Annotated in this window: 119 protein-coding genes, 3 tRNA genes, 2 other RNA genes, 4 pseudogenes and 1 riboswitch (1 of these 129 cut by a window edge); of the genes and pseudogenes, 25 read left to right on the forward strand and 103 right to left on the reverse strand. The window is 51.2% G+C overall.

The window, feature by feature from the left end; translation table 11 throughout:
- Window positions 1-179: 179 nt before the first annotated feature.
- The 17 genes from IEV46_RS02500 to IEV46_RS02575 form a co-directional block, all read right to left on the reverse strand.
- Complete coding sequence (locus tag IEV46_RS02500; protein ID WP_188429566.1) at window positions 180-1,445, reverse strand: hypothetical protein; 1,266 nt, start codon at window positions 1,443-1,445, stop codon at window positions 180-182.
- 54 nt (window positions 1,446-1,499) lie between these two features.
- The gene (locus IEV46_RS02505) at window positions 1,500-1,964 is read right to left on the reverse strand and encodes a metal-dependent hydrolase (protein ID WP_188429568.1); all 465 of its coding nucleotides are present in this window, start codon (window positions 1,962-1,964) and stop codon (window positions 1,500-1,502) included.
- A gap of 639 nt (window positions 1,965-2,603) precedes the next feature.
- Window positions 2,604-2,676: hammerhead ribozyme type II (locus IEV46_RS02510), an RNA gene on the reverse strand.
- A gap of 74 nt (window positions 2,677-2,750) precedes the next feature.
- On the reverse strand, window positions 2,751-3,080 hold the full coding sequence (locus IEV46_RS02515) for a hypothetical protein (protein WP_188429570.1): 330 nt from the start codon (window positions 3,078-3,080) through the stop codon (window positions 2,751-2,753).
- On the reverse strand, window positions 3,077-3,349 hold the full coding sequence (locus tag IEV46_RS02520) for a hypothetical protein (protein ID WP_188429572.1): 273 nt from the start codon (window positions 3,347-3,349) through the stop codon (window positions 3,077-3,079). The genes IEV46_RS02515 and IEV46_RS02520 overlap by 4 nt, the downstream gene beginning before the upstream one ends.
- A gap of 33 nt (window positions 3,350-3,382) precedes the next feature.
- Window positions 3,383-3,745, reverse strand: coding sequence for a hypothetical protein (locus tag IEV46_RS02525; protein WP_188429574.1), 363 nt, complete (start codon window positions 3,743-3,745; stop codon window positions 3,383-3,385).
- A 30-nt stretch (window positions 3,746-3,775) separates the two neighbouring features.
- On the reverse strand, window positions 3,776-4,360 hold the full coding sequence (locus IEV46_RS02530; protein WP_188429576.1) for a hypothetical protein: 585 nt from the start codon (window positions 4,358-4,360) through the stop codon (window positions 3,776-3,778).
- Window positions 4,361-4,459: 99 nt separating this feature from the next.
- Window positions 4,460-4,633 (reverse strand): hypothetical protein, encoded by a 174-nt coding sequence (locus tag IEV46_RS02535; protein WP_188429578.1) that lies wholly within the window; start codon window positions 4,631-4,633, stop codon window positions 4,460-4,462.
- 209 nt (window positions 4,634-4,842) lie between these two features.
- A complete protein-coding gene (locus IEV46_RS02540) occupies window positions 4,843-5,025 on the reverse strand; it encodes a hypothetical protein (RefSeq protein WP_188429580.1) in 183 nt (60 codons plus the stop codon).
- Between the two features lie 910 nt (window positions 5,026-5,935).
- On the reverse strand, window positions 5,936-6,592 hold the full coding sequence (locus tag IEV46_RS02545) for a hypothetical protein (RefSeq protein WP_188429582.1): 657 nt from the start codon (window positions 6,590-6,592) through the stop codon (window positions 5,936-5,938).
- A 65-nt stretch (window positions 6,593-6,657) separates the two neighbouring features.
- Window positions 6,658-6,891 (reverse strand): hypothetical protein, encoded by a 234-nt coding sequence (locus tag IEV46_RS02550; protein ID WP_188429584.1) that lies wholly within the window; start codon window positions 6,889-6,891, stop codon window positions 6,658-6,660.
- A gap of 243 nt (window positions 6,892-7,134) precedes the next feature.
- Window positions 7,135-7,278 carry a DUF6710 family protein gene (locus tag IEV46_RS18565; RefSeq protein ID WP_373284536.1) on the reverse strand — a complete coding sequence of 48 codons (144 nt, stop codon included), beginning with the start codon at window positions 7,276-7,278 and terminating at the stop codon, window positions 7,135-7,137.
- A complete protein-coding gene (locus IEV46_RS02555) occupies window positions 7,275-7,457 on the reverse strand; it encodes a hypothetical protein (protein WP_188429586.1) in 183 nt (60 codons plus the stop codon). The genes IEV46_RS18565 and IEV46_RS02555 overlap by 4 nt, the downstream gene beginning before the upstream one ends.
- A gap of 493 nt (window positions 7,458-7,950) precedes the next feature.
- Window positions 7,951-8,226 carry an HU family DNA-binding protein gene (locus tag IEV46_RS02560; RefSeq protein WP_188429589.1) on the reverse strand — a complete coding sequence of 92 codons (276 nt, stop codon included), beginning with the start codon at window positions 8,224-8,226 and terminating at the stop codon, window positions 7,951-7,953.
- A complete protein-coding gene (gene recD2, locus IEV46_RS02565) occupies window positions 8,223-10,448 on the reverse strand; it encodes an SF1B family DNA helicase RecD2 (protein WP_188429591.1) in 2,226 nt (741 codons plus the stop codon). The genes IEV46_RS02560 and recD2 overlap by 4 nt, the downstream gene beginning before the upstream one ends.
- Entirely contained in the window at window positions 10,445-11,368 is a 924-nt protein-coding gene (gene nusG / locus IEV46_RS02570; protein WP_188429593.1) for a transcription termination/antitermination NusG family protein, read from the reverse strand. The genes recD2 and nusG overlap by 4 nt, the downstream gene beginning before the upstream one ends.
- A gap of 121 nt (window positions 11,369-11,489) precedes the next feature.
- A complete protein-coding gene (locus IEV46_RS02575) occupies window positions 11,490-11,711 on the reverse strand; it encodes a helix-turn-helix domain-containing protein (RefSeq protein WP_188429595.1) in 222 nt (73 codons plus the stop codon).
- 92 nt (window positions 11,712-11,803) lie between these two features.
- Here IEV46_RS02575 and IEV46_RS02580 point away from each other — a divergent pair, with 92 nt between their 5' ends.
- A complete protein-coding gene (locus IEV46_RS02580) occupies window positions 11,804-12,013 on the forward strand; it encodes a helix-turn-helix domain-containing protein (protein ID WP_188429597.1) in 210 nt (69 codons plus the stop codon).
- 73 nt (window positions 12,014-12,086) lie between these two features.
- On the opposite strand, the pseudogene IEV46_RS02585 reads toward IEV46_RS02580, so the two are convergent.
- Window positions 12,087-12,316, reverse strand: a pseudogene (locus tag IEV46_RS02585) (helix-turn-helix domain-containing protein).
- A gap of 159 nt (window positions 12,317-12,475) precedes the next feature.
- On the opposite strand from IEV46_RS02585, the gene IEV46_RS02590 reads away from it, so the two are divergent.
- On the forward strand, window positions 12,476-12,889 hold the full coding sequence (locus tag IEV46_RS02590; protein WP_188429601.1) for a helix-turn-helix domain-containing protein: 414 nt from the start codon (window positions 12,476-12,478) through the stop codon (window positions 12,887-12,889).
- Between the two features lie 36 nt (window positions 12,890-12,925).
- Here IEV46_RS02590 and IEV46_RS02595 read toward each other — a convergent pair whose 3' ends face one another.
- Window positions 12,926-13,237: a hypothetical protein gene (locus tag IEV46_RS02595; RefSeq protein WP_188429603.1), complete on the reverse strand. Its 312-nt coding sequence runs from the start codon at window positions 13,235-13,237 to the stop codon at window positions 12,926-12,928.
- A gap of 355 nt (window positions 13,238-13,592) precedes the next feature.
- Here IEV46_RS02595 and IEV46_RS02600 point away from each other — a divergent pair, with 355 nt between their 5' ends.
- Window positions 13,593-14,942 (forward strand): helix-turn-helix domain-containing protein, encoded by a 1,350-nt coding sequence (locus IEV46_RS02600; protein ID WP_188429605.1) that lies wholly within the window; start codon window positions 13,593-13,595, stop codon window positions 14,940-14,942.
- A 293-nt stretch (window positions 14,943-15,235) separates the two neighbouring features.
- On the opposite strand, the gene IEV46_RS02605 is transcribed toward IEV46_RS02600, so the two are convergent.
- The 3 genes and pseudogenes from IEV46_RS02605 to paiA form a co-directional block, all read right to left on the reverse strand.
- Complete coding sequence (locus IEV46_RS02605) at window positions 15,236-16,003, reverse strand: GspE/PulE family protein (protein ID WP_188429607.1); 768 nt, start codon at window positions 16,001-16,003, stop codon at window positions 15,236-15,238.
- A 1,000-nt stretch (window positions 16,004-17,003) separates the two neighbouring features.
- Complete coding sequence (locus IEV46_RS02610; RefSeq protein WP_188429609.1) at window positions 17,004-18,539, reverse strand: class I adenylate-forming enzyme family protein; 1,536 nt, start codon at window positions 18,537-18,539, stop codon at window positions 17,004-17,006.
- Between the two features lie 609 nt (window positions 18,540-19,148).
- Window positions 19,149-19,657: pseudogene (gene paiA / locus IEV46_RS02615) on the reverse strand (spermidine/spermine N(1)-acetyltransferase).
- Window positions 19,658-19,906: 249 nt separating this feature from the next.
- Between paiA and IEV46_RS02620 the strand changes: the two are divergent.
- The gene (locus tag IEV46_RS02620) at window positions 19,907-20,326 is read left to right on the forward strand and encodes a VOC family protein (protein WP_188429612.1); all 420 of its coding nucleotides are present in this window, start codon (window positions 19,907-19,909) and stop codon (window positions 20,324-20,326) included.
- 154 nt (window positions 20,327-20,480) lie between these two features.
- Here the strand turns inward: IEV46_RS02620 and IEV46_RS02625 are convergent, their stop codons facing one another.
- Complete coding sequence (locus IEV46_RS02625; protein ID WP_188429614.1) at window positions 20,481-21,425, reverse strand: helix-turn-helix transcriptional regulator; 945 nt, start codon at window positions 21,423-21,425, stop codon at window positions 20,481-20,483.
- Window positions 21,426-21,835: 410 nt separating this feature from the next.
- On the opposite strand from IEV46_RS02625, the pseudogene IEV46_RS18440 reads away from it, so the two are divergent.
- Window positions 21,836-22,110 (forward strand): annotated as a pseudogene (locus IEV46_RS18440) ((2Fe-2S)-binding protein).
- Window positions 22,103-22,267, forward strand: a complete 165-nt coding sequence (locus IEV46_RS02630; protein ID WP_188429615.1) for a hypothetical protein — start codon at window positions 22,103-22,105, stop codon at window positions 22,265-22,267. Before IEV46_RS18440 ends, IEV46_RS02630 begins: the two are co-directional and overlap by 8 nt.
- Window positions 22,268-22,946: 679 nt before the next feature.
- Here the strand turns inward: IEV46_RS02630 and IEV46_RS02635 are convergent.
- The 6 genes from IEV46_RS02635 to IEV46_RS02660 all read right to left on the reverse strand — a co-directional run bounded on the left by IEV46_RS02635 (window position 22,947) and on the right by IEV46_RS02660 (window position 29,724).
- Window positions 22,947-24,254: a purine-cytosine permease family protein gene (locus tag IEV46_RS02635; RefSeq protein ID WP_188429616.1), complete on the reverse strand. Its 1,308-nt coding sequence runs from the start codon at window positions 24,252-24,254 to the stop codon at window positions 22,947-22,949.
- A gap of 27 nt (window positions 24,255-24,281) precedes the next feature.
- Window positions 24,282-24,611 (reverse strand): cupin domain-containing protein, encoded by a 330-nt coding sequence (locus tag IEV46_RS02640; protein ID WP_188429618.1) that lies wholly within the window; start codon window positions 24,609-24,611, stop codon window positions 24,282-24,284.
- The gene (locus IEV46_RS02645) at window positions 24,611-26,347 is read right to left on the reverse strand and encodes a hydantoinase B/oxoprolinase family protein (protein WP_188429620.1); all 1,737 of its coding nucleotides are present in this window, start codon (window positions 26,345-26,347) and stop codon (window positions 24,611-24,613) included. Before IEV46_RS02645 ends, IEV46_RS02640 begins: the two co-directional genes overlap by 1 nt.
- Window position 26,348: 1 nt before the next feature.
- Window positions 26,349-28,394 (reverse strand): hydantoinase/oxoprolinase family protein, encoded by a 2,046-nt coding sequence (locus tag IEV46_RS02650; protein WP_188429622.1) that lies wholly within the window; start codon window positions 28,392-28,394, stop codon window positions 26,349-26,351.
- A 25-nt stretch (window positions 28,395-28,419) separates the two neighbouring features.
- Entirely contained in the window at window positions 28,420-28,959 is a 540-nt protein-coding gene (locus tag IEV46_RS02655) for a helix-turn-helix domain-containing protein (protein WP_188429624.1), read from the reverse strand.
- Between the two features lie 225 nt (window positions 28,960-29,184).
- The gene (locus tag IEV46_RS02660) at window positions 29,185-29,724 is read right to left on the reverse strand and encodes a helix-turn-helix domain-containing protein (protein WP_188429626.1); all 540 of its coding nucleotides are present in this window, start codon (window positions 29,722-29,724) and stop codon (window positions 29,185-29,187) included.
- Window positions 29,725-30,475: 751 nt separating this feature from the next.
- On the opposite strand from IEV46_RS02660, the gene IEV46_RS02665 reads away from it, so the two are divergent.
- The gene (locus tag IEV46_RS02665) at window positions 30,476-31,150 is read left to right on the forward strand and encodes a lytic polysaccharide monooxygenase (protein ID WP_373284544.1); all 675 of its coding nucleotides are present in this window, start codon (window positions 30,476-30,478) and stop codon (window positions 31,148-31,150) included.
- Window positions 31,151-31,753: 603 nt separating this feature from the next.
- On the opposite strand, the gene IEV46_RS02670 is transcribed toward IEV46_RS02665, so the two are convergent.
- Window positions 31,754-32,032: an aldo-keto reductase family protein gene (locus tag IEV46_RS02670; RefSeq protein ID WP_188429630.1), complete on the reverse strand. Its 279-nt coding sequence runs from the start codon at window positions 32,030-32,032 to the stop codon at window positions 31,754-31,756.
- 287 nt (window positions 32,033-32,319) lie between these two features.
- Here IEV46_RS02670 and IEV46_RS02675 point away from each other — a divergent pair.
- A tRNA-Gln gene (locus IEV46_RS02675) sits at window positions 32,320-32,394 on the forward strand.
- Window positions 32,395-32,510: 116 nt separating this feature from the next.
- Window positions 32,511-33,317, forward strand: coding sequence for a metallophosphoesterase (locus IEV46_RS02680; protein WP_188429632.1), 807 nt, complete (start codon window positions 32,511-32,513; stop codon window positions 33,315-33,317).
- A 27-nt stretch (window positions 33,318-33,344) separates the two neighbouring features.
- Here the strand turns inward: IEV46_RS02680 and IEV46_RS02685 are convergent, their stop codons facing one another.
- The 7 genes from IEV46_RS02685 to IEV46_RS02715 form a co-directional block, all read right to left on the reverse strand.
- Window positions 33,345-34,478, reverse strand: coding sequence for an MGDG synthase family glycosyltransferase (locus IEV46_RS02685; protein ID WP_188429634.1), 1,134 nt, complete (start codon window positions 34,476-34,478; stop codon window positions 33,345-33,347).
- A complete protein-coding gene (locus tag IEV46_RS02690) occupies window positions 34,478-35,071 on the reverse strand; it encodes a YkoP family protein (RefSeq protein WP_188429636.1) in 594 nt (197 codons plus the stop codon). Before IEV46_RS02690 ends, IEV46_RS02685 begins: the two co-directional genes overlap by 1 nt.
- Window positions 35,072-35,206: 135 nt before the next feature.
- Window positions 35,207-35,905, reverse strand: a complete 699-nt coding sequence (locus tag IEV46_RS02695; RefSeq protein WP_229735871.1) for a TerC family protein — start codon at window positions 35,903-35,905, stop codon at window positions 35,207-35,209.
- An 88-nt stretch (window positions 35,906-35,993) separates the two neighbouring features.
- Window positions 35,994-37,643 (reverse strand): M20/M25/M40 family metallo-hydrolase, encoded by a 1,650-nt coding sequence (locus IEV46_RS02700; protein WP_229735872.1) that lies wholly within the window; start codon window positions 37,641-37,643, stop codon window positions 35,994-35,996.
- Between the two features lie 73 nt (window positions 37,644-37,716).
- Window positions 37,717-38,919, reverse strand: a complete 1,203-nt coding sequence (gene thiI / locus IEV46_RS02705; RefSeq protein ID WP_188429640.1) for a tRNA uracil 4-sulfurtransferase ThiI — start codon at window positions 38,917-38,919, stop codon at window positions 37,717-37,719.
- Complete coding sequence (locus IEV46_RS02710; RefSeq protein ID WP_188429642.1) at window positions 38,916-40,079, reverse strand: cysteine desulfurase family protein; 1,164 nt, start codon at window positions 40,077-40,079, stop codon at window positions 38,916-38,918. Before IEV46_RS02710 ends, thiI begins: the two co-directional genes overlap by 4 nt.
- Window positions 40,080-40,352: 273 nt before the next feature.
- Window positions 40,353-41,876 carry a substrate-binding domain-containing protein gene (locus IEV46_RS02715; RefSeq protein ID WP_188429644.1) on the reverse strand — a complete coding sequence of 508 codons (1,524 nt, stop codon included), beginning with the start codon at window positions 41,874-41,876 and terminating at the stop codon, window positions 40,353-40,355.
- A 248-nt stretch (window positions 41,877-42,124) separates the two neighbouring features.
- On the opposite strand from IEV46_RS02715, the gene selD reads away from it, so the two are divergent.
- Window positions 42,125-43,177, forward strand: coding sequence for a selenide, water dikinase SelD (gene selD / locus IEV46_RS02720; protein ID WP_188429646.1), 1,053 nt, complete (start codon window positions 42,125-42,127; stop codon window positions 43,175-43,177).
- A gap of 193 nt (window positions 43,178-43,370) precedes the next feature.
- On the opposite strand, the gene IEV46_RS02725 is transcribed toward selD, so the two are convergent.
- Genes IEV46_RS02725 through IEV46_RS02750 form a run of 6 tightly spaced genes read right to left on the reverse strand, consistent with a single transcriptional unit; the run spans window position 43,371 to window position 50,099 of the window.
- Entirely contained in the window at window positions 43,371-44,726 is a 1,356-nt protein-coding gene (locus IEV46_RS02725) for a (Fe-S)-binding protein (RefSeq protein ID WP_188429648.1), read from the reverse strand.
- Window positions 44,719-46,128 carry an FAD-binding oxidoreductase gene (locus IEV46_RS02730; RefSeq protein ID WP_229735873.1) on the reverse strand — a complete coding sequence of 470 codons (1,410 nt, stop codon included), beginning with the start codon at window positions 46,126-46,128 and terminating at the stop codon, window positions 44,719-44,721. Before IEV46_RS02730 ends, IEV46_RS02725 begins: the two co-directional genes overlap by 8 nt.
- Window positions 46,129-46,163: 35 nt before the next feature.
- Window positions 46,164-47,054 (reverse strand): DUF6282 family protein, encoded by an 891-nt coding sequence (locus IEV46_RS02735; protein WP_188429653.1) that lies wholly within the window; start codon window positions 47,052-47,054, stop codon window positions 46,164-46,166.
- Between the two features lie 14 nt (window positions 47,055-47,068).
- On the reverse strand, window positions 47,069-47,986 hold the full coding sequence (locus IEV46_RS02740; protein WP_188429655.1) for an alpha/beta hydrolase: 918 nt from the start codon (window positions 47,984-47,986) through the stop codon (window positions 47,069-47,071).
- A 39-nt stretch (window positions 47,987-48,025) separates the two neighbouring features.
- The gene (locus IEV46_RS02745) at window positions 48,026-48,733 is read right to left on the reverse strand and encodes a FadR/GntR family transcriptional regulator (RefSeq protein WP_308420268.1); all 708 of its coding nucleotides are present in this window, start codon (window positions 48,731-48,733) and stop codon (window positions 48,026-48,028) included.
- A gap of 22 nt (window positions 48,734-48,755) precedes the next feature.
- Window positions 48,756-50,099, reverse strand: coding sequence for a sodium/glutamate symporter (locus IEV46_RS02750; RefSeq protein WP_188429657.1), 1,344 nt, complete (start codon window positions 50,097-50,099; stop codon window positions 48,756-48,758).
- Between the two features lie 274 nt (window positions 50,100-50,373).
- Here IEV46_RS02750 and selA point away from each other — a divergent pair, with 274 nt between their 5' ends.
- Entirely contained in the window at window positions 50,374-51,780 is a 1,407-nt protein-coding gene (gene selA / locus IEV46_RS02755) for an L-seryl-tRNA(Sec) selenium transferase (RefSeq protein WP_188429658.1), read from the forward strand.
- A gap of 35 nt (window positions 51,781-51,815) precedes the next feature.
- Here the strand turns inward: selA and IEV46_RS02760 are convergent, their stop codons facing one another.
- The 14 genes and pseudogenes from IEV46_RS02760 to IEV46_RS02820 form a co-directional block, all read right to left on the reverse strand.
- Window positions 51,816-52,499 carry an AMP-binding enzyme gene (locus tag IEV46_RS02760; protein WP_229735874.1) on the reverse strand — a complete coding sequence of 228 codons (684 nt, stop codon included), beginning with the start codon at window positions 52,497-52,499 and terminating at the stop codon, window positions 51,816-51,818.
- Between the two features lie 27 nt (window positions 52,500-52,526).
- Window positions 52,527-52,649: pseudogene (locus IEV46_RS18570) on the reverse strand (kanamycin nucleotidyltransferase C-terminal domain-containing protein); the annotation flags it as partial.
- A gap of 76 nt (window positions 52,650-52,725) precedes the next feature.
- Window positions 52,726-52,863, reverse strand: a complete 138-nt coding sequence (locus tag IEV46_RS02765; protein ID WP_188429660.1) for a hypothetical protein — start codon at window positions 52,861-52,863, stop codon at window positions 52,726-52,728.
- 98 nt (window positions 52,864-52,961) lie between these two features.
- Window positions 52,962-53,660 (reverse strand): 7-cyano-7-deazaguanine synthase QueC, encoded by a 699-nt coding sequence (queC, locus tag IEV46_RS02770; RefSeq protein ID WP_188429662.1) that lies wholly within the window; start codon window positions 53,658-53,660, stop codon window positions 52,962-52,964.
- A 4-nt stretch (window positions 53,661-53,664) separates the two neighbouring features.
- Window positions 53,665-54,393 (reverse strand): 7-carboxy-7-deazaguanine synthase QueE, encoded by a 729-nt coding sequence (locus IEV46_RS02775; protein WP_188429664.1) that lies wholly within the window; start codon window positions 54,391-54,393, stop codon window positions 53,665-53,667.
- Window positions 54,386-54,871: a 6-carboxytetrahydropterin synthase QueD gene (gene queD / locus IEV46_RS02780; RefSeq protein WP_188429666.1), complete on the reverse strand. Its 486-nt coding sequence runs from the start codon at window positions 54,869-54,871 to the stop codon at window positions 54,386-54,388. The genes IEV46_RS02775 and queD overlap by 8 nt, the downstream gene beginning before the upstream one ends.
- A 405-nt stretch (window positions 54,872-55,276) precedes the next feature.
- A complete protein-coding gene (locus IEV46_RS02785; protein ID WP_188429668.1) occupies window positions 55,277-57,253 on the reverse strand; it encodes a glycoside hydrolase family 15 protein in 1,977 nt (658 codons plus the stop codon).
- A 176-nt stretch (window positions 57,254-57,429) separates the two neighbouring features.
- A complete protein-coding gene (locus IEV46_RS02790) occupies window positions 57,430-59,205 on the reverse strand; it encodes a glycoside hydrolase family 13 protein (protein ID WP_188429670.1) in 1,776 nt (591 codons plus the stop codon).
- A 16-nt stretch (window positions 59,206-59,221) separates the two neighbouring features.
- Complete coding sequence (locus IEV46_RS02795; protein WP_188429672.1) at window positions 59,222-60,067, reverse strand: sugar ABC transporter permease; 846 nt, start codon at window positions 60,065-60,067, stop codon at window positions 59,222-59,224.
- Window positions 60,064-61,350 (reverse strand): sugar ABC transporter permease, encoded by a 1,287-nt coding sequence (locus IEV46_RS02800; protein ID WP_188430314.1) that lies wholly within the window; start codon window positions 61,348-61,350, stop codon window positions 60,064-60,066. Before IEV46_RS02800 ends, IEV46_RS02795 begins: the two co-directional genes overlap by 4 nt.
- Window positions 61,351-61,452: 102 nt before the next feature.
- On the reverse strand, window positions 61,453-62,718 hold the full coding sequence (locus IEV46_RS02805) for an extracellular solute-binding protein (RefSeq protein WP_188429674.1): 1,266 nt from the start codon (window positions 62,716-62,718) through the stop codon (window positions 61,453-61,455).
- Window positions 62,719-63,021: 303 nt separating this feature from the next.
- Complete coding sequence (locus tag IEV46_RS02810; protein ID WP_188429676.1) at window positions 63,022-63,213, reverse strand: hypothetical protein; 192 nt, start codon at window positions 63,211-63,213, stop codon at window positions 63,022-63,024.
- A gap of 18 nt (window positions 63,214-63,231) precedes the next feature.
- Complete coding sequence (locus tag IEV46_RS02815) at window positions 63,232-63,537, reverse strand: hypothetical protein (protein WP_188429678.1); 306 nt, start codon at window positions 63,535-63,537, stop codon at window positions 63,232-63,234.
- Window positions 63,538-63,560: 23 nt separating this feature from the next.
- A complete protein-coding gene (locus tag IEV46_RS02820; protein ID WP_188429680.1) occupies window positions 63,561-63,953 on the reverse strand; it encodes an MFS transporter in 393 nt (130 codons plus the stop codon).
- 174 nt (window positions 63,954-64,127) lie between these two features.
- Here IEV46_RS02820 and IEV46_RS02825 point away from each other — a divergent pair, with 174 nt between their 5' ends.
- Window positions 64,128-64,772 (forward strand): LysR family transcriptional regulator, encoded by a 645-nt coding sequence (locus IEV46_RS02825; protein WP_188430316.1) that lies wholly within the window; start codon window positions 64,128-64,130, stop codon window positions 64,770-64,772.
- 184 nt (window positions 64,773-64,956) lie between these two features.
- On the opposite strand, the gene IEV46_RS02830 is transcribed toward IEV46_RS02825, so the two are convergent.
- From IEV46_RS02830 to IEV46_RS02845, 4 genes are read right to left on the reverse strand one after another with little or no spacing between them, the layout of a single operon-like run.
- Window positions 64,957-65,676 carry a TetR/AcrR family transcriptional regulator gene (locus tag IEV46_RS02830; protein WP_188429682.1) on the reverse strand — a complete coding sequence of 240 codons (720 nt, stop codon included), beginning with the start codon at window positions 65,674-65,676 and terminating at the stop codon, window positions 64,957-64,959.
- On the reverse strand, window positions 65,660-66,412 hold the full coding sequence (locus tag IEV46_RS02835) for an ABC transporter ATP-binding protein (RefSeq protein WP_188429684.1): 753 nt from the start codon (window positions 66,410-66,412) through the stop codon (window positions 65,660-65,662). Before IEV46_RS02835 ends, IEV46_RS02830 begins: the two co-directional genes overlap by 17 nt.
- The gene (locus IEV46_RS02840) at window positions 66,406-67,308 is read right to left on the reverse strand and encodes an ABC transporter ATP-binding protein (RefSeq protein ID WP_188429686.1); all 903 of its coding nucleotides are present in this window, start codon (window positions 67,306-67,308) and stop codon (window positions 66,406-66,408) included. The genes IEV46_RS02835 and IEV46_RS02840 overlap by 7 nt, the downstream gene beginning before the upstream one ends.
- 12 nt (window positions 67,309-67,320) lie before the next feature.
- Window positions 67,321-68,619 carry an ABC transporter permease gene (locus tag IEV46_RS02845; protein ID WP_188429688.1) on the reverse strand — a complete coding sequence of 433 codons (1,299 nt, stop codon included), beginning with the start codon at window positions 68,617-68,619 and terminating at the stop codon, window positions 67,321-67,323.
- 293 nt (window positions 68,620-68,912) lie between these two features.
- On the opposite strand from IEV46_RS02845, the gene IEV46_RS02850 reads away from it, so the two are divergent.
- Window positions 68,913-69,080, forward strand: coding sequence for a hypothetical protein (locus IEV46_RS02850; protein WP_188429691.1), 168 nt, complete (start codon window positions 68,913-68,915; stop codon window positions 69,078-69,080).
- A gap of 58 nt (window positions 69,081-69,138) precedes the next feature.
- Here IEV46_RS02850 and IEV46_RS02855 read toward each other — a convergent pair whose 3' ends face one another.
- The 5 genes from IEV46_RS02855 to IEV46_RS02875 all read right to left on the reverse strand — a co-directional run bounded on the left by IEV46_RS02855 (window position 69,139) and on the right by IEV46_RS02875 (window position 72,863).
- On the reverse strand, window positions 69,139-69,954 hold the full coding sequence (locus IEV46_RS02855) for a DUF2705 family protein (RefSeq protein ID WP_188429693.1): 816 nt from the start codon (window positions 69,952-69,954) through the stop codon (window positions 69,139-69,141).
- Window positions 69,955-69,963: 9 nt separating this feature from the next.
- Window positions 69,964-70,839: a DUF2705 family protein gene (locus tag IEV46_RS02860; RefSeq protein ID WP_188429695.1), complete on the reverse strand. Its 876-nt coding sequence runs from the start codon at window positions 70,837-70,839 to the stop codon at window positions 69,964-69,966.
- The gene (locus tag IEV46_RS02865; RefSeq protein ID WP_188429697.1) at window positions 70,758-71,618 is read right to left on the reverse strand and encodes an ABC transporter ATP-binding protein; all 861 of its coding nucleotides are present in this window, start codon (window positions 71,616-71,618) and stop codon (window positions 70,758-70,760) included. The genes IEV46_RS02860 and IEV46_RS02865 overlap by 82 nt, the downstream gene beginning before the upstream one ends.
- Window positions 71,608-72,420 carry a hypothetical protein gene (locus tag IEV46_RS02870; RefSeq protein ID WP_188429699.1) on the reverse strand — a complete coding sequence of 271 codons (813 nt, stop codon included), beginning with the start codon at window positions 72,418-72,420 and terminating at the stop codon, window positions 71,608-71,610. Before IEV46_RS02870 ends, IEV46_RS02865 begins: the two co-directional genes overlap by 11 nt.
- A 74-nt stretch (window positions 72,421-72,494) precedes the next feature.
- Window positions 72,495-72,863 (reverse strand): hypothetical protein, encoded by a 369-nt coding sequence (locus IEV46_RS02875; RefSeq protein ID WP_188429702.1) that lies wholly within the window; start codon window positions 72,861-72,863, stop codon window positions 72,495-72,497.
- 212 nt (window positions 72,864-73,075) lie between these two features.
- Between IEV46_RS02875 and IEV46_RS02880 the strand changes: the two genes are divergently transcribed.
- Window positions 73,076-74,014 (forward strand): magnesium transporter CorA family protein, encoded by a 939-nt coding sequence (locus tag IEV46_RS02880; RefSeq protein WP_188429704.1) that lies wholly within the window; start codon window positions 73,076-73,078, stop codon window positions 74,012-74,014.
- A 249-nt stretch (window positions 74,015-74,263) separates the two neighbouring features.
- On the opposite strand, the gene IEV46_RS02885 is transcribed toward IEV46_RS02880, so the two are convergent.
- The 6 genes from IEV46_RS02885 to IEV46_RS02910 form a co-directional block, all read right to left on the reverse strand.
- Window positions 74,264-75,484 carry an MFS transporter gene (locus IEV46_RS02885; protein WP_188429706.1) on the reverse strand — a complete coding sequence of 407 codons (1,221 nt, stop codon included), beginning with the start codon at window positions 75,482-75,484 and terminating at the stop codon, window positions 74,264-74,266.
- 94 nt (window positions 75,485-75,578) lie between these two features.
- Entirely contained in the window at window positions 75,579-75,998 is a 420-nt protein-coding gene (gene queF, locus IEV46_RS02890; protein WP_229735875.1) for a preQ(1) synthase, read from the reverse strand.
- Between the two features lie 469 nt (window positions 75,999-76,467).
- Entirely contained in the window at window positions 76,468-76,746 is a 279-nt protein-coding gene (locus tag IEV46_RS02895; RefSeq protein ID WP_188429708.1) for a hypothetical protein, read from the reverse strand.
- The gene (locus IEV46_RS02900; protein WP_188429710.1) at window positions 76,743-77,909 is read right to left on the reverse strand and encodes a Ger(x)C family spore germination protein; all 1,167 of its coding nucleotides are present in this window, start codon (window positions 77,907-77,909) and stop codon (window positions 76,743-76,745) included. Before IEV46_RS02900 ends, IEV46_RS02895 begins: the two co-directional genes overlap by 4 nt.
- The gene (locus IEV46_RS02905; RefSeq protein WP_188429712.1) at window positions 77,906-79,012 is read right to left on the reverse strand and encodes a GerAB/ArcD/ProY family transporter; all 1,107 of its coding nucleotides are present in this window, start codon (window positions 79,010-79,012) and stop codon (window positions 77,906-77,908) included. The genes IEV46_RS02900 and IEV46_RS02905 overlap by 4 nt, the downstream gene beginning before the upstream one ends.
- Window positions 79,009-80,592 carry a spore germination protein gene (locus IEV46_RS02910; protein ID WP_188429714.1) on the reverse strand — a complete coding sequence of 528 codons (1,584 nt, stop codon included), beginning with the start codon at window positions 80,590-80,592 and terminating at the stop codon, window positions 79,009-79,011. The genes IEV46_RS02905 and IEV46_RS02910 overlap by 4 nt, the downstream gene beginning before the upstream one ends.
- Before the next feature lie 118 nt (window positions 80,593-80,710).
- Between IEV46_RS02910 and nfi the strand changes: the two genes are divergently transcribed.
- Both nfi and IEV46_RS02920 read left to right on the forward strand, forming a co-directional pair.
- On the forward strand, window positions 80,711-81,391 hold the full coding sequence (gene nfi / locus IEV46_RS02915) for a deoxyribonuclease V (RefSeq protein ID WP_188429716.1): 681 nt from the start codon (window positions 80,711-80,713) through the stop codon (window positions 81,389-81,391).
- A gap of 67 nt (window positions 81,392-81,458) precedes the next feature.
- A complete protein-coding gene (locus IEV46_RS02920) occupies window positions 81,459-81,767 on the forward strand; it encodes a DUF4870 domain-containing protein (RefSeq protein WP_188430320.1) in 309 nt (102 codons plus the stop codon).
- Window positions 81,768-81,834: 67 nt separating this feature from the next.
- Here the strand turns inward: IEV46_RS02920 and IEV46_RS02925 are convergent, their stop codons facing one another.
- Complete coding sequence (locus IEV46_RS02925; RefSeq protein WP_188429719.1) at window positions 81,835-82,746, reverse strand: hypothetical protein; 912 nt, start codon at window positions 82,744-82,746, stop codon at window positions 81,835-81,837.
- Window positions 82,747-82,941: 195 nt separating this feature from the next.
- Here IEV46_RS02925 and IEV46_RS02930 point away from each other — a divergent pair.
- Window positions 82,942-83,038: transfer RNA gene (locus IEV46_RS02930), tRNA-Sec, on the forward strand.
- 307 nt (window positions 83,039-83,345) lie between these two features.
- Here the strand turns inward: IEV46_RS02930 and IEV46_RS02935 are convergent.
- From IEV46_RS02935 to IEV46_RS02950, 4 genes are all read right to left on the reverse strand, one after another.
- Entirely contained in the window at window positions 83,346-83,840 is a 495-nt protein-coding gene (locus IEV46_RS02935) for an NUDIX hydrolase (protein ID WP_229735876.1), read from the reverse strand.
- A 13-nt stretch (window positions 83,841-83,853) separates the two neighbouring features.
- Window positions 83,854-84,354, reverse strand: coding sequence for a GNAT family N-acetyltransferase (locus tag IEV46_RS02940; RefSeq protein WP_188429723.1), 501 nt, complete (start codon window positions 84,352-84,354; stop codon window positions 83,854-83,856).
- A 246-nt stretch (window positions 84,355-84,600) separates the two neighbouring features.
- Window positions 84,601-84,813: a hypothetical protein gene (locus IEV46_RS02945; protein WP_188429725.1), complete on the reverse strand. Its 213-nt coding sequence runs from the start codon at window positions 84,811-84,813 to the stop codon at window positions 84,601-84,603.
- Entirely contained in the window at window positions 84,813-85,598 is a 786-nt protein-coding gene (locus tag IEV46_RS02950) for a ParM/StbA family protein (protein WP_188429727.1), read from the reverse strand. Before IEV46_RS02950 ends, IEV46_RS02945 begins: the two co-directional genes overlap by 1 nt.
- A 163-nt stretch (window positions 85,599-85,761) precedes the next feature.
- Here IEV46_RS02950 and IEV46_RS02955 point away from each other — a divergent pair, with 163 nt between their 5' ends.
- Complete coding sequence (locus tag IEV46_RS02955; protein WP_188429729.1) at window positions 85,762-86,013, forward strand: PGPGW domain-containing protein; 252 nt, start codon at window positions 85,762-85,764, stop codon at window positions 86,011-86,013.
- Window positions 86,014-86,065: 52 nt separating this feature from the next.
- On the forward strand, window positions 86,066-86,539 hold the full coding sequence (locus IEV46_RS02960) for a hypothetical protein (RefSeq protein WP_188429731.1): 474 nt from the start codon (window positions 86,066-86,068) through the stop codon (window positions 86,537-86,539).
- A gap of 224 nt (window positions 86,540-86,763) precedes the next feature.
- On the opposite strand, the gene IEV46_RS02965 is transcribed toward IEV46_RS02960, so the two are convergent.
- A tRNA-Gly gene (locus IEV46_RS02965) sits at window positions 86,764-86,837 on the reverse strand.
- 148 nt (window positions 86,838-86,985) lie between these two features.
- On the opposite strand from IEV46_RS02965, the gene selB reads away from it, so the two are divergent.
- On the forward strand, window positions 86,986-88,899 hold the full coding sequence (selB, locus tag IEV46_RS02970; protein WP_188429733.1) for a selenocysteine-specific translation elongation factor: 1,914 nt from the start codon (window positions 86,986-86,988) through the stop codon (window positions 88,897-88,899).
- 15 nt (window positions 88,900-88,914) lie between these two features.
- On the opposite strand, the gene IEV46_RS17965 is transcribed toward selB, so the two are convergent.
- Window positions 88,915-89,493 carry a PTS sugar transporter subunit IIC gene (locus IEV46_RS17965; protein ID WP_229735877.1) on the reverse strand — a complete coding sequence of 193 codons (579 nt, stop codon included), beginning with the start codon at window positions 89,491-89,493 and terminating at the stop codon, window positions 88,915-88,917.
- 170 nt (window positions 89,494-89,663) lie between these two features.
- Between IEV46_RS17965 and IEV46_RS02980 the strand changes: the two genes are divergently transcribed.
- Window positions 89,664-90,248, forward strand: a complete 585-nt coding sequence (locus IEV46_RS02980) for a YqaA family protein (protein ID WP_188429735.1) — start codon at window positions 89,664-89,666, stop codon at window positions 90,246-90,248.
- 37 nt (window positions 90,249-90,285) lie between these two features.
- Here IEV46_RS02980 and IEV46_RS02985 read toward each other — a convergent pair whose 3' ends face one another.
- Window positions 90,286-91,908, reverse strand: a complete 1,623-nt coding sequence (locus IEV46_RS02985) for a peptide ABC transporter substrate-binding protein (protein ID WP_188429737.1) — start codon at window positions 91,906-91,908, stop codon at window positions 90,286-90,288.
- Window positions 91,909-92,085: 177 nt separating this feature from the next.
- On the opposite strand from IEV46_RS02985, the gene IEV46_RS02990 reads away from it, so the two are divergent.
- On the forward strand, window positions 92,086-92,997 hold the full coding sequence (locus IEV46_RS02990) for a C40 family peptidase (protein ID WP_188429740.1): 912 nt from the start codon (window positions 92,086-92,088) through the stop codon (window positions 92,995-92,997).
- On the opposite strand, the gene dacB is transcribed toward IEV46_RS02990, so the two are convergent.
- From dacB to IEV46_RS03010, 4 genes are all read right to left on the reverse strand, one after another.
- Entirely contained in the window at window positions 92,990-94,312 is a 1,323-nt protein-coding gene (gene dacB, locus IEV46_RS02995) for a D-alanyl-D-alanine carboxypeptidase/D-alanyl-D-alanine endopeptidase (protein WP_188429742.1), read from the reverse strand. The two genes, IEV46_RS02990 and dacB, sit on opposite strands and share 8 nt — an antisense overlap.
- Window positions 94,313-94,355: 43 nt before the next feature.
- Window positions 94,356-94,619, reverse strand: a complete 264-nt coding sequence (locus tag IEV46_RS03000) for a DivIVA domain-containing protein (RefSeq protein ID WP_188429744.1) — start codon at window positions 94,617-94,619, stop codon at window positions 94,356-94,358.
- Window positions 94,620-94,833: 214 nt separating this feature from the next.
- A complete protein-coding gene (locus IEV46_RS03005) occupies window positions 94,834-95,376 on the reverse strand; it encodes a YhcN/YlaJ family sporulation lipoprotein (RefSeq protein WP_188429746.1) in 543 nt (180 codons plus the stop codon).
- A 99-nt stretch (window positions 95,377-95,475) separates the two neighbouring features.
- A complete protein-coding gene (locus IEV46_RS03010) occupies window positions 95,476-96,171 on the reverse strand; it encodes a zinc metallopeptidase (protein WP_188429748.1) in 696 nt (231 codons plus the stop codon).
- Between the two features lie 649 nt (window positions 96,172-96,820).
- Between IEV46_RS03010 and IEV46_RS03015 the strand changes: the two genes are divergently transcribed.
- Window positions 96,821-98,044 carry a cation:proton antiporter gene (locus IEV46_RS03015; protein WP_188429750.1) on the forward strand — a complete coding sequence of 408 codons (1,224 nt, stop codon included), beginning with the start codon at window positions 96,821-96,823 and terminating at the stop codon, window positions 98,042-98,044.
- 49 nt (window positions 98,045-98,093) lie between these two features.
- Here IEV46_RS03015 and IEV46_RS03020 read toward each other — a convergent pair whose 3' ends face one another.
- From IEV46_RS03020 to rodA, 3 genes are read right to left on the reverse strand one after another with little or no spacing between them, the layout of a single operon-like run.
- Window positions 98,094-98,312, reverse strand: coding sequence for a DUF1540 domain-containing protein (locus IEV46_RS03020; protein WP_188429752.1), 219 nt, complete (start codon window positions 98,310-98,312; stop codon window positions 98,094-98,096).
- A 56-nt stretch (window positions 98,313-98,368) separates the two neighbouring features.
- Complete coding sequence (locus tag IEV46_RS03025) at window positions 98,369-98,641, reverse strand: hypothetical protein (protein ID WP_188429755.1); 273 nt, start codon at window positions 98,639-98,641, stop codon at window positions 98,369-98,371.
- 54 nt (window positions 98,642-98,695) lie between these two features.
- Window positions 98,696-99,844, reverse strand: a complete 1,149-nt coding sequence (rodA, locus tag IEV46_RS03030) for a rod shape-determining protein RodA (RefSeq protein ID WP_188429757.1) — start codon at window positions 99,842-99,844, stop codon at window positions 98,696-98,698.
- A 128-nt stretch (window positions 99,845-99,972) separates the two neighbouring features.
- Here rodA and ftsW point away from each other — a divergent pair, with 128 nt between their 5' ends.
- Window positions 99,973-101,145 carry a putative lipid II flippase FtsW gene (gene ftsW / locus IEV46_RS03035; RefSeq protein ID WP_188429759.1) on the forward strand — a complete coding sequence of 391 codons (1,173 nt, stop codon included), beginning with the start codon at window positions 99,973-99,975 and terminating at the stop codon, window positions 101,143-101,145.
- A gap of 260 nt (window positions 101,146-101,405) precedes the next feature.
- Here ftsW and IEV46_RS03040 read toward each other — a convergent pair whose 3' ends face one another.
- The 9 genes from IEV46_RS03040 to IEV46_RS03080 all read right to left on the reverse strand — a co-directional run bounded on the left by IEV46_RS03040 (window position 101,406) and on the right by IEV46_RS03080 (window position 108,044).
- Window positions 101,406-102,170: a thiazole synthase gene (locus IEV46_RS03040; RefSeq protein WP_188429761.1), complete on the reverse strand. Its 765-nt coding sequence runs from the start codon at window positions 102,168-102,170 to the stop codon at window positions 101,406-101,408.
- A gap of 3 nt (window positions 102,171-102,173) precedes the next feature.
- Window positions 102,174-102,377, reverse strand: a complete 204-nt coding sequence (gene thiS, locus IEV46_RS03045) for a sulfur carrier protein ThiS (RefSeq protein WP_188429763.1) — start codon at window positions 102,375-102,377, stop codon at window positions 102,174-102,176.
- Between the two features lie 76 nt (window positions 102,378-102,453).
- Complete coding sequence (locus tag IEV46_RS03050; protein ID WP_188429765.1) at window positions 102,454-103,077, reverse strand: thiamine phosphate synthase; 624 nt, start codon at window positions 103,075-103,077, stop codon at window positions 102,454-102,456.
- Window positions 103,078-103,159: 82 nt separating this feature from the next.
- Window positions 103,160-103,265: riboswitch (TPP riboswitch) on the reverse strand.
- Window positions 103,266-103,350: 85 nt separating this feature from the next.
- Window positions 103,351-103,641, reverse strand: coding sequence for a 2Fe-2S iron-sulfur cluster-binding protein (locus IEV46_RS03055; protein ID WP_229735896.1), 291 nt, complete (start codon window positions 103,639-103,641; stop codon window positions 103,351-103,353).
- Window positions 103,642-103,654: 13 nt separating this feature from the next.
- Window positions 103,655-103,960: a DUF488 domain-containing protein gene (locus IEV46_RS03060; protein WP_308420259.1), complete on the reverse strand. Its 306-nt coding sequence runs from the start codon at window positions 103,958-103,960 to the stop codon at window positions 103,655-103,657.
- Window positions 103,961-104,151: 191 nt separating this feature from the next.
- Window positions 104,152-104,766, reverse strand: coding sequence for a DedA family protein (locus IEV46_RS03065; RefSeq protein WP_188429769.1), 615 nt, complete (start codon window positions 104,764-104,766; stop codon window positions 104,152-104,154).
- A gap of 239 nt (window positions 104,767-105,005) precedes the next feature.
- On the reverse strand, window positions 105,006-106,100 hold the full coding sequence (locus IEV46_RS03070) for an NADH-quinone oxidoreductase subunit D (protein ID WP_268235866.1): 1,095 nt from the start codon (window positions 106,098-106,100) through the stop codon (window positions 105,006-105,008).
- A 22-nt stretch (window positions 106,101-106,122) separates the two neighbouring features.
- A complete protein-coding gene (locus tag IEV46_RS03075; RefSeq protein ID WP_188429771.1) occupies window positions 106,123-106,854 on the reverse strand; it encodes an isochorismatase family protein in 732 nt (243 codons plus the stop codon).
- 128 nt (window positions 106,855-106,982) lie between these two features.
- Window positions 106,983-108,044 carry a M42 family metallopeptidase gene (locus tag IEV46_RS03080; RefSeq protein WP_188429773.1) on the reverse strand — a complete coding sequence of 354 codons (1,062 nt, stop codon included), beginning with the start codon at window positions 108,042-108,044 and terminating at the stop codon, window positions 106,983-106,985.
- Window positions 108,045-108,334: 290 nt separating this feature from the next.
- Here IEV46_RS03080 and IEV46_RS03085 point away from each other — a divergent pair, with 290 nt between their 5' ends.
- Window positions 108,335-110,002 (forward strand): hypothetical protein, encoded by a 1,668-nt coding sequence (locus IEV46_RS03085; protein ID WP_188429775.1) that lies wholly within the window; start codon window positions 108,335-108,337, stop codon window positions 110,000-110,002.
- A gap of 193 nt (window positions 110,003-110,195) precedes the next feature.
- On the opposite strand, the gene IEV46_RS03090 is transcribed toward IEV46_RS03085, so the two are convergent.
- The 7 genes from IEV46_RS03090 to IEV46_RS03120 form a co-directional block, all read right to left on the reverse strand.
- Window positions 110,196-110,483, reverse strand: coding sequence for a hypothetical protein (locus IEV46_RS03090; RefSeq protein WP_188429777.1), 288 nt, complete (start codon window positions 110,481-110,483; stop codon window positions 110,196-110,198).
- 45 nt (window positions 110,484-110,528) lie between these two features.
- Complete coding sequence (locus tag IEV46_RS03095) at window positions 110,529-110,693, reverse strand: hypothetical protein (protein WP_188429779.1); 165 nt, start codon at window positions 110,691-110,693, stop codon at window positions 110,529-110,531.
- Window positions 110,694-110,780: 87 nt separating this feature from the next.
- The gene (locus IEV46_RS03100; protein WP_188429782.1) at window positions 110,781-111,599 is read right to left on the reverse strand and encodes a GDSL-type esterase/lipase family protein; all 819 of its coding nucleotides are present in this window, start codon (window positions 111,597-111,599) and stop codon (window positions 110,781-110,783) included.
- 150 nt (window positions 111,600-111,749) lie between these two features.
- Window positions 111,750-112,170, reverse strand: an RNA gene (gene rnpB / locus IEV46_RS03105) — RNase P RNA component class A.
- Between the two features lie 67 nt (window positions 112,171-112,237).
- Complete coding sequence (locus IEV46_RS03110; protein ID WP_188429790.1) at window positions 112,238-113,347, reverse strand: Nif3-like dinuclear metal center hexameric protein; 1,110 nt, start codon at window positions 113,345-113,347, stop codon at window positions 112,238-112,240.
- Window positions 113,323-114,072 carry a tRNA (adenine(22)-N(1))-methyltransferase gene (locus tag IEV46_RS03115; RefSeq protein WP_188429793.1) on the reverse strand — a complete coding sequence of 250 codons (750 nt, stop codon included), beginning with the start codon at window positions 114,070-114,072 and terminating at the stop codon, window positions 113,323-113,325. The genes IEV46_RS03110 and IEV46_RS03115 overlap by 25 nt, the downstream gene beginning before the upstream one ends.
- A 27-nt stretch (window positions 114,073-114,099) precedes the next feature.
- Window positions 114,100-114,271 carry the 3' portion of an endonuclease/exonuclease/phosphatase family protein gene (locus tag IEV46_RS03120; protein WP_229735898.1) on the reverse strand. The gene runs 575 nt beyond the window's last position, so the window shows 172 of its 747 coding nt (coding positions 576-747); its start codon lies beyond the right edge, outside the window; the stop codon is at window positions 114,100-114,102.

Below are 114,271 nucleotides of genomic sequence, written 5' to 3' on the forward strand. Positions count from 1 at the left end.
TGGGCACCACCCACCACCTTGGGCACCACCCACCACCTTGGGCACCACCCACCACCTTGGGCACCACCCACCACCTTGGGCACCACCCACCACCCGGTGGGCACCGGATGGATAGCCTTCACCCTTAGTGAAAACAAAAAAAGGGTGAGATAGGCAACGCCCACCTCACCCTTGATAAATTAACCTACTTTTCTTTTTGCCTTCCCTTCAAGTTCCGCCAATACACTTTTCGCTACATTTATCGAACATTTAGCTTCCTTTTTCAATTGCTCAACTCCCGGAAGTGATCCTGTATCGCTCCATATCCCATGAGCAACTTCCTTAACATATTCCTTTTTCAATTCTGCTGCTACGTTTTTTGCCATGTTATCTCCACACTCTGCACGATCCTTTAACCGTTTCCTCCCCGGCGGTTCCCCTTCTTCCTTCCACATACTCCGACCGATTTCCCTAACTCGTTCTTTTTCCAATCGCTTATCAGACAGGGTTATAGGTTCTTTCTTCTCTTTCTTTTGTTTTGTTTCAGATTTCGCTTCTTTAGCCATTTTCTCATTTTCTGAACTGACCGAAGAAGTGATCGGTGCCTCCAATTCTTTCTTCTGTACTCCCCTTTCATGTTCTTGGACTGAATCCTTATCCTCTTCCCGTATCCTTTTTTCTACTATAGGAGCTTGAGCCGGGATCTCTTTCACGAACGACTGGTCTATCTGCTGAGTATCCCCGGTATCAGTTTGCCCCGTGTCCGCCTTAGCGTCTTTTTGGTTAGAGAAAAACCAAGAGAACCAAGAAGATCGCTTTGTTTTCGCTTTCGCTTTCGAATCCTTCCCAAATTGCTTTTGAAATACTTTCTTCATAACTAGGAGAAGAACAGGGGTAGAAAGTCCAATCGCTCTTCCAAGCCAATTGTCAGCCATCCCCATGATATTTGAGATTTCTACAAAGAGCCAACCCATCACAAAGCCTGTCCAAGCCGCCCAACCGACCTCTTTCCCCCGCCGATACGAACTATCAATCACTACACTGCAATAGATAAATACCGTCTCCCACACTCCGACAAAGACCCACGCCGCGATTCCAGACATCCCCGCCCGGATAAGCATGTCATGCGAATGCCCCACAGAGACGAAAAGGATGCCGGCCAAAATAGCGACATTCACTATACCAAGAAAAAACCTCGCGAGTAAGCCCCACGTGCCCACTACTGTCTTTTTGATTAAGCGAAATATCCAAGATACCATTGGGCCGAAATCAGCAATCAAGTCAAAAATAACATAGATTGCTCGAACAACCCGATTCGGCTTTCGTGTGTGACCTTTACGTACCCAGCTAGGAATTTCTTGACTACTTCCCATTGGGTCATGATACAATCCAGAGTGACGGTCTTGGATCGGCTGGGATCTTTGGTTAGTCGCCATGGCCCCCGCCGGTTTTTGGGCCGTCTCCATTTTTTTCATCCTCCTTGTACTGTATTCTTTCTTGCTACGCTACATGACCAACTTTCATCTCATCATCAAAATGTTTTGACCTACTACAACAAAAACCCACAAAATAAGGCCAATTCGGACGAAACGATCTATGAGAAAAAAGCCAAATCGCGATACAGAAATTCCAACCCATTTCCTTTTCGGATATAGTACCTGTACACGCCCGGTCAACATATCTCCTGCTACATGCGCCAGTATTCCAAGGACTGCCGCAAAAGCATATGGCTGACCGATGAAGGGCCAGAGTGATAGTCCCGCCAACACCGCAAACAGCAACGAGTGTGTCAATGTCCGGTGACCAAACAGTTTATTCAGCGGGATAGACACAAACGGGAGTCCCTTCCCGAACTTGGATTTTGGCTCATCCAGATCGGGAAGCACTCCGGCGATTCCTCCCACCATGGCCCCTTTCCAATCCGACGTGACTACATACCCAGCAACCGCGCCGGATAGCATATGTGTTGTCCATTCGATCTTCATCACCTCCTTCGGTTTCGCAATTTCTCCTTTTTGAATCAAGTCCACACAAGGAAGAGAACGATCAACAAAAGATACACCAAAAGCATACTCAATTCATCCAAAACCACTTCCATATCTTTTTCCTCCCAAAATTATTCTTGGAAAAGAAAACAGGGATCATCACCCCCACTTCAGGTGACAATCCCCATACAGGCAAATTAAAAAAAGCCTTCGTTATAGGTTTTGGAATCATTTTCCATTTTAAAGATTAGGCTCCGCCCGAGGCATTTGTCAATAGTATAACACGGACTTAACAGGGCATCAACCCCCTTTTTCAACTTTTTTCACCTGTGCGAATGAACTCCAGAAAATCGAGTGAACTTCCTTGGATTCTCTTTTTCTTGATCTTTACCAGTTCATTCAGACCTGGCGGGCCGACTACAGGAGGACGGTGACTACGATCCCGGCCACGATTTCGCGCCTTTCATACCATTTTCCATCACCCTTTCTTAACTGGTTGGAGCCCCGAAATCTGACTCTTTAATTCACTCTTCGGATCTACAACAATCACTTTTTTCCCTTCCCTTTCCATCTGTTCGAACCATGTCTTTTGCCATTGCGCCTGTATCAAAGCCACTCCACCCATGTTAATCAATCCTTTCTCGGCTGGCTCATTCAGGCCCGGGAAGCCGACCCCCGGACGACGGCGGCTGTACTGGCCGCCGTTTCGCCTTACTTCTTCAAAACAGGTGCAGAGATTTTCCTAATCAACCACACATCGATCTTAGCTAATAGAAATCCAATCCCTCATCGCTCTGCATAGCGGTCATCAGTCCGGGACAACGGCGACCCATCGGCCACCTTCCACAGAAAAATTCCAATAACGATCGGCCAGATCGTCGGCACCGGGATTCCATTGAACAATTCAACCATAGAAAACCCGATCGCTCCAAGAGTATGCGCACCCAGGTAGAAGCTACCGTTCGCATATCCCCAAAAGTAGGGGGATAAATCTAGGAAAACACCCCTTGGCACATCGTTGGTAACGGTGATTCCTTCGAAAAAGCAATAAATTCCCCATGAAACGAGAGCAAAACACACCATCGACACTAGTTTTTCGAGCAATTTTTCAATCACCTGGCGATCCCCTCCCCTTTCAAGGCTTTCCTGAAGCTCACCAGAAGCTCATCAACTTCCTTTTCCCATTCTTTTTCAACTTCTGGGCAAGTCCACCCATCAACGCCGCTTTCTCCGAAGGTATAACAATCAGATCGAGCAACGTAGGTAAAATAGAATCGATCATTCGCTGCCTTCAGTTCAGGATCAAAAGCATATACGACAAGAGTCTTCACTCCAATAAGAATCAAAACTATAACCAGAGCAGTGACCAGCACCCTCTTTTTCATTCAACCACCTCCACTCCTGCTGAATCAGCGGCCTCACTTCTCTTGTCCTGAAGGCCAAAACAGCAGACGAATGGGGAGAAACAGAATCCAGAACATGATCTGAAAACAGATCGTACCAACTAAAGCTAAAACCATTGCTACCACTGGATAGGAAAGACCAAACAAAATAGCCCTTCCGAGATTTTGTATGTGATCTAAATCTACTAGAACAATCGAAAACATCAAGGGAACAATGAAGAAAAAGACGATTACAGGAGATGGTTTAAACAAATCCATTATTTCTCCAGCAAACCTCTTCACCAAGGTGAATTCTCCTTTCTGACTTCGGATACAGATCGGAATATCCATATCCCATTCGGCCACACGCTTCACAAAGATGCTCCAGACCTTCGGCACACTTCTTCCCGGGTCTCCCCTCTTTTTTCCTTACATCTTTCTGTACTTTTCCCGTAGTTTTTTTGCATCACGTATTATCGATAGAGCAAATCCTATCGCTTCATCTGTGTTCTCTTTATATACTTCGTTGTATATCGTGTCTGTTTCGTACGTGTACATCCAAACTACTCTGCTACCATCTACTCGTACTTTCACGCCGCTTTGGAAATCGTCAGCTTGGAACGCAATCCATCCCTGAGCGTCATAGTCATAGCTGTAGACAGACCACGCTTCTCGAGAAAGGGAAATTTCTGGGATCTCTTTCGGCCCAGATCTCCAACCTGTTCCAAAGTAAGTCGGCTGATGGAAATACTTTAGTATCTCCATATCAACGAGACCCACGTAGGTATTTAAAAATCGAGGTGCTTTCTGAGAAGAATTAGGTAGAAAGATTTCTTTTTCTACTAAAACCAAATCGTTCAACGTAATATCCCGCTCTTTTTCAGTCCAATAAGCGACTTCTTTCCAGCACTTTTTAAACACTTCTAATGCTTGTTCCGCTTCCTCAGCTACCGCATAGTAGCCGTTGTAAATGACTGTGGGGGAAAGTATATAAAACAATTGCGCCTGCTTCATCATCACCCTCCATTCTTTGCGGGGTTACCATCTTACTCGGTTCGTCCCCGATCCCACGGTCCCCGGTGGAGGCCCGGAGGGGCCATATGGCCGCATCCGTTATTCCCAAATCACCGGTACACAGATAAACTCACCGTCAGACTCTCCCCCGCCCATTACCAATTTTGCTTCTTCGATAGCCATTAGACAAGCTTTCTCTGCTGTTTCGGCTTCGAAAAAAAAATCACCGACTAGATCGCCTGCGTATCGAACCGTCACCCCATACTTCTTCACTTGTTCAACCTCCCTAAGTTTTTGTTATATAAAGTTGTTTTTGTCCCATGTCGACACTATCCCCTTAGAATGCATCGCCCGGAAAATGAACCTCAATTCGTTTTCATGCTTGCACCATTCGTCAACCCGCTTTGCCATCTCATGGTGAAGAAACATGACCCAAGCTATCAAAATCACTACCAGCACCGCTAATATGGCAACGACGTATGTCACCCGTCATCCCCCCCATATACTTTTTTATGGATCTTCCTATATACCGCCCGCACTTTGTCCGCTTTCTCTCGGGCCGCCTGGTACTGTTCAGAATTCGGCCCGTAACTGTGCCGGGCCTCCACTGCCTCCCACGCCGCCGAATACAGCCGACAGCGGATATCTGTAAGTTGCGTCGTCAACCCGTCACCTCCCGCTTCACTTTTCGTATCACAAACCCTTCTAGGCAATCGGTGCTACAGAACCGCCGGAGAACCACCGCCCCTTCATGAACGGACACATGCCGATTCGGGAGCCTGCTTTTGCAGTACCGGCACCACATCAGCCTGACACCTCTTCGTAATCCTCAACCGCTTTTACATATGCCCATCCGGCGAAAGTGAGTAAGCCAACAGATACAGCAGACACCAACATGACAAAACCGATCAGTTCAAACATTTTTATCCGCTCCTTTTGGACATTTCACTTTGAAAACCCTCATGGGCATACACTAGTCATGTCAGAGCTTCGAGATACCCAGCGCTAACTTTTAGGGCTGGAGGCCGCGGATCACCGTCCCCAAATCCGTCCAGCCTCACCCTGTACTCCCCTACCGGTGTGCTATAAACCCTGGTGTAATGGGATGCAATTGGTTCCGTACTTAACCCCCATGGGCTGAGGGGTGGATCAGCAGGGGCCGCAGTCCACTTCCCCATTTCCCTTCCATCAGCCCCAATGAGCAGCCAGTCGGGCTGAAAGGGACAGAACAAGGGAAATGCATACCTCCCACCGTTTCCTCTACTTCAGCCCCCTTTGCTTCTTCTGCTGTACCAGCAGCCTACGTAAAAGTTAATCCTTCGCTCCCCCAGGGAAGGTTCCTCCTATCGAAAGTGTCCTGGTTTCCTTTTTCTCAATGGAGCATCTGACTAAAGTCTGAGATTGTATATATAGAGAGTGAGAAAGGGCACCATTGACCGAATCGAGAAAAAGCCCGTTATGACAGGCTTTATTGGAGATTTAGGGTGTTCCCATATGGAAACACATGTGTCGCCATATGGGAACACCCCCCTTTGACACTTACCCCTTGATATAACTGGCTTTTAGCAAATCACACTATGGTCTTTTCGCTCCCTTTTTGTACTTCAAGTAAGTTTTTCTCCGATACAATTTTCCGTATTCGTCGTTCGGATGTAGCCATAACTTCCAAGCGAGAGGAATCTTCTTTTTCTCAAATTGATCATTCATCAGCACCAATCGAGATAACGTAGCATTGATCCTGTTTCGATCTCCACACAAGACAATTTCAGGGTTCATGAAGAAAGGACGCTCCGAAACAGCTCTTCCAAACTCCTTCAGTTCGTGGACATTTACAAACTCGTAGATGATCCCTTTATCGATTAAATCGTTAATCATCGTACTAGTCTTTTTGACATTGCGTTTGAGAGTCCTTGCGATTTCCGAAACTGTTAAAAATTGTCCTGTTTCAGGATCCACAATCGCGTTACTATGCAACTCAACCAACTCATGAAGCGAATACACAAAAGCCAATTCTGCATTAGTCAAATATTTATTTCGTACAAGCATTCCGATGTTTTCTTTAATGGATTGTACAAACCCTGCCTTATTTGTATTCCGTCTCTTAACAATTGTAAATCCTTGTTCATTGGCTTTCTTTTCTTCTGCTGCTACCTGCTCAAGGTTCACTGCAAGATTCGAATCCCGCTGTCTGGCCTTGAGTTCAGCTTGGTTTAACGCTTGTTTCAGATCCATCGAGGCTCCCCCTTGCTCTTTGTTGCATTCAAAAACCCAGAATCGGTCTGATAGATGACTCTGGGTCACAGCTCTTTCTTCTTGTTGATTTTGAGCATATGGATCGGTACAGAAATCACATGGATTTTCAGATAATCCCCTTCCTTTTTGACCGACTTGATCTCCTTGATATACGAAAGTGATCGATTCCCTGATGGGTCTGTATTCTCAAGCACCTGACCCACATAGTAATCACATTTAGTTTTTTCTCCATTCAACTTAACCTTGGCAATGGCTTCGACTTCATCCACCATTTTCATCGTGACATCACCTCCTTTTTGGGAACTAAATAAGGGATTGTCACTGTTTTGCTTCAGGTGACAATCCCCGGAGTGGGAAAACTAAAAAAAGCCCTTCGTTAAAGGCTTTTTACGGATTGGTATTATTTTACATACATTTGCTTAGGCTTCGCCTAGGGAACTTATCAATAGTCTAACATGGACTTATCAAGACATCAACCCCCTTTCTTCACTTCTTTGTATGAGTCCTGTCCTGACACAAGTCTATACCTCTCCTTTTTTTATCCTGTACTTCAGTTTCGCAATCTCGTAAATGATTCCGATACGGAAGTCATTCAAATCCCTTATTTTTTCGTTATTGTGCACGTTATACCAGCCCTCGCCCTGACATTTGGTGCATCTGATCATTCTGTTTCCTCCTCAAAAAGGTTCCCGCTCTTCTCGATCATGCCCGCCAAATTATCTGCCAGCTTGCGAATAGCCGCTGGCAAGTTGGCCATAACCTTCTCCCCGCCATCGCCTACCTCAATTTCTAGCTTGACTGCTTCCTCGCTGTCGAAGGTCACGATCAGACCGAACTTATTCACGCTCATCCGCCTCCTGTTCTCCGAAAAGCCATTGAAATGTTGCGATAAACCGGGTGCAGTCGTGGCAATACTCATCCCCAGTCTTTTTGTTAACCGATTCGATTTGCGCCTCAAGCTCACACAGGCTACATTGCTTTATTTCGATCCCCTCCGTTTGGATAGTGTTCCGGAATGGGCTCACGGCTGATCCTACGCAACACCCTTAACTTCCTCCTTGAAGCCCTGTCCTTCGTCCACCCACAACCGCAAAATGTGTTCCATAGCAATATTTCGTTGTTTTAACCACCTCTGGAAATGCACTCGATCCCTCACCCATACGGTATATCCCGACTGGTTTCCAAGGCCACTTCGGTAGATCATGCGAATCCACATGCCTATCCCTCCAACTCTTCTCATTTCGCACAACAAAAAACAGCCCGACCTCCCGCCGGACTGCTTTGTCTTATGCGAAAAAGAACGGCGTCCCCCTTATAGAGGACGCCGTCTTTGATTCCTACCCATTGACTGCCTCTTTTAATTGTTTTCCGGGCTTGAATGCCGGAACCCGGCAGGCATCGATCTGAATCACTTCTCCTGTCTTCGGATTTCGACCTATCCGTGCCGCCCGTTCCCGTACCACGAAGTTACCGAATCCGAATAGGGAAACCTTCTCCCCACGTTGCAAAGCTCCTGCAATCTGACCCAGCACCACATCAACGATCTGACCTGCTTCCGTTTTGCTTTTACCAGTTTCTTTTGCCACAGCCTCAATCAGTTCGGTTTTATTCATTTGAAAATCGCTCCTTTAAGATAGGTTTTTACTTTGCCAGCCTCCACCGTCTCTATAACGGAAATCCGCTGGGCTAGCCGAGTGTTCCGCTGACTGATCTTATCATTGTTAATTGCAATATTCATGGCTTTCTTTGTACCGATGAATACGAGCTTTTCCTCTGCCCGTGTCATCCCTGTGTAAACTAAGTTCCGGGCCAGCATGATGTAATGACTCGTCGAAACCGGAATGATCACAATGGGAGCTTGCCCACCCTGTGATTTGTGAATTGTAATCGCATATGCCAACTGCAAGTGTGAAAGTTCTTCTTTGGGGTAAACCACCTCCTTTCCCATGAAGTCGCAGACCAGAACATCCACCCGTTCCCCTTCATCATTAGTCACCTGGGTAACATCCTTAATCATCCCGACATCCCCATTGAAAACATCTTTGGAATAGTCGTTTTTGGTTTGGATCACCTTGTCTCCTACCCGGAAGATAACCTTTTTCACCTTCCATTCCTTCTTTGTCTGGTGAGCCGGGTTCAAGGCTTGTTGCAGTCTTTCATTCAAGTTTTGGGTTCCAATGGGGCCCTTCTTCATGGGGCTGAGGATCAGGATGTCTGCTGTGTCATATCCCAGTTCCCTGAATCGTAAAGCACTCCGGACTGTCAGTTGTGCTATCCTTTCCGGATCTTCTTGATAAATGAAATACATGTCGGACTTACTCTCATCGATCAAAAGCGGCAGTCCCTGATTGACACGATGGGCATTGGTGATGATTTGGCTTTCCTGCGCCTGCCGGAAGATCTCCGTAAGCTTAACACTGGGTAAGCCGGACTGAATCATGTCTTTCAACACATTCCCCGGATTCACTGACGGTAATTGATCCACATCCCCCACAAAAAGCACCTTCGCATCCATTCGGACGGCATTCATCAGAAGGGAAGCCAATGGCACATCCACCATAGACATTTCATCCACAATGATCAATTGGTGCGGTAACGGACAACTCTCGTTGAAATCCGGTTCTTCACCCGCCCGATACCCAATTAACCGGTGGATAGTGGACGCTTCATGCCCCGCCACTTCAGCCAACTTCCGGCTAGCCCGTCCGGTAGGAGCGGCCAACGCCACTTCATGAGCTGGGTACATTTGCTTGTAGATGTCCAACATGGCCCGGATAACGGTCGTCTTCCCTGTACCAGGATTCCCGGTCAAAATCATGATTTGTTCCTGAAACAATGTCCGGATGGCTTCCCGTTGCTTTTCCGCCAGGACGATATTATGCTGCATCTGGTATGCCTTGATAAGCGTTTCAACCCGCTTTTCAATCGAAGGCATAGCTTCGCCCTCCCTGGAACCTCCCATTTCCGAGAGTTTCCGGGCCAATTCTTTTTCGTATTGGTATAGGTATTTGGGGTACACACAGCCGTCTTCCATCACTAGTTTCTTATCTTCCAAACGGTACAAACTTTGAGCCACTTCTTCCACACTGACTTTCTTGTCCGTGTTGTGGTTCAGAATCCGCTGGGTTTCCTGTATCAACTCATCTTCCGGCAAATAGCAGTGTCCTCCATTGAAACACTTTTCCTTGAGGACAAAGTCCACACAGGCATCGATCCGATGACCAGACAAGGGGGAAATTCCAATCTTCTTGCTGATCTCATCCGCCTTCAGAAAGCCAATCAGTTTAAGCTCCGTCAACTTGTATGGATTCGATTTCACTACTTCAGCGGTGTTTGATCCGTATTCTTTATACAACCTCGTCACCATATTGGCGGTGATCCCATACACCAGCAATTCCGCCATGATGCGTTGAACCTCAAAGGTGGATTTCACACTACCCACGATTTTTTGCGCTTTCTGTGGGCCAATACCTTTGATCGGCAGAAGACAGTCTTCTCCCTCGTCTGTAATCCGTTGCAACGCATTGGGTCCCAAATGATCCACAATTTGAACCGCCCGTTTTTCTCCGCATCCTTTGACCAAAGGCGATGCCAGAAAAGCAATCACTTGCTCTTCCGTCTGCGGGATCGGACGTTCCCAACGCTCCACCGCTAACTGCTTCCCGAACTTCGGATGGTGTTCCCATTGGCCGTAAACCGTTAATTCCTCGCCCTGCTCCACTCCATATATGGATCCTTTGATCGTCATTTCTTGATCGCTCACTAAGGAGGCAATCAAAAAATCTTCGTTCCGATAGATGATTTTGCGGAGCTTCCCGGTGTAGGTTTCCATCATTCCACCTGCACCTCACGATGCAGGATTCCGATGATCCCTGAAATGAGTTCGTTCACGCTCAACTCAGAGTAAGGAGCAGCTTCCTTATCATTGCGGATCTTTTCAATTAGGCGAATAGGAAGCACAAAAGTTTCTTTGCCACGGCGGACAAAGGCTTTCGAACGTTGGATCAGTCGTTGCAGTCGGTTGTTGGGTCGAACACTTTCCTTAATGTCGTTCACCCGTTCAACCATGGTCTTCGGATCTTCTTCAACGGCTTCAAACCGTTGCTTTTTCTCTTTTACATCAGCAGTTGTATTCGCCTGATGCAAAAGTTCCCGCACTCGATCTTCCACCGAGTGAATTTCATCCTCCAAGGACACTTGTACTTCCGTTTCCCGTTCCACTTCTGCAATCTCAAAAAAATGTTCCAGTTGATCTTTGGGAATATGATTCCGAGAGACAACCCCAATCACCTTGGGCACACTTTTGATGAGATGCCACAGTTGGGCCGGGAGGGTGTGGTAGTTGACGTTCAACTCGACCAAGATGTATCCCGGTAAGACGCTTCTCATGCGACCCTTCACCTTCTTCCTAAGTTTTTGGATCAGGGATTGGATCTGTCGAATACTCTCCTTGTACGATGATTCCAAATCATCTAAGGATACCGATGATTTCGACCTTTTTAACTCCGTATATGCTGTACGCAAGTTGTTGAGATATTCGTTCAAGCGTTTCAAATGAAGGTGGTGGGGAATGTCTTCTTGAGACAGTTCTGACGGTATTTCTTCCTGCGCATCAGTAAGTACTTGGGTCATGGATTCCATGGCGTAAACAGACTTTACCATCTTATCCCCGGCCCGATCCAGCACCATCTGAAGCAACTGCTTCGCTTCCACTTCTCGTCCTGTTTGTACCCGAATAGCAAATACCGCTGACATTTCCCCACCACCCTTTTTGGTGTGATTTTTTAAAGTGGTTCACAACTGATCAAAAGTGCTATAATGAATGAAATGTCATCTCATTTGCTGTATGAAAAGACAGCAAATTAACAAGTACAATTTAAGCTTGATGACATTTGGGTTCACCTGTCCCATCGTTCTGCGCCAACAGTTCCCGATGGGACAGGCCAAAGATTTCTTCGAGCTTACAGAGCACCTCATAAGAGGGTTTTCTTTTTCCTGCTTCAATGAATTGATATTGTCGCAAGCTTATATCCAACAAATTTGAAGTTATTTGTTGAGTCAGTCCTTTTTGTTGCCGAATATGTTTTAGTCTTGTCACATCACCACCCCTTATCTATTACGAACTAAATGTTCGTAAGATGATGATATATGAACTTTATGTTCATGTCAATATTTTTGAGGAGTATTTTTATGGCTGAGTTCAAGGACCGATTTAAAGAGTTAAAAAACGAGAAAAATGCAAGTTATAAAGACATTGCAAATTTGCTCGGGATAAGCGTTCGTGCCGTTCAACACTATGCTAGTGGCGATCGATTTCCTGACTATCACGGACTTATTACTTTGTCAGATTATTTCGGAGTGTCCCTCGATTACTTAGTAGGTCGTTCCGATAACCGATAATCCGAAACAGTTTTAACTGAGTCTTTACTACATCACAACATCAATTTCGCTTCATACAACTTTTTCAACGCTTTTATTGACTTTTGTCAATGAACCTTCGAAAGAAAAAAGCCTTTCAAAGCTTACTCCGAAATAAAGTAACATTTTACCGATCACTTTATGACCAGGATTCCGTTTACCATTCATAATTCTGCTCAAACTTGCCTCTGATACTCCAATTTCCCGTGCCAGGTAGTTCATCGACTTGATGTTTTCTCTCTCCATATAGTCAAAAATAAATTGTTTGTTGATCATGATCTGCATTCACATACCCCCTTTCATTGACTTATGTCAATGACATAAGTCAATTTTACTCTTGATTTTGACTTATGTCAATACTTTATCCAAGAATAATCCCTCCCTAATTGCCATTTGGCAATGCTGTTTATAGAATGAAAATAAGTATTTCAAAGGGTGAATATAATGACTGATTTTGGGGACTATCTAAAAAAGGCTCGTAAATCCAAAGGGATGACAATAAATCAGCTTTCAATGTATTCAAAGGTAAGCTCTTCATTGATTTCCCGAATCGAAAATGGGACAAGAGGTATTCCGAAACCAGGAACAATAGAAAAACTATCTAAGGCTTTAAGGATTCCATACGATGAAATGATGAAAAATGCTGGTTACATTGATGAGGATGTCAATAGTTCTGCTGAGCAGAAAGACAACAAAGAAATTGACCTTAGTACCGATCTAAGAGATAAAACACTTATTTATCAGGGACGAGAATTAACCGATAAACAAAAAAAGAGGATCATAAGGATTATTGATGCATTCTTGCTAAACGATGAAGAAGATGAAAAAAAGAAGATCAACAATAAAAAGCGACAGTAGCCGTATGGCAAAACATCGCTTTTTTATATTCTATCTTTATCGATCTGCCCACTTAGATAACAAATTGGATACTTTCTTTTCAGCCCCATTTAAACAATGCAATTTCTCAATAATGCATTCAAGATTGACATCCTTAATATTGTATTGATCGGCAACTCTTCTTAGCCGTTCGATAAATTGTTGATCAATATTGCTTAGTCTATCTCTTTTTTGTAAAATAGTTTTGGACTTTATTTTTTCTCCACTCCTTCTCGTTCCTAACGGGAGAGGGTGTTTTTTTCTTGCTTTCTCAATATCGTTGTACCTCTCATTTATCTCCCTCCAACTGGTTTCAACTTCATTTTTCATCGAACGTTTGTTCCTGACGGTTAGTATATATTAAATTTGTTGCAGTATCAATGCAGTATCAACGACATTAAACGATATTGGTAAGAATGGGTTTATTTCAGAAAATATTTTATCACATTATAAAAATTTGTCAAAATAAAATAATTATCACATTCTTTCGTGCAATTGTATCCTGAGAATATCTCAGCAGTCTTTTTTTCGGAAATTTCCTTTATAATTTTCTCCGTTTACATAACAATTGTAATAAAATCCGTTTACATAACAATTGTAATAAAAAATGAACTGACACAAGAAAAATACATACTTGGATCGCATGAATAATTGTATTATTCTATATATGAATATATAGCAAGGAGTGTTTATCATTAATCTCATAAATCCCTTGGATGTAAAAAAGGCTGGAGATGTCATTCGAAAAATAAGGAAAGATCGACAACTCAGACTTGAAGATCTGGCGGATTCCAATATTTCTCCATCAACTATAAGTAAAATTGAAAGAGGAGAGTCCCACAACTCGGAAAAGGTTGGACTTTTGCTTGGTAAACTTGGTTTGGATTCTACACAACTAGCGGCTTTAATATCTGACAAACAAGCAGAAGAAATGGAGATTGAACTCAAATTGGATGCGATCGAGACCATGTTGGCTTCGGGAAACCTGGAGAAAGCATTTAAAGAAATAAAGAAAGCCGAAAAGAAAGAAGATTATTCTAAAGCAGTCATTGCTTATCTAAAAGGAAGGTATTATATCAAAAACAACGATTGGAAAAAAGCAGAAAGGAATTTCAACGATTCAATTCGATTACAAAGAGAAGTCCATCATTCAGAAAAGCCGAAAAAAAATTTATCTGCTTCAAGCTTCAATGAATTAAGTATAATAAGTTATTTCGAAAACGACTTAGACCAAGCTATCAAGTATACAGATAATGGACTGGAAGTTTTCGATGAAAACGGCGAGCGGAAGCATGACAAATATATTTTAATGAGCAATAAAGCGATTTATCTCGAAAAAGCGGGACGTATAGAAGAGTCATTTAATTTGGTAGAAGATTTGTGGTCATATAGATCAGAAATAAACAGTATCGAAGTTATACTGTCACTTTATGAATTACGCTCCATCCTGCTTCGGAGAAAGAAACAGTTTGATGACGCAATTCATTTTGCTAAAGAGGGAATAAAGATTGCTAGGTTGAATAATCAATATAACCGTCTCTTTGATCTTTGGTCTGCATTGGGAAGCGCATACCTCCACTCAAACGAGTTGAAATGCGCTAAAATATGCTTTCAAACGGCTTTGACATTAGAAGGGAAATTCAAATACAGAAACGTATTCATTCAAACATATACTGATCTAGGAATCTTGTATGTCCAGGAAGAAAACTGGAGTGAGGCGACAAAGGCGCTGAATAAGGCAATTTCTTTAGGGAGGGAATTAAATGATGCAAGGAGATTAAGCTTGGCACTCATTGTCTTGGGTGATTTGTTTGCCAAACAAGATAAAAAACCAGAAGCTATATCCTATTACAAAGAGGCAATCGGTATTGTTCAAAAACATCAGTTGAAGAAGAGAGAACATGCAGCTTTAATCCGTTTGGCTCAATGCTTGCAAAATACAGATCAAGAAGCATTTGCAACATGTGCAGCTCATATTGTACAACTAGAACTTGAATTACAAGATCAAAAGGAGGAATACTATGATGAAGTATAGAAAAATTGGGTTACTATGGTTGATAGCAGTTGCTGTCTTTTCCCTTGGGTCTGTGAATACAGATTCAAAACCGATAAAGATCGCAGGAGACCCTATTCACACCAATTTAGTTTTCAAACCAGATGGAGACCCTATCCACACATAAACCAGTGACTTAGTGACGACATTATTCACACATCCTTGTCTAAGTGAATAATGTCGTCTTTTTCTGGGTTGGAAATATGCATGAAATCTGTATTTGAACTTGACTTATTGATCGATAAAAGCCGGTAGGGGTATAATCTGATATCCCCCTACCGACTTCTTTGCTTTTCCGAAGACAAACACTTTAATGGGATTCGTGAACAATTCGTGTATGCTTTGTCCTGGACGGTCCTATTATGGTTCATTTTACTTCGGGATGTCTCTTCATCCCTGATTTCTCCCACCATGATGATGTTGGGATCCTGGCGGAGCACGGCACGGAGTCCCCGGGCGAAGGTCAGACCCGCCTTGGGATTCACTTGAATCTGATTCACCCCGGACAGTTGAAATTCAATCGGATCTTCCAAAGTGACCAAATTCAACTCCTCCCGGTTCAGATCCTGGAGGATGGCGTAGAGGGTCGTCGTCTTGCCCGAACCCGTCGGTCCCGTGACCAGAACCAATCCCCCAGGGCGCCGGATCACCCCTTCCAACCGATTTTTTTCTTCTTCTCCCATCCCCAACTCGGACAAGGTCATCCGCTCCGGCCGGTTGCGCAGCAACCGCAGAACCAGCTTTTCTCCGTGCAACGTCGGCATGCTGGAGATTCGTACATCCACCCGTTCCCCCCGATGGGTCACAGTCAACGCTCCATCCTGTGGCAGACGTTTCTCCCCGATATCCAGATGACCCATCACCTTGATCCGGGAAACCAGCGGATACATATCCTCCCGGGGCAACGAATCGACGGAAATCAAAAACCCATCCACCCGTTGACGGATACACAGCTCTTCTTCCCTGGGTTCAATATGGATATCCGATGCCCGACTATTGATCGCCTCCTCCAACAGTCGGGTCGCATACTGAGCCGCATCCATTACCACCACCTCTGTTGTTGAAAATTTTTGATGACTCCTTATTGAATTTCGACATAGATATCCGAAATCCTTCCTTCTCCGACAATTTTTCCTTATTGGTTTTCCAATCCTCACCGGATACCCAAAAAGGCAAAAAAAGAGGCTTTGCAGCCCCTTTGATTCAGTGTTTCTTGAGCAGAGTCCCTCAAAAACGCTGGGATTTAAGCCTTTTCGGTGACCATATACAAAAAAAACCATCCCGACTATGGGACAGTTTTTTGACTCATACGGCAGCCCAGTCTAACCTGTGGATGGGAAACTTCGCTTAATCTTCATCTTATGAAGCATATTAAGTAGCTCAGTAAATGTGTTACAAATCTATTCTGGATCTCGCCTTCAACTTCATGATCTAATCGCGGGCTATCCGTCGTTTAGTTGATTATAATCAAAACACAAAAAGTTACTGGCGGGATCAAAAGAGAAGATGACCACCACATTAGAAGCGATGTGAATTAGTGCTGGCTGGAGAGTCGGTCGGGATTGGGTTTCACATGACCTTTTCGTTGTTCTGACGATCCAAAATCGCTCCATGTGAAAGCCAACCCTCCCTGTGAACGGCTTTTTCACAATGCTTCTAGCGGTCTAACTGAGCCTGCAAGTGTTTCAAAGCAATAACGCGGGAAAACATGACGGAACTGGTAAGACCTAAAGGAAAGCAAAATCTAAAAAGCTAAGGAAAGGGAAAAAAACATTCACAGGAACAAGAGAAACGGATGGTCGAACTTGAAAACACCTTGGGTCGCAAGACCTTGGGCTTTTAAAAAAGCTATCCAGTGAACAATTGCAGCAATTGGCGCTCAATACTTTCTCGTAATCGGTTATACCCGACCCGTGGGAACCGAGAAAAACGAAGTCCTCAAACTTGCCGAAGCTTCCCCAACAGCCGTCCGATGAAGCGGACATCCACCCCATCAAGAGTATAGCTGTAAAACAAAGAGAGCGGAAAGCTCCTATCTTTGTTTTATAGTGAAGAAGACGAAGGCTGGTACATCTCTTTTAATTTCCCTTTATCCACCTTTCCGGTCGCATTTTTGGGCAGTTGATCGACAAGGATGACATCAGCCAATTTCTGCTTCTCCATTCTGTCATGGGCGAATTGCAGGACCTGTTCCCTTGTCAGATCGGTTTCCGGCTTTCGCACAACAAATGCGCAGGGTAATTCCCCCCATCGTTCATGCTGAACGCCGACCACGGAAACCTCAGAGATTTCATCCATTTGTTGCAGGACCTTTTCCACTTGGCTCGGATAGATCGCATCCAATCCGCTGAAATAGATCACATCCTTATAACGATCCACTACATAGATGAATCCATTCTCGTCCATCCGCACCGCATCACCCATCAAAAACCATCCCTCATGGAAAGCGTTTTCCGTCGCTTCGGGATTCCTCCAATATTCTTTAAACACCGTGGGCCCACGAACCGCTAGCTCCCCGATCTCCCCAGCGGGTACTTCTTCACGGGTGTGCCGGTCGAGCACTTTAACTTCACTGAAGACGGGCTTCCCGACAGAGTCACTGGTATCGTAACCCATACTGGAGTCCCACAAGGTGAGGGTGCCAGTGTTTTCCGTACATCCGTAAACTTGGAGCAGATGATAGCCGATCGATTCGTAGTCCCGGATCAGAGAAAGTGGCAGGGGGGAGCCCCCTGTGGCGATATCCTGCAGGGAACTTAGGTTTTGCTCACTGTTGAAGAACATAGGGAGCATGATGTTCAGCAACGCTGGAGGTAAGAAAGTGGAATTGATCTGTTCTTTTTCAATTGTTTCCAAAAGCAAAGTGGGTTCCAATTGGGGAATAAAAACATAGGTATACCCACCTAAAGCCTGATAGCCGATTACACTGGTTGCGGAAATATGAAACAAGGGTGTAGCGTAGAGAAAGCGAAATCCAATCTTCCGGTTTTTCGCGGAGAACCCGGTAAAAACACCCGCTGCATATAAGTTGTGATGAGTGATCACCACACCTTTTGGTTTCCCAGTCGTACCTGAGGTAAAGATGATAGAAACCGGATCCTCGCTGTCCACTTTCACATCGGGAGCAGAAACGGGCCAGGTGCGGAGTTCCTCTTCAAATTGCGGATCCAAGTCCTGAAAATACGAAGTTTTCACGGTGGGGATCGATTCGGAAGTATGTAACGATTCCACAAGAGATTGGTAAGCATCATCAAAAAAAATCAATTTCGGTTCGGTGTGTTGAATCGACCACTCCATGACATCCGGACTCCAGCGACAATTGACAGGAACCGCGATGGCTCCGATTTTGGCCGCACCTAGATACAGAAGAGGAAACAAGACATTGGTTTCCGAGAACAGGGCGATGCGGTCCCCTTTTTGAATACCTTGATGAAGAAGGTAATGTGCCACTTGGTTGGTGATTTGATCGTATTCCAGGTATGTAAACCGCCGTTTCGGGCCGATCAACGCTTCCAAAGATGGATTTAATTGGGCTCTGTTGCGCAATAATTCGCCAATCGGCATCTGAATGGGATGCATATAGAATCACCTCTTTGTAAGATACGCCTTTAGATGCATCCTCCCCCTTATTTGGCCAGTCGCTGTCGGAATCCACAGTGATTAAAATTACCTTACAATAATATCTTGGATTTTTATATTATCTGTCACTTCCCTTTTTATAGTATTCTATACTTTAGTTGCATTATATACGAAAATGAACCTGACCGCAATTCTAAATATTCGACAATATACGACATGATCTGTACAAAAGACTGAACCGAGCAGTTGCGGGCAGATTTCGAATAATCATCTGTATCTTTGTATTTATCGAGAATTATGTTCTACTTCATACACCGCCGCCCGCCACTTTTACCGGACAGAGATATCTAGGTTCGATTATTTGGTAGTTGAGGTGAGTGATGGGGAAAGAATATTCATCCAATTAGATATAATCTCTACGGATGTTCTATACGATATCAAACATTTTGCTAGAAGGATTGAAATTAATCGCCGTGGGGCTCACGGTCTGAGCTTGGTCGATTTCTCCCGATTGTAGGAAACTTACCCAAGAATCCCCTGCCTTTAGGCATGGGGAGTGGTCAAATTTTTTCGGAATATACATCCATATTCACCCTTCCAGCACAATATTTATGGGAGCGTTTTAATCATAATCAAGTCTGTCTGTTTTTCATCACCCATATAAAAAACGTGCGCCCCCGTTTGGACAAATCCCATTTTTTTATAAAAGGCGATCGCATTTTCGTTCTTTTCCCAAACACCAAGCCAGATTTTCGTTTTATTCAGTTCTTGCGCCATCGCTATAGCTTGCTGCAACACGTATTTGCCGCAACCTTGTTTTTGAAAAGATTCTCGAATGTAAATTCGTTCAATTTCAAGCGCATCGTCTCCCATCGGTTCCGTCTGCGCATCAGCTGTATTGATTTTAAAATAGCCGGCGATTTCCTGATCGACTGTAACAAATAAAAATGTAAAGCATCTGCCATAAGCTCTTTCTTTAATTGCGCTGCGTTAAATGCTTTTAAATAAGCCTGCATATTTTCGGCTGAATTCTGTTCCTTAAATGTGTCGTAAAAAGTTTCTCGGCTAAGGTATTGCAATGTTTGCAGATCATCCAACATACATTTTCTTATATTCATTGTCAGAGCGAAATCTTCCTTTTCGGCTCACTATAACCACCTCTATCTGAACATTATAGGATGCCGGGTGTTAAGAGGAAAAGCACAGAAAAGTCGCCAAGCTCCTGAACTGAATTTTGAACCGCCACTAAAATTGATTACGGTTTTGAATCCATGACAAAACCTGTCACTATTATAATCTACAATCAAACTCAAGCCCGGCTTGATATAACTATCGGGCAAAATATCCATATGAAGAGGATGTAAAACATGGCATTTCAAGTGACACCCTTTATCATGCTCGACGGAAAAGCGAAAGAGGCTATCCAGTTCTATGAAACTTCATTAGGTGCAAAAATTGTCTTCACACAATCGTTCGGAGAGGCACCGGAAGATCCTGAACATCCCGTACCAAATGAAGCCAAAGATCGTTTGGCGCATTCCGTATTAAAAATTGGCGATGCCGAACTGTTTGTTGCAGATACTTCCCCAGGGGAACCCAATCGGAGTGGAAATCGTGTTCAAATCTGCATCACCACTCCTGATATCGAAACATCATATCGATTTTTCGATGCTTTACAGCAAGACGGTCAAGTCATCATGCCTTTGCAAAAAGTGCACTTTAGTCCAGCCTACGGGATGGTAACTGATCAATTCGGCGTAACATTCCAAATATCCACTCAGAGATGATCAATAAAACGGAAGCACACTGAAAAATGCCGGGGAGCACCTGGCATTTTTCAGTGTGCTTTTTGTATGTCATGTTCGCTGTATGCCTTCGAGCGGGACGGTATAACGTATAATCAGAGCAAACAATCGCCAACCATGGCGCCATCGTTCCCGATCACTGGTATCTGGTCAGCAATTTTGAGAGCCTCCTCCGAATCGCATCCTTCAATTCCGTCGGCTCCTCCAGAACAACCTCCTCTCCCAGTCCGATGAAAAACGACGTGTAAAAAGGAATGTCGCTGCGCGACATTTCCATATCGATCACGCCGCTTCCGTCTTCGTACACATGCAGCTTTGAATCAAGCCACAGCTCGGCTTCGCAACGCTGGACACCGGCTCTGCTTAACCGCGCGCGAAGGCGAACCGGCTCTTTCGGCTCATCATTCTCCCGCCTGCCAAGGTGGACATCCCCCAACTCAAGCGGCTCCGTGCCAGACGTGTCATACGCCGCCTCGTGGATTCGATCGCACCGAAATACCCGAAATCCCTGGCGCAGAAAGCAGTACGCCTTACAATACCAGAAACCGTCGTTAGCATAAATGTATATTGGCTGTATCCGACGATGATTCACTTCTCTCCCCTTTGACTCATATTTGACAGCAAGCACTTTCCCATATATTGCAGCGTCGAGGAGCATGACCAAGTAGGGGGCATCGCTCCGCCTGGTCGGTGTAATGAAGTCGACCCGATTCCTCATGCTGTCGATTCGGTCACGGACATCTCCGGACATATGGAGATAGAACTTTCTCAGCGCCGATGCGGATTCCGCTTCAAACGGCAGCGAAGAGTAGTGGCGCAGGGCGTGCACTGCAAAAAACATCGCCACGGCCTCTCCTTCCGTGAATGCAATTGGAGGCAGCACCCGCTCCCTTATCACCTGATAACCACCATGCGGCCCGACTTCCGAATAGAGCGGCACCCCCAGTTCACTCAGTTCCCGCAAATCCCTCAGAATCGTGCGCTTCGAGACTCCAAATTCGTCTGCAAGCTCCTGGACCTTAAAGCGTCGTTTTCGGTTGACTGTCATCATCAGCTCCATCAGTCGTTTGGATTTAGGCATCACGAACAACCCTTTATCTATGATTTGGTGAGATTATAACATGAACAGTCTAGAATCGTTGTGTGATCACTCGCATTACCATCAAAGAATCACCGTCCCAGGAGGAGCCGGTGATTTGCGCTTTTGGTTGGATGCCTTTACGAAAGTGCTTTGTATTGTAACAGCAGGGGGTCAGAGCCCTTGATACCTCACCACTTTTACCCCTTTTCTGAACACCTCCTCAAAATCATGCTCTTTGCCCTTTTATTCTCACCTTTATAATGGAGGCTCTGATCGTTCCGGCCACAGCGGTGTACGGATTGAGGACAAAGTGTATCTCCGTGAAGATGGCAAAGCGGAAGTACTCACTTCCTTCCCGAAAGATCTCCGGATCATCGGCAGATAACAAAAGCTTCCATGAGGTGATTCCAATGACAGATCGTGACATGATCGTTTGCAGATGTGAAGAAGTAACCTACGGTAAACTCATGGACACCGTATAGCAATTCGGTTGTACTTCCCGTGAGCTGAAGCTCCGGACACGAGCCGGGATGGGTTACTGCGGAGGGCGGACCTGTCGCAATATGTGATGCTGTTGCGTTGGTGGCGACAGAACGCGATCATACGCAGATCGCGTTAAAATAAATACCAGCCGCCTGTCCGGCCAGTCCACTTTGGGGATTTGGGGGCGATCGGCAATGACTGAGCGAATCCTCAAACACCCGGTACTGGGCATGCTGGAGACTTCTGTAAAGGAATCCGTCGACCTGATCGCCTCGACACGCGATGCCGCCCACATCCACTTCCACCCGGAAGTTGAGGCTGGTCGAAAAAAAGCTGCAGCAATATTGGGAACGCCGTAACCGCGGAAAATCAAAAGCGCTCGTTGGGCAATAATTAAGAGACCGGAAAAGCCAAGCGTCATTTCCGGATCCCTTCTTTAAGTCTCGACTGTACTCGAACACTCATCAATTCATACTTAATCAGGAGAAAATTCATTTCACCGGATCCTCATCGCCATTTCCGCGTCCATCTTCCCCCGATCACCACTCTCGTAATCGCACTTCCGACTCGCCGCGTCGACACCCATCTCCATCAGACACCGATTCCTGCCCGATGCCCCCTGCGACAGAGATCCGGACACCCTTCAATCCCGAAACAAGCGGATACTGCGCCTGGAGAACCGTCTCCGCGTCACCCTGCAGGTTTTTCTGACATGGAGGAGAAGCTGTTCGTGCCAGCCCGGAACGCAAGCTCCGCCTCATGACAGCCCGCATCACAGATCCTTATATCGGCCACTACCGTCTTTCATGGCCAGGCTTTCTTAATCTACTCCATAAGCTTGATGCCGTGTTCCTTGACCCGTCCCGGTCCTAAATTCAATCCAGACAACTGATCCCCAGACCTCATCGATCAGCCGGAGGCAGTCTTTTTTAAAAAACCGGTTTGGTATCATGGACAGCCAAAAACGGCCCTCCGAAGAGAGCCTCTGAATCTTTCCTTTCTACTGTCTCTGCTTGCTCCGAGGAGACCACTTCTTCTTTATCCTATATCCTCGGTAAAGTGATCCGATTTGACCCTGGCCTTCAGCTGCATCGCAACCAAGTATACAATTCCCGACGCAATCAGCGATTGAACCGCTGGAATTCCAAATGTAATCACATACTGTGTAAGATAACCGACAAAGATTCCGACCACAAGTCCAATGGTCGCCATCCAGTTCCAGCCCGGAAGGTCTTTCCATTGACGCCGACGGATGAAGAAAAAGTCCGCCATCATGACACCGGCTATAGCTGGATAGACAAGCGCCGTCATGTATAAGAAGTCCAGGAAGTAATCAAGGATGCCTGCAAGCGCGATGACAATTGCAAGCATTGTCCCGCCCAGTGTCAGCAACGCGCGTCCTCGGTTTGAGTTGACGTTGCACAGGTTTGCAAGCGCAAGGCCCATGCTGTAGTTATTAACGAGCTGGCTGGTCCATGTCGCGAACCAGAGGATGAGGAAACCCCACACCGGGAAGCCCAAATTCATCATGACATTGACAATGTCCGCGTCACCAACGCCGACGGACATGATGGCGCCCACATAGAACAGAGGGAAACCGACTGCAATAATTCCGAGCGGAATGAGCACGTTATCCTTAACTTTTGGCTTCGCATACCGCGTGTAGTCGGATGCGATGACCCACTGGGAGACGTTGATCCCAATGACGAGGGATAGCGCCGCTAGGAATGTAATCTGCGGTTCCGGATCCCAAGCCAAGATTGTATCCCAGCCTGTGTTCTTTAATGCATAGTAGATCCCCCCTGTGACGAGCAGCAACCCGGCAGGAACAGCAATATAATCTGTCCATTTCATCGAGTTGTAACCGATGATGGAGGGAAGCGCGAATGCCAGTCCCGCAACAATTGTTACAATCGCCCATGGCCAAAACTGGTTTCCATAATCAATACCTAACATTGCCGAAATTGCATTCCCCGTAACCGCCGTCTGCAGAGCCCACCAGCCAAGCGAGACAACGAAAATGGTCAGGCCGACGATGAATCTCGCCTGTGCCGCACCAAAACTCGTCCGCGCGATAACCGATGAGGAACGCCCGGTTTTGGCCCCCATGTATCCGGAAATGGCGTTTCCGATCCACTGGATAACAAACAACGAAATCAGAAGCACCCAGAAGATTTCCGACATGCCGAATGAGCCTGAGAGCGTGGCACCGATCATGAGGACCGGGATGGTGAACTCCAGACCACCAAATATCATGGCCGGTGTCAGCCAGTGTTGCCGCTTATTTTCCGGAATGGCCGCAAGGGCTTCATCCTTGCCACCGCCCAACGGTTTTGTATCTTCCATCTCACGATCCCTTCACTTTCTCAAATGTTATCCCACGAGAACGAAGATCAGTTCGCAGTCCTCTTCGCCGTCGTTTATCGCCACATGTTCCTCGCCTTTCGGGATGAAGGTGGCATCACCGGCAGTGATACGGATCTTCTCGTCGCCGATTTCAGTGACGAGCGATCCTTTCAGAATGATGGAGTACTCGTTCTCCGTATGCTTGGAAACGCCCGTGAGCGGAACTGTTTCCCCTGCTCGGATGATGACGCGGCCGACCTTCACACTGGAGTCGCCCACTGCTTCCTGGAATACCGTCTTCATGGAGTAGGAATCATTGCCTTCCTCTTGCAGATCCGCGAGCTTCAATACGTCCATCAGGCTTCCCTCTTTCCTGTGACGCCTTCGACTTCGTATGTCTTTGGGTTCACCTTCACTCCGTATTTCTCTTCCGCCTGTACGGCGGTCATATAACCGTTTTTGACATCGCGCGCGACTTGATCGGCCGGGCGCTTGAGTGGGTCGCCGTAGCCACCACCGGTTGCTGTCATAAGCTTCACGACATCACCTGTATTCAGCGGATAGCGTGGATACATGCCGAACGGCCCATCCGTCGTCCCGTCCTTCTTCTCGATGATGAACTCGTTCGGAGAACCTTTCTCACCGCCGTTAAGCCCCCAGGGATGAAACTTGTTTCGCCCGAATGTCGCCGAAACGGTCTGGCCGTCTGTCATCGCACGGTAGCTGCGGATGACGCCCGCCCCACCGATGTATTCTCCGGCACCCATGCCGTCAGTCCTCAGGCTATACTCGTCGATCATGACACCGTAGCGGGTTTCTGCCACCTCCACCGGGACGTTGTACGTTTCCCCGTCGCCGATGCAGAACTGGCCACGCGCACCGTCTTGTCCGCGTGCCGCGCCCCATCCGCCTGCAGACGGCTCGACGATAAGGAACGGTTCGCCGTTCACATGGTGCTTCCCGGCAATCGTCACCGCACATACGGACAGGAGCTGTCCGGCAGGAAGCCGGTCCGGAAGATGCGGAGCGAGCGCCTGCATGACGACATCCGCACCGGCTTGCATCGATTCCCAGTAGACCGAAACTGGGGCCGGACGTTCCGCCGACAGGATTGACGCCGGATCCGTGATGATCTCAAGCGGGCGAAACACGCCGTCATTCACGTCCTGGGACGGGTTCGTGATTGCCAGGAAGACCGTCCGGACCGCCGAGACGAGACCAGTGTATGTGACGTTGACCGGACCCGGCACCTGAGGGTGGGTTCCGCGGAAGTCACAAATGAACTTGTCGTCGGTAATAGTCACCTTGACCCGGACGTTGAACGGCCCGTTACCGAAACCGTCGTCATCGATGAAGTCCTCCGCGAAGAATTCGCCTTTTGGCAGCTTAGCGAGCTCCTTTCTCGCCATCTGCTCACCGTGGTCGAGATAGTTCTCGATGGCCGTCTTCACGGTTTCGGTACCGTTTTTCTCACACAATTCCCTAACGCGCTTGTCGCCGGTGCGGATAGCCGCCACCTGCGCCCACAGGTCCCCGAGGGAGAGATCCGGGAAGCGGACGTTCGCCTCGATCATGTCGATAACCGCCTGGTTGAGTTTCCCTCCCTCGTACAACTTGACGCATGGGAGTTGCAGGCCTTCCTGGTAAATTTCCGTCGCGTCATTGCTGAAGGAACCCGGGTCCTTGCCACCGACGTCCGTCCAGTGTGCCTTGTTCGCAGCGAATGCGACAAGCTCACCGTCCACGAAGATTGGCATGACGAACCCGACGTCGGACAAGTGGGAGCCCCCACCGCCGTACGAGTCATTGATGATGATGATGTCCCCTGGTTTAAGGTCTCCCTCAAATTTCTCCAAGGTTTCCTTAACCATGAACGTCAGCATCCCGATGAAGCCGGTGACCCCGTTGCCCTGTGTCAACAGCTGACCTTTCGCATCAGTCAGCCCGCTCGCGTAGTCGAGCACTTCATAGATAACCGGACTCATAGACGTCCTGGCCAGTGTGTGGAACATCTCCTCACCGATCGCCACCAGTGAATCTTTGACAATCTCGAGTGTGAACGGATCTACAGTTTGTTCTTTGATTGTTTTCATCTCAGCGCACCTCCGTTTCGATGATCAGGTTACCGTATTCATCAATCGACGCCTTCTGATCAGGGTAGATGACCGTTACTGCCGCCTGTTCCTCAATGACTGCCGGACCGCTGAACGCCATGCCCGGCTCAAGCTTCGAGCGGTTGTATACGACAGTGTCCACCCAGCCGTCCTGCTCGTAGTAGACAGGCCGCTTTTCCTTGAGCGCATCCTTTGCCGTACCGCCTTTCAACTGGAGCTTCTTCAGTGCAGGCTTCTCGACCGATCCGAAAGCCGTGAGGTGAAGATTGACGATTTCCGTCTCTGCCTCTTCCAGTTTGAACGTGTAGTTCTTCTCGTGAAGCTCGTGAAAGTCGGCGATGAGCTGTGTCAGCGATTCCGGTGTAACCGGACCGGATGCGAGCGGCACCTTCACGGTGTGTTCCTGCCCCGCATAGCGCATGTCTGCAAACCGCATAAAGCGGATATTCTCCTTTTCGATGTTTTCTTCCGCAAACTGGGCAGTCGCCATCCGGGCAAGCTCATCCCATTCCTTGTTGAAGCCATCGAGATCAAGTCCGTTCACGCGGGCGATATACGTTTGAATATAGTCATGCCGAAGGTCCGTCATGAGCATCCCCCAGGCAGAGAATACCGGAGACGCAACCGGAACAACCACTTTTCTGACACCAAGTTCGCGGGCAAGCGCCGGTGCGTGCATCGAGCCGCCGCCGCCGAATGCGACAAGCGTAAAGTCGCGCGGGTCGTACCCTTTCCGAACCGAGATCAGCTTCAGTGCATTCAGCATGTTCGAGTTGGCGATCCGGATAATGCCCAGTGCGCCGTCTTCCGGCTTCATCTCGAACCGGTCGGCCACTTTCGTCTTGATCGCTTCTTCCACCTTGGCCATATCGACGTTGTAGTCAAAGTTTTTCGGAGACAGGCGTCCTGTCAGAAGGTTGGCGTCTGTCGTCGTCGGCTCCGTTCCGCCCTGACCGTAAGCGACAGGACCCGGCACGGATCCTGCGGACTGAGGGCCGACTTTAAGCGCGCCGCCTTCATCAATCCAGGCGATGGAACCGCCACCGTTCCCGATTTCGACAATGTCGACGACCGGGGTCTTGATCGGATAGCCCGCGTTGTACTCATCCTTCTCGATGTAGTAATCTGTTGAGACCTTCACTTCGCCTTCCACGATGAGCGAGCATTTCGCGGTCGTTCCGCCGATGTCGAAGGCGATGATGTTCTTCTCTCCGAGGATTTCGCCCAAGTAAGCCGCACCGTAGATACCGGCGACTGGACCCGACTCGACCATGTTAATCGGGGTTTTTTTCGCCTGCTCGAACGTTGTCGTCCCCCCGTTGGATTGCATGATGTAGCGGAGGTCGCCCGTTCCGAGCTCACTGAGGCGAGCGTTGAGGCGGTCGATGTACGAAGACGCAATCGGCTTGACATAAGAGTTGAGGACCGCTGTGTTGGTCCGCTCATACTCGCGCCATTCTTTCGTCACTTCATGCGATGCCGTCACAGCCGCTTCTGGCCACAACTCGTTGATCAACTCAACGGTGCGGATCTCATGTGCCGGGTTCTTGTAGGCATGGAGATATGCGACCGCGATCGCATCGACTTCTTCTTTCTTAAAGTAATCAACCAGTTCTTTGATTCGATCCTCATCAAGCGGCACGATCTCTTCCCCCAGCTGGTTCATCCGCTCAGTCACTTCCTGGCGCAGGTAGCGCTCGACGAACGGCTCAGGCTTCTTATAACGGAGGTTGAACAGATCAGGCCGGTTGCCACGTGCGATTTCCAGAACATCACGGAAGCCTGCGGTGGTAATCAGGCCAGTCTTGACTCCCTTTCGCTCCGTCAGTGCGTTGATGATAACCGTCGTCCCGTGTATGAACGTCTGGATCGACTCCGGGTCCACCCCACTCTTTCTGATGACATCGATGACACCTTGCTCAAAGTTCGGAGGAGTTGTAGGGCTCTTGGCCACTCCGACATTTCCTTCTCCGTCAACATATACAAGATCTGTAAATGTTCCACCAATATCAGTTGCTACTCTCACTCAATCCTCCCCCTTATCGTAAAAATCAGAATACAGCCGGTGTGACAATGCTCAGCAACACAGCTTCCTCGTCAAGAAGATTCTCCCAGCAATGCGGAACAGTCGAAGGGAAATGAATGGTATCCCCCTCCCGCACCACATACTCTCTGTCGCCCACCTTGATGAGTACGGTTCCTTTCAAGACGTAGTAGAATTCCTCACCCTGATGGGAATCCGGATTCTGCTTCATCTTTGGCGCCAGCGTCACCATCATCGGTTCCAGTCTCCTGCCATCAAACTCGCCGTTCAGCCTTGTGTAGAGGACCGACGAGCCTTCTAACCGGAAAGGTTTCTGTTCTTCCTGTTTCAGCATGTAGTTGAAATTGTTTTCCGCAAGGAAGAACTGCCGGATCGGCACCCCGAACGCGTCAGCGATTTTCTTCAGCGACGTGATGGCTAGAGATGATGTCCCCCGCTCAACCTGTGACAGAAAACTGACTGACAGTTCAGTGCGTTCACTCAAATCTTTAAGCGTGTACCCACGTGACTGCCGGAGACGCCTGATTTCATTACAAACTTCTTCCATACACTCCTCCCTGTAAACAAAATACAATAAATCATAAAAATGAATCTATACTAGATTATTTTCGATACTACCATAATTCATTTCGTTTTGAAAGGGTGTTTTTTGGGGCCAAACTTTTTTCGTAGTATCATTTTGAGACGAAAAACAGGCCGATTCCGCTCTTCAACACGGAACCGGCCTGGTGATGCCAAATTATAACACAGCGGTACTTATTTCCCCCTCAGGTCAGAAAATAACCGGCGTCACGACGCATAGAAATGAGGAATCTTCGCTGAGGGGATTTTCCCAGGAGTGCGGAACATTGGAAGGAAAATGAATCGTATCCCCTTCTCTCATGAAGTATTCCTTTCCATCCACCGTGAACAGGGCCGCTCCCTTCAGGACGTAATAGAATTCTTCTCCCGGATGGGAATCCCGCGCCTGTTTTTCCTTTGGTGCGAGCGTCACAAGAAGCGGCTCCAGACTACGTCCCCCGAATTCCCCGTTCAGCCTCGTATAGACGGTAGACGAGCCTTCCAGCCGGAAAGGCTTCTGTTCCTCTGATTTTAAAAGATAGTTATGATTGAACTCCGCTTCAAAAAAACGGGTAATCGGTACGCCGAAAGCATCCGCGATTTTCTTTAACGATGTAATGGCCAGGGATGAACTTCCCCGCTCAACCTGTGAGAGGAAACTGACCGACAGTCCGGTCCGTTCACTCAGTACCTTGAGCGTATAGCCCTGCTCAAGTCGAAGACGCTTTATCTCTTGGTATATCTCCTCCATAAAAAATGCCCCCATCCAATTACATATGTTCCGTAAAAATCACCGTGCGATTTAATGATTTCGATAATATTAAAAACTGTCAAGTGGAAAGCGATTTTCTCTATTAAAATCTAACATTCCCTGCGCCAATTGCCTAGATCAGCGTCCATTGTTCCTTTCAAAGGAGTCATTGCGGCAATCTGTTCGAAATCACCAAGAAGCCTTTATTAATAATTTATCAGAGTAAATTCACCTTTTTTGTATAGCATTTTATGAGCAAAATATCAGAAATGGAGGAAATGGAGTGAAACTGAAACCTCTAGCAATCGTCATATAAAAAGCACTCATTCCTATGGAAATGAGTGCTTGACCACGAAAAACACCGCGCAGGATCCGTGCATGATTTCGACTTTGACCCCTCCACCGCCCGGACGGGGACTTCTTCCAAAGATTCCATCCCTCCAAACCTTTTAACCATTACATCCAGTACCAGGCAAACCCGCCTGTTGCTCTTGGGTCAACCGGGGGGCCTGCTCCAAAGCCGAAACCTCTATTCTTCCTCTTAGGACGTATGGTCAGAAAATGATGAGTATTTATATTTATTTTCCCCGAAAAAATTATAAAATATGATGTCTAAAGCACTGAGAATTGGAATACTCTCTAAACGAATTGAATCCCGATCGAGCAGGGATTCAAACCAATAAGGAGGCTTCACATGACTCGTAGCCACATCAGAAAGATCAGATGGCGTTGGTTTCTTGGTTTTGGCGGGATGCTGGTACTTGTGTTATTCGGTACAATCGGCTTCGCTCCAAGTGTCTTTGCGCACGGATATATCGAGTCACCTGCCAGTCGCGCTTATTTATGCAAGCAAGGGGAGAATATCAATTGTGGACCGGTGATGTGGGAGCCACAGAGTGTGGAAGGTCGCGGATCCTTCCCGGAGTCCGGTCCCCCGGATGGACATATTGCAGGTGGTGGTGTTTTTCCGGATCTAGACGTACAAAAAGCGGATCGATGGACGAAAGTCACACTTCATGGAGGCAAAAACACCTTTAAATGGTATTTGACTGCACCTCACAGTACGAAAGAGTGGAAATATTATATCACCAAAAAGGGTTGGAACCCCAACCAACCACTGACTCGTGCTGATCTGGACCCTGTATTTTGCTATTACAATGATGGAGGGGCAAGGCCGCCTGCCACCGTTGTTCATGAATGTGATGTGCCGACAGATCGTAGCGGATACCACCTGATTTTGGGTGTCTGGGAAATTGCCGATACAGGGAATGCTTTTTATCAGGTGATTGATGTGAATTTGGTGAATAACGGATCAAATTCAGAGACGATCAGTACCACTGACAACGGTGTGGATCCTGTTAAAGCTCTCAAGGGTGAGAGTCTACTGTCCGTTCAAAATTTGTACTCCCGATTCATTGACCAGTAAGATGGGAAGCTCCATCGGTAAAGATATCAAATCAATAGGCATATCGCAGAGATTTGAGAGGTTGTACCCAAATTCCCCAAAGAATGATGGTGAATCAAAACAACCGTGCCAGGTAGTCTTGATCCCGTCAAGTAGACAGTAAAAAAGAGTTTAGCAACGACTTTTTCCTGATGTTCACAGGGGAAAGGTCGCAGTTTTTTTCTGGAAAGATAAAGATCGCGAGGTGTACTGAAAACCTTGATCCGAGTGGAGAAGTCCCCCCTCCATAGCCCCTTTCTTCCGAAGTCGCTCCGACAAGGACCTCACTGTTGGACAAATCCTGCACCACCGACAAATAAGCAAAGTCGTTCCTGATTCGAACGTAGGCAATATCCGTCACGAGACGACGCAACGAAGCCTCAGCAGTAAACTCTTGATTCAACCGGTTTGGAGCCTTCCAACCATAAAAGGGCCGTTTTTTGCGAATAACCGTACGGATTCCAATGACCTTTCTCTCCCATCTCATTTCCTTAATCATGAAGTGGGACATCTACGATCGATCTCATACAAAAATGTATAAAGAGAGCGGGAACGGGAAGAGTCAAAAACCCCCCCATTTCCTTCTCAATCTCCGCTTTTCTCTCTTCTTTTCCGAAACCGGCAGGTTAATTCCTGGTACACAACCATCGGCCAGCTAAAAATGGCAATCCCCGCCAAAGCGAGGTAGACAGGTGTCCCTCCGTAACGTTCAGCCAGAGATCGGAGCTGCCTTGCCAATTCCAGAATCCCCGGGTCTTCCCCGCTTTCCATCCTTTCAAAGAATTCAGGTTCCATCCACCGTTTCCAGACGATGGTTCCGATCAACAGATAAAATGCCGGCAAGATCAGAATTCCATTGAACATTTCCCATTGACTCCTTTTCACGTTCCTCAATCATCTTATGTAAGTTCGCCCCATCTGTTTGCCATTCGCGCTGAGTAAAGGCTCTTGATTTATTCCACACCTTTGTTTGGGTTCGACCTGCTCCGGAATGATCCTCCCTCATCCCATCCAAAAATTTTTTCCCCATCCTGAATAATTGGGACGCCCGGGTGTCAGATTAAGAGTGTCGACAGCCGATCGGGAAAACATCTTTCGAAAGCGGATTTCGGTAAGAATCCAACCTTCCGATCATTAGAAAACCACTTCCATGGGGAGTAGCCAAGTGGTAAGGCAACGGACTTTGACTCCGTGATGCGCAGGTTCGAGTCCTGCCTCCCCAGCCAAAATCCCCGTTTTTTTCGGGGATTTTCCTCATTTCCCCACTCGACTTTCCACCTGAAATATTGTAGGATGTGGATGTTGTAGGTACATTGTTTGAGGGTATAGGGGTGAGATATGGATGCTCTTATGGACTTTACTTCCTGTGGTCGGCTTGTTTTTTACCATATGGGCAATTGCCCGTTGGAACACCTTTCGTCCAATCGTAAAGCGTGTGAAAATTCAGGTTTCTCATCCCCTCGACGAATTACGGATCTTGCACTTGTCTGACTTACACATGGAAAAGCTCTCCATCTCTCCGGAAGCCCTTCTCAAAGAAGTGAAGAATGAACCGATTGATCTGATTGCTTTGACGGGAGATTATCTGGACACCGAACCGATGAGTGAACGGTTTCTTCAATATATCGACGCATTGAAGACCTTAAACCCCCGTTACGGCATGTATGCAGTTTTCGGCAATCATGACTATGTCATTGCCGGCCATCTGCCCATTCTTCAGAAAGAGATGGAAAAACGGGGGTGCATCGTCCTTAAAAACGAACACATCAGCATTCCGATCGATGGCGAGACACTGAACATCATCGGGATTGATGACCACTACTCCGGACACAGTGATCCCGACCGGGCCTTTTCCGGCATGGGAAAAGGGATTCATCTCGTTCTGACTCACGATCCCAACATCGTGCTGGAGATGGATCATCACTTCGATTATCTCCTGTCCGGTCACTTCCACGGCGGCCAGATCCATTGGCCCAAACCCTATCATCTCAAACGGATGGGAAAGCTCCCCAATTTGGACATCATCAGCGGTTTACATTATCATGAACAGCGCGCCTTCTACATCAGTGACGGTTTGGGGCAGACAGGTTTCAACATGCGACTTCGTTCCCGACCGGAGATCACATTCCACAGTATCGGTGGGATTTAAGAGTGCAAGTGCAACCCCCGTCCTCACTCATGGCGACGGGGTTGATTGTTGCAGATGATCCAGGATGATTTGGGCGGCATCCAGCGAAGACCGGGGACAACCCAATCGCAAAGCCCGCTCACCCATCGCCTTCCAGCGCTCGGGAGCCTGCATCAAGGGATGGATATGTCGGGGAATGGCCTCGGGACGATCCTGACGGAGCGCCACCCTCTCCCGGATTAAAAAACGGCTGTTTCGTTCTTCCTGTCCGGGAATCGGTCGGCAAATCAAAATGGGAAGACCCGTGGCCAACGCTTCTGAACTGGTCATCCCCCCCGGTTTGGTTACAATCAGATCGGAGGCACCCATCCAATCCCGCATTCCATCTACATAACCGAACAGATAAATTTTCTTGTCACCGTGGAAGCGGTCCTGCAGGCGACCATAAAGCTCCCGGTTCTTCCCTGTCACCACCACCAACTGAGATTGCGGCAGATCCCGCCGGAACTGGGTGATCGTCTGATCCAGCGGCCCCAGCCCCACACCTCCTCCCATCAACAAAACAGTAAACGCTGTTGGATCGATCCCCATCCGCATCCGCAGGGTTTCTTTAGGCAAAGACAGTTCGGTAAAATCCGGATCGATGGGGATTCCCGTCGGATAAATCCGCCGATCCTCCACCCCGAACTCCCGGATCAACTTCTCCGCAACCCGCTTATGAGCAACCAAATAAAAATCCACTGCCGGATGAATCCAAAATCCGTTGACATCAAAATCGGTGATCGCCGCACCCAGACGGAGGGACCATCCCATTCGATCCTTTACCTCGGCCAGCGCTCCCAGACAAAAAGCATGGGTTGCAATCACCACAGCGGGCCGATGAATTTCCAGAAGTTCTCTCATCTTTCCCGACAAAACCCGTGCCAAGGATAGACGGAAGGCATCACTGAATTCCCTTTCTTTGTTATAGACCGCTCCCCACAGTCCCGGTGCATGCTGAAGAGTACTCAGGTAAACTTTGCGAATCATTCCCTCCAGTTGTCGGCTGAAATGGGGAAGACCACAGACAATCTCCACCTTCACCCCCGATTTTGTCCTGTTCAATCCTTTGCGGATGGCCCGGGCCGCCTGAAAATGGCCGCTGCCTCCAATTGTTTCCGTCAACACCAGTATTTTCTCCATTATTTCAACCTCGCCGGACTGTATCGTCGGTTGAATTCTTCCCGTGAAATAAACACCCGTTTGGGGATCAGAGGATGTTTATAATTTCTGAGCCTCTTCCACCCCTGGGGGTGACAACTGACCAAAATCAATTTCAGAAAAAATGCTTTCAGCTGCATCCGGATGATTCCCGGAATCTCCCGGGCATCAAAACCCAGATACTCTGAACCGGAATGTAAAAATGTCGTACCCAATAACACCTGGATCCGGTTGCTGTGGGGATGCCTTTCCAGAAATTCTGCAAGGGCGGGAAACGAGCTACGGATCTGGCGGAGGATCATTAGTTCAATACCGATTTCCGCCCTTCTTCCCTTCCTGCGACTGGTCTGGGTCAACAACTGGGCGATTCGGAAATTATGGAGATGAAGTTTGGCATACCAATCCCCTTTTTTCAATCGAACCCCATCCCGTGTGATCAAGGTTTCTCCTCGATACGGCTTGACCACCACCCGGAACAAATTGTGATGATTGCGGTCCACATACTGCAGACGAGTCACCCAATAGTATAATTTGTCCACCCATTGCCAAACTGCAAGAAAAGCACCGGTGATCATCGGCCCCCTCCTTTCCTTTGTACACAAGCACGGTTATTATTTGTCGATCGGGGGTTGACCATACAATAAGAAAGCCCGCCGTCATCGTCTTTGGGCGGGCATTTTCCATGTAGTCTGCCAAAAATCCTCTTGGAATCAGGAAGGGCTGGAACGGTGTTCTTTCCAAAAATGTCCTACCATCAACACCAGCAGGATCAGTGCCACAGGCGTCAACCAGGAGAGAAACTCCACATACCGGATAATGTGATCATGGACAATCGGATCCTCCACGATTAATTGTCCCGCAGTGTAAGCCAGAATCCCCGCTCCCACATAAACCAACCAAGGAAGACGGTTGATGATGACAGCGACCAGCTTGCTTCCCCACATCAGAATGGGAATACTGAGAGCCAACCCGAACAAGACCAGCCAAATGTTCCCACGCGCGGCGCCGGCAACGGCCAACACATTATCCAGACTCATCACCACGTCGGCAATGATGATGGTTTTGATAGCAGCCTTCAGTCCGTCACCCATGTCAACTTCCGCTTCTCCTCCTTCGTCCGCCAACAGTTTGAGTGCGATCCAAAGGAGCAGCAACCCCCCAACAGTTTTCAGAAGAGGAATCTTCAACAACCAGACTGCAATCAGGGTGAGTGCGATCCGAAGAAACACTGCGGCGCCGGTACCGTATATAATCGCCTGCCTCCGCTGCTTGTCGGGCAACCTGCGGGCCGCCATTCCGATCACCACCGCGTTATCACCGCTTAAAACCAGATCGAGAATGATGATGTTGAAGAATCCGATCCAAAATTGTGCATCCATCGCTTCCAACCCAACCCTTCCCTTGTCCATTCCTTTACTTTCATCCTATCGCCGAAACCCCATTAAAATACATCAAGGGATCAAAAAGGAAAACTTACCTGGAACCTAGGCAAAAACTTCAGGATCCCACCAAGTGTTTGATCACCTGATAATTGAGGCTGGGAACAATCTCCATCGAATAGGGGATTTCCACCCGCTCCCATTGTTTATGTGCGTCCATCCCGTAAGGGCCGATATTGACCGCCGGGACATCCAGTGCTTGGATGGCATCCACATCCATCCGATGTTTGGTACCCCATGCGGGCATATTTTTTTCGAGAGAGCTGATTCCTTCCCGGTCGTCACTGATCTGCACAAAACTCATATCGGAGATATAAGGGAAAAAGTTGCGCACCTGGATCGGATGCTCACATTGCGGCTGGATCTTTTGAACCGCCGACCGCACCGCCCGGATCAACCGTCGGTCCCGGCTCTCCTTTTCATTCAGCACGATTCGTGGGATGTAGATGGATGCGTAAAAGAGAATCACCGCCGGACTTTTCTCCTCATCCCAGGACCAACACTCCTCCACCATCTTGCGGCAATAATCCCTAAGATCCAATTCCTCTTCGTTCAAGAGATTCATGGCAAAAACCCTCATACTCTCCTCAAAATCGCTTCCGTACAGAGTGATGCACCGATTGTATAACTCTTCATAGGTAAACACCCGGGGCTTCCATTCCTGGGGACGGAGGGGGTCTCCTGCCCGTTGACAATAGCGGAGATAACGGGCCCGATATTTCTCCCAAGCCGCATCCACCGCTTCCATAGCAACCTCTTTCAGCTTTTCCAGCACTTCTTTGGGAGACATGCTGTGGACAAAGAAATTGTAATAAACCAAGGCGGAAATCGGGGTTTGCACATCATATCGGGGCTTGAGGTCTGTCTGCTTCAGGGAAACCGGCGGAAGCGTCAGTTCCCCGTACATCTCGTCGCAAAAGTCCGGATTGTAGTCCAGATGCCTGGTCAGCTCCGCAGCCACCAGATTGGGATCAAATCCTTCAAAAGCCTGCCCGACATGGGTCTCTTTCCCCACGATGAAGAAGGCCGGCAACAGCTTTCCCACGGTTCCCAAATACACATAGCGATGGGGGTCCCCTTCATAACGGGGGGAAGTGTAATCGGCATTGATGGCAGCGATATAGGATAGATTCTCTTCTTCGGCCAAATGGAGGAAATCAGAGAGGGCGGACAGGATCCCCTGGGAGTTATCCTCTTCATCACATTCGGAGAGAAACAAGACATTCCCTCGCAATTCTTCCGGATGTTCGGCAAAATAGCGAGTCAGCACCATATTGGCGGCCACCCCCGACTTCATGTCCACGGAGCCCCGTCCACAGGCCCAATCGCCACTCTCTAAGTCCTTTTGAACTCGTTCCGGAATTTTGGCCTTCTTCCATCTCTCCATCAATTCATCGGAGGCGAAGGCCAATCGTTTCCACTTTCCGTAATCTTCCACCCCGACTGTATCCATATGACCCATCAGAATCACCGTTTCATCAAAGGAAGCATTCCCGCCCTTCACCAGAGCAAACACGTTGTATCGCTCCCGTTCATCCCGATGGGTCTTCACCATGCGAAGATGATCAGGGTGTTCCCGAAAATAGGAAAGTTCACTGAAGTAATCATAGATGCGGTAAGCAATGTCCCTCTCTCCGATGGTTCCATTGATGCTGGGATGACGCACCAATTCTTTGGTCAGTTCCAACACTTCCTCTTTCCAGCACATCCCGATCTCCCCCTGTTGATCCATTATTCAGAAAACCACCTGATTACCTGCCCCCATCACGGGGCAAGTGCCATCAGAAATAAGAGAACTCTTCTTTATCTTTAGTTGTCTCCCGTTTCAAGGTGACACATTCAGTCGCTTCCACGGCATCCCGAACCAACGTCTCCACATCCAATTGGGCTTCCAACTCCCGGGAACGATCCACCGCGGGGCGGGTAACAGGGGACTTCGGTTGAAACACCGTGCAGCAATCCTCATAGGGAAGAATCGATATGTCGTAAGTGCCGATCCTGCGGGAAACCGTCATGATCTCCTGTTTGTCCATGCCGACCAGTGGACGGAGAATCGGCATCCGGGTCACATCATTGATCGCGTTCATGCTCTCCAGGGTCTGGCTGGCCACCTGGCCCAGACTTTCTCCGGTCACCAGGGCAAGCGCCCCGTTTCTCCGGGCCAGCTCCTCGGAGATGCGAACCATGAACCTGCGCATAATGGTGATCATATAGGGCGAAGGGCATTTCTCCCGAATCTGTGTCTGAATCTCGGTGAATGGAACGACATGAAGACGGATCTCCCCTCCATACCGGGTCAGGACCTGTCCCAGGTCCTCCACTTTTTGCCGGGCCCGTTCACTGGTGAAGGGATAGCTGTGGAAATGGACCGCCTCCAGGGCCGCTCCCCGTTTCAACACATAATAGGCTGCCACCGGACTGTCGATCCCACCGGACAACATCAGCATCACCCGTCCGCTGCTGCCCACGGGAAGCCCCCCCGGACCGGTGATGTCCCGTCCGTAAAGGTAGGTTCCCTCTCGGCGCACCTCCACCCGCAGGGCCAGTTCCGGTTGATGGACATCCACCCTGATTCCCTCGCTGTTTTTTAATATATAGCTGCCCAGAAGATGATTGATTTCCTGGGAAGAGTGGGGAAACCCTTTCCAGGCCCGCTTGGCGATCACCTTGAAAGTGCGGGGACGGGGTTCCAATCTCTGCACCAATTCCAACGCCGCTGCTCGGATCTGGTCCAGATCGGACTCCACCTCGGTTGCAGGGGAGATCCCGACCACCCCGAACACTTCCGTTAGCTCTTCCACCACTGGATTCATCGGTTGTCCGTTCAATTCAACAAACACCCGGCCAAAGGTTTTTTTCACCTTGATCCCGGAAAAGGAACTCAGTTTTTCCCGGATATTCCGGATCAACTGATTTTCAAACTGGACTCGGTTCTTTCCTTTCAAAGCCAGCTCCCCGTAACGGATCAAAATCAGACCGCTCATTTGGACACCCCTTTCATCACATGCTTCAATCTCGGGATCACTTCGGTAAGAGCCTTGATACATTGACAGATATCTTCCTGGGTGGTGGTCCATCCCATGCTGATCCGGACCGCTCCCAGTGCCACCTCATCACTGAGTCCCATGGCCTTTAATACATAGCTGGGCTTTTCACCCTTGGAGGAACAGGCCGATTTGCTCGAAACATAGACTCCCTTTTCCTCCAGGGCATGGACGATCACTTCCGATTTCAACCCGGGAAAAGAGAGGCTGAGAATGTGCGGAGCTCCCCCTTCTGCCGATTGATCCCCATTGATCTTCAGATCATCGACAGAGGAGGTGAGCGCTTCGATCATCTCCTCTTTCCAACGGAGCCAGCGGGGAACCGCTTCCCCGCGTCTCTCTTCCGCCAGGATGGCCGCTTTGGCAAACCCGGCAATACCGGGAACATTTTGGGTTCCGGACCGGAAACCCTCCTCCTGCCCGCCTCCCGTCAAAAGTGGGGAGAGAGTGACTCCTTTCCGGACGTAAAGCGATCCCACTCCCTTGGGTCCATGGAATTTATGAGCAGAGAGGCTCATCAGATCCACTCCCCACTCCCGGGGTCGAAGCTCGCATTTTCCGAAGGCTTGTACTGCATCCACATGAAAAAAAGCCTTTGGATACTGGCTCACAATCCGGCCGATTTCCGGGATCGGCTGGATCGTCCCTACCTCATTGTTCGTATGCATGACGGAGACCAACACCGTCTCCTCCGTCATGGCCGCCTCCACATCCTGTGGCCGGACCCGCCCTGATTCATCCACAGGAAGCCGAGTCACCTTCCACCCCATCAGTTCCAACTGACGGCAGACTTCCAAAACAGCAGCGTGTTCCACCTGAGTGGTGATCAGGTGCCTTCCCCGGTTGCGATGCTGGAAAGCTACCCCTTTGATGGCCATGTTGTTGGCTTCCGTTCCCCCTGAAGTGAAGACCAGGCTCCCGGGGGAAACCCCCAAGAGCCGGGCCGTGACTTCCCTCGCCTGCTTCAGAAGCCGCTCCGCTTTTCCGCCCCATCCATGCAGGGAAGAGGGATTTCCGTATACATTCTCCATCACGTCGGCCACCACCCGAATCACCTCCGGATCCGGCCGCGTCGTCGCACTGTTATCCAGATATACCATTCCGTTCATCCTTTGATCACAATTAAGATTCCGACCCCCATCATATCACAGGAGTTCTAGTGATTTAAAGAAACCGGTCGACACTCTGTCTTAGTAGGAAGGGTTGGGTTTCACATGGAATGATTTTGGCAGTTCAGAACAACGAAAAGATCATGTGAAGTCCAATCCCGACGGTCACGGCCAGCACGAATTCATAACGCATTTAGAAGTATACCCGCAATGATCTCAACAAAAAACCGGCTTCTCCACGGAGAAAACCGGTTTTTTCACCGCCTACATCCGACTTCGTAAAACCTCAATCTGTGCCCGATGATGGTCATCATGATCCGCCAGCCCGCCGATATATTCGGTCAGGGTCAGGGAGCGGGCACCTATGGTGAAGGGCACTTCCCATCGCGGCTCAGGAATCGTCTCCAAACGGCTTACCAGTGCTGCACGTTCCTCACAGAAAACGGAGATGATTTCTTCTCTGGATGCCTCCGAGCGGGCCCATTTGGATGCCCGCTCATTCAGGTTCTCCACTTCCCCGGATGCGGGCACCGTTTCACCCGGCTGAAGTTGCTCCAGCCGCTCGTCGAGAAGATACCTGTCCCAGAAAACCAGATGAGCCACGATTTCCGCCGGCGACCACTTCCCCTCAGCGATGGGTTTCCACCAGAACATCTCCGGCATGTCTTCCAGGGATCGGACATACTCGCCCATTTTCCGGAATCGGCGCAACAGCTTCTCTTTGCTCATTTCTTTTTCTCCTTTTCCCACTTTTTTTGACCCGTCTCTCCCCTGTCTTCGGAGAGAGGATCGGCGCACTCTCAATTCCGCAGGAAGCAAAATTTCTTTTCCCGGTCGAAGTTTTTCGGGATTTTTCAGTCCCTGAAGCAACAACTCCATCGCCTCCGCCCCCAGCTCATAGGAGAGGATGCGAACACTGGTCAAGGGCGGATGGGTATGGCTCATCATCGGTGTGTCGTTGAACCCGACGATCCCCAGTTCTTCCGGCACCCGCAGCCCTGTGTGGTTGGCAAAGCGGAGAGCCCCCAGGGCAAACAGGTCGTCGGAAGCCAACACCGCATCAAACTCCACTCCGGCTTCCCGCATTCGGTACAATGCCGCAAAACCGGCGTCCTCAGAAAAGTCCGTCTCCACGATTCGTTCCGATTCCACCGGGAGTCCGGCTTCCGCAAGGGCCTTCTCATAGCCGTGGCAGCGATCCAAACTGACCACGAGATTGCGGGGGCCGCTGATGAAGGCGATTTTTCGGTAGCCTTGCTCCAACAGATGATTCGTGGCCCGACGGGATGCTTCCACATTGTCATTGTTGACAGATAAAACCGGGGCACCAGCACTGCGACCGATCACCACAAAGGGAGTCTTCTCCCGAAGTAGCACCTCGATCACTTCATCCCGGATCCGGGAAGTGGAAATAATCAACCCGTCCACCCGGCGCTCCCGGATCAGTTGCAGACACTTCTCTTTTTCATCTTGTTCGTTGAGACTGATGGAGAGCAGAATATCGTGTTCCCACCTCTGGGCCACCTTCGACATGCCCCGGAGCACTTCGGAGAAAAAAGGGTTGGAAAAAGCCTGATCCGCCCGCCGGGACAGTGTGAATCCGACGGTGCGTGTCCGGCTTTGGACGAGACTGCGGGCGATGGCGTTAGGGACATAGTTCACCTCTTTCATCGCCTGACGCACTCGTTCTTTGGTCCGGTCACTGATCCGGTCGCTGCCGGCGATCACCCTGGAGACGGTGGAGGGGGAAACTCCCGCCAGTTTGGCGACATCTTTGATCGTGGCCATGATCTGTTGCTCCTCTTTTTTCTGGTACGTATGGGAACCCAACTACTGGAAACTCTGTGATTCAGGCGTCCAAATCAGTTGGGAACGCTTCATGTAACCCCCAGCCTTCCCTCTGACGCTCAGAATCGCTTCCAGCTGGGCACACACGACTTTCAGTCTCCATTATACCGGATAATGAGTCTGTCTTCCTTCCCCTTCGGTCACTGAGGTATAATAACAAGGAACTGTTGTCCCGGAGGTGAAAAATGATGAAAGAACGGGATGAGATCCGCTTGACCCAACTTTCCGCCAAAGCAGGGTGAGGTTGCAAAATCGGTCCTTCGGACCTGGCGCAGGTTCTGCGTCATTTACCCCGTGACCAGAAACACCCGGAAGTGCTGGTGGGCCTGTCGGAGCCCGACGATGCCGGCGCAATCCGGATCGATGATGAGACCGCTCTGGTCCAGACGGTGGACTTCTTCACTCCTGTGGTGGATGACCCGTATGCCTTCGGACAGATCGCCGCCGCCAACAGTCTGAGTGACGTCTACGCCATGGGGGCGCGACCGATCACTGCCCTGAACATCGTGGGCTTCTCCGTCTCCAAGCTGGATGCCTCCCTCCTGGCCGATATCCTGCGGGGAGCCGCCGACAAAGTGAAGGAAGCCGGGGCCGCGCTCATCGGTGGCCATTCCATCGACGATCCGGAGCCCAAGTTTGGGCTGTCTGTAACAGGATCTGTCCACCCGGACAAGATCTGGCGCAAGGGCGGTGCCCTCCCCGGCGACCGCCTCCTCCTGACCAAACCCATCGGAGTCGGGATTCACACCACCGGCATCAAACGGAATCAGCTCACTGAGGAAGAGATCAGACGGGTCACCCGGGTGATGGCCACCCTGAACAGGACGGCTGCTGAGACCCTGGCTGACTACGATGTCCACGCCTGCACCGATGTCACCGGCTTTGGCCTCTTGGGGCACGCCTCAGAGATGAGTCGGTCCGGTTGTGTCGGCTTCGAGATCGAAGCCGGGGCTGTGCCGATCCTCCCCCGTACCAACCAACTGGCCCAACAGGGGATCGTCCCCGGCGGCACCCGGGCCAACGCCCGCTATCTGGAGGATTGCCTCCTGCTGGAGGAAACAGTCAGTGACACCTTGCACACCATCCTGTGTGACGCCGTCACTTCCGGCGGCCTCCTCGCCGCCCTTCCGGAGGAACAGGCAGAGGATGCCCTGACCGCCCTCCACAGAAACGGCGTGGCAGATGCGCGCATCATCGGTCAGGTCACAGAGAAACACCCCGGGAAAATCCGGGTATACTGAGGCAATGGTAAGGCCCCCGTCTGAATCAGCGGGGGCCTTGTTTAGAGCGATTATCGGATTAGTGTCACTTTTTATCACTTGCTGGCGTACTCCCTTATCCCGCTGCCACGGAAAAACCAACCGTCCCAGTTTTTAAACTCCCCCGTAATCACTTACACTTCACAAACCCCAGGATTCCATTATCACTGCTCCCCTAAAAGTCACTCTCAGTCTCTCCTGTCGCGTTTGGATGCTCCGCATCGGTCTCATCTCTCGTTTCAGGTTCTGCCTCGCTAAGCAATTCAACGAGATGGACCGCTCGCATTCGGTCCTCCAAGCCTTCCCGTTTGATCCCGAGTTTCATCTGCAACAAGCAACCTGGATTCGTGGTAACGATCGTATGGGCGTCCGTTGTTTTTACATTATCCATTTTTTTATTCAAAATCTCCATGGACTCATCATATTGAATCATGTTGTAGATACCGGCCGATCCACAGCATCGATCTGATCCCTTCATCTCCCGGTAAACGACTCCAGGTATGGATTTCAACAAGCGAAGCGGTGCATCTACTACGCGCTGCACATTCAACATGTGACACGACGATTGGTAAGTCACGATTTCGTGTACAGGTTTCGTAAAAGTAAGTGTATCTAGTTCAACAAGCAATTGGTGAATGTCTTTCGTTTTATCGACAAACGCCTTGGCCCGTTCTCCCCATTCCGGTTCATCCTCAAACAATTCCTCATACTCGATTAATCGTGCCCCACACCCGCCGGCGTTGTTAACAATATAATCGACATTTTCCTTTTCGAAGGCCTCGATATTTCGCTTGGCCAGCTCTTTGGATGATTCGAGCTTACCCGAATGAGCATGCAGGGCACCACAACAAGTCTGCTCATCTGGGATAAAAACGTCTGCACCCGCCCGGGTCAACAGATCAATCGTTTGGTCGTTAATCTTGAAAAAGATGCTGTCCATCACACAGCCAGTGAAAAAACCAACGTTGACTCTGCTTCGACCGACTGCTTTCGTCACCTTCCGGCGGCGTCTTCTTTCCATCGGTGAGGGCAAATCAGGTAATACTTGCTCAAATTGGTCCAGATGAAGCGGAGCCATTTTCGTCAAACCGGTCTTTTCCAACAAGGCCTTGAGACTCGACTTTTGATAAAACCAAGTCGCATGTCCTATAAAGTTCATCCAGGTTTTCGATGGAAAAACCTGATCAAAAAGGATCTCTTCCACGATCTTTTGTCTTTTAGTTTTGGGTTTTTGTTCATCCAGAACTTCTTTGGCACCCTCCAGAATTTTACCGTATTCGACATTGGTGGGGCAGACGACAGCACAGGCGTTACATCCTAAGCATCTGTCGATCGGTTCCTGTAGTGCTTCAATACCGATTTTTCCTTCGGCAAATTGTTTGACGAGGTTGATTCGTCCCCGCGGCGAGTGAGTTTCCTTTTGCATGGACTCATAAGTGGGACAAGCCGGAAGACAATAACCACATTGAACACAGTCGAAGGTTTTTTCATAATTGATTTTTTTCTGCAATTGCTTCAATTGCTCATCCATCACGCAACACCAACGAATGCTGACCGGGTTCGGAGAAGATTTTCCCCGGGTTCAAAATGTTATTCGGATCCCAGGCCGTTTTGATCCGTTTCATCATATCCAAGCCGATCGATCCCAGCTCTTTTTCCATAAACGGCGCCTTCATCGTCCCGATTCCATGCTCACCCGAAAGCGTTCCTCCCAATTCAATCGCTGCGTTGAAAATCTCGCTGACCGCTTGCTCCACGCGGATCATTTCTTCGGTATCCCGTTGGTCACAGATGATATTTGGATGCAGATTACCGTCACCCGCATGACCAAAAACGACAAGATGGATCCCATATTTTTCTTTGATCCGATTCAAGCGATCGATCATATCGGGAATTTTGCTCCTCGGGACTGTAGCATCTTCGGACACTTTTGTCGGCTTAAACTTCACGATCGCCGGAGAAACCAACTTTCGCGCCAGCCAGAGTTGATCAGCTTCTTCCCGGGATCTGGCGACTACCGTTTCTCGCGCACCGACCTCTCTGACGATGCGATTGGTTTCCTCCATCTCCTTCTTGAGGGTTTCTTCATGTCCGTCAAGCTCGATCAACAGAATCGCTTCCGCATCCACTGGCAGTCCGATCGGTCGGTAATTTTCCACAGCGATGATGGATGACTGATCCATCAGTTCGATTTTGGCCGGCAAAATACCCGATGTCAGCACCTTCGAGATCGCTTTACCGGAGATCACCAAATCGTCAAACACAGCCATCATGGTTTGAGTAGCTGGGGGTTTTGGGATCAGTTTCAGGATTGCTTCGGTGATCACGCCGAGGGTTCCTTCCGAACCAACAATCAACTTGGTGAGATCATAACCAGTCACGTTTTTGATCGTTTGCCCGCCGGTACGGATGATTTCCCCTTCCGGAGTCACCACCTCCAGACCCAAGACATAATCTTTCGTCACCCCATACTTCAACCCTTTCGGTCCGCCCGAGTTTTCCGCCAAATTTCCTCCGATCGTGGAAACATGGGAACTGCTGGGATCGGGCGGATACATCAAACCGTATTTTTCAGCCGCTTTGTTAATATCGGAGGTAAGAACACCCGGGGAAACAATCGCCACCAGGTCATCCGGATCGATCTTTAACTTCTGTTTCCATTGGGAAAGATCCATCACGATTCCACCCTTGACCGGTAACGGACCGCCACTTAAAGATGTTCCCTGTCCCCTCGGGCAGACAGGCACTCGATATTTGTTGGCTAATTTCAGAACCGCAGAAACCTCATTTACATCCTTCACCTGAACAACCGCTTGCGGGAGATAGGTACCAAAAGAGGCGTCGTAGCTGAAACTATGCAAGTCGGATAGATTCGTGAGTAATCGGTTCTGATCAACGATTTGTGCCAGTTCTCTAAGACATGCTTCATTCAAGGTACATCCCCCCTTTCTCATCTCCCCAACCGTTTTCATGAAGAAAGAGCTAGCAGTTCTCTGGGATTGATCGAGACCATCTTTTCAATTTCTCGCTCTGAGATGCCGTTGTCCATCATTTGCTGTATGAACTCTCCCAACGCCTGCACGGGAGGAGAATTATGCGCCTGCCCGTAATCCGTCACCAGGACACACGAGTCAGCACCCAATTCCCGGATGCTATCAGCCATAGATCGCAACGAAATGTCATGAAAACCAGATCCGCACGCCAGATAACACTTCTCTAGGATACACCCCTGACACACCAGTTTTTTTTGCATATCCAGGGACATCTTTGCGATCCCGAGGTCCACATGTTGAATCAAGATCTTCTGGATGCCGATCTCTTTCGCTTCCCGCACGAGTACCTCAACTTCATAAGGAGCGAGGTGTCCCGTAGCCAACACGATATCCTTTTCAGCGATGAGATAGAGAATTTCATAGACCTCGGGCCATAGCTTCCCCTCGTCGTTTACAACCCGGATGCCGCCGGACAGATGGGGCAGGGGTTTTTCGCTGTTAAACAGTTTCCCAGTCGATCGGTGACTGTAGAATTTTTGATGCTGTTCGGCGGAAATCGTCGGCATCCAGATGATCTTGGCTCCCATCTGTATCGCCACATCCACCACTACAGGAGATAGTCCTCCGCTGAAGGCATTACAGACCAAACCTCCATAGATGTGTAGGTCCGGATATTTTTCTCCGAGCAGTGTGGCCCGATCATAAGTTTGACCTTCATGGGCTTTTAAGACAACTCCAGCCATCTTCGCACGCCGGACATCCTCAATCAGCTCCCAGTCGGTTTGTCTTCGGGGAAAAATGCTCGGCGAACTGTGCACATGCAACTCAATCGCATCTTCTAGCAACGGGTGAAAAAAATAATCCATTCGGATCCCTTCCGCTATAACATGATGGGGTGGGCCACCGAAGTTTGACGTAAGCTTTTATCGAAAAACAAGATCAGTTTCTCGATCAGCTTCTGGAACTCTTCATGGTCGGAATACATGAAGTCATTGTGTTTGCCGTTGATTGTGTACAACTCTTTCGGTTCGGAGGCGGCCTCATACAGAAAAATAGCTTCTTCATAGGGATGGAGCAAATTATTCACTCCATGAGCGATGAATAGTGGGACCGGGGCGATTTCCTTCACATGTTTTTCTACATTCATCTCGATGATACTTTCCGTGAACTGTAGCCTCGTTTGTTCACCAAACTCTTTGAGTGGAGACAACTCTTTATCCACATAGGATTTCGTCGCTGGATCGAGCGGATAGTGAATGAACGGATCCGCCAATAGGGAGTCTCCCCGTGTCACTCTACGGATACGGTCTTCTTCCAAAGTTTCGAGGATGTTACGCCAATCCGTATAGGTGTGGATTGATTTTAACCACCGTTCGCCATTGTAGAAACCATTCAATGCCACCACCGCTGAAACACGTTTATTCTTTGCCGTCACCTCAATCACATTGGATGCGCCCATCCCCCAACCGATCAAACCAATCCGGTTATGGTCAACGTTTTCTTGGAGTTGCAGGAATGTAATCGCATTATGGATGTCCTGAACTTGCTCAGAAAGGATCACACGTCCCTTTTCTCCTTCACTGTCGGCAAAACCACGATAATCAAATCCCAAACAAATATACCCTGACTGCGTCAGTTGTTTCGCAAACATCCTGGGATAAAATTTATTAAACCCGTTATAACCCGAGTTCGGGATGATGGCTGGCCGTTTCTCTCCCTCTTTCAGGTCTTCTGGCAAGTAAAGCGTACCCTGTAATAGATAGCCTTCGCTATAAAAAGAAATCTCTTTCTCGATCATGTAGCGAACCTCCGTTTGTATGTTTCTGTAGGACACGAATTATTGTTGATCTCGGTATTTTTCCAACTTGGTTCGTGCATTCCTGAGATGGATTAGCATCGCCTCCCTGGCGGCTTCCGAATCCCGGCGTGCAACAGCTTCTTTAATTGTGATGTGTTCTTCCAACACTTGTTTTCTTTTCTCATAGAATCCAACATTTTTCTTCAGGGAAAATCTCACTGCTTTATAGTACAGATTGGATATCCCTACCATCGTTTGTTTCAACACAGGATTGTGCGAAGCATCGACAATCGCTTGGTGGAAAAGGATATCCTGTTCATGCCCGATGGCCTCCTGGGTTTCAATGGCCCTCCGGATTTCGCCGAGGGCCTTTTCCATCTGTTTCAGATCTTCCTCCGATCTTCGTTTGGCGGCGAGAGCAGCAGTTTGCGATTCAAGAATCATTCGCACTTCCAATAGTTGTAGTACTTCATCAACATCCACCATTTCAAGCGTAGTCTCTTCCATCAAGTTGGTGATGGAAACCGGCTGAACAACGGTTCCGCCACCTTGGGTAGATTTGATCATCCCACTTGCCTCCAGGATGCTGAGCGCTTCACGAACGGGTGTCCGACTCACTCCAAACATTTCCGACAGCCTGTATTCTGCCGGCAATTTGTCGCCGGGTTTAAATTTCCCTTCCTTGATCATCTCTTTGATACGATCAAAAACCTGTTCCGAAACCTTCTTTCTCTCAATCCTCAGGATACATCCCTTCTTTCATTTATCCCTAACGTATTTGATTCTTTGGAACCAGCCAACCTCTGAAATGGGCCAGGGTGAATAAAGCAATTCCGACACCCAGTACGACTGTAGTGAACAACCATCCCGTCCCGGCAACCATCATGATTGGACCAAGGGTGATAATCAATAACTCAACTGGAACCATACCGATGTAACCCAACGAGTAGTCCTCCAACGTCGTCGTCTTGGAGTCCGGATCCACGATACGCAACAATGCCATGCCCATGGCAACCGTACCGGTAGACCAGCCCCACCCGAAAAGCGCGTTTTCAAACCAATGCCGGTAAAAGACGCGGGGAGCGATAAATCGATAGATGCACCACGCCCAAATCAAACCGAAAATGAATAGCAGAATCAACGGATAAGCATACTTGGCAACCACCGACAGTTGGATGGAAGTCATACCGAAAGCGACCAAGAGGTCTGTGGCCGTCCCACTGATCCGATTGACAACACGCTTGTCAATGTAAGCGTCAACGCCCAACCGGCGGAAAGCTGCTTGAAAGACCAACCCAACAACGTATGCGAGGCTGAGCAGAGGGAGACTAATATTCGGAAAAACCTGCCCCAAGACCTCCTGGAGATAATAACCGACCAAGACAATCATGGAGATCACGGAGAAATGGAAAACAATCGGATCGATGGAAATAGAAGATACCGTGTCATCCCCCATCGATTTCCTCTTCTCCTTTTTTATAAGGCCGGTTCGAAGTTCTTCTGGGAGTTTATGGACGTCTTGAATAAACTGGGTCTGATTCTTCCTGGCGCTTAACTTGATCAGGATCAAACCGCCGACGATGGAACTGATAATCCCCACGGTTGCTGAGGTGAAACCGAGTGTCATCGCTTCATCCCAGCCAAGGGAGGAATACGCTTGTCCGATCGCCGCCGCGGTACCATGACCCCCGACGAACCCGGCCCCCAAAATCAGCCCAAAGCCGTCGGGCAAATCCCAAACCGAACTTAATATGATGTAACCGAAAAGCGCTCCGCCCCCCCACATCAGTGTGGTTAACAACATAGAATAGAGCCACATGTTGCGAACCCGTTTAAAGGTTTGACTCCATTTCACTTTCGCTGCCCCAACAGGAATCGCCCCGAAAATAACAGCGATCAAAATTTCCGGATACTCAGCGATATGACTAGTGAACGGGAGTATCTGAAATCCGTTAGGTCCGAGAATCAACCCCAAAAAACCTGCAATAATGCTGGCCGGCAAAAAGAATGACTGAACCAAACGAATTTTCGCTCTCAACAACGTTCCAACCAACAGCAGCACACCGATCAATCCGATATCGATAAATAAATTCCATAACGAAAAACCTTCCATAGTTCATCCCCTTTCGAAGAAGCACCATCTCTTCACCAAGAAAGCGCTATCATAAATTTGTATTACAATTATACAATATGAGGACTTCTTCGTAAAATCAGTAATAAATGTATTAATCAAATGCAAAGATTTCGGCAACTGATTCAAAGCTATGAAATTCAGTACTGGGATGGTTCCGACTGGGTAACAGTACATTTCTTTTTTGCACCACCTTTGCACATGCACATACCATCGTCTATGATGAAAGTACCTTTGCACCGAGAGGTTGAACCCGATGCTGACAGATCCACAACGAGAAGCCTTGCGCCGGTTGCCGGCGGTTCATGAGTTATTGAAACGGAAGGAGCTCACCCCGTGGCTGAAGCGTCTGCCCCGGGGGTGGGTTGCCCAGGCGGTGGGGGAGGCGATCGCCATGGGCAGGCGGGAGATCCTGGAGAATCCCACAGCTCCCCATCCATCTGCAAGTGAACTGGTTGCCCGGGCCGTGGACTCCCTTCACCGGCTGACGGAGCCCCGGCTCCGCCCCGTCCTCAACGGGAGCGGAGTGGTTCTCCACACCAACCTGGGTCGGGCTGTGTTAAGTGAGGCGGCGACGGAGGCGATCCGGCAGGTGGCCCGCTCCGCCAGCAACCTGGAGTTCAGGCTGGAAGAAGGGGGCCGGGGCTCCCGCTATGACCATGTTGAGGAGCTCCTCTGCCGCCTCACCGGGGCGGAAGCCGCCATGGTGGTAAACAATAACGCCGCCGCCGTCTTTCACGTGTTGCAGGCCTTGGCCAAGGGAAAAGAAGTGATCGTCTCCCGGGGGCAACTGGTGGAGATCGGCGGCTCCTTTCGAGTGTCTGAGATTATGCGGGAAAGCGGCGGCCGGCTGGTGGAGGTGGGCACCACCAACAAAACCCGGATCCAAGACTACGAACAAGCCCTGACAGATGAGACGGGAATGCTGATGAAAGTGCACACCAGCAACTTCCGAATCATCGGTTTCACCGAGGAAGCCTCCCGGCAACAGCTGGCGACGCTGGCCTGGAAGTGGAGCATCCCCTTCTTTGAGGATTTGGGCAGCGGGATCCTCTATGACTTGAAAGCACACGGCATCGGGGATGAACCCACGGTCCGGGAGTGCCTGGAAGAAGGGACGGATCTCCTCAGCTTCAGTGGGGATAAGCTGTTGGGCGGTCCCCAGGCCGGAATCATTGTCGGAAAGAAAGTCTGGATCGATCGGTTGAAAAAGAACCAATTGACCCGCTCTCTCCGCGTCGACAAATTCACTCTGGCCGCCCTGGAAGCGACTCTGCGCCACTACTTGAATCCCGAGGAAGCGGCACAGAAGATTCCCACCCTGCGCCAGATTCTGAAGGAAGAAGGGGAACTGAAGTCAGCGGCGGAACAGCTGGCCGGCATGATCCGGGAGACAACCGGGGACGTTCTCCGGATCGAAACCGTGCCCGCCCGTTCCGAGGTGGGCGGCGGTTCCTTGCCCGGTGTGGAGCTCCCCACTCACTGTGTCGCTATCACTCCACAAAAGATGTCCCTCACCCAACTGGAGTACCGCCTGCGCCAAGCACCGGTGCCAGTGGTGGGCCGGGTCTTCCAAAACCGCCTCTTCCTGGACCCCCGCACCCTGGAAGTAAACGATTTCCCCCAGGTGGCCGCCAGCTTTCGATACGCTCTGCAAATGTGAAAAGAGTCTCCATCCGTTCATGGAGACTCTTTTTTTCAATGGTTGCGATTCACCTGATGAGCCCATTCCTTTTCCCGCAACACAAATTTTTGCACTTTCCCCGTAGACGTTTTCGGGAGTTCACCGATCTCCACCTGATCGGGACATTTGAAATGAGCCAGACGGTCGCGGCAAAACCGGATGATTTCCTGTTCCGTCACTTGCTCTCCCGGTTTCAGAGAGATAAAGGCCTTCGGACGTTCCCCCCATTTTTCATGGGAGATGGCCACCACAGCAACCTCATAGACCGCCGGGTGCTGCGCAATGGTGTGTTCCACTTCGATGGAGGAGATATTTTCGCCGCCAGAGATGATTACATCCATAGAACGGTCTTTTAATTCTATATATCCACCGGGATGCCAGACACCCAAATCTCCAGAATGAAACCAACCGCCGGCAAAAGCCTTTTCCGTGGCTTCCGGATCGTTGTAGTATCCCTTGGCCACCAGATTGCCTTGCATGACCACTTCCCTGATCGTTTTGCCGTCCTGTGGCACATCCTTCAGTTCGGCATCCACCACCCGGGCGCGTTCCGCCGTAACATAGGCTTGTCCCTGACGGGAGATCAGGAGCGCCTGTTCATTCACGGGAAGTTCATCCCAATGTTCCTGCCATTTGCAGACGGTGTGGGGACCGTAAGTCTCTGTCAGACCGTAGACATGAATGGGATGAATGTCCAAGAAAAGAAAGCGCCCCCCTTTCCAAAAGTTCTCACAGACATGGATCATCGCTTCAGAATCATTGAGGTGTCCTGACATTACCCTCTCACAAAGAGGATCCAATCCGGCAGGACGGTTAGGTAAGTGAAGGGACTCCGGTAGCACTTGAGCACTGGTGGAGAATCACTTCCTGTTGCAGATCATTCGAAACTGTAGGACTCACCAGACGATCGAAGCACATGAAAATTCATGGCCCCTCCAAGGGCGGATTGCGGATGTGAGCTGCAAAATCATCAGCATAGGGTGCCCTGGATCTTTCGATCCCTTTCGCAGCCTGCTCCACATCGTAAAAGCTTTCCACAAAGCGGATATCCGGTCCCAACAAAGCCCAACAGGCACCCTCCGCACCGCTGGGCCGTTCCGAAGGATTTCGGAAGAGTTCCAAATGATTGGCTGCAAGTTGATCATGGCGATGTGATGGCTTTATCCTCTTCTTTCTTCCAAGTGTTGCGCATAGGGGATCGGATCCACTGCCCCGACATCGCGAAACCCTTTCAGTCGAAGGCGACAGCTGTCACAGAGACCGCAAGCCACTTCATTCCCCCGATAACAGGAGGTGGTCAAGTGGTAAGGAACTTGCAACCGTAGGCCTTCCCGGATCGTTTCCCCTTTGGAGAGATGGAGTAACGGCGCTTCCAGGCGAATCGGATTTCCATTCACCCCCGCTTTTGTTCCACGGCGGACGGTCTCCTCCATGCTCCGGATAAATTCCGGCCTACAGTCAGGATAACCGCTGTAATCCACCGCCGACACACCGATATAGACTTTCACAGCACCGATCACCTCCGCGTAGGCGGTGGCCAGGGAGAGAAAAATGAGGTTGCGGGCCGGGACATAGGTGGAGGGGATCTCCTCTCCCGAGCCGTCGGGAACCGGCACTTCCAGCTTGTCATCCGTAAGCGCGCTCCCGCCGATCTGACTCAGAAAGCCCATGTCCACCACCCGATGTTCCTTCACCCCGAAATGCTTCGCCACTTTCCGGGCTTGTTCCACCTCACGGTAGTGGCGTTGCCCATAATGAAAAGTGAGGGGATACAGTTCATAACCAGCCTCCTGTGCCAACCCCATGCAGGTGGTACTATCCAACCCACCGCTCAGCACCACCACCGCTTTTTCATCCATGTTTTCAGACACCCCTTTCCGCGGGATCCCAGATCCATTTATGAAGTTGCAAGCTTACTTTCGCCTGGGGCAAAGGCTCCTCCAACACCCATTCGACCAACTTTCTCGGAGGCAAGTTTTCAAACACCGGACTGAAGAGAATCTGCCCCTCCCGATGGCACTCCTGCACCACACGGACGGCAGCACGGAAATCCTCTTGATCCCCGATGACAAACTTGACCTCGTCCCGATCAGTCAACACCCGGAAATTGTCCCGCACCATACGGTGCTCCTCCCCGGAAGCGGGCAGCTTGTAATCCATGATGAAACGGATTTTTTCCCACTGCTCCCCACCTTCCCTGCGAAGACGGCTGAAGGGAGCTAGGTTAATCGCCCCGTTGGTCTCCACATGGACGTCCTCCACCTGATTCAAATCGGCGAGGGCGGCCAACAAGGCAGCCGATTTCTCGCGGTGCATCAGCGGCTCCCCACCCGTCAGACAGATTCTCCGGCTCGGATAACTCCTCACCCGCTCCAAAATCTCTTGAATCGTCGCCTCAAACTCCGGTTGGGCGGGGGCATAGCTGTAGGGGGTGTCACACCAGGTGCAGCGGAGATTACAGTGAAACACCCGGATAAAGACGGTGGGATAGCCCGCCGCGCTTCCTTCTCCTTCTACCGTTTCAAAGATCTCCACCATCGGAAGTTTCCAGGCTCGATATTCCTCCGGTTGCGGCAGTTCCCAATTATTCATCGAAGTCCTCCGCTTCCATCCACTCCCTTTTCATCGTGGCCCGGCTGGTGGGTGTCTCATAGAGGACCAACTCTTCCAGACGGTGCCCCCGTTTTTTCCATCCATCCTGCTCCAGCCGGTCATCCAACACCTCCCAGATCCAAACGATCATGTTTTCCGCGGAGGTGTTCATGTTAGGGAGGACTTCATTCAGATAACGGTGATCCAGCCGGGCTTCGACTTCCTCCTTGTACATCCTTTTGATTTCCCCGAAATCAACGGCAATCCCGATTTCGTCAACAAACCCGCTGATGGTGATCACCAGCCGGTAGGTGTGACCGTGAAGGCTCTTGCATTTTCCTTTGTAGAGATGTAAGTGGTGGGCGGCATCAAAGGTGAACTCCCGAGTGACGGCCACGCGCTTCCGATGATAGCGGAGCTCGTGCCGACCGATGTCCACTCCCAGCCGTTGCACCCGATCGGGTATACTGAACTTCATGAAAAAACCCCTTTCAATTAAAGGGGGACATGGAAAAGACCTCTGGGATCAACTTCTCCCGATCCATGGAGGTGGTAGATATGCTTTTCGGTCCCCTAGTGTTTTTTTAAGAGTGGTGGGTTTCCGACACTCTTTTGCGGGTAGATGTCACCCGCTTCAGTTTAACACATCCTTCACTCTCTTGACGAAAAACCTCCCGATGGTGGGACGGCCACACAATCCCTTACAACAAGGCCCTAGCGAGACCTGAAACGGAGTGACATGGCGAGACTTGTGCCCTCTGTTTGCCCTGCTTCTTATGGATAAAAAACTTATGATCCCACAGAGTATCCTGGGGATTCTCCCCCATACCGCAGACCCGCCTCGCAGAAAAAGAAAAAAGGCGGCCCTCAGGCCGACCTTTTTTCAATCCACCATCTCCATTTTTGTTCCCGCCGGTTTCTCCCTCGCCTCAATCCAGTCCAACACTGTCAGCACCAGCATGGCGTGGGACCAAGTCAGGGGGACCACCCAGGCGGGTCGGCCGGTCTGTTTGTCCACCTGCTCCGGCAACAGATCCAGGGAGGTGCGATGTTCCACCGCCCAGCGAAGAAGTTTCTCCCCACCCGCCACATCACCGGCTTTAAACTTATACTGAGCCAACCACAAGGTGGTCAGAATCCAGGGGTTGCCCCCGATATAGGGGTCCTGTTCATAACGTTGGATCCCGCCGACAGGACTTTGGCCGAGGGCCTTCTCGACGGCGGCGGCAGTCTGTCTCACCCGCGGGTCGCTTAGATCAAAGAGTTCAAAGGGGATGTTGACTCCGAGAAGACTGACATCGATCACGGGATCGGCCCACAGACGGTGGGTTGTGTATCCTTTGTCATCAGTCTCCGAAATTGTCTGGATGCCTCTGGCACGGGCGACTTCGTATTCCTCCCGGGAGACGGCCAGTTTCACCCCGCGAAGAAAGGAGTTTCGCTCCGGATTCCACAAGAGCCGGTCAGCGGCGGCCTGAAGGGAGGAAGCCACATTGGACCAACGCTTCGCTTCCTCTCCGTACCCCAGCTCCCGGGCCGTTGCTGCCGCTGCGGTCAAGCCGCCATACACCGCCGCCGCCGAGTAGGTGTGCTCCCCATCCCGCTCCTCCCACAGGTCCCGGCTGGGGTAGGGCAATCCCGTCTCCGGATCGATAAATCCGACGAGGAAGTCGGCTCCTTTCCGGATCGCGGTCCACATTTCCTCCAGAAAAGATCGATCCTCCGTTTCCAGGTAATGTTGCCACATCCCCCACAGAATGGAGCCTGGTTCATCAATCTGCAGTCCCCAATGGGGAGCGAGACGGCCGTCCAGGAAGTGGCGCTGTTGCCAAGAGCCATCGGGGCTCTGAGCGGTCACCGTCCAACGATAAAAATCTCGGACCATCTCGTGATACCCCGCCCGGTCGATCGCCGTGGCGATATAGGCGGCATCCCGACCCCAACAGTAAGCATACCCCCCGCACTGGCTGAAGCTCTCATCAAACTCGGGGGCAGCGATCAGACTGCCGTAACGCTCATCACTCATCAACTTAAACACGATCAGGGAGCGCCGGTAGAGCCGGTCGATCTCTTCCTCCCCGGTCTGCACGGGTTTGGCCCGGGACAGATATTCCCGCCAATAGGCGAGTGTCCTCTCCCGCATCCGGTCTACCCCTTGTTCCCGGGCTTGGTTCAGACAAACCAGCGCCGCATCTACCCCGTCGCCGAAAGCCAAGAAAAGCGGCAAACGGAATTCTCCCCCCGGTGGCAGCTCCCCCAGCTCCCAAGAGAGGGCCCCTTCGGTCTCCATCGCAATCTCCGTCCCAGTTAACTCTCCTCTTCCGACAACTGCCTGGGCATTCCCCGCCTGGAATCCGGACACGGGACGGTCCGCTCCAATAGCACAAGCATACCGGTGTCGGAAATGGACGAGGGCTTCCCCCTTCCGGTCGAAGGCGACGCTGTTGTACAGCCGGCTCTCCATCATCGCCATGGAAGAGTACCAAAGAAACCGCACCGGAAGGGGACGGTCCGAGCAGTTGGTCACCGTGATGTCCCGTACCAACACATCCTCCCCCCGGACAGCGAAATCTTCGCAGGTCACCTCGACTCCGGTTGGTTGATGGCGACTTTGTGTCCGCAGGAGGGCGGAATCTCCCACATAGGACTGCCGGTGAGTCCACTCTTCCCCATGGGTCCAGCGGACCTCCTCCGTGATCCCGGGCAGAAGTATTCCCATCAACATCTGATCCACATGCTGCGGACCGTCCACCCGGGGCCACCACAACCGGTGGAGCTGCCCGTCCTTCCCATAGGTTGCCAGCATCTTGGCGTTTCCGGTCACCCCGTCGATCAAGTACGGCTTTTTCTCCAATCCCATCCGCTCCTGTTTGCTTTGATATCCACTAACTACTAGACTAGAAGCATTGTGAATTTGTGCTAGCCGGGTGGGTCGGGAGTGGGTTTCACATGACCTTTTCGCTGTTCTTACGATTCAAAATCACTCCATGTGAAACCCAATCCTCCCCATGACAACCTTTTCACAACCTTCTACCGTCATAAATCTTCTTCATACCAGGAAGTCTCAACCAGAATCATTCCCTCCTTCCCCTTAAGGGAAAGAGTGACGACACCTCCTTGAACCGGGTACCAGTTCCCGGTGAGCGCATCGATCAAAACCGATCCTTCTTCCCAGGCAGATGCATCCAGCACCCATTTTTGCCGCCCGTAGCTGTTGTTGAGAACCACCCCCACGCTCTCCTCGCAATGCCGGCGCAAAAAAGCATACAACCCCTTCTCTCCGTCGGCAGACCAGGTTCTGAATGCGCCCCTCCGCAGGGGAGCACACTTCCTCCGGATCGCTGTCAACTTCCGGACATAGGCGAGCAGTTCCCGATCCTGTTTTTCCTCCTCCCATATCATGGGACGACGACAGTCGGGATCAGCCCCTCCCTGCATCCCAATTTCATCCCCGTAATAGAGCATCGGGATGCCCGGATAAGTCATCTGGAATAACAGGGCCAGTCGGAGTCGCTGACTCTCCCCGTTGCAGAGGGTGAAGAAGCGTTCCGTGTCATGGGAGCTCAGCAGGTTGAACATGGCGAAGGCCACCGGTTCCGGCACCGCCATCCGGGCGGCGCTCAGGCGGGCGTCAAACTCTTCCGCATCCAGCTCCCCGGTGGCAAAAAAGGAGAGAACCGCCTCCCGAAAGGGATAGTTCATCACCGAATCAAACTGATCTCCCCGCAGCCACGGACCGGCATCATGCCAAATCTCCCCCACGATCAGTGACTCGGGACGGATGCTCTTCACCCGTCTGCGAAAAGCCCGCCAAAATTCCGGATCCACCTCGTTGGCCACATCGAGACGCCAGCCGTCGATCCCCACCTCCCGGATCCAATGCTCGGCCACCTCCAGAAAATAGTCCTGCACCTCTGCACGATGCGTCATCAGCTTGGGCATCCCGGAGATGTTTTGTGCAAAAGTTTCATAGTTGGGTTCCGGTTCCATCACCACAGGGAAGTCCCGGATCCGGAACCAGTCCTTATACAAGGAGGACTCCCCCTTCTCCCGGACATCCCGGAAGGCGAAGAATCCCGCTCCGCAATGATTGAACACCGCGTCAAACAGGACGCGGATCCCATAGCGATGGGCCGTCTCCACCATCTCTCTGCAAATCTCCACATCTCCGAAATGAGGGTCGATCCGGTAATAATCCTCCGTATCATACTTGTGGTTGGAGGGAGACGAAAACACCGGAGTAAGATAGAGGAGATTTACCCCCAGATCCGCCAGATAAGGCATCCGGTCGATGATTCCCCGCAGGTCTCCTCCGTAGAAACTGTCCGATTGCGGCCGGGTATCGGCACTCCAAGGCATCACCCCCTCTGGATCCCGATCCGGATCCCCCTTGGCAAACCGATCGGGAAAGATCTGATAGACCACTGCGTCCCGGGCCCAATCCGGTACCCGGATCACCTCTTCCACATGGATATAGGGGTACTGGAACACTCCCGCCCGTGTCCGCTTCGGAGTGATTCCTTTCTCTCCATACCAGAGGGTACACCCTTTTCCCTCCAACCGGAAAACGTAGCGCACCCGACGGGTGGGAACCGGGATGGAGCCCTCATACCAATCAAAACGCTCATCGGCGGCGACCCACTCCAGTTTCTCCTCTTTCCGATCCTCCTCAGGGTCATATCGATCCCCGTACACCACCCGGCACTGGATCCGCTCTCCCTTTTTCATCCGGATTCGCACTTGAAGTTTTTCCCGTTCCACAGGATAGGCAAAGGGAGGCTCCGGTCGGTGATCGATCGCTTCCAACAACATGGGCAGTTCTCCTTTCTCAACCCTTGGTCGCGCCGGCGGCCAGACCCGAGACAAAATACCTTTGCAAGAACAGGAAAAATGCGGCAATCGGGAGGGCGATCAAGACAGAGCCGGCGGCAAAGCGGGTGAAGTTCTGGCCGAACTGTTCATTGATAAACCCGAACAGACCCACTGCCAGCGTCTGATTTTCCGGGCTAGTCAGGATAATCTGCGGCAACAGAAAATCCCCCATCGGCATGATGAAGTTAAACAGGGCAACCACGGCGATAATCGGCTTGGCCAGCGGCAACATAATTCGGAAGAAAACCGTGTTGTGTCCCGCTCCATCCAGTTTGGCCGCTTCGTCCAAGCCCCTGGGGATCGTGTCAAAATAACCCTTCACCAGCCAGGTGTTAAATGGGATCTGGGTCCCGGCATAGATCAGAATCAGTCCCAGATGGGTGTCCAGCAAATTCACCATGTTCAGGAGCACATAAAAGGCCACCATCGCCATCGTCGGCGGAAACATCTGCAGAAGCAGGAAGGTGATCAACCCGTGCTTCCGTCCGGCAAACTTGTAGCGGGAAAAGGCGTAGGCTGTCCCTGCTGTCAGCAGCACTGACAGGGAAGCGTTGATCAGAGAAATCTTCAACGTATTGCCGTACCAGGAGAAGTAATGGCTGTCCGGACTGGTGAACAACCAGACATAGTGCTTCACTGTCGCCTTCTCCGGAATCATGGAGCTGGAAAAGAGACTCGTCCCCGGATTAAAGGAGGCCCCGATGATCCACAGAATAGGAAAAAGGGTGACTACAACCATCAATACCAGAATCAGATACGTAACAATTAAACCGATCCGGGATGCCCAAGACTGTTTCTTCATTGGATCAAATCCTCTTCCTGAAATGCTCGAGTTTTACGGAACTGGTAGAGGGAGACCAGCATCAACACCAACGACATGATCAGTGTGACTGCGGCAGCATAGTTGTATTTGTGGGTGTCAAAGGTGAGTTTGTACACCCAGGTGATCAGGATATCGGTACCCCCGGCACTCTGTCCGGGTACCGCCGGTTTCCCCTGGTTGAACAAGTAGATCACATTGAGATTGTTGAAATTGAAAGCGTACTGGGTGATCAGCACCGGAGCCGTTGCATACAGCACCAGCGGCAGCGTAATCCGGCGGAATTTCTGGAAGGCGGTCGCCCCGTCCATCTCCGCCGCCTCGTAGAGATCAGAGGAGATACCTTGCAACACCCCGGCACAGAGAGCCAGGCTGAAAGGAAAACCCAGCCAGATCTGGACCAGGAGCAGGGCGACGCGTGTCCACATCGGATCGGTCATCCAGGGAATCTCCCCGACACCGATGTTCTGCAGCATGGTGTTGACCGGACCGAAGTTGTCATCAAACATCCCGGAAAAAACCAGGATAGAGACAAAGGAAGGAACCGCCCAAGGCAAGATCAACACCGTCCGGAAAAACTTCTTGAACCGGACTCCCTTCTGATGAATCAACACCGCCAGGATCAACCCCAAAGCAAACTGAAGGGTCGTGGCCACCAACGTCCAGACGATGGTCCAGGAGAAAACACTGATAAAGGAGTTTTGCCACAGGGGGGACTGGAACATCCCCACGAAGTTGGAAAAACCGACCCAGTCCACCAACTTCGCCGGAGGGGAATGGTAGAGATCATAGTTGGTAAAGGCGATCGCCACCGTGAACAGGATCGGAAAGACCACCACAAAGGTGAGCAGAATCAAACCTGGCGTCACCAACAGATAGGGATAGCCCTTATCGGTGATCATCCGATAAGTCTCCCGAAGGGTGGGAGGGTTCTCACCCCGGTCTCTCATCCTGCCGACCCGATAGGCATCCCGAATATTGAGGGCATAAAACCCCAGCCCGAAGATGATCAGGATCACCGCAATGATTCCCTGAGCCAACAGCAAAACCGAATGGTCGAGGAAGGGTTCCGTACCCAGGGTAACAATCCCCCATAACCCGATATTGAGAAAATCGAAGGAAGCGATGAGGAAAGCGATCTCCGCAATCAGAAAGGAGAAGCCTTTCCACCATTGACGGTTATAAATCTGCCCCAGTCCCATCACCAGGATCGACAACAACGCCGCTCTCCGGCGGTGGAACGAGGAAGGGCGCTCCGGTTGCATCGTGAGTTTTGCGTCAGTTGCCACGATTGTAAAACCTCCCTCCCCGATGAAAGAAACAGAGAGCGCGGAGCCCGTCTGGGTCCGCACCCGCCTGAACTCCGATCACTGTTTTTGTGTTTTGATCTGTTCTTCGATCTGCTTCACCGCGTCATCCAGGGCTTGCTCGGGCTTTTGTTTCCCCTTGGCCACAAAGGTGATCGCATTGGCGATAGGATCCCAAACCTGCCCCATTTCCGGGATGTTGGGCATGGGGGTACCCTGGGCCGCCTGCCCGGCAAACCCGGCCACCAGCGGATCATCCTTCACGATTGGAGCCTCCAAAAGATCCTTACGGGAAGGGATCTCCCCCGTGGTCTTAAACCGATCTTGCAACGCTTCCTTTCCAGTCAGGAACTGAAGAAAATCCGTCGCCCAGTATTTGTTTTTGGAATAGGCTGAAATATACAACCCTTTCACTCCGATAAAGGTGCGGGGATCTTTGCCGTTCAATTTCGGGATGGGAGCCACCCCCACATCGATGCCGGCATCCCGGTAATCCTTCACCGCCCAGGGTCCGTTGATAACTGCCGCCACCTTGCCTTCCTTAAAAAGGCCGTTGACGGTGTCATCTTTCAATCCCGGTGGGAGCAACTTGTCTTCATACCAGGATCCGATCATCTGCAACCCTCTTTTGGCACCGCTGTTGTTCAAGCCGATGTCCGCAGGATCCAGCTTGCCGTCCAGCTCCTTGAACACATATCCGCCGAAGGCATCCAGGACAAAATAGTCATAGTAGAAGTTCTCCCCTTCAAAGAGCAAGCCATACTTCTTTTTAGCGGGATCGGTGTTCTTCTTGGCAAAATCGATCAGTTCCTCGAAGGTTTTGGGAGGTTGCTTCATCAGCGCCTTGTTGTACAAAAGGGCGATGCTCTCGGTGTTGCGGGGCAGGCCGTAGAGCTGGCCGTCATATTGCATCGCCTGAATGGTGGACTCGTTATACTGATCTGTCACCTCCTCCTCCACCTCGATCGGTTGGATCAAACCTTTGATCACCGCCTCCCCGATCCGGTCATGGGGCCAGGTGACCACATCGGGCCCTTTGCCGTTGGGGCCGTCCAGGGTCAGCTTCTCCTGCTGTTTCAAGATGTCCACATCGATCACCTTCACCTGGATCCCTGTCTTCTTTTCATACTCTTTTGCCATTTTACGGGTGTGTTTCAGATGGTTGGCATCCTTGTTCTCCCAGATCACCAGCTGTTTTGGCTTCTCTTCCTTGCCCCCTTCTTTTGCGGTGGTGCCGCCATCCCGCTGAGGACCGCAGCCTGCCAACAGACTGACAGCCACCACCCCCGCCATAGACAGGGACATCCACTTTTTCCACTTCAACATGATCAACCCCCTTTTAAAATGCAATCGTTTGCACAAATGAGATAAAAAAACAGATTCTTTACCTTAAGTATTCAGATAAATCGTTTGCACTATATTATATTTCATCCTCCCTTCCGTTTTTCCTTCCCGGAAAACAAAAAAATTCCGGGTGGGTGCTGGATACGTTGGGATTTAGTACGTCCTTGAATGGCCGGGATTGGGTTTCACATTTCGGCGCCAAAGTTCTGAAAGACGCTCCATGTGACACCCAACCCTCCCTGTGAACGGTTTTTTCACAACGCTTCTAATCCGGTTCTATATCATCTATGATCGCTCCACCTGTATCGGAGCCTTTCGACGACGGAATACACTTTTCCCCAACAACAGAAGTGCACCCAGCAAACCGGCGGCCACCACCTTCCAGGCCACCCCCGCTCCTCCGGTATCCGCCAGCCAGCCGAAAGCCGCCGGGGCCTGCACGATTCCCACTTGGTTGACAGTCAGTGCGAACCCCACCGCCTGTCCCGATGTCCCCTATACTGTGGATTCTGCCACCTGAACCAGAAACAAGCTGTACCATCCGATTCCAAAAAATCCGATCCAGACGCACAAGAATACCATCCCCCAACCGCTACCGGTCACCCAGAGAGAAAGGAGAAGCAGGGTTCCTCCCAGACAGGCCCCCACACCAAAAAACAGAAAGGACAAACGACGGCCACCGAATCGGTCACTGATCCAAGGCAGAAGACCCGTCCCGCCGCCAAAACCGGGACCAGAGACGGAATTCGCAACACCTGCCGGACACATTTCCACAAAGAGGGGACAGATTGCACTTGACACCCCTGCAGGTTCCCGATAAAAGATTAAAAACAGGAGCCCGCACAGAACGGAAATCGATGACTGAAACCCCACCGCCGCCTTCCAACCGAATGCCCTTGACAACACCGGCAGCATGAAACTGCCACCGCCCCGCCGATGGGAATTCCCGTCTGCCGGATCCCCATGGCCAGCCCCCGTTCCCCATGTCGGTCCAGCATCCGGCCCACCCAGATCATGGACAAAAGCGGTCCCAGTTGAACCGCCGACATCAACAAATCCGCCTGGGTGTGGGGCCAGCCGAATTCCTGTTGCCAGATGGCGGAGAGGGGACCGATGCCATAAGTGACCAGAGTGGCCCCGGCCTGCACCGCCATCGCCAACCCCAACATTCCCCAGCGGGCCCTCCCTTTCCTTTCGGGTTTCACCTGATCCTCCATATCCACCGCCTCCTCTCTTTCATCTTAGAAAGAGAGGAGGCATTGTGTAAAATGATTAAAAAGGGATCTGTAATCATTTTTATTGATAGGGAGATGGAGATTATGGAACTCCAGGATCTTAAAGTTTTCATTCAAGTGGCCCAGACGGGCAATATCTCCTGAGCCGCCTGGGAGATGGGCTACGTTCTGTCCAATGTAACCGCCCGCATCCGTCGCTTGGAAGAAGATCTGAAAACCACTCTCTTTCACCGGCACAGTCGGGGAGTCATCCTGACCGCCTCCGGACACAGGTTGTTGAAGTATGCCCACCGGATCTTGCAGCTGGTGGAAGAAATACGGGATTCCCAGGAGCCGGCGGGTCCGCTCTCCCTGGGAGCCACCGAGTCCACCGCGGCGGTTCGGCTCCCCCGTCTCCTGTCGGACTACCATCGGTTATATCCGGAGGTGGAAATGTCTCTCGTGACTGCCTCTTCGCAGGAACTGACGGAAAAAGTGCTGGATCACAGCCTGGACTGCGCTTTGGTGGCCGTGTCCCGTGGACCGACCGGAGCTGGAAACGATGCCTTTGTGGACGGAGGAGCTGGTCTTGGTTCACCCCCATCCCCATCTGGATCCGGCCAGGATCCGCACCTTTCTCGTCTTCGGCCCCGGTTGCACTTACCGGGCCCGTCTGGAGAGCTGGCTGCGCCATACCGGATGGGTCCCCTTCCGCCTGTTGGAATTCGGAACCTTGACGCCATCCTCGGTTGCGTCCAGGCGGGGATGGGAACCGGCGTCCTTACCCGCTCCGCCGCCCGGCACCGGATTCAGGATGAATAGCTTCACCTTCACTCCCTTCCGGGAACCAACAGCCGGGTGCCCCCCCTCCTCATCCGCCGTCGGAAATCCAGTGCCTACAGAGCGCTGGAAGCCTTTGTGGAACTGGTGGGCGAATCCTTTTCCCAAACATAAACAACCGCCCCGGTTCAGACACGGGGGCAGTTGTTTCCCTTGATAAAATCACTTATTCCTTCATTTCTCCCGGAAGGGATCTCCTTTCCTTCGGTCCGGCGACCCCGTGCAGGAGGACATCGGCCATCCAGGTCAGTTCCTCCTCTTCCTTTCCTTGAACCAGCAATTCCGGCACCAGGTTTTTGGTCAGAATGTAGCCTCCCCCGATGGAGACCAAACTGCGGGCGATGACGTGAGTGGGCAGGTCATCCCGCAGCCGTCCCTCCCGCTTCCACTCTTCAATCCGTTCCGATATCACCTGATAAAAAGCCCGGGCCACATGCTCCTGCAGGGCCACACGCAGCTCCGGCTGAAACAGGCTTTCCACCAGGATGATCTTCACCCGTTTCCAGTTGCGCTCCATCAATCCCACCCGATCGGCATAAATCTCCCGCATCAACTCCTCCAAAGGCTTCTTCTGATCCAGGATCTTGAGAACCGGACGCAGCAGGTAGGGTGTGGCCACCCGGGAAATGGCGGGGATGACCAAGTGCAGGAGCAGCCCTTTCTTGGAGCGGTAGTGCTTGAAAATCGTCGCCTCCGCCACCCCGGCCTTCTCAGCGATGGCATGGGTGGAGGTTCCCTCAAATCCCCGTTCCGAAAAAATATGCAGGGCCGCTTCCAGGATGCGTTTCTGCTTTTCTGTTTCCTTGTCTTTTTTATCCAGGTTAAGTCCGTACTCATCGGCGACGAGTCGGACCCATTCCTCCCATGTCTTATCTGGTTCCGTCACGTGGAGACTCCTCCCCGATCATGTGAATAAAGATTTCTTCCAAGGTGGGACGTATATGGTCGTGTGATGATGAAGAGCGACTGCGCAGCTGGGAAACGGTGCCTTCCATGATCAACCGGCCCCGGCTCATCATCGCCACCCGGTCACACCGTTCCGCTTCGTCCATGTAATGGGTGGTCACCAACACCGTCATCCCCTCTGCCGCCATTCCGTAGAGCAGATCCCAGAAACCACGCCGGGCGATGGGGTCCACTCCGCTGGTCGGTTCGTCCAGGATCAAGAGAGAGGGGGAATGGAGAGTGGCTGAGGCAAAGGCGACCTTCTGCTTCCAGCCTCCGGGAAGGGAACTCACCTGCTCCCGCCGGATCTCCTGCAATCCAAAACGATCCATCCTCTCTTCCACTTGTCGGTCAACTGATTTCACGGTATAGATCCCGGCAAAGAAACGCAAGTTCTCCTCCACGGTCAGGTCGGGATAGAGGGAGAACTTCTGGGACATGTATCCGAGCCGGTCACGGATGGCCTTTCGCTCCTTCAGCATATCATAACCCAACACCTTCCCCCTGCCTTCCGTGGGCGCGAGAATTCCGCAGATCATTCGGATGAGGGTGGTTTTTCCCGCCCCGTTGGCACCGATCAAGCCGCAGATCTCCCCTTTCCCCACCTCCAAATGGACTTTGTCGACGGCGGTGAAGTTTCCGAAGCGTTTGGTCAGGGATTCCAGTCGGATCACCATTTTTCTTCCCCCTCTCCATCCTCCATCAGATATCGGGTGAACACATCTTCCCAATCAGGGGACCCGGTTTCCACCGGACCAGCCTCCTCTTCCTGTGCCCACCTCTCCAACATCCTTCCGACGGTCTCCGCCTCCCGGCTCCAGACGACCAGATCAGTCCCCCGGGAATAAGCCTCCGCCACCGACGACTCCTGGCGAAGTTGGGAAAGCCACTTCCCACGCACGCCGCCTGCATCCCGGACGATCCACACCCGGTAAGGAAAAGACTGCCGGTACTCCTGTGGCTTTTCATCGGCGAGGACCCGTCCCCGGTGGAGAAGCAACACCCGGTCGCAGTGGCGCGCTTCATCCAGATACTGTGTCGATACCAAGACACGTGTCCCTTCCCGGGCCACTGTTTGGATCAATCGCCACACTTCCCGCCGGGACAGAGGATCCACCCCGTTGGTAGGTTCATCCAACAAGAGCAGATCGGGACGGTGCATCACTGCGGCGGCAATGGCCAGCTTTTGCTTCATTCCGCCGGAGAGGGAACCGGCCCTCCGGTCTGCAAACCGATCCAAGTCGGTCCAACAGAGAAGCTCATCGATTCGCTTTTGCCTCCTTTCCCGGTCCAATCCGTTCAACTGTCCGTAAAAATGCAAGTTCTCCGCCACGCCCATCTCCTCATACATGGCAAAGGTCTCCGGGACATATCCAAGACGAAGCTTTTTCTCCCGCAGAATCTTTCCCTCTGTGGGATGGATCAGACCTGCCACCAGTTTGATCAGCGTCGTCTTCCCAGCGCCGTCGGGACCGATCAGGCCGTGAATCCCGGCTTCTCCCAGGGTGAGACCGATATCCTTGAGGGCGGTTTTTTCCCCGTAACGTCGGGTCACTTCTTGGAAGCGGATCATGTACCTTCCCCCTTATCCCAAATTGCGGCGGAACCGAAGGGCCGCCACCCCGAGAAACAGAACGGCGTACACCGCCAGCACCGACACTTCCATCGTATAGTCGAAGGGATTGGCCCCTTTGAGAAAAACATCCCGGCTCACCGGCAGAAAGTAGGTGAGCGGCATCAACCAGGAGACCCAGCGGATTCCCCAAGGCATCGCCTCCAAGGGAAAGATAAAACCGGACAGAATGATCTGGGGCACCAGGGTGAGCACTGCCAACTGCATCGCCTGCTGCTGGTTTTGAGACACGGTGGACACCAACAGTCCCATCCCCAAGGATCCCAGCAGGAAGAGAAGGGAGACCGCCAGGAAAGGCAGCACTTCCCCCCGGAAGGGGACATCAAACAGTTGGATCCCCACAGCGAACACCAAGAAAAAATCCACCACCGCGATCAGGAAGTAAGGGATCAGTTTCCCCACCATCAGCTCAAAGGAGCGCAAGGGAGTAACCACCAACTGCTCCAGTGTACCCCGCTCCTTCTCCCGGACAATTCCCAGAGCGGTCATCAGTGTGGTGATAAAGATCAGGACCAGCCCCACCAACCCGGGAATCATGTAATGGACGCTCCGAATGTCCGGATTGTAAAGAACATCCACCTCCGGCTTCATCTGTTCCGGATCGGGAAACTGTTCCTTGACTCGCTCGACCCGCTTCTCTATGCTCTCTTTCACTTGCCGTTCCATTCCCTTCGCCCACTCGCTTTGGAAGCGTTCCAGTGCCTGGGGCGGCATCATTTGCTCCAGATGGGGCCACACGGGAGTTTGAGACAGGTCGACGGTGGCGGTCTTCCCCTCCTGAAGGCTCTTCTCCATCTCATCCTGTAGCCGGTTCATGTTCTCCTTTTGTTCATCCAACAGAAATTCATTCACCTTGCGCAAGGCGGATTGAGCGGTGAACAGGCGGCTCCCGTCCACCTGCACCCGAAGTGTCTCCTCCTTTTTTCGCGGCAATCCGCTGTACCCCGCCGGAATCGTGATCACCACGTCGGTGCTTCCCTGCTTCAAATCCTCCCTGCCCTCAGTCGTGGACACGATCCCTGTCAGCGAGAAATCCTCCTGGTTGCGGATCTGCCGGATCAGTTCCCGGCTGTCCCCGTTGTCGGCGTGATCCACCACGTCCACCTGGATCGTCTCAATATCGAAATTGACCGCATAACCGAAGGCCACCAGCCACAGCACCGGCAACATCACCATCATCGCCAGCGTCCGCCGATCCCGGCGCATCTGGATAAACTCCTTTTGGATCAAGGCGCCGATCCGTCTCCACATCTTCTCCGCCTCCTATAAGGTGAGTGATTACTCACTATGAATTTACGCCGCCACCGGACACCCTGTCAATAAAAAAGTGAGTGATCACTCCCTTTGAAATCTGGTTTTCGTGAAAAATTCGAACCGGCCGGCCGGAGATTCCCATCCTGTTGCAAACTTCCGCAACCTGGGAGGAATCGGATGTTCCTCATTACACCAAAGACAGATTGGAGGACCGATTCCGTTGCCGGATCTTTTTTCCGGGATCGGAGCAGACTAAGTCCCAGAAATCCGGATGGAATGGGGGCGTGTCCATGAGAAACAGAAACCGACAGATCACCGTCGAAATCCCCGAAGAGCTGGACGACAAGCTGGAGAGCATCCTCCGGCACAGAGGCCCGAAAGGGGAACCGCTGACCAAGTCCGGACTGATCCAGGATGCGATCAACCTGTGGGGGGGAAGATTATATCGCCAAGTTTGAGGATCCAAGTTTGAAATTCCCTTGGAAACCATCATAAGTCTTATCTCTATGAAGAAATCTAAGAGAGATTGTACCTTCGTATCCTGATCATACTGATCATTACACAAACCAACGAAAATGAGATATTCATGGAAAAGAGATCCCCCAAAACCTGCAGACTTGACCGATCTTGTTGAAATGAGTCTATCAGCGATGGATAGAAAAACAATGCCAGCTTTTTAGAGATCCATCCATGAAGATACATCGCACCCAATCCAAATAAAAAGACCGTAACCAGCACATAAGCATGGGTGATGTTTCTGAAGAAAAGTGATGTTGTCAACATCGCAAATGTGACCGAGATCAAACCCAAAACGAATACGACCCATATGATCCCTAAGAGAGGCCAAGGTTTTATATGGAGTTGCGCCAACTCAGGGAAAGCCAATGAGAAATACGGACTCCACCCTGCCTCAACAGAAAAAAAGCAGATCCCTACAAAACAATGAATCAGCAGAAACCAGATTCCGTAAAGAACTGCAAGGATCGTCACCGAAACAAGCTTCGCACTCCACCACAAAGACCGGGAACCGGAACGGGACAGAAGAAACAAATCATACCCATGGGTTAAACCTGCGATGTGATGAGAAAAAAACAGAAGAGGGGCCAATGCTCCTACCCACCCGGCATACTTCCACATTTGCACGGTAGCATCCACTTTTAAACCGCCTTGGCTCTGAATGAGCAAGTCCCAAATATTCACTTCGACAGGTTCTGCCTCATTTGCTATTAAGATCACCCTGGCCATCGCCACCAGGAATAAATAACCACTGACAAGTAAAAACAACTTCCATCGAAAAGAAAGGATCAAGTTCAGCTTGACCAGTTCTTTCATTCTCTTCACCTAAGCTTTTTTAATCAGATCCAAACGTCGTATCTGGATCCAGCCCAAAATAACGGATAACAAAAACAGAGCCAACAGATACAGCCCTGACCATCCAACTGTGAAGTGATACAGATCGGGATCTCCTTGATAATAAGGAAAATGCATTTTAAACATCAGTTGAGCGAATGGCACCCAGATAATAAGGGGGGGAGCCGCATTATAAATCATCATGGAAACAACAGTTGAGGAAACCAATGCAAGCCAAGTCAAAATACTACTTCTCAACCAAAGAGACAACCATAAGACCAATGAACCGATTGCGGTCAGGCCCCCAATATAAATAATGATCATCAAAAAAATAATCAGCCAGGGACTCTGTCCGTTTTGTTCCCCATACTGGAAAGCAGGATGAGCAAAGGAATCCCATGGCAATCCCTTCAGACTCCCGACGGTCAGCCACAAGATCACAGCCCCAACCACAAATAAGAAAGCCGCATAAAAAAGGGTGCTCACTTTCGCTGTATACCAACTCATTCTGGATGATACTCTCGCTAGGATCATTGGTGTGTAGTTCTCCATTAGGTCATGCAAAGCCAGGTCAACGATTAGTAAGGAGTACAACGCCGGAAAAAAAATCATAGAAACAAACTGATGTGTAAAGGTGGAAATGAAAAAATCCCATACACTAGGGTTTTTTATCTCCGCATCATCAAAAAACAAAAAAGAGAGAATGGAAAAGGTGACGAGCAGACTGTATACGATCAACAATCTTGTCCAGTTTCTGATAATAAAGAGAACCACATCAAAAGTAATCATGAAGCATTCACCTGAATCTCCACCGGTTGAATGCCGTGTTGATCCAAATAATATCTTAACTCCACTTCGTCTTTCCACGTCCCCTTACAGATTACAGTCGGCAATCCGTTCTTTCTCTCACTCATTTGCGAACCGGAAATCAACAAAAGGGTTTTCTCCACATCCTCCAAACTCTCCACTAATAGCCTCCATCCCTTTACTCTCTTCTCCCGCACAGACTCCAAACTCCCTGATTCCATTCGATAAACCCGGTCACAAAAGCGATTGATCTCTTCTTGATCATGAGATACTAAGACTACACAAGCTCCCTGATCCGTACGCTCTGTTAATATTTCGGAGAACATCTCCACTCCCTGATGATCCAAACCATTGGTAGGTTCATCAAAAAGGTAAATCGCAGGATCTTCCATCATCGCTTGTGCAATACCCAGACGCTGGCGCATACCCAGAGAATAGGTTTTAACCGGTTTCCTGAGATCCGGATCCAATCCCACCCGTTGGATGCTCTCCCGAACCTTTGATTCATTCACTTGATCTCGAATCGAGGCCAACAACAGTAAATTTTTCAGCCCTGATAAATAAGGAAGAAAAGAAGGCGATTCGATCAATACCCCCAAGGAGACGGGTAAATCTCCCAACAAACCGGGACGGACGGGCTTGCCGGCCACCCGGATCTCCCCTTGATCCGGATATATCAGCCCTGTCGCCAATCGTAACAGTGTGGTCTTGCCGGAACCGTTGGCTCCGACAATCCCGACGATCTCCCCCTCGGAAATACTCAAATTGATTTGCTTGAGAACTTCCTTTCCTCCTAATTTTTTACTTACCCCTTCATACACCAGTATTTCATCGGCCATGTTTTCCACCCTTTTTGAAGTGATTTACAAATAATAGATAGGCAGTCATCCATGAGATCACCCACAGCAAGGTCCAAGCCAAGGGGATTTCCAACGTATGATACGAAAAAACAGAGAGGAAGTACTGTCCGATATAATTCAAAGGAGAAAAACGACTTCCCAACACTTGGGAGATAAATTCAATTACAATAAAACCGAGCCAAGGAAGTGCCAACACGACATACAGATTTTTTATTTTTGTGGAGAGAGCCAATGATATGGTACTGAAAGCCATCGCCGCCATTGACGTATTAAAAATGATCAGCATCACATAGAGTATGGGATGATCCATAAACAAGCTTTGGGCGTAATCCGGTGTACTGCCATGGGATACAGCAGGCGGAAACAGGACGGGATACCGTACCATACCGTAGATAAAGGCGATCCATTCGCCGATCCAGACAAAAACAAAGGTAACCAATGAAACGGAGAGGAGTTTCCCCATTATATATTTCTTATAATTCATTCGCATTAAAATTGAGTGCATAAATCCGGTTCGGAGGTCCCAAGCGAGAGAATCCCCCGCCACCATCACAGCGATCAGGGGTAAGGTGACAGATAACAGGGCCAGATCATACCCGTGGGTTTTGGTGAACGCCAAAAAAACATTGAACCATCCAGGGTCACGAACTTTAATCGTGGGTTCGGGATAAAAAACCTCATACCCTTGAATCAACACCCCGATCAACAACAAAAATGCAACCCAAGGTTGCCAACGGGAAAACAGACGCACCACTTCCATCCGGATCAGGGACCGAACCATCCACAACACCTCTCTTTCATGAAAAAGACAGGAGAGCTCCAATTGAGCCCTCCGATGCATGAAGCCCTTCCCTTTTACGGCTTCCACGCAGCAGTGGCCTGAACATTTACATATGCAGTATTTCCGAATTGGGCCGCAATCGGCTTTCCTTTGTTTACATTTGTTTTATGACTGTAAGCCACGCCGATGGTGCAACCTTTTTCGTCAGACAAGTATTGGTGACTTTGGTTCACAATCCGTTGCATGACACACTTGTTTCCACCTACGTAAGTTACTTTTGTCGATTGAGTACTCCCTGTGGCCGGGCGGGTGATTGTAAACCAGGATACCCTTTTGGGAATATGTATCGTAGCTTCATACCACGCAAACGCCGAACCGGTACCGATCAATGTGAAGACAAAAACAGCTGCCAAGGTGCTGGCAAGCCACTTCTTGAATTTCATTGAGTTATCCCTCCTCTAAATTTAAAATTTATTCTTAAATATAGCATTCTAAATTGCATATGTAAAGAAAAATATCTAATATTATCCTTCCAAAATTAATTTTAACATTCCATGAAGAAAGCTGAACACACCCCTCACCACTGTGGTTGAAAGGAGTGTCCATCGAATGAAGCCCTCACAACCGTCACATTCTATATGGAAGGGGGGATTTCATGTTGCAGATATATCGGACGGAGACTGGCGGCAGGCTGACGGAGGTGGAGAAAGCAGGGAGAGGTTGCTGGGTTTCCCTGGTGGATCCCACGGAAGAGGAGATCCGGCAGGTGATCGGAAAGTGGGATCTGCCGCCCCATGTGATCCGGGACTCGCTGGACATCAACGAACGGTCCCGCATCGAACGGGAAGGGGATGTGCTTCTGATGATTGTGGATATCCCCATCGATCGGGAGACGGATTCTCCCGAGGAGCGGTACGGAACGATTCCCCTGGGAATGGTGGTGCACGAAGAGGTGTTCATCACCGTCTGCCTTCGGGACAACCCCATTCTGCAGGACTTCATCCGGGGACGTGTCCGACAATTTTTCACATACAAGAAGACCCGGTTTGTGTTGCAACTCCTTCACCGCATGGCTCTCTATTATCTGGAGGACCTCAAAAAGATCAATCAAAAGACCGATGACATCGAAAAGGAGTTGCAACAATCCCTGAAGAACAAGGAACTGTTCACACTGCTCAGTTTGGAGAAAAGCTTGGTTTATTTCATGACCTCTCTGAACAGCAACAACCTGGTCATGGAAAAATTGCTTCGCAACCGCTATCTCCCCATGTTTAAAGAAGATGAAGAGCTGTTGGAAGATACTCTGATCGAGATCAAGCAAGCCCTGGAGATGAGCCAGATCTACAGCTCCATCCTGAGCGGAATGATGGACGCCTTCGCATCGGTCATCTCCAACAACCAAAACCATGTGATGAAAGCCCTCACTTCCATCACCATTATCCTGTCCGTCCCCATCATGTTGGCCAGCCTGTACGGGATGAACGTTCCCCTGCCTTTTCAGGAGAACCCACAAGCCTTCGCCGCCATTCTTTTTCTCTCCCTCCTCCTCTCTTTTCTGACTGCCCTCATCTTCTGGAAGAAGCGCTTCTTTTGACCCTAACCGGACAGCTTCACCAGTTTGTGGATCGTGCCGGTCACCGCCGTGCTCGGAACATAATTCCAGGGGATCCGAGGAAAAACGGAGAACGTTTTCCACCGGGTCCTCTCCCCTCAACGGAGGTGGACCGGGGATTGATCGATAATCGGCCATGGAAAACCTCCTTAGGTGAGATGTGTTTCATTTATATGAATCATCCCATGAAAAAAACCGGGTACACCGCCCGGTACTATGTCCACTTTATTTCTAAACCGCCAGTCCCCTGCTGACAGAGCGTGCCTCCGATCGTTTTACCCATAACAGAATGACCGCCCCCATCAGGCTGGAGAATCCAAACAGCAGATATGTCCCCGAGATCCCTGTCCAATCGGAGATCATCCCGCCAAACAGTGTGAAGAGGGAATTTCCCAGTCCCGTGCCCGCTGCGGCATACAGCGAGATCGCCGTGGTCCGAACCTCCCGGGGGGCGAGATCCCGCACATACTGCAAAGAGGCGGGAATAAACAACCCCACGGACATCCCTTGGCTGACCGTGGTCACATACACCCAGGTGATGGAGGGTTCCGTCGTATAGAATAGCCAACGGGCACCGGACACCAGGGCGGCGAACAACGCCACCGCCAACGCCCCCCGACGGCGGATCCAGTGACCCGCCATTCGCATAAAGGGGGCTTCACTCCCCGCCGCCAACAGAAATCCCAGTCCCACCCCGGCCACCGTTCCGCCCAGGTCCTGAACGAGGAGGCCAAAATAGACGTTGTTGGCATGAACCGGCCCGTATATGAGAAAGGTGGCCAACAGAAACAGCATAAACCGGCGCAGGCGGACCAGTCGAGACAGGCCCGCCCGCAGATCGACAGTCAGAGAAGCCCCTTCCTTGGGCAACCTCAGCCCAGTCCCCGCCGCCAGCCACAGAGCCACCGCAAATCCGAAGAAAATCACGGTCAGTCCCAGTTGTTCCGCCGCTTCCCCCATCACCCAGGTGGCACTGGCAAAACCGATGGCGCCCCACAGCCTGAGAGCTCCGTAATCCCCGCCCTCCCGCTGGACAGCGCTGAGGGCGATACTGTCGGAGATCGGCACAATCGCACTCTGAAAGGCGGCCAGCACCCCAGCCAACACCACCATCCAGACATAGGAGTCCAACCAGAGATAAACCGGCCCCAAGGTTCCGGTCATCAGCAGAGCGAAGACCAGCACCTGATTGGGGCGACGGGTGTAATCACAGATCATCCCCCAAAAGGGCTGAACCAGCATCATCACGATCGGTCCAATCGCCAGGATGATCCCGATTTCCCCCCCGTTCAAGCCCACCTCGTTTTTGAAATAGACGCTCAATAATGGGAAAAAACCTCCGAATCCAAAAAAGAACAAATAAAAAAAGAGACTGAAGGAAATCCGCCCGCTCTTCGCTCCCTGTTTCAAACCGCTCTCCCTCTCTCGATTGTCGTGCTTCCCCGTCTCCAATCATCCCCGCTATTGTATCCTACCCTGCCCCCACTTCCAAGCAAAATTTGTTTCGAACCAAGAAAGTCGGGCGCAAACAGCCCGACCGGTTTCTCTATGATTTTTCCGGAAACTCTGCCACCACGCGGGTACTCAGGCCGCCCCGGGGATTCCAGAGGGCTTCCACTCTCATGCGTTTCGGTTTTGCCACCGCCACCAGTTCTTCCAAAATGCGACGGGTGGCATGCTCCTGATAGATGCCCACATTCCGATAAGAAGTGAGGTAATACTTCAATGACTTCATCTCGATCAGATGGCGGTCCGGAACAAAGGTGATCTTGATCTCTGCAAAATCAGGCAGACCTGACCAGGGGCAGACAGAAGTGAACTCCGCCGTCGGAATCTCCACCTCCACCTCCTTCCCCGGATATTCATAAGGAATCGTCTCCAAGATCTCTGTCAGAATTGCCGACTCATCCTGGGTGTCAAACCGGATGTTTTGGTATTTGCTGTGATCCACTGTCACTTTGCCCACGAAGCCTCTCCTCCTTCAATCATCGGTGTTTCTTCCTTGCCGGTTCCGTTGCGGATCCACCTGCATACACACTCCATACAACTTCTCCTCTCTTCAACGCACGATCCGCCTCCATGGAAAAACCCCTGCGGAACGCCGCAGGGGTGGAAAGTCCGACGTGGTTAAACAGAGTCAGACCGCGCGTTCCCTAGTTTTGTTTTGGGAGAGGCGGGAGTTTCGAACTCTCCGGCTTCATTTTGAGAAGCCTCATCCATTGTATCAAAAATGGCGGAAGAATTGACTTGTTTTCCCTTGGAATGATGTTCACGGCGGGAAAAGGGTAACGTCTCACCGGGTCGATGCTGTGCCTGTCCTCTTCTTGCCCGTTCATCCCCGCTATTGTACCTCACCCCGTCTCCAAGCAAAACTTCGCTTTAAATACAGTACAGCCCCCCTTCACATCCGGAGATTCGCCATGGCAAAGAACACTTCACATGGTTCCCCCCGGATACGGATCACCCAACACAAGCAGAGCTCGTCCCTCCCCCTCCATCCATCGCACCAAGGGACTGAGCATCTTTTCCAACAACCAAGTGGGTCCGGGAAGCTCCGGAAAATAAAGAAGCAGAACGGCCAGCCCCCATCCCAAAGCCAGCAGAACGATCAGGGCCGCCCTTTCCTTCCTTCTCCCCGAATGGATCATCCACCATTCATACCGCCCGATCAACAACAGGATTAGGGTGATACCGAGCAGGATCATACCTTTCATTTCTTTTTCACCTTTTCCATAGGCAGGCCGGCGGGCCGGTTGGTCATCCCGACCCGTTCCACATCCACCTTCACTTGCACTTTCACCTTGACTCGGGGAAAAACCTGATCCCACCGATCCTTCACCTGTTCCCATTCCCGGGGATACCTGCGGTGAAAGGTTTCAGCAAATCCCAAGATATCCGCTTTCAAATCATGCTGCACTTTCTGCAGCATCTTCTGCGCCAGCGTATAGATCTCTTTTTCCGCCGCTTCTTCCACCATCCGGACAAATCGGGGATTCCTCATGGACAGATCCGTCTCATTCACCTCAATGTCATCCTCTGCATGAATCCGGACAGTCATCCGCCATTCGCCCTGCTCGATCTTTGGGATCATGTCCACTTGGGAATTGACGACTCTTATCCCCATATCTCTCCGTCCCTCGGGTATTTTCAAAGATATGACTCCATTTTTCATTTCGTTGCGATGCCATAAAACCCCCTCAGTAATTTCCTGGTTCAGTTTTCCAACCCACTTCCCTTTTTTAAGTATCGCCGATCCATGAATATACGGGATCGTTTTGTCGACAGGTTGGATATAGGGGATGATTGCCGTCTGTGCGTCGCCGGCCATCATCTGTGCCAGCTGATTGATATCCATCGCCTTCCTCCGCCGCAGATCCACCATGTTTCGGATCGTTCGCGCTGCGGTAGATTCCACGGGAGCTTGGATCCCCAGAATTGCCCCAGGATCTTCACTGATAAAAACATTGGCCCGTAACCGCATTTGCGGATGTCGTATGAGAAAATCGATTTGGGGTTGAATCCCCTGGCGGACTGCCCTTTCACCAAACACCACCAGCATCGTATGCCCCCAAAACAATCTCCGTCCCACCTTCTTCTGCAGTTTGAACAGGGCGTCGGGCACTGTCTCCCCTGTTTCCGACCGGAGGAGTGTCTTCCCCCCCCCACCCCCTTCACTCGTCGCCCCCATTCCTCCCCCTTTCAGGGTCCGGGGGGTGATCTCCTGGGTGAACACTGTGATCTTCCCGTCCTGGGCTTGCTCGATCCCAAGTGCGCTAATGATGGCCAAATGATTTAATTCTTGCCGGTCCCAACAGCCAACGAGAAGGAGGGGGAGGAGGATCAGACAGTGAATCGGACGGATCCCCTTTCGGGTCACTGGACCACCTCCCCCTTTTGCAACCCCCGGTTCCGCCATTCCGCGATCAACCATAACAACAGGGGGATCAGAACGTTTGTTCCCGGGAAGGAGAAAGGGAAGATCGTGGAGATGGCTCTGTACAGCTCCTGAGATGAAGGAACCACCCACAGACTGAGTCCCGCCGCCAGAAAAGCCATCGGGAGTGAGTAGGGCTGGTAATCAGACAGGTTCAGCCACTGGGAGGTTCCCAGCACCACTACGTAATGAACCAGGCACAGTTTGATAAAGATGCCGGTCATCCATAGCATCAACATGATCGCATCCAGATGTTCAAAAAATTGGGCATAGCTGATATAGCGGGTGGCCTCAAAAAGCGGGTAGACCATCACCAGATATTCCATCCCGAACACAAAAAGACAGATCAGATTGATATAGAGGAACAATAACGCCACACTGGTGACAGCGATCAGGCCCCGCCGCAATCCCTTGGAAGGGTCGGCCAACAGCGGAAGCAGAAATGTGATCACAAAAAATTCACTGAACCAGATGCCGGGCACCATACTCCCTTTCAGTGAAGGACCGATCCCCTTTTCCAGGATGGGAAACAAATGTTGCACATCCCAAGACTGAACTGTCAAGCACAAAGTGACCAAGAAAATCAACAGAGCCGCCGGGAGCAACGCCTGGGTTACACGGACAATCACTTCCACCCCGCCTTTCACGGCAAAGGCGGACACCAGCATCATGCTCCCGACAATCACTGTCATCGGTGTTTGCGGTAGGAAGATCCCTTTGACAAATTCCGCGTATTCCCGCAGGGTGATTCCCACCAAAACCAGATAGGAAACCAGAAAAAGGAGGCCCAATGCTTTTCCCGGAAAGGTCCCTAGGATACGCGGGCTGTATTGGATAATGTTTTCCCCCGGATAGATGCGATGAAGGCGGAAAGCCAATCCGACTGCAACAAAGCCGTACAGGGAGGCCCACAACACAGACAGCCACAGGTCCCGTCCGGCATACCAACCCGTCATATTGGGGGAAACGAGCGTCCCCGTCGTGCTGATCCCTGCGAACAATATCAGGGCCATCTGACCGGATGAGATGCGTCCCCGCTCGATCATTTGGAATCCCTCCTATCTCCTCCCTGGGCGGGTCCCGGCTTTTGATCAGGTGCTTCCCTCCGAAGGTTGGAGGGAGAAAGCTCTTGAGGGCGCCGGTCCATTTTCCACCAGGGGGCCCGCCACAAAACATCTTTTAAGTCCCTTTTTTGCCAGGGTGCCAGGGGAGACAGATAGGGAACCCCGAAGGAACTCAAGGTGCACAAGTGTACCACGATCGCAAACAACCCCAAGAGCATGCCAACAATCCCGAGCGTCCCTGATAAGATCAGCAATGGAAAACGAAGAGCGCGCATCGGCAACCCCAGAGCATAACGGGGAATGGTAAAGGAGGCGATCCCCGTGGCGGCTACCACGATCACCATCGGAGCCGAGACAAGCCCTGCGGAGACCGCCGCCTCCCCAATCACCAGAGCCCCCACAATCGTCACAGCGGACCCGATGATGCGGGGCAAGCGCAGTCCCGCTTCCCGAAGCGCCTCAAAGGCAAATTCCATCAGCAGCGCTTCCACCAGACTGGGGACGGGAATCTGTTCCCGGGCAGCGGCAAAACTGATCAGCTGCTCTGTCGGGATCGCCTCCTGATGAAAGGTGGTGGTTGCCACATAAAATGAGGGCAGAGCGATGGAAACCAGAAACATCAGATAGCGGAGCGACCGAATCATCGTGGCGGGGATGTAACGGCTGTAATAATCCTCCGCCGCCTGCAGCATGGTGGTCAAGGTGATCGGAACCACCAACACCACCGGCGATCCGTCCACCAGGATGGCGATCCGCCCTTCCAACAGTTCAGCGGTGACCACATCGGTTTTTTCCGTCGTGAGTACCTGAGGAAAGGGGGAAAAGGGATGATCCTCGATAAACCCCTCAATATATCCACTGTCTATAACTCCGTCGATATCGATCCGCTCCAAACGTCGGATCACTTCTTCCAGGAGGTCCGGATGGACAATATCTTCCATATATGCGACGATCACTTCTGTATGGGTATAGCGACCGAGATGAAGGGATTTCAGCTTCAATTGGGGAGTGCGGAGCCTCCGGCGAATCAGAGTGGTGTTGATCCGGACCGATTCGATGAACCCCTCTTTGGGCCCGCGGATCACCGGTTCATTTTCCGGTTCAGTGATCCCCCGTTTTTCCCATTTGTTCACACTCAGATCGAGTGCCCCAGCGACTCCCTTGATCAAGAGGAGCGCATTTCCCATCGTCAGGGCTTGAGCCCCCTCTGAAAAGGTGGACACGGGTTTGGCTGAGGAGATGGGAAGGCGCCGCTCCAAGATCGTCTGAAAATCCCTGGGATCCACCTTTTTCTCCATCAATGGGGTTAACACATTTTCATTGATCTCCTCCACATTGGACATATTTTGGATATAAATCAGCTCCGCCTGGACCTGTTCGCCGACTCGAAACGGGTGAAAGATCACATCATAACAATCGGTGAACAGATCACGAAAAATACGACGATTCTCCTCAAAATCAGCATCCAGAGAAGAGTTCAATTGACTTCCCCAGCCGTCGATTCCCTGGGAAATGATCTCTTTTTTTCGTTTCTTCTTGCGAATTCCGCGGAAGATCGACATCTATGTCCAAATCCCTTCCAGAAAAGCATGCTGTATGTTAATTTGTGTTAGGAAGGGAAAATCCATTCCTCCACTTTACCGTCTCATCATTGATCTCCAACCCAAGGGAGGGTGAAATATGGAACCGGTGAACGAACATCCGTGGAATTTGGATGTGGAGGAGGCCCTCCTTCTCCAACAGAAATTGGCAACCTGTGTGATCCAAGAAGATTCACTGCAGAAAATTGAAACGGTTGCCGGCGTCGATGTTGCCTACCACCCCGTCTCCGATGCACTGATTGCCGCGGTGGTTGTGTTGGACGCAGTCACCCTTCATCCCGTCCAATCGGTCCGGGTGGAGGATCAGGTACATTTCCCTTATATCCCCGGCCTGTTTTCATTCCGGGAGCTTCCACCCATCATCAAAGCCATGAAAAAACTGACCCTCCGACCGGATCTGATCGTTTGTGACGGTCAGGGTATCGCTCATCCCAGACGTTTTGGCCTGGCCAGCCACCTGGGTGTTTTGTTCGATGTGCCCACCATTGGGTGCGGAAAAACCCGTTTGGTCGGAAAGGCGCAGGAGCCCGGACCAAAGAGGGGAGACTTCGCACCTCTCTTGGATGAGGATGAGGTGATCGGCAGTCTGTTGCGGACACAGGATCACATCAAGCCCGTCTGTGTCTCCATCGGCCACCGGATCTCCTTGCCCACGGCCCGGGACTGGATTCTGAAGCTCTCCCCCCGTTATCGTCTGCCGGAAACCACGCGACAATCGGATCAACTGGTCCGTAGGTCCCTCGCGGAATCCCGGCAGTAGCCACCCTGTGGAATCTGTGACTCCTTCTCTGTATGACCCAGAAAAGTTGTTATTTTTTTCAGGAGGAATCCAAGTGAAAATTATCAAGATTCTGGTTCATGCTAGCACTTGGTTTGCACCGGTGTTGGTACCGCTCATCGTCTGGTTGTTGACCAATGAAAAGGATTTGAAACGGCTGTCGCTGCAAGCTCTGGTGTTCCATTTTGTGATTTGGTTGCTGGTCTCCATCTCCATCTTTTTCTCTTTCATCCTGATCGGAATCCCGTTTTTAATCATTTTTGGGCTGATCGGCTTCATCGCCCCGATCCTGGGGATCATCCGGGCCCTGCAAGATCGCCGGTTCGACTATCCCATCATCGGTTCCTTCATCCGTTAAATGAATCGGATTTCTACTCATGAAACAAGCCGTCATTCTGTTGGAACGACGGCTTGTTTCTCTAAGATCAGGTCATCTTCTTTTTCCGGTACACCATCAGACCGAGGATGACGAGCAGGACGATGGTCCATCCGCTGTAGGCTCCCGCTTTGGCGGAATAGGTACGTTCCGACTCCGCCAGACGGCCGCTTTGGTGCATTCCTTGGATCGCACGGATCGCCTGGTCATAGGTGCGAAACTCATTGTTCTTGCCGGGAATCACATAGGTGCTGCTTTCCTTTGCCTTCACTTTCAAGGTCTTGCTCTCCTGCATCCCCATCCGGACACCATCCACTGTCCCGTAAAAGACCGTCTTCAGGATATACTCTCCCGGGGGCAACTGTGCCTGCAATCGGGGGGTACTTCCTTCATGCACATACAAAATCTCACTGTCAGGCCGGGCCACCGCCATCATCCAATGTCCATCGACTTCCCGGCCGGTCATCCGGGCCTGGACCACAGTGGAACCGTCTTTCCCCGGCTTGTCCGCTTTTTGCTGGATCCGGGGAATATCAAAGGAATAGAATGTGCTGGCGGTCACCGGCTTCCCGTTCACCGTACCTTCAAAGCGGACGGTGAGGCGATAGGGGTTGGGGCGGGTAATGGGAAGCTGAACTGTTCCTGTTTTCGACTCGACCTTCCCCCTGCGGACGACAGTTTTGACACTTCCTTCGGATAAGCGGACTTTTTCGGGGTAGGCATAACTGAACCTCCAGACTCCCTGGACGTCTCCGTCCGGAACCCATTTTGCACGCACTTGGACTCCCAGCACCTTCCTCTCCGGTACCCCGATCCACTTTTCATCCTTTTGGGCAACGGTAAGCACCCGATGCTCTGTATGAATGTCCAGTGAATCTGTTTTTTCCGCTGCACTCAATTCAAACATGGAGGCGAAAAAAAATAAAAATAAAAGCGTTGCAATCACCCGGATCCGCTGCAAAAGATCACCACCCAACCTGCCGGGTCCCTTCACCCCCGAATCTGTTTTCCGGATCAGGCCACACCCATTATATCCGACTTCTCTTAAAAAGGGTATCTATCATGTGCCGAACTTCAATCTTGCTTCGCCAAAGCGTCGCACCTCTTCCCTTTGCCACCATCGTCCCCGGTATGGTAAGATAATGTCCAGTACCATGGGAGCGGATGGGGCACTGGTGTCCCCCCCGGTCTTCAAAACCGTGCGGGAGGCGCGTGACGTCTCCGGTGGGTTCGATTCCCACACGTTCCCGCCAATGGTGGAGGAAAACGCTGGGATCCCACAGATCCCGGCGTTTCCTTTTTTCCCCGAGGTTAAAGCTTCAAGGGACCGGAATGGTGCTGGAAGAATCATCGAGTGTTGTCCAGAGAAACCCGGAGGCGGATACGACCCAGGGGGGAGTGCCGGTAGTGCAAGTCCACACAGGGTCACATCCTTAAAGCGTTGTGAAACACTCGTCACAGGGAAGGTTGGGTTTTACATGGAGCATTTTGGCTCACAAGACCTTTGCGTGGAATATGAACCCCGTCCCGACCACCCGGCCAGCACACAATCACACATTTCTAATGCTCTTCATCCGTATGTACCACATGTTCGGGAGTAACCGGAAGATCTTCTTCAGCCAGTCTCCACCGCAGAAAAGATGGAAACAAAGGCAACTGTTTCACGTCCTGCAGTGGGATCCACTGAAGCATCATGATATCACCTTCCTCCTCCATCGGAAAGGGACCCTCTTTTTTACAGACCGGTGAGGTCTCCGGAAGGTGACTCAAATAATAAAAGGCCAGTTCATGAACCTCCCTCCCCTGGAAACGGTAGAAGTTTTCCACCGTCCACAACAACCGATCCATCTTGGCATCGACACCCAACTCCTCCCGGATCTCCCGCAACAGGGTTTCCCGGCTGGACTCCAGAAGTTCCCCCCGCCCACCGGGAAGAGTCCAATAGTGCTTCTCATCTGTGCCATATCTTCCTGCCAAAACTTTTCCCTCCCGGATGATGACTGCCGCCACCCGGAAATTGAAACGACCTTGTTTCAGTTCAAATGTAAGCGGCACTTCCCTCTCTCCTTTATCCAAGACGTTTTGCCATATAATATTCATCCACAAATTCCCCGTCCACCCACAGGGAATCCTTCTTGACACCCTCAATCTCAAATCCCCGTTTCCGATACAGGGCCAATGCCCGCTCGTTCCGGGTCATGACTGTCAACTCCAACCGATGAAGTCCCTTCTCCGCAGCCCAGGCTTCCACCTCTTCAAAGAGACGTGTCCCAATCCCTTTACCGGTATAGGCCTCCAGGATTCCCACCACCAAGTAGACACTATGGCGATTGCGTCGCCACCTTCCTCCCACTGCTTCAATAAACCCGACAAGGTGATCCTCCACTTCCGCCAACAAAATCGTATGATTCTCCCTCGCAACCACATCACAAATTCGCTGTGCCGTCGCCTCTGCGCTCTCAGTACGTTCACCGGGTTCCAACATCATGAATGAAGTCTCTTCGTCCAACTGTCGTTGCAAATGCAAAAACGCTTCCGCGTCCTCCCCCCGAATCCGGCGAATCCGCATATCCATCCCCCCCGGGTATGCATTATAACAGAAAAAAGAAACACCAGCCCCCGCATGGGGCTGGCAGGCCGCAAAAAAATTTATCTTTTATTCACAGAAAGCGGGCCCCATCCACCCACATGAATGAGGGTTCATTCAGGAGGCACTATTTACAAACAACTGGAATAGAAAGGATTCCGGATGTTGAGCAGAAACCCGTCGCCCAAATGACGGAAGCCTCCCGACTTTCCCAGGAGGCTGTTTTATTCATCCAAAGGGCAACCCGCTCTTGCGGATCGCTTCCCCCTCATCATCGGAGGAATCAGTTGGTGAAGAATCGCAATCAAGGGCCCATTTGCGGAGAAGAGATTTCACCAATTCGCTGAAGTCGTCAGTGCTGCCCTCCACTCGTTCGAGGAGGGAGCGCTCGGCGGAGTCAGCCAAATCAAAGACCACCCCGTAGATCTTTTTCTTACCCATCAGAGGAGAGCCCTGCCGATTTCATAGTATCCCCGAACATTGGCCATTTGAGGATCTTCCACTACAAAGGCGTGATGGAAATGTTCCCGGATGTAAGGCTCCAACTTGCGAGCCATCCCTCCCACCAACATCACCACATCCCGGTTGCTCCAGGTTTTGGAAACCGTGCCGGCGATCAGATCGGCCATCTCCTTGATATTGGACACCTTGACTGTTTCCCAGCCAACTGGGAGAGTTCCCGATTCCCGGTCAATAAAAACCTTATCCTGGAATGTGGCGTAATTGGTGGTCTTGGCCCCGATATCAATAATCCGGACCAGTCCCATCCGCGGTGCCGAAAAGAAAGCGCCGCCTCCTTCTATCGTGCTGTATACATTCTCCACAAAAAAGGAGCGTTCCACACCGTTCACCGTCACCCGATGTGGCCCCTCGAGGAGGCGCTTGACCGCTTTTTGTTCCACATCAGTGAAATTGCCGATGGGCAATCCTGTGATCAGGGTGATCCGGCCCTTGGCCTGGGCCTGATGAAGAGCTGTCAAGGTGAGAATCAATGTTTCCTCCACCGCTTTGGAATCCTGCATCGCCTGGCGGGTGAATTCCCCTTCCCGTTCCGCCAGTTTCCCTACAAACCATCTCCGCCCTTGATACTCCATCTCCAAATCTCCCGGCAATTCCTGGCGGTAATTTCGTTTACGCCAACCGCTCACTTTGCTGGGAAAGAGAAAGGACTTCCCCTCCGTGATCACTTTGACATAGCTGCGTCCGCAATCCACTGCGATGATCATCCGCATCCCCCCGGTGCATCTATACGCAAAGGATTCATCCATTATTATGAATACGAGGTAGACACCCATATCATACATACTTTCCGCACTCTGTTTGAATCAAGGGCTGAAATCGCGGTATAATACGCCTGACAGTATTTCACGGTGAAGAGAGAGGATCCCCTTGAACAAACGAAAAGTTAAGCGATTGGCGGGTCGAATCATTGGCTGGTTTTTCATCGTATTGGGTGTTTTCGGTCTGGTACTTCCTTTTCTGCAAGGGGTTTTATTTATTTTAATCGGACTGATGGTTTTGTCGAAAACATCTTCCTGGGCCCATGACCTGGTGATCAAACTGGAAACCCGTTATCCCAAGGTCGGGCGACAACTAAACAAATGGAGGAAATACCCCGGACTGAAACGGATCCTCCCCTGAGAAAGCCCCACTGTGAAGCTGATTCTTCTTCATAGATTCAGGAGAGTGTAAAATGATGAAATCCGAGGAGGAAAAAACAAAAACAGAGGAACTGCATCAAACCCTGTACCTTGTTGCAGAGAAGCTGCAATCGGTATGGCAACTGACCCGAAAAAGAGGAGCCTATCTCCGAGAGGGTACACTGAGGGACTTGTTTGAGGAGACAACCCAAAAGGGACAAGCCCTCCAAAAGGGTCGGCTGGGCTACCTCCCCTGGCGGGAGGACCCTGATGGATATCTCCGGTGTTATGCGGAGGATGTAGAGTGGTCGGAAGAGCGATTGTCCCTGCGGGTGACTGAAGACCACCGCCCCTTTATTTCCCGTCTGGACGAAACCGGAAGAGAAATCAACCGCGCCTATATCGGTGAAGAGGCCAAGCCCTTTGCCGAATTGATCTGGGAGTCACCTCCGGAACATACCCCGGACAAAAAGCGGATAAGCAACAACGAGGACCAAGATGGGAAATCCGCTCACAATACAAAATAAATCCGCGCACCCGCCGGATTGTCAACCCGACGGGTGCCTTCCTGTTCATCCGTTGTTTTGCGCCTCCCAGTCCTCCCGCAACAAACCCATGATCACCATGTCCTGAAAACCCTCCGTCGTCCATTTAGCTTTCCGCAACCTTCCTTCCACCTGGAATGCGCATTTTTCATAACTTCATAGAGACGAAAAACCGTTGCGCCTGCAATGAGGGCAACGGTTTGATTTGGAGCGGATGACGGGAATCGAACCCGCGTTACCAGCTTGGGAAGCTGGTGTTCTACCATTGAACTACATCCGCATGGAATGGACTTTCTCTAGAAGACAATTATCATTTTAACATGAAGTTGTGGTTTTGACAAGACTTTTTTCTCTTTTTGTAGTGGGAACAGACACCGAAAATGATACCATGAACACAAACCAACTGCAATGGGAAAGGTGGCATGGGTTTGGAACCGAAACGATACGTAATCGGAACGGCAGGTCACATCGACCACGGCAAGACGATGCTCACGCGGGTCTTAACCGGTGTGAACACAGACCGGCTCAAAGAGGAGCAGAAAAGAAACATCTCCATCGAGCCCGGTTTTGCCCCCCTGACGCTTCCCTCGGGCCTTACCGTCTCCATCATCGATGTACCCGGCCATGAAAAATTGATCCGACAGATGGTGGCCGGGGTGGTGGGAATCGATTTTGTCCTGCTGGTGGTGGCCGCTGATGAAGGTGTGATGCCCCAAACCCGAGAGCATCTATCCATTCTGGATCTTCTCGGTCTGAAAAATGGTTTGCTCCTTCTCAACAAGATCGACCGGGCAGATCCCGATCTCTTGCCCATCATTGAAGAGGACTTGTTGGAGCTTGCCCGGGGTACTTTTTTGGAGGGAGCACCCATACTCCACATTTCCTCCGTCACTGGAGAAGGAATCGATCACCTGCTCCAAGTGCTGGATCAAAAACTTCCTCATATTGAACAACGAAAGAGCGAGGCTCCTTTCCGTCTGCCCGTGGATCGGTCCTTCATTGTCAAGGGAGCGGGGACAGTGGTGACAGGAACAGTTCAGTCGGGAAGCACTGGTCCGGGAGAAGTGCTGGAACTTCTCCCAGGTGGAAAGCGGGTCAAGGTGCGACAAACCCAGGTTCACAGCCAAACTGTGCCGATGGTGCAAGCGGGGCAACGGGCCGCGCTCAACCTGACCGGGGTCGATCGGGAAGAGGTCTTCCGCGGACAGACTGTTGTCCAACCGGGGATCTGGTCCACCTCCCGGCGGATCGACATTCGGGCCGTCTCCTTGCCGGATCTGGATTTCAGTCTTCGTCAGCGAAGTCTGGTAACGCTGATGATCGGAACCTCCGAGGTGTTCGCCGAGTTGATCCTGTATGACCGCAAGGAATGGAAACCGGGAGAAGAGATTTATGCCAGTTTGGTATTGCGAGAACCGGTGGTTGCAGGCCATGGGGATCGGTTTATCCTGCGCCGTCCCACTCCGTCAGCCACCATCGGTGGAGGCGAAGTGGCAGAACCGGCAGCCGTCAAGCGTAAGATTCACCCTTCCTCTGCAAGAGAGATTCGCCAAACCTTCGTCGGCGGTCTGTCCGTACGGATCCTGAGGGAGCTGGATCAGGCCCTCCTGTTGACTTTCCGGGAACTTCAGTCTCTGTCGGGAGAGGGAGAAGCGACCCTCTGCGCCGAACTGGAAGCGCTGAAGGAAGTGGATCGAATTCTCCCCGTTGCATCCGGCTTTGCTGCCGTCGACACTCTGACCCGGATCGAGGAAGAGATGAGAATTTGGCTCACCTCCTATCATCAGGAACACCCCATGCTTCCCGGTGTCCCAAAAGCGGAATGGGCCGCACGGTTTTTACCCGACCTCGGCACTAAAGAAGTCAACACCTTGTTGGAGATGTGGGAAGAACGGCGCATTCTGAATCAAAAGGGGGAATATATCGCCCTCCATTCTTTCACCCCAGACCTCCCTGATCAGTGGAAACCAGCGGTAAATCAAGTGGTGAACCGTCTGCAAAAGGAAGGTTGGACTCCCACCGAATGGGAGACCTTGCTCCAGGAAGCCAAAATCCCCGCCAAATTCGGTGAAGATATCCGGGGCTTTCTGGTACGGGAAGCGATCCTCGTGCCCTTGACAAAGAAGTTGTTAATGCACCGGGAAGCCTACGATCGTGCGGTTGAACTTGCGGCAAAAACGATCCGCCGGGAAGGGAGTCTCACCATGCAACAGGCCAAGGAATGCTTCGGTCTCTCCCGGAAATACCTGGTCCCCCTGCTGGAACTGATGGATAAAAAGGGGATCACCCGGCGCGTGGGGGACAAACGGATCCTGATCCAAGAAGATAAGGCTTCCCAATGAAGGGAAGCCTTGGGGTTAAAAGCCTGCGATTGGTGCAATGAATGCCGTCAGGATCACTGAAACCACTCCGAGACCGACAGCCCACCATCCCAGGATACTGCCTCTCCGACCAGCGATCACTCCCAGGATGATTCCGGCGGAACCCAGCAGGAATGGAACGAAAAAGAAGGATAAGACCGACAGAATAATGCTGGTGATTCCGAGACCTCTTCCTTCATCCCCGGTTTCTTCCCTTTCCACACGAGCTTCATCCCGCTCCCGTTCTTTTTCAACGGGGTCGGCAGCCGGAGCGATTTCGGCAGCCGTTTCCACATCCCGTTCCGGTTGATCCTGATTCCGGATTCGGTCCCGGACACGATCCGCTGATTCCTCACTTGATTCCACATCATCGTCGGCCCATGCTCCCGAAAACCCGACGGCATCAAATACATTGGGGGTGCCGGGAGTCACTTCATCAAAAACCACCTCATCGGCGGCCGCTCCAGGCTCCCGGCCGAATTCCACTTCGTCGGCGGAGCCATCCGTCGCTTGATCGGGTTGTAACTGTTGGTCCCGATGGTTGCCGTTTTTCTTATTCTCATTGTTTTTAACCACATCCAACCCTCCCCTCATCGGGCTGTTCTTAGTATGCATCCCGGGGGGACGGGTATGATGGCAGTTTTTGCAGGAATACCTCCTTTGTCCTACATCGAATGGAGCTTGTTCGCGGGAAATGGGACGTGCTAAGATAGTGAAGTCGAACAATCCGGGGGAGGAAAAACCTCATGTGGTCTGATTGGATCAATGCAGCGGTGGAGTGGTTTCTGTCATACGGTTCCTGGGGATTGGCCATCTTATCTTTTTTTGAATCGTCATTCTTTCCTGTCCCTCCCGACGTGATTCTCATCCCATTGGGGATCGCCCAACCGGAATTGGTCTGGTGGTATGCTTTGATCACCACCCTCTCCTCTGTGGCGGGAGCTCTCTTGGGGTGGTGGATCGGAAAAAAGTTGGGACGGCCCTTGATGCTTCGCTTTTTCAAACTGGAAACCGTGGAAAAAGTGGAGACATATTTCGATCGATACGGCGGTTTTTCCTTGGCTATCGCCGGTTTTACCCCAATTCCGTACAAGGTGTTCACCATCGCTTCCGGAATGTGTAACGTCCGCATCCGGGAAGTGATCATTTGGTCCTTGTTGGGAAGGGGAGTCCGCTTTTTCCTGGAAGCCTTGATCATTGCATGGCTTGGGAAAGCGGCAAGTGAGTTTATTGATCAATATTTTGGCCCACTCACCCTCGCCCTCGTTGCCCTGGTGTTGCTGGTGGCATTGGTCTGGCATCTGCTCAGGAGAAAACGGGCGGAAAACTGAAGAGAAAAGCACCCGGATCTCCTCCGGGTGCTGTTTTTTATTTTTTGATCTCGACAAAACGGTAATCATTGGGGCCTACGGTGTGTCGCAGGACATTTTTTACATCCGGCTGTTCCAGGATGACATTGTTGTAATAATAGATCGGAAACAGCGGCATCCCTTCAAAGAGACGCTCTTCTGCTTGATGTAAATATTCCATCCGCTTGGCATCATCTGTTTCTCCCAGAGCTTTTTTAAGAAGCTGGTCATACTTTTTGTCGCTCCATCCAGTCTGGTTCATGGAATGATCCGATTGGAAGCTTTCCAGGTAGTTGTAGGGATCATTGTAATCGGGAAGGAAACTGGAACGGGCAATGATGAAGTTTCCACTGCGCCGTTCATCAAAGTAGACTCCCACTTCCCGGGCTTGCAACTCCACTTCGGCATTCAGATTTTTGCGCCACATCTCCTGGATGGTTTCCGCCACCTTTTTATGCTTTTCATCTTTGTTGTAAAGGATGGTGACCTTCGGCAATTTCGTCCATCCTTCTTCCTTCATCCCTTCTTCAAGCAGTTTTTTGGCTTCATCCCATTGAGCATCCTGGATGTAATCTTTTCCGTTGGCCCGAAAATCCCCTGATTCGGACATCGTGCCCGGCGCTACATAAGCATAGGCTGGTTGTTGACCGCCCTGAACCACCTGGTCCACGATGGCTTTCCTGTCCACGGCGAGGGCGAAGGCTTTCCGAACCTTGACGTTGGTGAAGGGCTTTTCCTTCACATTGAATCGGTAAAACTCCAGACCTGAACTATCCGATACTTTCGCTTCACCCTCATCAATCACTTTTCCGGTCAAGTCTGGTGGAATTTCTCCGGGAGCTTCCGCAATGTGAAGATCTTTCTGTTTAAACATCTGGTATGCTGTGGTGGCTTCCGCAACCATCGCCCATTCCAGTCCGGCCAGTTTCACCTGATCGGCTTCCCGGTAATGTTCGTTTTTTTCAGCCACGATCTTTCCGTCATGCTTCCATTGGGTCATTTTGAAAGGACCGTTGCTGACATAATTCTTGGCATTGCTGAAGGGATTTTTATCCCCTTCCACTCCTTTTCGGTAGACCGGGGCAAAGGGGGTGTAGGCGGTCAAAGCTTCAAAAAAAGGGGTGGGCTGTTCCAATTCCACCACCAAAGTCGAATCATCCTTGGCTTGGATCCCCACCTCATCGGCTTGAGCCTTTCCCGCATTGTATTTTTCGGCGTTCTTGATAAAAAACATCAGGAAAGAGGCCTCAGATGCCGTCTTAGGATTGAGCACCCTTTTCCAAGCGTATTCAAAATCTTGGGCCGTCACCGGTTCACCATTGGACCATTTGGCATCCTTGCGCAGAGTGAAGGTGTAGGTAAGCCCGTCGTCGGACTTGTCGATCTTTTCCGCCACTGCCGGTTCCGGCTGATGATCCTTGTTCAGACGGGTGAGCCCTTCAAACAGGTTGTTCACCACTTCCATTGAGTCATCATCAAAAGCCTTGGCCGGATCGATGGATGTCGGCTCTCCGTTGGAAAGGTTCAGTTTTAAAACCTCCCCCTTTTCGGAACCGGCGTCCGATCCCCCTCCACAGCCGGCCGCAAACAAGCTGACTGCAAACAACAGTGCCAACGCACCGATCCATGACTTACGGATCATGTCCATTCCCCCTCAAGAAAAAGAAATCTCTGAATCATTGATCCATTTTTTCTTTCGATGAATGAAAACGCTTTTCCTCCTTTTGAACGAAAATCCACCGCAGAAGGACTCTCTATCTGTTACGCCGAAAACTATAGGAGTATTCACTATTTGCTTTCAAAGCAGGGAGGAAGACCATTGAGTATCCGATATGTACGTGACACCTTTGCCAACTTGTGGCTCGATCCGGGAAAAGTGCGGAATGTGGACCGTCCCTCCCTTCACTTTCCCATGGACCTGGACACTTGGTTGGCCATGGGCACGGAAAACCGCTTGGATTTGGTGGGCAGACTGGAATCCCAGGTTCTATACGGTGCGCCGGTTCAGGTGATGGAAGAGCGAGATGGCTGGGCCCGTGTCTGTGTCCCCGGACAATTCACCCCCAAAGATCCCAAGGGGTATCCCGGGTGGATCCCCGCCTCCCAACTCACCTTCGATGGGGAATACCATCAGGCTTGGGAGAGGGCTCCCTTTGCCTGGGTGACCTCCGACCGATCCCACTTGCTCTTGAATTCCGGGCAGCTGGTGGAACTCAGTTTTATGACCCGCCTTCCCCAGGTGGGGGAAAGCGACGGGGATGTGATTGTGTTGACTCCCGATGGAGACACAGGACGGATCCCGGTACGTGAGGTGACGGTCACCCGGCAATTGCCGGTGACGGGAGTTGAAGCCCGCATCCGAACGGCTGAACGTTTCCTCGGTTTGCCTTATTTGTGGGCGGGGATGTCTTCCTTCGGTTTTGACTGTTCCGGGTTTATGTATCGGATCTTTGAGGCAAACGGAATCACAATTCCCCGGGATGCGGATCCCCAGGCCCGCTATGGACAGCGGGTGTCCAAGGAAGAACTGGCTCCTGGCGATCTCCTCTTTTTTGCTTACGAAGAGGGAAAAGGAGCCATCCATCATGTGGGGATGTACATCGGTGACGGTTCCTTCATCCACTCTCCCAACACTCCCAACCCGGTGAAGATCAACCGCTTGACCGATGAACCCTATCACAGAGAATTGTGTTGGGGAGCCCGGTATGTTGGCGGAGAATCCTTCAGTTGACCCACTTGGTTACTGCAAGCTGCAGGAATTGATCCTGCAGCTTTTCCCCGTTCTCTTCTTCCAGCAACCCATTGATCAGAAAAGAAAAGGAGAGTAGCGGCTCCCCTTCGTTGTTGAGAAAATAACCGGACAGATTTCTCACTCCTGCCAGACTCCCGGTTTTGGCTGCCACTTCCACTCTTTGCGGCAAAACGGCAGTCCGGTTTTTCAGTGTACCGTCCCTTCCATAACGGGGTAAGCTGTCCAACCAAACGGGAAACAGAGGATCATTCCGGTACGCCCAGATTAAGATGTTCAAAAGCGCCTCCGGAGTGGCCTGATTGTACCCCGAAAGTCCGGAACCGTCTGCAATCACCGCAGGTGCTTGAAGCCCCGCTTTCCGGAACCAGTCCATGACGCGGAGAAGACCTTCTTCTTCGGAAAGAGTCCCCCTTCTCGCCATTCCGATCGTTCGAAGTAAAACCTCCGCCGTCAGGTTATCACTCTCCTTATTCACCTGGTGAAGAACTTCCGCCAATGTCGGAGATACCCGATCCATTCGAATGTCGGCTCTTTCCGAAAAAGGCCCCCGGATCACCCGGATTCCTTCCGACACAATCACACCCTTCTCCCGCAGGGCACCGATCATCACCTCTGCAAAGAATTCCGGACCTTGCGCCACTGCCGCTTCCAATTCCGGCTCCCGGCGGGAGATCTCCCCTTTGATTTCAAACTGCTCTGCTCCTATCCGGAATATTTCAACTTCCGCTTCGGGTTTCTCCGTCCAGTTCAACATGGTTTGGGCCGCCCCTTGGCAAAAGCGGGGTGAGACCCGGACAATCTTCGGCGGCTCACTAACGGGATCAAAATGAAAGGTCACCCGGTTTCTCTCCATGATCAACGCGTGGATTGGTGCTCCGTATCCATGGGCAAGGTCATCCCACATCCACCCCTTCCCCCAGGGATGGCCTGAACTCAATCCATCATCCAACCGTACCTCGTCCAACCGGGTAAGCCCTCTCTCTTTCAGTTCACAGGCCACCCGCAACGCACAAGATTCATCAAAGGAGGGGTCTCCCCCACCCCGGATGTACAAACACCCTGAACCTGCCGCAAACCGGGTTCTCCATCGATAATCCGGACCCAACTCATCCAAAGCGACAAGTGTGGTCCATAATTTCTGGTTGGAAGCAGGAGTAAACCCTTTGTTCGCATCTATTCCCCACCGCTTCCCGGTCCGAAAACAAAAAAGATCGCAGCCCACTCTGGCTCCCGTCTCTCCTGAACGGCGGCTCCAATCATCAATCAGGGCTTTCAGCCGCTCCAACTTCCCCATACATCTTCCCCCACTCTTCGGGTGCCAAGGTACCCCACCGGTTTCAACGTCTCATCATTTGCTCCAACCGTTCCAAGCGTCGCAGAATATCTTGAATCACCCGGTCCTGATCCCCATCCTGCCGTCGGGGAAGGCGCTGGGCTTTCACTTTTTTCAGTTCCTCTTTGAGCTGCTGGTTTTCCTCAAGCACGGCTTCAAAATTCTGGATCACCAGGTCGAGGAATTCATTCACTTCATCCACATCGTATCCTCGGATCGAGGACTTGAAGTCCTTGTTGAATATATCCCGCGGCGTCAGACGTTGCATATGAACTCCTCCCCTTCTCTTTCAACAACGGCTTCGAACAGCCTTGAAAGCATTGCGAAAAAAAGATCTTTGACACACAACAAAAACCAGCTGTCCAAGATCCACTAAGTCACAATGCTTTACTATTATCATATAGACAAAAAAGAAGGCATTCAAGCCGGGACAACGCCGAGAAACAGAAAAAGGCCCCTCCGTTGCGGGGCCTAGTGCACATTTACCGGGCGTCGGGGAAAGTGCGTTGCACCAGATCCGAGAAGCCCTGAAGCAGACCGGAAATGGGATGCCCATTCCGGACGTCCCGGGCATAGTCTCCCAACCGCTTGACAAAACCCGGGTTGGCGGAAACAAACACCCGATCGACACTGGGGTCCACTTTACGAACCTGCTTGGACACTTGATCCTTGATCTTGGATGTCATTTTACCCTTGTAGTTTTCATTCATCATCACCCCGACATAGGCGGTTCGGTCGGTCACCATCACTGTCGCCGAATCGATGCTTTTCAGACGGGTGATGGAGTCTGCCACATCATCGGCCACCCTCATATTTTGCCCCATCCGGGTCCGATCCGCGTTACGATCCGGAGCGGGAGCCGGTGTCCGGGGAGTGGTGCGAAGATCCGCCTGGTCGCGGACCGGTTGCGTCCGGTTCATCTGTTGCCGGGATTCCGGCTTTTGTTGGGTCGCACAACCCACAGCGGATGTGAACATCAATCCGAAAACAGTAAGCAGGAGAATTCCCTTGGATACCTTGCCCATATACCTCTCTCCTTTCCATGACAGTGTCAGGCATTAGTATCCGTTGCTTCCCCAAAAATATGTATACAAAAAACCGCCGGAGACCGGCGGTTTTCAGATTTAGTCTTCGTTGGAGGAGAGGAACAGAAACACGAAGCGGAGCAACTCCAAAAGAGCGTACAGCGTGGTGGCCACATAGGTGAGGGCCGCTGCATTCAATACCTTGGCGACACCGCGTTCCTCCACATTTCGGATGATCCCCTTGTTCACCAGGATCGCACGGGCCCGATTGCTGGCATCAAACTCCACGGGCAAGGTCACCACCTGAAAGGCGACCGCAGCGGCGTAGAGAATAATCCCCAGGAGAAACAGTCCGCCTATTTGTAACAGCATTCCTCCCAAGAGCAGGAAAGGCGCGATTCCCGAGGCGAAGTTGGACACCGGAAACATTTTGTGGCGCAACACCAGGAACCCGTATGCCTCTTTATGCTGGATAGCGTGACCACATTCATGTGCGGCCACGGAAACCGCGGAGATGGAACTGGAGCCGTAGACGGGCTCCGACAACCGCACCGTCCGCGAGATGGGATCGTAATGGTCGGACAGTGCCCCGGGAACGGCTTCCACCTTCACATCATACAAACCGTTGTCATCCAGAATGCGACGGGCTGTCTCGTAACCGGTCAAGCCCGAGGAAGACTGTACATCGGCCCATTTTTTAAAACTTCCTTTTACCCGAAACTGTGCCCAGATCGTCAGACCGAAGGCCGCCAATACAAGCAGCAGCATCCAGGTGTTGATATTCATCAGTTGCATTGCTCCTTTTTTGAAAATAAATGGTCTGGCATTCCTGCGCAACTTTGGCTTTTTCAGAATGTGATCCCCTGAAAATGACGGGGTATAGTCCAAATCCCTCTTAGCCGATACTGTATATCGTCACATCGCAACACCAACTGGCGAAACCGACTCCGGTTCTGGCGGGTGGACCGGTTTTTTCTCATCCTGATACAGGTCCGCCCCAGAAAGACTCCCTTTCCCTTGTGGGTGAATGAGATTGCCGCTGTGGGCGCAACCCCTTCCATTTCCATGGGGAGCATCACAAACAAGAACGTCATCATCAAAACGGGAACATATCGATAAAAGAGAAGTTCCAGCAACCTGATCCCCCTCATTCCCCACCGGGAACTCTTCCTGTCATCATTATATCATATCCGGGTTTACCGCAGTTACTTGACCCAAAAATCAGGAAGACGTCACAAAATTCATGACGAGCCCGCCGACGATGAGTACGACCATCACCAAAACGATCCAGAGGCCCACATTGGATTTCCCCATCTGCTGCGATCCCTCCGTATGTAACCCTTTATCCATAGGATATTACACCCATTTGCGGATGTAAACATCAGTGAACACCTAGACAATCTCTGATAAAATGAGGATAGACACAGTTCGAAGGAGGTAAGAGATGGATCTGATCGAAAAACTTGTGGATTTGGAAAAACTGAAGGATTACCATTTCCTGTTGGAACTGGTCATTATTCTGGCGGCTGTCAAACTGGCTGGCCATTTCAGCAAAAAGATCGGACAACCCTCTGTATTTGGAGAGTTGCTCGTGGGGATTATCCTCGGTCCAGCCATTCTGGGATGGATCGTGGTGGACCCCAAGCAACCCGGTCTGATCAAGGAATTGGCTGAGGTGGGTGTCATCCTGCTCATGTTTCTGGCCGGTCTGGAGACCGATGTGGAAGAATTTAAAAAAACCGCTTACGGTTCCTCCCTGGTTGCAGTCGGCGGAGTGATCTTCCCGCTGATCCTGGGCTTTGCCGTCGGCCTGATGTTTGGTTACAACACCAGTACCTCCATCTTCATCGGTACGCTGTTGGTGGCCACCAGTGTCAGTATATCGGTGCAAACCCTGCGGGAATTGGGCCAATTGCAAACCAAAGAAGGGATCACCATCCTTGGAGCAGCGGTGTTGGATGACGTACTGGGCATCATCCTTCTCTCTGTGGTGGTCGGATTTACCGCCGGCGGTGGAGGGGGCAGTGTCGTCGATATCATGATCCTGCTCGCCAAAATCGTTCTTTTCTTCGTCCTCACCATTGTGATCGGACGTTTCCTCCTTCCGCGATTGTTCCGTTGGTCTGCCAACCTGATGACCTCGGAAGTATTGCTCGCCTTCGGGATTATCACGGCGCTTGGCTTCGCCTACTCGGCGGAAATGTTCGGTTTGGCCGGAATCGTCGGTTCCTACTTCGCAGGCCTGATGCTGAGCCTGACCAAATATCGGACCGAACTGTTTGAACGGGTGGAGATCATCGCCTTTTCCTTTTTTGTCCCCATCTTCTTCGTCAGCATCGGCGTCACTGCCGACGTGAGCGGATTGACAAAGGAGATCCTGCTTCTGATGGTGGTCCTCAGCCTCGTGGCCATCCTGACCAAATTGATCGGAGCCGGACTGGGAGCCAAGCTGGCTGGATTCAATTGGAACAGCTCCATGGGAATCGGAGCCGGCATGGTCGCCCGGGGGGAAGTGGGTTTGATCGTCGCTTCCATCGGACTTACCCGGGGACTGATCGATAATGATCTTTTCACTGTCACAGTGATCATCGTATTGGTGACCACTCTGGTGACTCCACCGATGTTGAAGGCCATCTTCAGCAGAAAAAAGGTAAAACAAGGTTCTTAAACGACCAAACACCCGCCTCGATTGGCGGGTGTTTTTTTCGGATCAGAGGTTACTTGGATTTTTTCGGTCGGAACGTGTGGCAACAGGTATCCGCCGATTGTCTGGCGGTATAATCCCGATGGGTGGAATCGACAAACTCCCCGCCGATCTCCTCCCGAAACGTCCGGTGGGAATGTTGGTCCACCTCCACCATGATGGCATCAGCACCGCAATTGTTTCCGGCAGTCCAAAAGAAACAGTTAGCCACACTACATTTCACCTGCGGCATCCATTTCACCCCCTACCTTCAGTATGGGCGAAGAACAGGGGGGTTATGGCTGGCAATTAATCGGCAGTCTTGTCCGCTTCCTGCAATTCCTTGAGGATCTGGTTGATCGTGTCGAAGGTGATTCCTTCCTCGTTCCGCGCGGTTACTGTCAGATAGACATCGGCGCTGAAAGTGGGAATATGTTCTTTGACCTCGGCCTCCGTCGTTCCATACTTTTTTCTGTATACAGCTTGGCCCCCGATTCTCTCCCAACCCAGACGGGCCAATTCTTCCTCATACAGATCATAGTCTTCCTCTTTGATGTTGAGTAAGACGCTGGTTACTTTCACATGGATCCTCCTCCAAAAATGTCTTATGGTATTATATCATGAGCGCCTGGAAAATCAGTCCATAAACAGGAAGTCCCCCTCCTTGCGCATCCCGATGTTCAGAACCAGCCCCATGGCCATCATTTGGGTGATCAGGGAGCTTCCGCCATAGCTGATAAAGGGAAGGGGCAGACCCGTAATCGGCAACATTCCGGCATTCATTCCGATGTTTTGAAATACCTGGAACACCGTCATCCCGGCAACACCGGCCACAATGTATGCCCCGAACCGGTGATCACAATGGATTCCGATCCGAATCGTTCGATAAACCAGGAAAATGAACGTGCATAGCAGAATGCTTCCCCCGATAAAGCCAAACTCCTCAGCAAGAACGGCAAAGATAAAATCATTGTGGGGTTCGGGAATCCAGTTGCCCTGGGTCTGAGTACCCTGTTGAAATCCTTTTCCATCCAGTTGTCCCGAACCGACAGCGATCATCGACTGGGTAAGCTGGTATCCCGCCCCGGTGGGGTCCGATGAAGGATTGGCAAAAATCTCAATCCGCTGGATCTGATGAGGTTCCAAGATTTTGGAGAGAAGGGGACTATCCGTCGCATAGAGGAAAGCCACCCCGGCGATTAAGAAGACCACTGCCATCAAACCTGCCATCATAATACGCCAATCCAAGCCTCCTGCCAGCAAAATACTGGCCAAGATCCCGACAAAAACCAACGCCATCCCGAGGTCGGGTTCTTTCAGGGTGAGAATGAAGGGCGGGATAAACAGTCCGAGGATCTTCCCGATTTTCCGCCAATCCCGAAGAGGAAGTTGCTCGATCTCTGCGGTCACTTTGGCCAGAACAAGAATCAGGATCAGTTTCATCAATTCCGACGGCTGAAACTGAAAACCGCCGAGCCGGATCCATTTTTGCGCCCCTTTGACCATCACTCCCACACCCGGAATCATCACCAGGATCAACAACAGGACTCCCAAACCGTACATCACGTACAGAAAACGCCCCTGAAAGAGAACCCGGTAATCAAACAGGAGTGTCGCCCCCATAAGTAGAATACCTAAAAGATACCAGAGGAGCTGTTGTTGCACGTAAGACGGATTGAAAGAGTGAGTTGCACCGGAAATGGCAACAATGCTAATGGCGGCTAATACCAAAATCAAGAAAATCAACAGGTAATCCAACTGTCGGACCATTCGACTGGACTTCATTTACCAACACCCGCCATCAGTAAAGGTTTTTCACGAACAGTATACCGAACTTCCGGAGCATTGAGTACCGCCGTCTGCATTTGGCGGGGCGGATCCGTCCGATGCAGACTTGGACGAAGGAGATCGTTATGTCACACGGAAAACCTGATTTCTGGATGATGTTCATCATTTTTCTGCTGACCGGATTCGGATTGGTGATGGTCTTCAGCGCCAGTTACTATGACGGACTGGTCAAACATGGAGACAGCTACTACTATTTCAAGCGACAACTGGTCTGGGCACTGGGGTCGGTTCTTCTCTTTTTTGTCATCTCCAACATTCCATACACCATCTATCGAAAACATGTGGGCGTCATTCTGTTGGGCAGTCTGGTCCTGCTGGCGCTCGTCTTTATCCCCGAGCTGGGAATGAACATCAATGGTGCCTCCCGCTGGATCCAGCTGGGTCCGATCAGTTTTCAACCCTCGGAATTGGCCAAGTTGGGAGCGATCATCTACACCGCATCCATCATGGTGAAAAAACAGGAGAGGCTCCATCAATTCAAACAAGGATTGTTTCCCCCCTTGATTGTACTGGGGATTTTCTGCGGGCTGATCGTAATGCAGCCCCATTTCAGCAGTACGGTGATTCTCCTCGGCTCCTGCCTGACCGTCATCTTCTGTGCGGGGGCCCGACTCAAACACCTGCTCCTCTTGGGAGCGGCGGGGATTCCCTTTTTCGTGTGGATCATGACTTCTGAAGATTATCGGGTGATGCGCCTGCTCATATTCCGAGATCCCTGGAAAGACCCGTCGGGAGACGGATTCCAGACGATTCAGTCCCTCTTTGCCATCGGGCCAGGAGGTCTCCTGGGAAAAGGGCTGGGCAACAGTATTCAAAAACTGGCCTATCTCCCCATGTCTCAAACGGATTTCATTTTTGCCATCATTGCGGAAGAACTGGGTTTTATCGGGGGAAGCCTCCTCATCCTTCTCTACATCGCCTTTGTCATTCGCGGAGTTCGCATCGCTCTTCAGGCTCCGGATTCATTTGGGATGTTTTTGGGGATTGGGATTGTCACTATGTTTTCTCTGCAGACCCTCTTCAACCTGGGAGTGGTGACCGCCATGTTACCGGTCACAGGAGTTCCGCTTCCCTTTATCAGTTACGGCGGCTCCTCGCTGCTCATGTGCATGTTGGCTGCAGGAATCCTCCTCAATATCTCCCGCCACCGGGTCGCTCAAACATCACATCAGCAACCGAAGGGGAATAGAGCCCGCCCTCCCTACCCCGTCACTTCACCCGATCCTTTCCGGATCTGATGATCCGGAGGATGGGTGATTTTTTTGAAATCACAGGGGTAAAAACGATTACAATCAGCCTATCAAAGAAGGGGGCATCCTCCTGTCCTGCCGGAACCCCGTTTTTCCAGTATGTCGCCGGTTTTCGGTAAATAGTTGGCCTGTTTTTTCCAATAAAAAAAGCCCTCTCGGGCTTTGAGACTGCTGACAAAGTGAAGGTCAGCAGTCTTTTTATGTCGAATACATAAAGAGAACTTATATGCAAAGGACGGATTTTTTCCTCACCTGGACACTCCCTCGATGGGGCTGCTCGCAGAAGCGATCTCCTTGCGCGGGATGCGGCCGGCTTCAAAACCGAGACGGCCTGCTTTCACCGCCAACTTCATGGCTCGGGCCATTTGAACAGGGTCATCCGCCCCGGAGACAGCTGTGTTGAGGAGCACCCCCTCCGCACCCAACTCCATCGCCCGGGCGGCATCGGCGGGGGAGCCGATCCCCGCGTCTACAATGACAGGCAACCGGGTCTGGCGAATCATAAACTTCAGATACAAGGGATTCAAAATTCCCTGCCCCGAACCGATGGGAGAAGCCCCTGGCATGATTGCATGGGCTCCCGCCTCTTCCAATCGTTTGGCCAACACGGGATCATCACTGATGTAGGGGAGAACGGTAAACCCTTCCTCCACCAATTGCCGCGTGGCCTTCAATGTTTCCACCGGATCCGGGAGCAACGTCTCTTCATCCCCGATCACTTCCACCTTCACCATGTCACACAACCGGGAAGCCCGGGCAAGACGGGCCAGACGCACCGCCTCTTCCGCCGTTTTGGCACCGGCGGTGTTGGGAAGCAGGCGGTATCGGTTCAGATCCATCTGTTGCAGGAAATTGGGCTCAGCGGGACGGTCCAGATTGACACGGCGCAAGGCAAAGGTTAAAACTTCCGTTTCCGAAGCCTCCACCGCGGCTGATTGAACCTCAAGGGATGAAAACTTGCCCGTTCCCAGCAGCAACCTGGATTGAAAGGTGTAAGATCCAATCGTTAACAAGGTTCAGCCTCCTCCCACAAATTGAACGATCTCCAATCGGTCCCCTTCCTCCAGTCGGACCTCTCCATATTGGTCCCCATCGAGAATGACTGAGTTTTTCTCCACCATGACAATTCGGTCGGAGAGCCCCAGATGCTTGATCAACATCTTTACGTCGCAGACGGACTCCGGTACATGATGTTGCTTTCCGTTCAGTTGGATATTCATGCTTCCCCTCCTTTCTCTCTCCCATGATCGCAGACCGACCCGGACAGCCTTAATTCACAACGCTTCTAGTGCCTCCTCAACGATCTCCCTCCCATTCAAATCGGAGAGCCTGCTTCAACCGACGAGCCGCCACTGCCGGATCCGGAGCATCAGCAATCGCGGAGATCACCGCCACCCCGGCACAACCTGTTGTGGATAATTGGGGAATTTTCTCGGGAGTGAGGCCTCCGATGGCAATCACCGGAATGTTCACCGCTGCGGTCACCTGCCGGAGTTGATCGATACCCCTCGGTTTCTGTCCCGGTTTGGAATCACTTGCAAATACATGTCCGAAAAACAGGTAATCCGCCCCCTGCTGTTCTTTTTCTATTGCAGAACAACGGGAGTGAACAGAACATCCTACTCGCCAATTTCTTTTTTCACTCCCCGTGGACATGACATTCACAAAACGGCGCTCCGGAAAGTGAACCCCTCCACAACCCAGATTATCCGCCACTTCTGCATTCCCATTGACGACCAATCGTTTGGGATCCACTCCCGCTTCCCGAATCAGAGTAAATCCCCAATCCTGAAGTTCTGCGGTGGATGCCCCCGGTTTGCGCAGGTGGATCCAATCCAACCACCCCCCTGCCTTTCGGCAAACAGAGACCCACTCTTTCAGTGACTTCCGGGGATCCGTCACAAAATGGAGTTCATTCATCCCCCTTCCTCCCCACTCCATCCATTAAAAAACCGGGATCCAACAAGGGATCCCGGTCGTACGGTCAAACTGAGCGATCATCAACGGCCGGATCCCACTTTCTTACGCTGGTGCAAACCAGGTCAAGTTCAAAGGGTTGAAGCTTCAAGCCTCTCTCAGCACGTATCCGTGCACCCCCAGTGGAACCGTCATAAAATGAAGTTTTCTCCATTTTAGCAATGAACCCTGTAAAGGTCAAACAAAAAGAAGGGAATCAATATCTCTCCCGTTGTTTCAATAAAATCGCGGTTGCGGTACTTCCAGGCGGACATCTCCGTGGATATACGTCTGACAAGAGAGACGAAATCCTTGTTCCACCTGCTCTTCTCCCAGGCGAAGCACTTCCCGGTCCACCAGTTCACTTAAATTCTCCGCCCCTTCCACCACACGGATCCGGCACCGTCCACAACGACCGGAGGTGCAGTTGAATGGAATCATGATATTGCGGGAAATGGCTTCAAAGAGCAGATTCTCCCCCTCCCCGCACTCAAATTGATGCTCCTTTGCTCCGATTTTCACTTCCACCTGTGGCAATTTATCAATCCCTCCCACCTCTGAATTCGATCCGTTCCTGCATCAATTGCATCAGCACCAGGGCGTTGTTTTCCCGCTCATTTTTACTGGCATACAGAAGAGTGACCGGTCCCGGTTTCACCCGCTCCAACAGATTGTCGAGGGCTTTTCGATCGATTTCTTGTCGGTATTCCTTTCGAAAAGCGGTGAAATCCCCTTTCTGATGAAACCGTTGCCTGAGGTTAGCCGAAGGTGCCAATTCCTTTGCCCAAAGATCCACTCGGGCTTGTTCCTTTCTCAATCCCCGCGGCCACAGCCGGTCCACCAGCACCCGAATTCCATCCTCCGCCCGGGGGGTTCATACACGCGTTTGATCCGGATTTGCAAAGTGCTGCCTCCCCGATCTCTGTTCAAGTGACACACATTAAAACCGGGGAACTCCCGGTCGACACTCCGTTTCTTCTGTTGGCCACACAGACTTCCCCCACCAGCCTGAACGGCGGCAGGTAAGGATAAACCCTCTCATTTTCGCAGAGAGTTGTATCGATGATGTTGCCAATAAAGAAAACGTGCAATCACAAGGAGAACAACAGGAACCAGAATCCACAACACAACCAGCCCGTAACGGTGCATCACTCGAAACACATTTTCCCATTGGGCACCCAAAATATATCCGATACCGATAAACACCGTACACCAAGTGAAGGCACCGACATAGGCGTAAGAGGCGAACTGAACCGGAGTCATCCGGGAGATCCCGGCTATATACGCAGTCACATGCCGAACTCCTGGAATAAAATAGCCAAAAAACAGGACCCAGTTACCGTATTTCCGAAAAAGGATTTGAGTCATTCTCAGCCGTCTGCGCGTGATGAAAAACTTGCTCCCATACCGCTTTAAAAAGGGGTAACCCAGTTTGCCTCCCAGATAATAACTGACAGTGATCCCACATATGGAACCCGTCACAGCACTGAGAAAGGTAAAGACCAGATTGAGCTGCCCGATGGATGCAAGATACCCGATAAATGTCATCATGATTTCATCGGGCAGGGGCAAACCCACAATCCCCAGCACGAGAAAGAAGAAAATCCCGAGATATCCGTATTGAGACAGTAGATCCAGCACAGTCTGTTCCATAGTTCAACCCCGTTTTTTCGGTACATCAATCCAGGCCCATGATCATTGTCTGAAACAAACCGACCCGTTTCATCGGTACAGGGTACACACTCCTCATCCATAATACCAGAGATCTGACAGGCTTGCGAGAATTGCCGCCGGACGGGCCTCTTCTCTCCATTATATGTACGGGAGGGAGATTCTTTATAACCGAAAACGAAAAAAACGGCCTCCCGGCCGCTCACAAGCAGTTGCCAGACTCAGGCATCCACATCCCCCAAAACGATATCGACCGCACCGAGGATCGCGATCAGGTTGGCCATGTTTTCCCCTTCCAAAAGTTGTGGAAGAATTTGCAGATTGCTGAAGGATGGACGTTTCCAATGCAGGCGCCAGGGCTTGTCTTTCCCTCTGCTGACGAGATGAACCCCCAGTTCTCCCCGGGGATTTTCCACCGCCGAGTAGACCTCTCCCGCCGGGGGTCGAATCACCCGCGAGATTTTGGCCATGGTCGGCCCGTCAGGGATCCCCTCCACTGCCTGCTCCACGATCCGGAGGGATTGTAAAATCTCTTCCATGCGAAGGAAGAATCTGTCCTGACAGTCCCCGTCGGTGGCCACAGGGACATCAAAATCGAACCGGTCGTATATGGAATAGGGGCGATCCCTGCGAAGATCCCGTTTTACCCCCGTACATCGCAGATTGACTCCGGACAGACCATATTCAACCGCCGTCCCGGCGTCATAACGACCCACTCCCTTCACCCTGGCTTGGAAAATTTCGTTTCCGCCCACCAGGTCCATATACACCTGATGTTGCTGCCGCAGATATGTGATAAGGTCCATCACCTTTTCCAACCAGCTCTCCGGTGCATCCCATTTTACACCACCCACCCGCATATAATTATAGGTGAGACGGGCTCCACACAGCTCATTGAACAACTCGACGATCTTCTCCCGGTCCTTGAAAGCATACAAAAACGGACTCAATGCCCCGATATCCAGAAGATACGTACCGAACCAGACCAGATGGCTGGCCACCCGGTTCAACTCGGTGACGATCACCCTGAGATACTCCGCCCGTTCCGGAACCTCCAACTCCATCAGCTTTTCCACTGCAAGGACGACGGCGTGATTGTTGTTCATCGCATTGAGGTAGTCCATCCGGTCCGTATAGGGAATGATCTGGTTGTAAGTCAGGTCCTCCGCCAGTTTTTCCGTTCCCCGATGGAGATAACCGATCCGGGGTTGGGCCTCCCGGATGATTTCTCCGTCGATCCGCAGGATCAGCCGGAACACCCCGTGGGTGCTGGGGTGTTGCGGACCCACGTTCAACAGCATCTCTTCCGTTCGCAAGTTCCTCTCCCTCCCTCTCGATTCAGTCCGATTGAATGGTCCGAACCACCTCAACCCCGTTCAGTTTCATGTGATAAAGAAACACCTGATCCATGAACTCTCCGTCATGGGCATGAGCACCGATGGACTTCGCCTTTTCAACAGGGGTGTCGAAGGTCTTTGTATGTTCACTGGAAACCACCACCCGAACATCAGCATCATGTTCATTTGCCAACAGCCGGATGCCTGTGGCGTTTTGATAGATGCAAAGATCCGTGCAATCCCCGGTCACCACAAAGGTGGCAGGACCATCCCGGAACACTTCTTCCAAAAACTCAAAAAAACGCCGGCCCTCCTCATCCCTGCCAAACAGACCGTTGGTGGCGTTCTTGCGGAACAGTCTGGCACCGGGCGCTTCCAGGAAGGGGCGTAGCTCTTTTACCGTATCAGCCTCAGATGTGCCCCGGATACAATGGGGAGGGAACGAACCGAATTCCACAGCATTCGGCGAATGATCATCTTGCAGGAAAATCAAGTTTTGGTTGGGAATCCCTTGATCCATCAAGATCTGGGCCAGTTGGCGCACCGGTTCCACCATCTTCGCCACCCGGTCGGAGGCGAGGGCCCCCTTTTCACAAAATCCATTGATAATATCAACGAACACAAGGTAGAGCTGCTCCGCTCCCGTCTGCTCCAACAACTTGGAAGCCTGGAGTGTTGGCAGGCCGGAAAGATCCTCTTCCATATAATTCAGAAATTCCTTATACTTGTTCATCTTCAGTGTCTCTCCCTATCCGTTCTCGTATTTCATCTTATCATGAAAGCGCTGTGGTTTCCATGCCCGGAAAATCGGTCAATCCTTGGGAGAAAATAACGAAACCCGCATAACCGCGGGCTTGCAGATCAACCGTCAAAACCGAAAGAATCCACAGCATCAGAGTCCAACTTCCGAATCACTGCCGTCAACAACTTGACGGAATACTCGATGTCGCTTTTGCTGACCATGGACACATGACTGTGAATGTAGCGGGCGGCGACTCCGAGGACTACCGAAGGGACTCCGCGGCGATGGAGATGAAATTTTCCCGCGTCCGTTCCTCCCCCGGTCATCGTCTCCACCTGATAGGGAATCCGATGTTCCTCCGCTGTCTCAATCACCAGGTTGCGCAATCGGATATTGGGAATCATGGTGGCATCAAGAAAAGTAATCAAGGGACCGCCGCCCAATCGGGGTTTGTCGCCATCGTTCCCCGGACCGTCCTCGGCGATTCCTACATCGAGGGCAAAGGCAACATCAGGCTCTGTCGCGTAAGGAGAGGTGTCGGCCCCCCGCAGACCCACTTCTTCCTGAACGGTGGCTCCTGCCACCACGGTATTGGGATGATCTTCATCCTTCAAGCGATTCAGTGTTTCCACAGCGAGGTAACAACCAAACCGGTTGTCCAAGGCCTTTGCCAAGATCGTATCGTGATCCGGCATCATCTCGAAGGGGCAGATCGGGACAACGGGATCCCCCACTTTGATTCCCCATTTCTTCACCTGCTCCGCATCCTTGGCTCCCACATCAATATACATTTCCCTCATTGGGTAGACCTTGTTCCGTTCTTCTGCTGTCAACAGATGTGGAGGTTTGGAACCGATCACCCCGGTGAAATTCCCTTTTTCGGTCATCACTGTCACCCGTTGGGAAAGAAGAACCTGGTCCCACCATCCCCCCAGCGGGGTGAAATAGAGGTAACCGTTCTTGCTGATTTTTGTCACCATGAATCCCACTTCATCCAAATGGCCTGCCAACAGGATTCTGGGATTCTCCCGGGATCCCTTTTTCTCGCCGAAAATACTCCCCATCCGGTCGGTCACCAGCCGATTTCCTTGTTGTTCAAGTTCCCGGCGCATGATTTGCCGGACTTCCCCCTCAAATCCTGATACGCCCTTCGCTTCGGTCAATTCCTTTAACAAGTCCATGGAAGACCTTCACCTTCCTCGGTTTGGTTTCCCCTATTATGGTTGACTCCATCCCTTTTTATGAGCAGCCAAGCAGGGCATGTCCGACCGGGTACAGATGGGATTTCACAACCGTACAAAGGTTCTTACGAGCTAAAGACGCTCCATGGGAAACCCCTCTTGCGACGACTTTTTTACAACGTTTCTTGCACTCTTTCTTTTAAACGCCCATTTTCTGGCTGGTCAACACCCTTGACATCGACACATATTTCGAGTGGTTCCTCATCAAACTAGCGGAAGAGGTGATCCCAGTGGCCCACTCCCGAAAACTGTTCCGCATCGCCCTGACGATTCTCATCATCCTCTGTACTATGATTCCTTACTCAAACCTTCGGATCGGTGGAACCACCCACTCAGGGATGGCTTTTGCCAACCCATCCCCTCCCGTTCCTTTCCTCGGGGATTATGCCGGAGAATTGCGGGAACCCCGCCCTCGAAAGGACGGGGTTCGTCATGTGGACACCCCCAGACTGATTCAAAAACTGAAAGAACTCGGGGTGACTCAATATTTCTATTTGATATGGCACGCACCCACCGACTGGGACGATCTTCGACGTGAATTTCTTCCTGCTGCCCGTCGGTCGGGGATCGATGTCTGGGTTTACCTCGTCCCCCCTTCGGAGTCCCGCCGGATCCAACCGGAACCCTATGGAACCGATTATGTCGCCTGGTTTCGGGCCATCGGCAACCTGTCCCGAAATTATGAAAATCTTAAAGGCATTGTCATGGACGACTTCAATCACAACCTCTCCTTCTTCACTCCGAAATACGTGTCCAGGATGAAACAGGCAGGAAGAAAGATCAATCCTGATCTGTTGTTTTACCCACAGATCTACTACACAGCGATTGACTCCCATCTGCTGAAAAAGTATCGATCCCTGTTTGACGGAGTGGTGATGACTTTTCGGGACGGCAAGTATCGAAACACCCAAAGAACCCGGGATATGGAGGATCAAATCACCAAAATCTCCCGGCTTCTGAACCGGGAAGGACTGCCCTTGATCCTGATGGTTCATGCGAGCAAATTGTCAGCCACCCCGGCCAATCCCTCCGCACACTATGTCAACCAAAGCTTGCGGACCGGTCTCCGACAACTTCGACAGGGAAACATCCAGGGCCTGGTCACTTATGTCCTTCATAAGGAATGGTTTCCCGAGAGAAGAGATCGAACCGCTTACAGCGGTTACGGTTACGGTTCTCTCTTTATCCCTCCCGGTCATCCTCCCGGGCCCGGAGGCAAGGGAGAAATCCGACAGAAAATCCATCCCGAGGCCTCGGAAAAATATGGACTCGGCTTTCATCACATGAGCGTCTATCCCCGGAATCTCCGGAAAGGAGACTACGTTAAACAAATTTTGGTGGGCGATCGTGTGGTATGGGAAGAGGACGTCCGGGCAGGTCAGGTGGAAGAATGGAAATCAAAAACCCTAAATTTGACTCCTTACCTTCGCGAAAAAAAGGAAACTGTCCTCGCTCTGCGTCTGGTACGAAAACAAGGAAGATCCCCCACCTGGCTGTATATCGGCTATGATCGACTGAAACCACAAGGGTTCCAGCTGGCCAATGCCGATTTTGAAGAGCCTTCGGGATGGTCCTATCGCTCCAACTATCCGGCGGTAATCGGGGAGACCCTGATCTACGACCCGAGGCGCCGCTTGCGCGTCTACCTGATCACCATGATGATGTATCATACTTTCCACCTATATCATCAGATGGCCTCCTCCGGTCCTCCCCCCCTGCACAGGATGGCCGATTCCATGTTACAGTCCGTCCTTGAAGGCCGGACTCAAAATACCTGTCGCGAGCTGGACCAGCTGAAAAAGGCCTTAGAACGGGATCACACCCTGTCTTCTCCACAAAGAGAGGCATGGATTCACCAAATCAACAAGCTGAACCGGATCCTGACGATCAACCCTTGACAAAAGCCCCCGGGGATAGACGGGGGCTTTTATGTCAGGGGATCATTCTTTTATGCATTCTGTTCCCAAGGGTATCAGGAGAGAAGGTCGGTCAGAGCCCCGAGTGCGACACCAGAAACGTAGGACAGAAACCACCACATGGACTATCATTCCTCCCGCGAATGAGATTTTTAATCCATTCAAGGTTTGATTTTCATTGCAGTCTTTTTCGAAAATCTTCGTCCAGAAAGTTGTCAAAGCCATCAGCGATCGCCAATTCATTTTCCAGGGAGTTGATCACATTTCCGTAGTAGGCGGCCGCTTCCGTTTCCATCCCCTGGTTGATCAGATTCCGATAGGTGTCATAGCTCTCACGCAACAACCGGAAGTTGTTGTGAAAGCTCTCCTCAGTGAGAATCGGCGGACGATGATCCCCTTCCTCGGACCAAAAAGTCTTGTAACGCTCCAGATAAGCTTGATATGTGGAAAATTGGTATGACATGGAGATCATCCTTTGGGATTGGATTATTTATTAGCGTGCCGATCTTCACGTAGTTTTATGCTCCGGCAGACACCCGATCCGGAGACTCCGTTCTCGGGAAGACCCCGCCCGGAAGCGGATTTCCACTTCCTCGGCCCATGTATAACAACGAACCTGCTCCTTCAGGAACACGGATTGACCCGCTCCCTCCGCTGAAAACCATTCCTTCATCCCATTGAGTAACAACCCCACTGTCCTACCGATGACCGAACCCGGAAGGGTTTGGTGTAACCTTATGGGTCATCCTTCCCGGTAACATTACCGTGCACTGGCGGAGACAGACCGATTGGAACGGATTTCATTCAGGATCCCTTCGGCCATCCATCTATATCCCCGATCATTGGGGTGAATTTCATCCGACAGCCAGTCCCCCTTTCCTGCTGTCAGCCGATCAGTCACATCCACCACATGGGTGAGCCGGTATGTGTACGCCACCTCTTTCATCCCGATATTCCAGCTCTTCAGCAAGCGATTGGAAACCTTGAAAAAAGACTCTTGGGGTAATACCGGATTGTAAAGGGATGTGATCAGAATCGGAGCTTCCCGGTTGAGAGTACGGATCTCCATCAGAATGGAGTCCAAATTTTTTTTGTATCCCGATTGAATCCGATCAAAATCCGTCAGGATACGAAAGGGATCATCATTCTGAAGGGCCACTTTTAACAGATCATTCCCCCCGATGGTCAGGGAAATCAAATCCGCCTCCCGGATCTTTTGCCGGATGTTCGGAGTCCGGATATAACCCGTCAGTTGCTTCGATGTCTGTCCGATCACTCCTCGGTTGATCAATTGGAGGGGGATATCATCTTCGGCCAATCCTTTGGCCACCAGTGAGCTGTATCCCTGGGAACCCGGTTTTTCGGATCCAATTCCCCGGGCGACGGAATCCCCCAATACGAGATAGTTCAGTTCCGATTTTTCCTCTGTTTTTTCTTTCAACTTGGTCAGGATGTTCTCTTGTGTCACCGTCACCGGTTCAGGAGGGGACTCCGCAAACATCCATTGAAGCATAGGATAAAATTTAACAACCGGAAAAATAAGGGAGAGGCTGACAACCACCCAGATCCACTTCTTCATGATGTTGCCCCTCCTCTTCGTTGTCAATTAGTTAATCCAATCATACCCAAAAACCATGACAAATCATTATCGAGAAGATCACAACATGGTCACCCTTATATTAAAAAATAAAAACAGCGCTCAAGGCGCTGTTTTTCGATGGTTTCTATAGAGGAAGGCAAACCGTAAGCCGAGTTCTGTTCTCCAAGTGGTCAGCCGGCGTCTGTCGAAACGCCTCCCACCGACGGAGTGGCAATCATCTGTCTAGGCGATGCATTGCTGCACCGCTCAAGCGACCAACCCGGGATCACTGCGGGCAACAGATGCGTCTGATCGACGCGGATCCCCTATCAGGTCTTGCTCCGGGTGGGGTTTACCTAGCCAACATGTCTCCATGTTGCTGGTGCGCTCTTACCGCACCGTTGCATCCTTGCCTGTGGAACCGTCGGTTCCCATCGGCGGTCTTCATTTCTGTGGCACTTTCCTTAGGGTTGCCCCCACCGGCCGTTAGCCGGCACCCTGCCCTATGGAGCTCGGACTTTCCTCCCGTGGGACCTTGCGGTGCTCCACCGGCGATTGCCCGGTTTACTCTCCCTCAACAAGCGACATATTAAATTGTATCAAATCGTGACGACCAAAACAACAGGCAATGATTGGGTCTAGATGTAATTGAAAGGATTGGTATCCACCGTGGTCACCTGCACCGGCACTTTCTTCAGGTGAGCATTCTCTTTCAGTTTCTGTCCGATCCGGTCCAACACGAGATGCTCCACATGATGGCCCGGGTCCAACAAACTCAGGCCGTCGGCCAGTGCATCCAATGCGGTATGATGATCCAGATCCCCGGTGATGTAAACATCTGCCCCCAATGCTTTTGCTTCCGGATAGTAACGTCCACCGGAGCCGCCCAGAACAGCCACCCTGGAAACCTCCCGCTCTCCGTCTCCCACCATGCGTAAACCGGGGATTCGGTAGGCTTCTTTCAACTTCAGAGCCAGCTCCTTCAACTTCATCCTTCGGGGCAGTGTCCCCACCCGCCCCAAACCGTCCACCTCTCCCGGCAAATCGAGGGGGTAGAGATCATAGGCCGGCTCTTCATAGGGATGGGCTTTCATCATGGCAGCCACTACCCGATCCCGGATCTCTCCGCTGATCACTGTCTCCAGCCGCACTTCCCGCACCTGTTCCAATTCTCCCTGCTTTCCGATAAAGGGGTCGGTTCCCGCTCCCGGAAGGAAGGTGCCGGTTCCGTCCAGATTGAAGGTGCAATGACTGTAGTTTCCGATCCAACCGGCACCGGCCTCGCACACTGCCCGCAATACCTGATCGTGGTGAGTCTCCGGTACGAAGACGACCAGTTTTTGAAGTTGCCGGGTCCGTGTGGGGATCATCACCCGGGTCTGTTCCAGCCCCAACTTTTCACACAGGAGATCATTCACCCCGTCCCGGGCGGAATCCAGATTGGTATGTGCGATAAAGACATGAATGTCATGTTTGAGGAGTTTGGAATAGAGACGACCCGCCGGCTTGTCCGTCCGCAAATCCTTGAGTGGACGAAAGATCACTGCATGGTGGGCAACAATCCAGTTGGCTCCAATCCGGATCGCTTCATCCACCACCTCTTCTGTCACATCCAATGCCAGTAAAATTCCGTCAACCTGCGCTTCCGGATCCCCCACCTGTAATCCGATCCGATCATTTTCCACTGCCAATGACACAGGGGCCCATTCTTCCATCACATGGATCAAATCTTTTCCTTTGACAACCATGAATGTACCTCCTCCCATCGACGCCGCTGGGCATCCAGCTCTTCTCTCCGTTTGACGGCCTCCGGTGAACGTGCCGATTGAAGGCTGGCCAGGATCCGATTCAGCCCCAGCAGCTCCTCTTTTACCTTCTCTCCCAACAAAGGGTGGCGATCCCTCCAAAGCAAGGGTCCAAGCTCCAGAGCCTGTTCACGGGTCAGAGGAAGTCCCCTGTAAGGGAAATGGGGATCCCCCTGCCGGGCGGAGATGATTTCATACAGAACTCCTCTTTCTTTCACCAAATCTTCCCCGTCGATTTCCCAACCGTTCTCCAGCAGCCAAGCACGCACCCGGTCCCCGTTGTTGTTGGGCTGCAACACCAATCGCTCCACTCCCTGAATCCGATCTTTCCCCCGGGACAAAATGGAGCTGATCAAGACGCCCCCCATTCCCGCCAATACCACCACATCTGCCTCGTCCCGCCGAAGAACACTCAGCCCGTCTCCGAGCCGAACCTCCACTCGGTTCGTCAACCCCTGGTCCCAAATTCTTTTACATGCATTTTCAAAAGGACCCTGGTTGACTTCCCCGGCAATTCCACGTTTCAATCCTCCCTGCCGGGCGAGAAAGATTAAGAGCAATCCATGATCCGAACCGATATCCGCCACCACCCGGCCGGGAGGGATTCGGGCGGCCACCGCTGCCAACCGATCGGAAATGTGGCTCAATCCTTGCTCCCTCTCTTCCACCCTTTCACCCCCTCATTCATCCTCTCATTATAACGAATCGGGGGAAGCAAATTCAGGTTCTTTTTCGCTCTTCAATTTCAGTACAGAGAGCACCGGCAAATGATCGGAAGGACACTCTGGAGTGACCACCACAGATGCCTTTTCCCGATAAAAATGACAGGAGCAGAAAATATAATCAATCCGTTTGCGAGGAGAGGGG

Source organism: Kroppenstedtia guangzhouensis (assembly GCF_014637345.1).
GTDB classification, from domain to species: Bacteria; Bacillota; Bacilli; order Thermoactinomycetales; family DSM-45169; genus Kroppenstedtia; species Kroppenstedtia guangzhouensis.

What these genes read in the sequence shown, in the direction of transcription:
- IEV46_RS02500 (WP_188429566.1), bottom strand. Translation starts at nt 1,445, where the DNA reads ATGGAGACGGCCCAAAAACCGGCGGGGGCCATGGCGACTAACCAAAGA.
- IEV46_RS02505 (WP_188429568.1), bottom strand. Translation starts at nt 1,964, where the DNA reads ATGAAGATCGAATGGACAACACATATGCTATCCGGCGCGGTTGCTGGG.
- IEV46_RS02520 (WP_188429572.1), bottom strand. Translation starts at nt 3,349, where the DNA reads ATGAAAAAGAGGGTGCTGGTCACTGCTCTGGTTATAGTTTTGATTCTT.
- IEV46_RS02530 (WP_188429576.1), bottom strand. Translation starts at nt 4,360, where the DNA reads ATGAAGCAGGCGCAATTGTTTTATATACTTTCCCCCACAGTCATTTAC.
- IEV46_RS02545 (WP_188429582.1), bottom strand. Translation starts at nt 6,592, where the DNA reads ATGGATCTGAAACAAGCGTTAAACCAAGCTGAACTCAAGGCCAGACAG.
- IEV46_RS02550 (WP_188429584.1), bottom strand. Translation starts at nt 6,891, where the DNA reads ATGAAAATGGTGGATGAAGTCGAAGCCATTGCCAAGGTTAAGTTGAAT.
- IEV46_RS18565 (WP_373284536.1), bottom strand. Translation starts at nt 7,278, where the DNA reads ATGATCAGATGCACCAAATGTCAGGGCGAGGGCTGGTATAACGTGCAC.
- IEV46_RS02560 (WP_188429589.1), bottom strand. Translation starts at nt 8,226, where the DNA reads ATGAATAAAACCGAACTGATTGAGGCTGTGGCAAAAGAAACTGGTAAA.
- recD2 (WP_188429591.1), bottom strand. Translation starts at nt 10,448, where the DNA reads ATGATGGAAACCTACACCGGGAAGCTCCGCAAAATCATCTATCGGAAC.
- nusG (WP_188429593.1), bottom strand. Translation starts at nt 11,368, where the DNA reads ATGTCAGCGGTATTTGCTATTCGGGTACAAACAGGACGAGAAGTGGAA.
- IEV46_RS02580 (WP_188429597.1), top strand. Translation starts at nt 11,804, where the DNA reads ATGGCTGAGTTCAAGGACCGATTTAAAGAGTTAAAAAACGAGAAAAAT.
- IEV46_RS02590 (WP_188429601.1), top strand. Translation starts at nt 12,476, where the DNA reads ATGACTGATTTTGGGGACTATCTAAAAAAGGCTCGTAAATCCAAAGGG.
- IEV46_RS02595 (WP_188429603.1), bottom strand. Translation starts at nt 13,237, where the DNA reads ATGAAAAATGAAGTTGAAACCAGTTGGAGGGAGATAAATGAGAGGTAC.
- IEV46_RS02605 (WP_188429607.1), bottom strand. Translation starts at nt 16,003, where the DNA reads ATGGATGCGGCTCAGTATGCGACCCGACTGTTGGAGGAGGCGATCAAT.
- IEV46_RS02610 (WP_188429609.1), bottom strand. Translation starts at nt 18,539, where the DNA reads ATGCATCCCATTCAGATGCCGATTGGCGAATTATTGCGCAACAGAGCC.
- IEV46_RS02620 (WP_188429612.1), top strand. Translation starts at nt 19,907, where the DNA reads ATGGCATTTCAAGTGACACCCTTTATCATGCTCGACGGAAAAGCGAAA.
- IEV46_RS02625 (WP_188429614.1), bottom strand. Translation starts at nt 21,425, where the DNA reads ATGCCTAAATCCAAACGACTGATGGAGCTGATGATGACAGTCAACCGA.
- IEV46_RS02630 (WP_188429615.1), top strand. Translation starts at nt 22,103, where the DNA reads ATGACTGAGCGAATCCTCAAACACCCGGTACTGGGCATGCTGGAGACT.
- IEV46_RS02635 (WP_188429616.1), bottom strand. Translation starts at nt 24,254, where the DNA reads ATGGAAGATACAAAACCGTTGGGCGGTGGCAAGGATGAAGCCCTTGCG.
- IEV46_RS02640 (WP_188429618.1), bottom strand. Translation starts at nt 24,611, where the DNA reads ATGGACGTATTGAAGCTCGCGGATCTGCAAGAGGAAGGCAATGATTCC.
- IEV46_RS02645 (WP_188429620.1), bottom strand. Translation starts at nt 26,347, where the DNA reads ATGAAAACAATCAAAGAACAAACTGTAGATCCGTTCACACTCGAGATT.
- IEV46_RS02655 (WP_188429624.1), bottom strand. Translation starts at nt 28,959, where the DNA reads ATGGAAGAAGTTTGTAATGAAATCAGGCGTCTCCGGCAGTCACGTGGG.
- IEV46_RS02660 (WP_188429626.1), bottom strand. Translation starts at nt 29,724, where the DNA reads ATGGAGGAGATATACCAAGAGATAAAGCGTCTTCGACTTGAGCAGGGC.
- IEV46_RS02665 (WP_373284544.1), top strand. Translation starts at nt 30,476, where the DNA reads ATGCTGGTACTTGTGTTATTCGGTACAATCGGCTTCGCTCCAAGTGTC.
- IEV46_RS02670 (WP_188429630.1), bottom strand. Translation starts at nt 32,032, where the DNA reads ATGTTCAATGGAATTCTGATCTTGCCGGCATTTTATCTGTTGATCGGA.
- IEV46_RS02680 (WP_188429632.1), top strand. Translation starts at nt 32,511, where the DNA reads ATGCTCTTATGGACTTTACTTCCTGTGGTCGGCTTGTTTTTTACCATA.
- IEV46_RS02685 (WP_188429634.1), bottom strand. Translation starts at nt 34,478, where the DNA reads ATGGAGAAAATACTGGTGTTGACGGAAACAATTGGAGGCAGCGGCCAT.
- IEV46_RS02690 (WP_188429636.1), bottom strand. Translation starts at nt 35,071, where the DNA reads ATGATCACCGGTGCTTTTCTTGCAGTTTGGCAATGGGTGGACAAATTA.
- IEV46_RS02695 (WP_229735871.1), bottom strand. Translation starts at nt 35,905, where the DNA reads ATGGACAAGGGAAGGGTTGGGTTGGAAGCGATGGATGCACAATTTTGG.
- IEV46_RS02700 (WP_229735872.1), bottom strand. Translation starts at nt 37,643, where the DNA reads ATGTGCTGGAAAGAGGAAGTGTTGGAACTGACCAAAGAATTGGTGCGT.
- thiI (WP_188429640.1), bottom strand. Translation starts at nt 38,919, where the DNA reads ATGAGCGGTCTGATTTTGATCCGTTACGGGGAGCTGGCTTTGAAAGGA.
- IEV46_RS02710 (WP_188429642.1), bottom strand. Translation starts at nt 40,079, where the DNA reads ATGGTATATCTGGATAACAGTGCGACGACGCGGCCGGATCCGGAGGTG.
- IEV46_RS02715 (WP_188429644.1), bottom strand. Translation starts at nt 41,876, where the DNA reads ATGGCCACGATCAAAGATGTCGCCAAACTGGCGGGAGTTTCCCCCTCC.
- IEV46_RS02725 (WP_188429648.1), bottom strand. Translation starts at nt 44,726, where the DNA reads ATGGATGAGCAATTGAAGCAATTGCAGAAAAAAATCAATTATGAAAAA.
- IEV46_RS02735 (WP_188429653.1), bottom strand. Translation starts at nt 47,054, where the DNA reads ATGGATTATTTTTTTCACCCGTTGCTAGAAGATGCGATTGAGTTGCAT.
- IEV46_RS02740 (WP_188429655.1), bottom strand. Translation starts at nt 47,986, where the DNA reads ATGATCGAGAAAGAGATTTCTTTTTATAGCGAAGGCTATCTATTACAG.
- IEV46_RS02750 (WP_188429657.1), bottom strand. Translation starts at nt 50,099, where the DNA reads ATGGAAGGTTTTTCGTTATGGAATTTATTTATCGATATCGGATTGATC.
- selA (WP_188429658.1), top strand. Translation starts at nt 50,374, where the DNA reads ATGCTGACAGATCCACAACGAGAAGCCTTGCGCCGGTTGCCGGCGGTT.
- queC (WP_188429662.1), bottom strand. Translation starts at nt 53,660, where the DNA reads ATGGATGAAAAAGCGGTGGTGGTGCTGAGCGGTGGGTTGGATAGTACC.
- IEV46_RS02775 (WP_188429664.1), bottom strand. Translation starts at nt 54,393, where the DNA reads ATGAATAATTGGGAACTGCCGCAACCGGAGGAATATCGAGCCTGGAAA.
- queD (WP_188429666.1), bottom strand. Translation starts at nt 54,871, where the DNA reads ATGAAGTTCAGTATACCCGATCGGGTGCAACGGCTGGGAGTGGACATC.
- IEV46_RS02785 (WP_188429668.1), bottom strand. Translation starts at nt 57,253, where the DNA reads ATGGGATTGGAGAAAAAGCCGTACTTGATCGACGGGGTGACCGGAAAC.
- IEV46_RS02790 (WP_188429670.1), bottom strand. Translation starts at nt 59,205, where the DNA reads ATGTTGTTGGAAGCGATCGATCACCGACCGGAGCCTCCCTTTGCCTAT.
- IEV46_RS02795 (WP_188429672.1), bottom strand. Translation starts at nt 60,067, where the DNA reads ATGAAGAAACAGTCTTGGGCATCCCGGATCGGTTTAATTGTTACGTAT.
- IEV46_RS02800 (WP_188430314.1), bottom strand. Translation starts at nt 61,350, where the DNA reads ATGCAACCGGAGCGCCCTTCCTCGTTCCACCGCCGGAGAGCGGCGTTG.
- IEV46_RS02805 (WP_188429674.1), bottom strand. Translation starts at nt 62,718, where the DNA reads ATGTTGAAGTGGAAAAAGTGGATGTCCCTGTCTATGGCGGGGGTGGTG.
- IEV46_RS02820 (WP_188429680.1), bottom strand. Translation starts at nt 63,953, where the DNA reads ATGGAGGATCAGGTGAAACCCGAAAGGAAAGGGAGGGCCCGCTGGGGA.
- IEV46_RS02825 (WP_188430316.1), top strand. Translation starts at nt 64,128, where the DNA reads ATGGGCTACGTTCTGTCCAATGTAACCGCCCGCATCCGTCGCTTGGAA.
- IEV46_RS02835 (WP_188429684.1), bottom strand. Translation starts at nt 66,412, where the DNA reads ATGGTGATCCGACTGGAATCCCTGACCAAACGCTTCGGAAACTTCACC.
- IEV46_RS02840 (WP_188429686.1), bottom strand. Translation starts at nt 67,308, where the DNA reads ATGATCCGCTTCCAAGAAGTGACCCGACGTTACGGGGAAAAAACCGCC.
- IEV46_RS02845 (WP_188429688.1), bottom strand. Translation starts at nt 68,619, where the DNA reads ATGTGGAGACGGATCGGCGCCTTGATCCAAAAGGAGTTTATCCAGATG.
- IEV46_RS02850 (WP_188429691.1), top strand. Translation starts at nt 68,913, where the DNA reads ATGAGAAACAGAAACCGACAGATCACCGTCGAAATCCCCGAAGAGCTG.
- IEV46_RS02855 (WP_188429693.1), bottom strand. Translation starts at nt 69,954, where the DNA reads ATGAAAGAACTGGTCAAGCTGAACTTGATCCTTTCTTTTCGATGGAAG.
- IEV46_RS02865 (WP_188429697.1), bottom strand. Translation starts at nt 71,618, where the DNA reads ATGGCCGATGAAATACTGGTGTATGAAGGGGTAAGTAAAAAATTAGGA.
- IEV46_RS02870 (WP_188429699.1), bottom strand. Translation starts at nt 72,420, where the DNA reads ATGGTTCGGTCCCTGATCCGGATGGAAGTGGTGCGTCTGTTTTCCCGT.
- IEV46_RS02875 (WP_188429702.1), bottom strand. Translation starts at nt 72,863, where the DNA reads ATGAAATTCAAGAAGTGGCTTGCCAGCACCTTGGCAGCTGTTTTTGTC.
- IEV46_RS02880 (WP_188429704.1), top strand. Translation starts at nt 73,076, where the DNA reads ATGTTGCAGATATATCGGACGGAGACTGGCGGCAGGCTGACGGAGGTG.
- IEV46_RS02895 (WP_188429708.1), bottom strand. Translation starts at nt 76,746, where the DNA reads ATGAAAGGTATGATCCTGCTCGGTATCACCCTAATCCTGTTGTTGATC.
- IEV46_RS02905 (WP_188429712.1), bottom strand. Translation starts at nt 79,012, where the DNA reads ATGATCGAGCGGGGACGCATCTCATCCGGTCAGATGGCCCTGATATTG.
- IEV46_RS02910 (WP_188429714.1), bottom strand. Translation starts at nt 80,592, where the DNA reads ATGTCGATCTTCCGCGGAATTCGCAAGAAGAAACGAAAAAAAGAGATC.
- nfi (WP_188429716.1), top strand. Translation starts at nt 80,711, where the DNA reads ATGGAACCGGTGAACGAACATCCGTGGAATTTGGATGTGGAGGAGGCC.
- IEV46_RS02940 (WP_188429723.1), bottom strand. Translation starts at nt 84,354, where the DNA reads ATGCGGATTCGCCGGATTCGGGGGGAGGACGCGGAAGCGTTTTTGCAT.
- IEV46_RS02945 (WP_188429725.1), bottom strand. Translation starts at nt 84,813, where the DNA reads ATGGGTAAGAAAAAGATCTACGGGGTGGTCTTTGATTTGGCTGACTCC.
- IEV46_RS02950 (WP_188429727.1), bottom strand. Translation starts at nt 85,598, where the DNA reads ATGATCATCGCAGTGGATTGCGGACGCAGCTATGTCAAAGTGATCACG.
- IEV46_RS02960 (WP_188429731.1), top strand. Translation starts at nt 86,066, where the DNA reads ATGATGAAATCCGAGGAGGAAAAAACAAAAACAGAGGAACTGCATCAA.
- IEV46_RS02980 (WP_188429735.1), top strand. Translation starts at nt 89,664, where the DNA reads ATGTGGTCTGATTGGATCAATGCAGCGGTGGAGTGGTTTCTGTCATAC.
- IEV46_RS02985 (WP_188429737.1), bottom strand. Translation starts at nt 91,908, where the DNA reads ATGATCCGTAAGTCATGGATCGGTGCGTTGGCACTGTTGTTTGCAGTC.
- dacB (WP_188429742.1), bottom strand. Translation starts at nt 94,312, where the DNA reads ATGGGGAAGTTGGAGCGGCTGAAAGCCCTGATTGATGATTGGAGCCGC.
- IEV46_RS03000 (WP_188429744.1), bottom strand. Translation starts at nt 94,619, where the DNA reads ATGCAACGTCTGACGCCGCGGGATATATTCAACAAGGACTTCAAGTCC.
- IEV46_RS03005 (WP_188429746.1), bottom strand. Translation starts at nt 95,376, where the DNA reads ATGGGCAAGGTATCCAAGGGAATTCTCCTGCTTACTGTTTTCGGATTG.
- IEV46_RS03010 (WP_188429748.1), bottom strand. Translation starts at nt 96,171, where the DNA reads ATGCAACTGATGAATATCAACACCTGGATGCTGCTGCTTGTATTGGCG.
- IEV46_RS03015 (WP_188429750.1), top strand. Translation starts at nt 96,821, where the DNA reads ATGGATCTGATCGAAAAACTTGTGGATTTGGAAAAACTGAAGGATTAC.
- IEV46_RS03020 (WP_188429752.1), bottom strand. Translation starts at nt 98,312, where the DNA reads ATGCCGCAGGTGAAATGTAGTGTGGCTAACTGTTTCTTTTGGACTGCC.
- rodA (WP_188429757.1), bottom strand. Translation starts at nt 99,844, where the DNA reads ATGAAGTCCAGTCGAATGGTCCGACAGTTGGATTACCTGTTGATTTTC.
- ftsW (WP_188429759.1), top strand. Translation starts at nt 99,973, where the DNA reads ATGTCACACGGAAAACCTGATTTCTGGATGATGTTCATCATTTTTCTG.
- thiS (WP_188429763.1), bottom strand. Translation starts at nt 102,377, where the DNA reads ATGAATATCCAACTGAACGGAAAGCAACATCATGTACCGGAGTCCGTC.
- IEV46_RS03050 (WP_188429765.1), bottom strand. Translation starts at nt 103,077, where the DNA reads ATGAATGAACTCCATTTTGTGACGGATCCCCGGAAGTCACTGAAAGAG.
- IEV46_RS03065 (WP_188429769.1), bottom strand. Translation starts at nt 104,766, where the DNA reads ATGGAACAGACTGTGCTGGATCTACTGTCTCAATACGGATATCTCGGG.
- IEV46_RS03075 (WP_188429771.1), bottom strand. Translation starts at nt 106,854, where the DNA reads ATGAACAAGTATAAGGAATTTCTGAATTATATGGAAGAGGATCTTTCC.
- IEV46_RS03080 (WP_188429773.1), bottom strand. Translation starts at nt 108,044, where the DNA reads ATGGACTTGTTAAAGGAATTGACCGAAGCGAAGGGCGTATCAGGATTT.
- IEV46_RS03090 (WP_188429777.1), bottom strand. Translation starts at nt 110,483, where the DNA reads ATGTCATACCAATTTTCCACATATCAAGCTTATCTGGAGCGTTACAAG.
- IEV46_RS03095 (WP_188429779.1), bottom strand. Translation starts at nt 110,693, where the DNA reads ATGAAGGAATGGTTTTCAGCGGAGGGAGCGGGTCAATCCGTGTTCCTG.
- IEV46_RS03100 (WP_188429782.1), bottom strand. Translation starts at nt 111,599, where the DNA reads ATGAAGAAGTGGATCTGGGTGGTTGTCAGCCTCTCCCTTATTTTTCCG.
- IEV46_RS03110 (WP_188429790.1), bottom strand. Translation starts at nt 113,347, where the DNA reads ATGGTTGTCAAAGGAAAAGATTTGATCCATGTGATGGAAGAATGGGCC.